This is a genomic window from Streptomyces sp. 6N223 (genome assembly GCF_052246635.1).
Lineage (GTDB): Bacteria > Actinomycetota > Actinomycetes > Streptomycetales > Streptomycetaceae > Streptomyces.
On sequence record NZ_JBQQCA010000027.1, the window covers coordinates 1 to 91411 of the forward strand.

At 72.6% G+C, this 91411-nt stretch carries 74 protein-coding genes, 5 pseudogenes and 1 riboswitch; of the genes and pseudogenes, 43 read left to right on the forward strand and 36 right to left on the reverse strand.

Going from position 1 to position 91411, the window contains the following annotated elements; translation table 11 throughout:
* A pseudogene (locus tag ACTWQH_RS17940) lies at window positions 1-187 on the reverse strand (glycoside hydrolase family 6 protein); the annotation flags it as partial.
* A gap of 824 nt (window positions 188-1011) precedes the next feature.
* On the opposite strand from ACTWQH_RS17940, the pseudogene ACTWQH_RS17945 reads away from it, so the two are divergent.
* Together ACTWQH_RS17945 and ACTWQH_RS17950 are read left to right on the forward strand one after the other, a co-directional pair.
* Window positions 1012-2976 (forward strand): annotated as a pseudogene (locus tag ACTWQH_RS17945) (glycoside hydrolase family 48 protein); the annotation flags it as partial.
* 564 nt (window positions 2977-3540) lie between these two features.
* Window positions 3541-3666: pseudogene (locus ACTWQH_RS17950) on the forward strand (hypothetical protein); the annotation flags it as partial.
* An 88-nt stretch (window positions 3667-3754) separates the two neighbouring features.
* On the opposite strand, the gene ACTWQH_RS17955 reads toward ACTWQH_RS17950, so the two are convergent.
* Both ACTWQH_RS17955 and ACTWQH_RS17960 read right to left on the reverse strand, forming a co-directional pair.
* Complete coding sequence (locus ACTWQH_RS17955) at window positions 3755-4324, reverse strand: lantibiotic dehydratase C-terminal domain-containing protein (protein ID WP_443287605.1); 570 nt, start codon at window positions 4322-4324, stop codon at window positions 3755-3757.
* 44 nt (window positions 4325-4368) lie between these two features.
* The gene (locus ACTWQH_RS17960) at window positions 4369-4623 is read right to left on the reverse strand and encodes a hypothetical protein (RefSeq protein WP_443287606.1); all 255 of its coding nucleotides are present in this window, start codon (window positions 4621-4623) and stop codon (window positions 4369-4371) included.
* A gap of 116 nt (window positions 4624-4739) precedes the next feature.
* Between ACTWQH_RS17960 and ACTWQH_RS17965 the strand changes: the two genes are divergently transcribed.
* The gene (locus ACTWQH_RS17965; protein ID WP_443287674.1) at window positions 4740-5156 is read left to right on the forward strand and encodes a lanthionine synthetase LanC family protein; all 417 of its coding nucleotides are present in this window, start codon (window positions 4740-4742) and stop codon (window positions 5154-5156) included.
* A gap of 17 nt (window positions 5157-5173) precedes the next feature.
* Here ACTWQH_RS17965 and ACTWQH_RS17970 read toward each other — a convergent pair whose 3' ends face one another.
* Together ACTWQH_RS17970 and ACTWQH_RS17975 are read right to left on the reverse strand one after the other, a co-directional pair.
* Window positions 5174-5647: a hypothetical protein gene (locus ACTWQH_RS17970; RefSeq protein WP_443287607.1), complete on the reverse strand. Its 474-nt coding sequence runs from the start codon at window positions 5645-5647 to the stop codon at window positions 5174-5176.
* 238 nt (window positions 5648-5885) lie between these two features.
* Window positions 5886-7064 carry a hypothetical protein gene (locus ACTWQH_RS17975; RefSeq protein WP_443287608.1) on the reverse strand — a complete coding sequence of 393 codons (1179 nt, stop codon included), beginning with the start codon at window positions 7062-7064 and terminating at the stop codon, window positions 5886-5888.
* A 528-nt stretch (window positions 7065-7592) separates the two neighbouring features.
* On the opposite strand from ACTWQH_RS17975, the gene ACTWQH_RS17980 reads away from it, so the two are divergent.
* The 7 genes from ACTWQH_RS17980 to ACTWQH_RS18010 all read left to right on the forward strand — a co-directional run bounded on the left by ACTWQH_RS17980 (window position 7593) and on the right by ACTWQH_RS18010 (window position 14461).
* Window positions 7593-9335 carry a glycoside hydrolase family 6 protein gene (locus tag ACTWQH_RS17980; protein WP_443287610.1) on the forward strand — a complete coding sequence of 581 codons (1743 nt, stop codon included), beginning with the start codon at window positions 7593-7595 and terminating at the stop codon, window positions 9333-9335.
* Between the two features lie 96 nt (window positions 9336-9431).
* A complete protein-coding gene (locus ACTWQH_RS17985; protein WP_443287612.1) occupies window positions 9432-10307 on the forward strand; it encodes an SOS response-associated peptidase in 876 nt (291 codons plus the stop codon).
* Window positions 10308-10570: 263 nt separating this feature from the next.
* Window positions 10571-11233, forward strand: a complete 663-nt coding sequence (locus ACTWQH_RS17990) for a sigma-70 family RNA polymerase sigma factor (RefSeq protein WP_443287675.1) — start codon at window positions 10571-10573, stop codon at window positions 11231-11233.
* On the forward strand, window positions 11230-11532 hold the full coding sequence (gene rsrA / locus ACTWQH_RS17995; RefSeq protein WP_443287613.1) for a mycothiol system anti-sigma-R factor: 303 nt from the start codon (window positions 11230-11232) through the stop codon (window positions 11530-11532). Before ACTWQH_RS17990 ends, rsrA begins: the two co-directional genes overlap by 4 nt.
* Before the next feature lie 238 nt (window positions 11533-11770).
* On the forward strand, window positions 11771-12844 hold the full coding sequence (locus ACTWQH_RS18000; RefSeq protein WP_443287615.1) for a tetratricopeptide repeat protein: 1074 nt from the start codon (window positions 11771-11773) through the stop codon (window positions 12842-12844).
* A gap of 115 nt (window positions 12845-12959) precedes the next feature.
* On the forward strand, window positions 12960-13589 hold the full coding sequence (def, locus tag ACTWQH_RS18005) for a peptide deformylase (protein WP_443287616.1): 630 nt from the start codon (window positions 12960-12962) through the stop codon (window positions 13587-13589).
* Window positions 13590-13726: 137 nt separating this feature from the next.
* On the forward strand, window positions 13727-14461 hold the full coding sequence (locus ACTWQH_RS18010) for a D-Ala-D-Ala carboxypeptidase family metallohydrolase (RefSeq protein ID WP_443287617.1): 735 nt from the start codon (window positions 13727-13729) through the stop codon (window positions 14459-14461).
* A gap of 15 nt (window positions 14462-14476) precedes the next feature.
* Here ACTWQH_RS18010 and ACTWQH_RS18015 read toward each other — a convergent pair whose 3' ends face one another.
* The 8 genes from ACTWQH_RS18015 to ACTWQH_RS18050 all read right to left on the reverse strand — a co-directional run bounded on the left by ACTWQH_RS18015 (window position 14477) and on the right by ACTWQH_RS18050 (window position 24247).
* Window positions 14477-14911 (reverse strand): hypothetical protein, encoded by a 435-nt coding sequence (locus ACTWQH_RS18015; protein WP_443287618.1) that lies wholly within the window; start codon window positions 14909-14911, stop codon window positions 14477-14479.
* A gap of 10 nt (window positions 14912-14921) precedes the next feature.
* A complete protein-coding gene (locus tag ACTWQH_RS18020; protein WP_443287619.1) occupies window positions 14922-15962 on the reverse strand; it encodes a ribonucleotide-diphosphate reductase subunit beta in 1041 nt (346 codons plus the stop codon).
* Window positions 15962-18379, reverse strand: a complete 2418-nt coding sequence (locus tag ACTWQH_RS18025; protein ID WP_443287620.1) for a ribonucleoside-diphosphate reductase subunit alpha — start codon at window positions 18377-18379, stop codon at window positions 15962-15964. The genes ACTWQH_RS18020 and ACTWQH_RS18025 overlap by 1 nt, the downstream gene beginning before the upstream one ends.
* Before the next feature lie 131 nt (window positions 18380-18510).
* Window positions 18511-18618: riboswitch (adenosylcobalamin-variant (AdoCbl-variant) riboswitch) on the reverse strand.
* 36 nt (window positions 18619-18654) lie between these two features.
* On the reverse strand, window positions 18655-19185 hold the full coding sequence (locus ACTWQH_RS18030) for a GNAT family N-acetyltransferase (protein WP_443287621.1): 531 nt from the start codon (window positions 19183-19185) through the stop codon (window positions 18655-18657).
* Between the two features lie 53 nt (window positions 19186-19238).
* On the reverse strand, window positions 19239-20678 hold the full coding sequence (locus tag ACTWQH_RS18035) for a DUF2079 domain-containing protein (protein WP_443287622.1): 1440 nt from the start codon (window positions 20676-20678) through the stop codon (window positions 19239-19241).
* Between the two features lie 199 nt (window positions 20679-20877).
* Complete coding sequence (locus tag ACTWQH_RS18040) at window positions 20878-21093, reverse strand: YbdD/YjiX family protein (protein ID WP_443287623.1); 216 nt, start codon at window positions 21091-21093, stop codon at window positions 20878-20880.
* Window positions 21090-23333 carry a carbon starvation CstA family protein gene (locus ACTWQH_RS18045; protein ID WP_443287624.1) on the reverse strand — a complete coding sequence of 748 codons (2244 nt, stop codon included), beginning with the start codon at window positions 23331-23333 and terminating at the stop codon, window positions 21090-21092. Before ACTWQH_RS18045 ends, ACTWQH_RS18040 begins: the two co-directional genes overlap by 4 nt.
* Before the next feature lie 116 nt (window positions 23334-23449).
* Window positions 23450-24247, reverse strand: coding sequence for a GntR family transcriptional regulator (locus ACTWQH_RS18050; RefSeq protein ID WP_443287625.1), 798 nt, complete (start codon window positions 24245-24247; stop codon window positions 23450-23452).
* Window positions 24248-24496: 249 nt separating this feature from the next.
* Between ACTWQH_RS18050 and ACTWQH_RS18055 the strand changes: the two genes are divergently transcribed.
* The 5 genes from ACTWQH_RS18055 to ACTWQH_RS18075 all read left to right on the forward strand — a co-directional run bounded on the left by ACTWQH_RS18055 (window position 24497) and on the right by ACTWQH_RS18075 (window position 30367).
* A complete protein-coding gene (locus ACTWQH_RS18055; RefSeq protein WP_443287626.1) occupies window positions 24497-25771 on the forward strand; it encodes an extracellular solute-binding protein in 1275 nt (424 codons plus the stop codon).
* Window positions 25772-25778: 7 nt separating this feature from the next.
* Complete coding sequence (locus ACTWQH_RS18060) at window positions 25779-26759, forward strand: carbohydrate ABC transporter permease (protein WP_443287627.1); 981 nt, start codon at window positions 25779-25781, stop codon at window positions 26757-26759.
* A complete protein-coding gene (locus ACTWQH_RS18065; RefSeq protein WP_443287628.1) occupies window positions 26756-27586 on the forward strand; it encodes a carbohydrate ABC transporter permease in 831 nt (276 codons plus the stop codon). Before ACTWQH_RS18060 ends, ACTWQH_RS18065 begins: the two co-directional genes overlap by 4 nt.
* Window positions 27587-27714: 128 nt before the next feature.
* Entirely contained in the window at window positions 27715-29247 is a 1533-nt protein-coding gene (locus ACTWQH_RS18070; protein WP_443287629.1) for a glycoside hydrolase family 3 protein, read from the forward strand.
* Between the two features lie 67 nt (window positions 29248-29314).
* Window positions 29315-30367, forward strand: a complete 1053-nt coding sequence (locus ACTWQH_RS18075; RefSeq protein WP_443287630.1) for an SIS domain-containing protein — start codon at window positions 29315-29317, stop codon at window positions 30365-30367.
* 15 nt (window positions 30368-30382) lie between these two features.
* Here the strand turns inward: ACTWQH_RS18075 and ACTWQH_RS18080 are convergent, their stop codons facing one another.
* Window positions 30383-31138 carry an SDR family oxidoreductase gene (locus ACTWQH_RS18080; protein WP_443287631.1) on the reverse strand — a complete coding sequence of 252 codons (756 nt, stop codon included), beginning with the start codon at window positions 31136-31138 and terminating at the stop codon, window positions 30383-30385.
* Between the two features lie 90 nt (window positions 31139-31228).
* Here ACTWQH_RS18080 and ACTWQH_RS18085 point away from each other — a divergent pair, with 90 nt between their 5' ends.
* The gene (locus tag ACTWQH_RS18085) at window positions 31229-31831 is read left to right on the forward strand and encodes a TetR/AcrR family transcriptional regulator (RefSeq protein WP_443287632.1); all 603 of its coding nucleotides are present in this window, start codon (window positions 31229-31231) and stop codon (window positions 31829-31831) included.
* 273 nt (window positions 31832-32104) lie between these two features.
* Window positions 32105-33592 carry a sensor histidine kinase gene (locus tag ACTWQH_RS18090; protein WP_443287633.1) on the forward strand — a complete coding sequence of 496 codons (1488 nt, stop codon included), beginning with the start codon at window positions 32105-32107 and terminating at the stop codon, window positions 33590-33592.
* Window positions 33593-33762: 170 nt separating this feature from the next.
* On the opposite strand, the gene ACTWQH_RS18095 is transcribed toward ACTWQH_RS18090, so the two are convergent.
* Both ACTWQH_RS18095 and ACTWQH_RS18100 read right to left on the reverse strand, forming a co-directional pair.
* Window positions 33763-34020 (reverse strand): WhiB family transcriptional regulator, encoded by a 258-nt coding sequence (locus tag ACTWQH_RS18095; RefSeq protein ID WP_059012246.1) that lies wholly within the window; start codon window positions 34018-34020, stop codon window positions 33763-33765.
* Between the two features lie 299 nt (window positions 34021-34319).
* On the reverse strand, window positions 34320-35291 hold the full coding sequence (locus tag ACTWQH_RS18100) for a diacylglycerol/lipid kinase family protein (RefSeq protein WP_443287634.1): 972 nt from the start codon (window positions 35289-35291) through the stop codon (window positions 34320-34322).
* 93 nt (window positions 35292-35384) lie between these two features.
* Here ACTWQH_RS18100 and ACTWQH_RS18105 point away from each other — a divergent pair, with 93 nt between their 5' ends.
* Complete coding sequence (locus ACTWQH_RS18105; protein ID WP_443287635.1) at window positions 35385-35828, forward strand: hypothetical protein; 444 nt, start codon at window positions 35385-35387, stop codon at window positions 35826-35828.
* Between the two features lie 84 nt (window positions 35829-35912).
* On the opposite strand, the gene ACTWQH_RS18110 is transcribed toward ACTWQH_RS18105, so the two are convergent.
* From ACTWQH_RS18110 to ACTWQH_RS18130, 5 genes are all read right to left on the reverse strand, one after another.
* Window positions 35913-36905 (reverse strand): RNA polymerase sigma factor SigF, encoded by a 993-nt coding sequence (locus tag ACTWQH_RS18110; RefSeq protein ID WP_443287636.1) that lies wholly within the window; start codon window positions 36903-36905, stop codon window positions 35913-35915.
* A 50-nt stretch (window positions 36906-36955) separates the two neighbouring features.
* Window positions 36956-37369, reverse strand: coding sequence for an anti-sigma regulatory factor (locus ACTWQH_RS18115; protein ID WP_443287637.1), 414 nt, complete (start codon window positions 37367-37369; stop codon window positions 36956-36958).
* A 244-nt stretch (window positions 37370-37613) separates the two neighbouring features.
* Window positions 37614-38690, reverse strand: a complete 1077-nt coding sequence (locus ACTWQH_RS18120; protein WP_443287638.1) for a hypothetical protein — start codon at window positions 38688-38690, stop codon at window positions 37614-37616.
* Window positions 38691-38820: 130 nt separating this feature from the next.
* A complete protein-coding gene (locus ACTWQH_RS18125; RefSeq protein WP_443287639.1) occupies window positions 38821-39333 on the reverse strand; it encodes an NUDIX domain-containing protein in 513 nt (170 codons plus the stop codon).
* Window positions 39334-39371: 38 nt separating this feature from the next.
* The gene (locus tag ACTWQH_RS18130) at window positions 39372-40151 is read right to left on the reverse strand and encodes a CTP synthase C-terminal region-related (seleno)protein (protein ID WP_443287640.1); all 780 of its coding nucleotides are present in this window, start codon (window positions 40149-40151) and stop codon (window positions 39372-39374) included.
* Window positions 40152-40259: 108 nt separating this feature from the next.
* Between ACTWQH_RS18130 and ACTWQH_RS18135 the strand changes: the two genes are divergently transcribed.
* From ACTWQH_RS18135 to ACTWQH_RS18145, 3 genes are all read left to right on the forward strand, one after another.
* Entirely contained in the window at window positions 40260-41150 is an 891-nt protein-coding gene (locus ACTWQH_RS18135; protein ID WP_443287641.1) for a LysR family transcriptional regulator, read from the forward strand.
* Between the two features lie 138 nt (window positions 41151-41288).
* Entirely contained in the window at window positions 41289-43634 is a 2346-nt protein-coding gene (locus ACTWQH_RS18140) for a HelD family protein (protein WP_443287642.1), read from the forward strand.
* 41 nt (window positions 43635-43675) lie between these two features.
* Window positions 43676-44089, forward strand: coding sequence for a four-helix bundle copper-binding protein (locus ACTWQH_RS18145; protein ID WP_443287643.1), 414 nt, complete (start codon window positions 43676-43678; stop codon window positions 44087-44089).
* Between the two features lie 24 nt (window positions 44090-44113).
* Here the strand turns inward: ACTWQH_RS18145 and ACTWQH_RS18150 are convergent, their stop codons facing one another.
* Entirely contained in the window at window positions 44114-44950 is an 837-nt protein-coding gene (locus ACTWQH_RS18150; RefSeq protein WP_443287676.1) for an SAM-dependent methyltransferase, read from the reverse strand.
* Window positions 44951-45597: 647 nt separating this feature from the next.
* Between ACTWQH_RS18150 and ACTWQH_RS18155 the strand changes: the two genes are divergently transcribed.
* From ACTWQH_RS18155 to ACTWQH_RS18175, 5 genes are all read left to right on the forward strand, one after another.
* Window positions 45598-45900 (forward strand): trypco2 family protein, encoded by a 303-nt coding sequence (locus ACTWQH_RS18155; protein WP_443287644.1) that lies wholly within the window; start codon window positions 45598-45600, stop codon window positions 45898-45900.
* Window positions 45901-45989: 89 nt separating this feature from the next.
* Window positions 45990-49601, forward strand: coding sequence for a trypsin-like peptidase domain-containing protein (locus ACTWQH_RS18160; protein ID WP_443287645.1), 3612 nt, complete (start codon window positions 45990-45992; stop codon window positions 49599-49601).
* A gap of 691 nt (window positions 49602-50292) precedes the next feature.
* Window positions 50293-51336 carry a helix-turn-helix domain-containing protein gene (locus ACTWQH_RS18165; protein ID WP_443287646.1) on the forward strand — a complete coding sequence of 348 codons (1044 nt, stop codon included), beginning with the start codon at window positions 50293-50295 and terminating at the stop codon, window positions 51334-51336.
* Between the two features lie 20 nt (window positions 51337-51356).
* A complete protein-coding gene (locus ACTWQH_RS18170) occupies window positions 51357-52028 on the forward strand; it encodes a YdcF family protein (protein ID WP_443287647.1) in 672 nt (223 codons plus the stop codon).
* 16 nt (window positions 52029-52044) lie between these two features.
* Window positions 52045-52782, forward strand: a complete 738-nt coding sequence (locus ACTWQH_RS18175; protein ID WP_443287648.1) for a WbqC family protein — start codon at window positions 52045-52047, stop codon at window positions 52780-52782.
* Window positions 52783-53178: 396 nt separating this feature from the next.
* On the opposite strand, the gene ACTWQH_RS18180 is transcribed toward ACTWQH_RS18175, so the two are convergent.
* Window positions 53179-53589: a DUF3631 domain-containing protein gene (locus ACTWQH_RS18180; protein ID WP_443287677.1), complete on the reverse strand. Its 411-nt coding sequence runs from the start codon at window positions 53587-53589 to the stop codon at window positions 53179-53181.
* A 51-nt stretch (window positions 53590-53640) separates the two neighbouring features.
* Here ACTWQH_RS18180 and ACTWQH_RS18185 point away from each other — a divergent pair.
* Window positions 53641-53869 (forward strand): annotated as a pseudogene (locus tag ACTWQH_RS18185) (tyrosine-type recombinase/integrase); the annotation flags it as partial.
* A gap of 7 nt (window positions 53870-53876) precedes the next feature.
* Here the strand turns inward: ACTWQH_RS18185 and sodN are convergent.
* On the reverse strand, window positions 53877-54272 hold the full coding sequence (sodN, locus tag ACTWQH_RS18190; RefSeq protein WP_443287649.1) for a superoxide dismutase, Ni: 396 nt from the start codon (window positions 54270-54272) through the stop codon (window positions 53877-53879).
* A gap of 127 nt (window positions 54273-54399) precedes the next feature.
* Here sodN and sodX point away from each other — a divergent pair, with 127 nt between their 5' ends.
* Window positions 54400-54867: a nickel-type superoxide dismutase maturation protease gene (sodX, locus tag ACTWQH_RS18195; RefSeq protein WP_443287650.1), complete on the forward strand. Its 468-nt coding sequence runs from the start codon at window positions 54400-54402 to the stop codon at window positions 54865-54867.
* On the opposite strand, the gene ACTWQH_RS18200 is transcribed toward sodX, so the two are convergent.
* Entirely contained in the window at window positions 54771-55400 is a 630-nt protein-coding gene (locus ACTWQH_RS18200) for a CGNR zinc finger domain-containing protein (RefSeq protein ID WP_443287651.1), read from the reverse strand. The two genes, sodX and ACTWQH_RS18200, sit on opposite strands and share 97 nt — an antisense overlap.
* Window positions 55401-55477: 77 nt before the next feature.
* On the opposite strand from ACTWQH_RS18200, the gene ACTWQH_RS18205 reads away from it, so the two are divergent.
* Window positions 55478-56248: a class I SAM-dependent methyltransferase gene (locus ACTWQH_RS18205; RefSeq protein ID WP_443287652.1), complete on the forward strand. Its 771-nt coding sequence runs from the start codon at window positions 55478-55480 to the stop codon at window positions 56246-56248.
* Window positions 56249-56458: 210 nt separating this feature from the next.
* Here the strand turns inward: ACTWQH_RS18205 and ACTWQH_RS18210 are convergent, their stop codons facing one another.
* Complete coding sequence (locus ACTWQH_RS18210; protein ID WP_443287653.1) at window positions 56459-57676, reverse strand: NAD(P)-dependent malic enzyme; 1218 nt, start codon at window positions 57674-57676, stop codon at window positions 56459-56461.
* 570 nt (window positions 57677-58246) lie between these two features.
* On the opposite strand from ACTWQH_RS18210, the gene ACTWQH_RS18215 reads away from it, so the two are divergent.
* Genes ACTWQH_RS18215 through ACTWQH_RS18225 form a run of 3 tightly spaced genes read left to right on the forward strand, consistent with a single transcriptional unit; the run spans window position 58247 to window position 60952 of the window.
* The gene (locus tag ACTWQH_RS18215) at window positions 58247-59206 is read left to right on the forward strand and encodes an ABC transporter substrate-binding protein (RefSeq protein WP_443287654.1); all 960 of its coding nucleotides are present in this window, start codon (window positions 58247-58249) and stop codon (window positions 59204-59206) included.
* Window positions 59207-59231: 25 nt separating this feature from the next.
* On the forward strand, window positions 59232-60170 hold the full coding sequence (locus ACTWQH_RS18220) for an amino acid ABC transporter permease (protein ID WP_443287655.1): 939 nt from the start codon (window positions 59232-59234) through the stop codon (window positions 60168-60170).
* Window positions 60171-60199: 29 nt separating this feature from the next.
* Entirely contained in the window at window positions 60200-60952 is a 753-nt protein-coding gene (locus ACTWQH_RS18225; protein ID WP_443287678.1) for an amino acid ABC transporter ATP-binding protein, read from the forward strand.
* A gap of 11 nt (window positions 60953-60963) precedes the next feature.
* Here the strand turns inward: ACTWQH_RS18225 and ACTWQH_RS18230 are convergent, their stop codons facing one another.
* The gene (locus ACTWQH_RS18230; protein WP_443287656.1) at window positions 60964-61482 is read right to left on the reverse strand and encodes a GNAT family N-acetyltransferase; all 519 of its coding nucleotides are present in this window, start codon (window positions 61480-61482) and stop codon (window positions 60964-60966) included.
* Window positions 61483-61567: 85 nt separating this feature from the next.
* Here ACTWQH_RS18230 and ACTWQH_RS18235 point away from each other — a divergent pair, with 85 nt between their 5' ends.
* A complete protein-coding gene (locus tag ACTWQH_RS18235) occupies window positions 61568-62530 on the forward strand; it encodes a zinc-binding dehydrogenase (RefSeq protein ID WP_443287657.1) in 963 nt (320 codons plus the stop codon).
* A gap of 95 nt (window positions 62531-62625) precedes the next feature.
* Here ACTWQH_RS18235 and ACTWQH_RS18240 read toward each other — a convergent pair whose 3' ends face one another.
* The 3 genes from ACTWQH_RS18240 to ACTWQH_RS18250 form a co-directional block, all read right to left on the reverse strand.
* A complete protein-coding gene (locus tag ACTWQH_RS18240; protein ID WP_443287658.1) occupies window positions 62626-63540 on the reverse strand; it encodes a PadR family transcriptional regulator in 915 nt (304 codons plus the stop codon).
* A 1-nt stretch (window position 63541) separates the two neighbouring features.
* A complete protein-coding gene (locus ACTWQH_RS18245) occupies window positions 63542-64408 on the reverse strand; it encodes a DUF4097 family beta strand repeat-containing protein (protein ID WP_443287659.1) in 867 nt (288 codons plus the stop codon).
* Between the two features lie 93 nt (window positions 64409-64501).
* Window positions 64502-64702 carry a DUF6104 family protein gene (locus tag ACTWQH_RS18250; protein WP_443287660.1) on the reverse strand — a complete coding sequence of 67 codons (201 nt, stop codon included), beginning with the start codon at window positions 64700-64702 and terminating at the stop codon, window positions 64502-64504.
* A gap of 113 nt (window positions 64703-64815) precedes the next feature.
* Between ACTWQH_RS18250 and ACTWQH_RS18255 the strand changes: the two are divergent.
* The 8 genes and pseudogenes from ACTWQH_RS18255 to fxsT all read left to right on the forward strand — a co-directional run bounded on the left by ACTWQH_RS18255 (window position 64816) and on the right by fxsT (window position 78237).
* A pseudogene (locus tag ACTWQH_RS18255) lies at window positions 64816-65505 on the forward strand (CU044_2847 family protein).
* Complete coding sequence (locus ACTWQH_RS18260) at window positions 65454-67451, forward strand: VMAP-C domain-containing protein (protein WP_443287661.1); 1998 nt, start codon at window positions 65454-65456, stop codon at window positions 67449-67451. The pseudogene ACTWQH_RS18255 and the gene ACTWQH_RS18260 overlap by 52 nt, the downstream one beginning before the upstream one ends.
* A 78-nt stretch (window positions 67452-67529) precedes the next feature.
* Window positions 67530-68609, forward strand: a complete 1080-nt coding sequence (locus ACTWQH_RS18265) for an AAA family ATPase (protein WP_443287662.1) — start codon at window positions 67530-67532, stop codon at window positions 68607-68609.
* Between the two features lie 16 nt (window positions 68610-68625).
* Complete coding sequence (locus tag ACTWQH_RS18270; RefSeq protein WP_443287663.1) at window positions 68626-72228, forward strand: SAV_2336 N-terminal domain-related protein; 3603 nt, start codon at window positions 68626-68628, stop codon at window positions 72226-72228.
* 164 nt (window positions 72229-72392) lie between these two features.
* A complete protein-coding gene (gene fxsA / locus ACTWQH_RS18275) occupies window positions 72393-72605 on the forward strand; it encodes an FxSxx-COOH cyclophane-containing RiPP peptide (protein ID WP_443287664.1) in 213 nt (70 codons plus the stop codon).
* Window positions 72606-72609: 4 nt separating this feature from the next.
* Window positions 72610-73782: an FxsB family cyclophane-forming radical SAM/SPASM peptide maturase gene (locus tag ACTWQH_RS18280; RefSeq protein WP_443287665.1), complete on the forward strand. Its 1173-nt coding sequence runs from the start codon at window positions 72610-72612 to the stop codon at window positions 73780-73782.
* Entirely contained in the window at window positions 73779-75125 is a 1347-nt protein-coding gene (locus tag ACTWQH_RS18285; RefSeq protein ID WP_443287666.1) for an aKG-HExxH-type peptide beta-hydroxylase, read from the forward strand. Before ACTWQH_RS18280 ends, ACTWQH_RS18285 begins: the two co-directional genes overlap by 4 nt.
* Before the next feature lie 109 nt (window positions 75126-75234).
* The gene (fxsT, locus tag ACTWQH_RS18290; protein WP_443287667.1) at window positions 75235-78237 is read left to right on the forward strand and encodes an FxSxx-COOH system tetratricopeptide repeat protein; all 3003 of its coding nucleotides are present in this window, start codon (window positions 75235-75237) and stop codon (window positions 78235-78237) included.
* A 61-nt stretch (window positions 78238-78298) separates the two neighbouring features.
* Here fxsT and ACTWQH_RS18295 read toward each other — a convergent pair whose 3' ends face one another.
* The 5 genes from ACTWQH_RS18295 to ACTWQH_RS18315 form a co-directional block, all read right to left on the reverse strand.
* A complete protein-coding gene (locus ACTWQH_RS18295) occupies window positions 78299-82297 on the reverse strand; it encodes a multifunctional oxoglutarate decarboxylase/oxoglutarate dehydrogenase thiamine pyrophosphate-binding subunit/dihydrolipoyllysine-residue succinyltransferase subunit (RefSeq protein ID WP_443287668.1) in 3999 nt (1332 codons plus the stop codon).
* A 240-nt stretch (window positions 82298-82537) separates the two neighbouring features.
* A complete protein-coding gene (locus ACTWQH_RS18300; RefSeq protein WP_443287679.1) occupies window positions 82538-83629 on the reverse strand; it encodes a HAMP domain-containing sensor histidine kinase in 1092 nt (363 codons plus the stop codon).
* Window positions 83626-84477 carry a response regulator transcription factor gene (locus ACTWQH_RS18305; protein WP_443287669.1) on the reverse strand — a complete coding sequence of 284 codons (852 nt, stop codon included), beginning with the start codon at window positions 84475-84477 and terminating at the stop codon, window positions 83626-83628. The genes ACTWQH_RS18300 and ACTWQH_RS18305 overlap by 4 nt, the downstream gene beginning before the upstream one ends.
* A gap of 602 nt (window positions 84478-85079) precedes the next feature.
* On the reverse strand, window positions 85080-85919 hold the full coding sequence (locus tag ACTWQH_RS18310) for a lysozyme (RefSeq protein ID WP_443287670.1): 840 nt from the start codon (window positions 85917-85919) through the stop codon (window positions 85080-85082).
* 162 nt (window positions 85920-86081) lie between these two features.
* On the reverse strand, window positions 86082-86930 hold the full coding sequence (locus ACTWQH_RS18315; protein WP_443287671.1) for a hypothetical protein: 849 nt from the start codon (window positions 86928-86930) through the stop codon (window positions 86082-86084).
* A 454-nt stretch (window positions 86931-87384) separates the two neighbouring features.
* On the opposite strand from ACTWQH_RS18315, the gene ACTWQH_RS18320 reads away from it, so the two are divergent.
* Window positions 87385-89775, forward strand: a complete 2391-nt coding sequence (locus ACTWQH_RS18320; protein WP_443287672.1) for a sensor histidine kinase — start codon at window positions 87385-87387, stop codon at window positions 89773-89775.
* Window positions 89772-90296 carry a roadblock/LC7 domain-containing protein gene (locus ACTWQH_RS18325; protein ID WP_443287673.1) on the forward strand — a complete coding sequence of 175 codons (525 nt, stop codon included), beginning with the start codon at window positions 89772-89774 and terminating at the stop codon, window positions 90294-90296. The genes ACTWQH_RS18320 and ACTWQH_RS18325 overlap by 4 nt, the downstream gene beginning before the upstream one ends.
* Before the next feature lie 60 nt (window positions 90297-90356).
* Here ACTWQH_RS18325 and ACTWQH_RS18330 read toward each other — a convergent pair whose 3' ends face one another.
* The gene (locus ACTWQH_RS18330) at window positions 90357-91370 is read right to left on the reverse strand and encodes an NlpC/P60 family protein (RefSeq protein WP_443287680.1); all 1014 of its coding nucleotides are present in this window, start codon (window positions 91368-91370) and stop codon (window positions 90357-90359) included.
* Window positions 91371-91411: the final 41 nt, after the last annotated feature.

The window sequence follows — 91411 nt, forward strand, 5'->3', positions numbered from 1 at the left end:
GGTCGGCGACCGCCGACCCGCCGGACGCCTCGGCGTTGGCGGACCAGTCCGGGTTCACGTACACATCGGCACCCTCATACGGGTTCTCCACCCGCTGCACCGGCGCCGGCTCCTCCTCGGCGGACGCCATGCTGAGGGTGCCCGCCGTGATCGCCACAGCGCCGATGAGCGCGCCCGTGAACATCACGGGCCGCCTCCTACGGCGGTGTTGTGGGGGGTTGGTGCGGCTCATTGCAGTCCTTCCTCCAGAAGGGGGTTCTCCGGTGGATCGTTCTCCGGTGACGTGGGCGTCCCCGGTGACTCGTGCGCGGTCCCTGTCCGTACGCCGCCTGATCCGGCGCGCCACGACGGCCGGGCAGCCGGGGTGGGGGGACACTCCGTGGGGGGACACTCCTTCGATCCCGCTCCCACCACGGACCGCCGCTTCCCGCAGGTGGCCAGGGGGGCCGGCCGCCCCCCGCGGGCGTCGACGCGCGCCGGGGCGCCGGAGGGCGCACCGGATATGGGCGCATGGGTACGCGCCGCCGCGGCGGGTGGTATCGGGCGGCCGGCGGACCTGAGGGGGATGCGGGGTCCGTGGTGGGGGCTGTGGGGGCTGTGGGGGCTGGTGTCGGGATGTGGGGAGTGCATGCGGAGCGCTCCGGTCGTCATGGCACGCCGTATGCGGCGCCTGACAGATGGGACCGCTCCCACTGGTTGAAGGGGACCGTAGGGCACAACCACCCTTCCCGCCAAGGGGTCGTTCGAGAAATTACCGCTGACCTGCCGCTGAGCCGCCCGTTGCGTCAAGGGTCTTGACGCATGAGTGGGTTCCTCCGATGCTTGGGAGCGCTCCCACTGGTTTCCGTGTGCACGTCACATGGCGAGCACTGCCTCTCACCCCCCACCCGAGCCGCAGGAGGCCCGATGCGGACCCAAAGTGGATCCCCCGAAGAGCACGCAGACCACCGAAGGAAGTCGCGCGTACCCCGCCGGGCGGTGCTCGCCGGCACCGCGGCCCTTTCCCTCCCGCTCTCCATCCGCCTCGCCACCGGCGCGTCGGGCGCGTCGGGCGGGACGGGCTCGTCGTCCGGGGGCCCGAGCATCCTGCAGACCGAGCAGGAATTCCTCACCCTCTACGAAAAGATCAAGTCCGGGCCGTACTTCTCCCCCGAGGGCATCCCCTACCACTCCGTCGAAACGCTCCTGGTGGAGGCGCCCGACCACGGCCACGAGACGACCTCCGAGGCGTACTCGTACTTCGTCTGGCTGGAGGCGCTGTACGGGCGGATCACCGGTGAGTGGGGACCGTTCAACGACGCCTGGGGGATCATGGAGCAGTACATGATCCCCGCGACCGACCAGCAGCCCACCAACAGCTTCTACGACCCGTCGTCGCCCGCCACCTACGCCGCCGAGCACGACGAGCCCTCCGGGTACCCGTCGGAGCTCATGCCGGACGTCCCGGTCGGCGAGGACCCGCTCGCCGCCGAGCTGTCGGAGGCCTACGGCACCGACGACATCTACGGCATGCACTGGCTGCAGGACGTGGACAACGTCTACGGCTTCGGCGACGGGCCGACCTTCATCAACACCTACCAGCGCGGTCCGCAGGAATCCGTCTTCGAGACCGTGCCGCACCCGTCGATCGATGACTTCAGCTACGGTGGCGAGAACGGCTTCCTGGACCTGTTCACCGGGGACGCCCAGTACTCGCAGCAGTGGCGTTACACCAACGCCCCCGACGCCGACGCCCGCGCCATCCAGGCCGCCTACTGGGCCGGCGTGTGGGCCGAGGAGCAGGGCAACGCCTCCGCCGTCGCCGACACCGTCGCCAAGGCGTCGATGATGGGCGACTACCTGCGCTACGCGATGTACGACAAGTACTTCAAGACCATCGGCGACTGCGTCGGCCCCGACGCCTGCGCCCCCGGCAGTGGCAAGGACAGCTGCCACTACCTGCTGTCCTGGTACTACTCCTGGGGCGGCGCGCTCGACACCTCCGCCGGGTGGTCCTGGCGCATCGGCTCCAGCCACTGCCACTTCGGCTACCAGAACCCGATGGTCGCCTGGGCCCTCTCCGAGGGCGGCATGACCCCCCAGGGTGCCACGGCCGGCGAGGACTGGACCAAGAGCCTCCAGCGGCAGCTGGAGTTCTACCGCTGGCTGCAGTCCTCCACCGGCGCGATCGCGGGCGGCGCCACCAACAGCGTCGGCGGCGCCTACGGCGAGATCGGCGACCTGCCCACCTTCTACGGCATGGCCTACGACTGGCAGCCGGTCTACCACGACCCGCCGTCGAACAACTGGTTCGGCTTCCAGGCGTGGTCGATGCAGCGGGTCGCGGAGCTCTTCTACGCCAGCGGCAACGAACTGGCCGGCGAGATCCTCGACAAGTGGGTCCCCTGGGTGCTGAGCGAGATCACGGTGGGCGCCGACCACCAGATCCCCTCCACCCTGGAGTGGTCCGGCGAGCCCGACACCTGGGACCCGGACAACCCCGGCGCCAACGAGGGCCTGACGGTGTCGGTCGCCAACTACACCAAGGACGTGGGCATCACCGGCTCCCTGGCCAACACCCTGTGCTGGTACGCCGCCGCCACCGGCAACGCGGAGGCGCAGGAGGCCGCCGCCGGTCTGATCGAGGGCATCCTCGCCAACGCCGACGACCTCGGCGTGTCCGTGCCGGAGGAGAAGGACGCCTACGACCGGCTCCAGGACGAGGTCTACATCCCGGAGGGCTTCAGCGGCACCATGCCCAACGGGGACGTGATCGAGCCGGGCGCCACCTTCGACTCGATCCGCTCCTTCTTCCACGAGGACCCGGACTGGGCGAAGGTCGAGGACTACATCGCCGGCGGCGAGATCCCGACCTTCAACTACCACCGCTTCTGGGCCCAGGCCGACGCCGCGATCGCCATCGCGACCTACACCGCCCTCTTCGGCGGTGGCGGCGGTGGCGGCGGCACGACCGGCGGCACCACGGGCGGCGCGTAGGCGTCGTCAGGTGTGAAGGCGTAAAGCCCGAGCATCACCCAGCACAGCCCCGAGGGCCCCGGTCGCCGAGCGACAGCCGGGGCCCTCGGCCGTGTGCGGCGATTCCACGGTCACTCGCCCTGGAATTGCTCACGCAATCGGCCGATACCGATCTCCCCACCGGAACGTTCTCTTCCGCCCGCAAGGCGGCGGGTCATGACGCTGGCAATTGCCGTGATCGATGCGCGACGTTCGGAATTATGTCCGATAGCGGCCGCCTGTTCGGGGAGATCGAGCCGGTTGGCGGCCCAACGCCCATACCCTAATGGCTCAGTTCAGGTCAGGCCCGCGTGTGGTCCTCTCGTGCGCGTTCTCCGTCTCTCTGTCGATGAAACGCCCTTGGCTCTCCTGGACGCTTCCGTTGCGAAAATTTGCGCCATTTCGATGAGTTGCTTGGGCTACCTTCGCGGCTGTATAAGTTTCACACAGACTTGACAAGCCGTCTGGCTATATTCGTCACGGGGAACAATCGGATGTTATCGACGCTTGTCAACACTGATTCACTTGCGCACCGCCGAGGAAGTCATGAGCGAAGTGACCGTCGACGAGAATCGCGTCGCACAACTGCGCGAAAAGGTCGTCGACGACCTCATCGCGCACGGCGACATCGTCTCGAAGCAGGTCGAGTCCGTGATGCGTCGAGTCCCCCGGCATCTGTTCGTGCCGGAAGCCACGCCGGAAGCCGCCTATGACGCCTTTGCCGCCGTGGTCACCAAGGTGAACGCGCGCGGCCACGCCGTCAGCTCCGTCTCCGCACCATGTGCACCAGGTCGGAGGCACATAACGCCGAGATGTGCGGCTCGGCGAGCGCGATCTGGTAAGCGGCGAGTGCCTTGTGCCGCGCGGCCCAGACCTCGGTGAGCGGTCGCGGGATGAGTGAGACGGGATCGGCGGCCGCGGATCGCGGTCGGAGACGCAGGGCGTCGCGAGTGCGGCGTTCGGAGGCGGCCAACCGGTGGCCGCGCAAGGCCCGATGGGGCCGGGCGGTCACTGTGCGGGCGATGTCAGCTGCCGACACGGCGGCGACCACCAGCCGGTCGTCCCTGGAGCGGGTACGGGTCAGGCACAGCGCGGCGAACGCGCTGTCGGCGGCGAACACGGCCTCTGCGGCGTTGATCGCCTCCGGCCCGCCATCGGCCAGCGTGGAGCACCAGGCGGTGAGCAGGGGCAGGACGTGTGCGGTGAGGCGGCGGATCGCCGGCTCGCGGGCCGCATGACGCTGGAACCGTACGAGCCGGAGACCGAAGGCTGCCGCCGCGTGGCTGTCCGCCCGCGCGCAAGGGCTCGCCCGCCACCAGCAGGCCCGCATCGACAGCGGCAGACCGGGCGCACGCTGGGCGGTGTACGACGCGATCAGCGGGCTGGCCGGGATCGGGCGTCCTCCTTGCCGCCCGCGCCGCCGGTCACCAGGAGGCCGCCGAGCCCGGCCTGACCGTCGCGCTCACCACCCTGACCGCGCTGATCCGCACCCGGCACGGCGCCCGCCCCGGCTGGTGGCTCCCCGCCGAGGACCACCCCCCGACCGTCGGCGTCCACCCGTCCGGCGCCGCCGCCACCGGCCTCGCGCACGGCATCGCCGGGCCCCTCGCTCTCCTCTCGGCCGCTCACTGCGCGGGCCGCACCGTGCCGGGACAGACGGAAGCGATCCGCCGCCGCGTCCTGGCTGGTCGCCTGGCAGGAGCCCTCGGGCTCCTGGCCGCCGCTCGTCAGCGGCGATGACCTCGATGATCCGCCCACCCGCGGGACACGCCGCCGACGGCCGGGCAGGCGTGACGCCTGGTGCTACGGCACCCCCGGCATCACGGCACAGCGCCGGGTCGCCCAGGGCCTCTCCCGCGAGGGTGAGAGCGCGGCCGTGGGACAGCGAGGGCCCCACGCTGTGTCACGGAGCGGCCGGAGTCCTCCAGGCCGCCAACCGTGCCGGATGCGCTCCCGTGGCCGACCTCGCCGCCACCCGCATCCTCACCCTTCACGACCCTTCCCGCCGCTACGGCTTCGCGCATGTGGAGCGGAGCGTAAGCACCGACGCCCCGGGATTCCTCACGGGTGCCGCAGGCGTGGCCCTCGCCCTGGCCGACGACGGTGGGCTCCTGCCTCGTGCGACGCCAGCCACGTGGGACGCGCTTCTCCTGCTTTCCTGACGCGAGGTTGGGGCGCCTCATTCCTCGGGCCGGTGGGGGCAGGGCAGACGGTAGGAATCGTTCTCGTACGAGCCCGTCCTGCAGGAGGCGATCGCCTCCAAGCACCAGCCATCGTCGCTCTCGGTCAGAAACAGCTCGTAGTAGTCGCGCTTCCAGGTCGTGTCGATGGTCGCCTGCGCGATGTTCGTGCCGTCGTCCTTCTCCGAGCCGCTGACGCCGACCACGGACGACTCTCCGTCCACCTCCGGCATGGGCGAGACGGGCCCGAAGAAGGGGTCCTCGACCGCGCAGACCACCGCCTCGTAGGCCTCCTCGTCCCCGTCGCTCATCGCGTCGGCGACAGCCTCAGCCGCCCGCCGCGCGCCGTCGTCGCCCCGGAACACCAGCACGAGTGCAGCCGCCGTACAGCCGACCGCCACCAGCACACTGGCGATCCACCACTGCCGGGGCCGCCGTGCCCGAGCCACTGCGGCTTCGTCGTCCACCGTCATGCGACAACCGCACCACGCGGACGCCGGGAGGGGTCCCGGCACTGCCGGCGAGGGGCGGCACGCTCGCCATGGTGAAAGGGCGTTCGGAGCCGGGCGGTTGGGGGTGCACCGGCCCACGCCCTTCAGCGGCCCCTGGTTGAGCGCCGCACCCGCCACCGGACGCCATGACGCGCCGTCATCTCCTACCCGGACATTCGCGGCCGCCGCCTTCGGCGCTCACGCGCCCAGACACTCAGGCTCAGCAGAAGATCAGCCAGCAGTCGTCGTCCTCGTCCTCATCCTCGGTGGGGGTGGGCGAGGGCTCCTCCTCCGACTCCGTGGGCGACGGGGTCGGGTCGGTGGGGTCGGGGGAGGTGGAGCCGGGGTCGGCGGGGCTGGAGGAGCTGGGGGTCGGCTCGGTGATGACGCCGCCTCCCTCGGTCTCCTCCGGGGTGTTGCCCTCCGTCTGGTCGTCGCCCTCGCCCTCGCGGTCGTTCTCGTCCGGGCTGTCGCTGTCCGACTGCTCGGGGGAGGAGGGAGAGAGCGAGGAGGGCGGCGAGGCCGGGTCGTCGCCCGTCGCCTCCTCGTCGGGGGACGCCTCCTCCGTGTCCTCCGGGCTCGAGGACTCGGCGCCGTCCGCCTCCACGTCCCGCTCGGCGCCCGCGGGCTCCTCCTGCGGCGCCACGACGTCGCCGACCTCGTTGATGGTGACGGCGAGCAGCGCCACGCCGAGCAGCCCGCCGAGGACGTAACGCCGCTTCGTGCGGCGCGGGGCGGCCCGGTGGCCCCTGCCGCGGCCGCCGCCACGGCGGCCGGGTCCGGTTCCGGCACCGGCGCCGTCTCCCGGGCCGGAGCCCGCGTCGTGGGCGGCGGCGCGGCTGGCGACCACCGGCACCGGCGCGGTGATGCCCGCGTCGGCGCGGGAGGGCGTTGCGTCGTCACCGGGGCGGGGTGCCGAAGCGCCGGGTGCGGCGGATGACGCCGAGGCCGCCGACACCGACGGCAGGGCCCGGGTGCTGATCTCGTCCGGGGAGAGGGGAGGCGCCGGCCGTGAGTCGCGGAACCATTGCCCCGGGGGGAACCGGGAGTCTCCGGCTCCGGTCGCCCCCGCGTCCGTCGTCCCGGCACCGCCCGCCTCGCGGCCCGCGCGCGGGCTCCGGCGGGGTAGGGGGTCGCCCGCGGCCCCCGCGGCCCCGGCGCCGCCGTCGTCGCTCGCGGCGCGCCGCCGGGGCGCCCCGGGATCTCCGCCCCGGGGCGCGGGGTGGTCGCGCCGTGCGCCCGGCGTCGGCGGGCCCGCGATGGCGCCGCTGCCGCCGTCACCGGCCTGGGAGGGGGCGGACTGGTCCCGGCCGGAGGAGGGCCAGTTGGCCATCTCCCCGCAGCCCGGGCATATCAACGCACCATTGAGGTGGCGGCGGCAGGTTATGCAGTAGTCCACGACGACACGCTCTCTGTGCTCTGTGCAATCCATGCGAAGGGGCGTGCGATATGGCGAACACCATAGCGTCGTGTGAACGTCAGGCAGACCGAAGCCCCGGAGCGCTGCCGCCCCGTGGCCCCGGTCTGTCCCCATCGTCCTCATCGGACCGCTTGGCCAGCAGCCTGGCGACAGCGCCCGATTTGCATGGAGGGATCCCTCCTTTCGGCGACACGGGGCGGTGAGGGAGGTGTGTGGACTGCGTGTTGTCGGCGATCGCCGGAGAGCAGTCAGTGGGAGCGCTCCCAACAATGTGCCCAAGTCGCGTACACGTCAAGCCTCTTCGCGGAAGATCGTGTGATTTTGGTAGTGGAATCAGAGAAATTGGGGAGTGATGGCATCACACCCTCACATTTTCTGAACACAACCCTGGCGGAGGTGGGGAGTTGGCGCTACGTTCCCCTCAGTCAGTGGGAGCGCGTCCCAAGAGCCCGCCCTCCGCGCCGGATGCGGCGGCCTCGACGATCTCCCGAAAGGACTCCCACCTTCATGAGCCGCACACGCGGACACAGACCCGGACGCGCCGCACGCGGTCGCTTAGCGCTCCTGGCCGTCGGAGCCATGGCCGCCACGACGCTGGGCACCGGCGGGATGCTGCAGGGCACGGCCAGCGCGGCCGCCGTCGCCTGCTCGGTGGACCACAGCACCAACGACTGGGGCACCGGCTTCACCGCGAACGTCACCGTCAGCAACGAGGGCTCCACGGCCATCAACGGCTGGACCCTCACCTACTCCTACACCGGCGACCAACGCCTGTCCGGCTCGGGCTGGAACGGCGTGTGGTCCCAGTCCGGCCAGAACGTCACCGTCACGGACGGCGGTTGGAACGCCACCATCCCCGCGGGCGGTTCCGCCTCCTCCGGCGCCAACTTCAGCTACTCCGGCAGCAACGCCGCTCCCGCCACCTTCTCCGTCAACGGCACGGTCTGCGTCGGCGAGGACCCCGGCGGCCCCGGCGACCCGCCCGGCGACCGCGTGGGCAACCCGTACGCCGGCGCCGACGTGTACGTGAACCCCGACTGGTCCGCCAAGGCCGCCTCCGAGCCCGGCGGCGACGCCATCGCCGACGAGCCGACCGCCGTGTGGCTGGACTCGATCCGTGCGATCACCGGCGGCTCCGCCGGCAACAGCACGGGCCTGGCCGACCACCTCGACAACGCCGTGGAGCAGGCGGGCGGCGAGCCGTTCGTCTTCCAGATGGTCACCTACAACCTGCCCGGCCGCGACTGCGCGGCGCTCGCCTCCAACGGCCAGTTCGGGCCTGACGACATCGACCGGTACAAGAACGAGTTCATCGACCCGATCGCGGACATCCTCCGTGACTACGCCACCGCGCACCCGAACCTGCGGATCGTCAACATCATCGAGATCGACTCGCTGCCCAACCTGATCACCAACGTCAGCCCGCGCCCGACCGCCACCGCCATCTGCGACGAGATGAAGGCCAACGGCAACTACGTCGAGGGCGTGGCGTACGCGCTGGAGCAGTTCGGCGCGATCGACGCGGTCTACAACTACGTCGACGCCGGCCACTACGGCTGGATCGGCTGGGACGACAACTTCACCGCCTCGGCCCAGCTGTTCCACCAGACCGCGACCTCCCACGGCGCGTCCGTGGACGACGTGCACGGCTTCATCGTCAACACCGCCAACTACGGCCCGATCACCGAGCCGCACTACTCCATCAACGACACGGTCGGCGGCACCTCCGTGCGCCAGTCCTCGTGGGTGGACTGGAACCGGTACGTCGACAACCAGTCCTTCGCGCTCGCCTTCCGCCAGGAGCTGATCGAGCGGGGCTTCGATGACGGCATCGGGATGCTGATCGACACCTCGCGCAACGGCTGGGGCGGCCCCGACCGGCCCACCGGGCCCGGGCCGATGACCGATGTCGACGCCTACGTCGAGGGCAGCCGCGTCGACGGCCGCATCCACGTGGGCAACTGGTGCAACCAGTCGGGCGCGGGCCTCGGCGAGCGGCCGACCGCCGCTCCCGTCGCCGGGATCGACGCCTACGCCTGGATCAAGCCGCCGGGGGAGTCGGACGGCTCCAGCGAGTACATCCCGAACGAGGAGGGCAAGGGCTTCGACCGGATGTGCGACCCGACCTACGAGGGGAACCCGCTCAACAACCACAACATGTCCGGCGCACTGGCCGACGCGCCGCTGTCGGGCCACTGGTTCCCGGCCCAGTTCCAGGAGCTGCTGGCGAACGCCTACCCGCCCCTGTGAGCGGCTGACCCCGTCACCCCGACCCCGTCCCGTCCGGAGCTGTGGGGGCTCCGGGCGGGACGGCGTTGTCAGAGGGCGCCGGTACGCTCAACTGCCATGTGCGGACGGTATGCGGCGAGCAGGCGGCCCGAGGATCTGGTGGGGCTCTTCGACATCCAGCGCTGGAATCCCGAGCAGGCCCTGGCCGCCGATTGGAACGTGGCGCCCACCAAGGACGTCTACGCGGTGCTGGAGCGCCCGCTGAAGGAGGCGGACGCGGGCCCCGAGCCGGTGCGGCAGCTGCGGGTGCTGCGCTGGGGCCTGGTGCCCTCCTGGGCGAAGTCCCCGGAGATGGGCGCCAAGATGATCAACGCCCGGGCCGAGACGGTGCACGAGAAGCCGGCCTATCGCCGGCCCTTCGCGGCCCGCCGCTGCCTGCTCCCCGCCGACGGGTACTTCGAGTGGGTGACCGGCCGGGCGGAGCGCGCCGAGGAGGAGAAGGGCAAGCGCAAGCGCCCCCGCAAGCAGCCGTACTTCGTGACGCCGGCCGATGGCTCGGTGATGGCCATGGCCGGGCTGTACGAGTTCTGGCGGGACAAGACCCTGCCGGACGACCACCCCCGCGCCTGGTGGGCGACGTGCACGGTGGTCACCACGGAGGCCGAGGCCACGCCGCTGCCCGGCGCCGGCCGGCGCGGCGGGGCCGTCGAGGGCGGCGGGGACGGCGAGGGCATCGACGGCGGCGGGGAGAACGGACCCGGCTCGCTGGCGGAGATCCACCCGAGGATGCCGCTGATGCTGCCCCCGGACCGGTGGGACGCCTGGCTCGACCCCGCCCGCACCGACCCGGAGGACATACGCGCCCTGCTCGCTCCGCCCCTGCCCGGCACGGTCCGCGCCTACCCCGTCACCACCGAGGTGAGCAACGTGCGGAACAACGGCCCCGAGCTGGTGCGCGAGCTCCCCGCCCCGGAGGTCGTGACGCTCTTCTGAGGGGCGACGGGGCGGGAATGCGACGGCGGGGGCCGGCGTTGTGCTGGTCGGACCTACGACCAAGGGAGACCCCGACGATGGCATCCACCGCCTGCCTGGTGTCCCGCACCGCGGCCAAGCCGGCTCAGCGCGCCGCCGAGGTGGACTGGGCGACGCTGCGGCTGTCCGCCGAGCGCTCGTCCCGAACGGCGGGCGCCGCGGATCGTCGTCTATCCTCCGAAGCGAGCGAGCCCGCTCCTGGGCTCATCACGTTCACGGAGGAGGTGGGTCCGGTCACCGAGAGGGACGAAGCCAGGCCGCAGAGCGACGACACCCGGACCGAGAACGACAACGAGACCGAGGCCGAGCGCAACGCCCGCTTCGAGCGGGACGCGCTGGGCTACCTGGATCAGATGTACTCGGCCGCGCTGCGCATGACGCGCAACCCCGCGGACGCCGAGGACCTAGTGCAGGAGACCTACGCCAAGGCGTACGGCTCGTTCCACCAGTTCCGCCAGGGCACCAACCTCAAGGCGTGGATGTACCGGATCCTCACCAACACCTTCATCAACTCCTACCGCAAGAAGCAGCGGGAACCGCAGCGCAGCGCCGCCGACGAGATCGAGGACTGGCAGCTGGCGCGGGCGGAGTCCCACATGTCCACCGGCCTGCGCTCCGCCGAGTCCCAGGCGCTGGACCACCTGCCCGACTCCGACGTGAAGCAGGCCCTGCAGGCGATCCCCGAGGAGTTCCGCATCGCCGTGTATCTGGCCGATGTAGAGGGCTTTGCCTACAAGGAGATCGCGGACATCATGGGTACACCCATCGGCACGGTGATGTCCCGGCTGCACCGCGGCCGTCGCCAGCTGCGCGACATGCTCGCCGACTACGCGCGGGAGCGCGGCCTCGTCCCGGCCGGGGCCGCACAGGAGGGTTCAGGATCATGAGTGGCGACGAGGCACACATCACGGACTGCGCCGAGGTCCTGGACCATCTCTACGAGTACCTGGACCGCGAGATGCCCGACGGCGACTGCGAGAAGTTCCAGGAGCACATCGAGGAATGCTCTCCGTGTCTGGAGAAGTACGGGCTGGAGCAGTCGGTCAAGAAGCTCGTGAAGCGCTGCTGCGGCCAGGACGAGGTCCCCTCGGACCTGCGGGCCAAGGTGATGGACCGCATCGACCTGATCCGCGCTGGTCAGAGCGGCGAGGCGGGGAGCGGCCCGCGCGAGCAGCCCGCCCAGTAGGCCCCCGCCCCGGCGTTGTCCCGGCGCGTCGTCCCGGCGTTGTCCGGGGGTCGCCCCGGTCCGCCTCCGCTGTCTCAGCGGTCCCTCGTTTCACCCAGCCACCGGCCCGTCTCGCGCGCGGCGGTCGGCTGGCCCATCCTGATGAGCAAGGACCTGTCCGCCCATGGTTGGATGCCGTTCGGGTGGGACAGGAGAACCGTGAAGTGCACGCTACGAGGCGGGAATCAGGCGGGACATCGTGAGGATCTTCGGCAGAGTCCGGCAGCGGCCGTCCACGGACTGGCGGCTGGCCACCAACCGGGCTTTCAGCCTCATCGACGACGGCCGCTACGAGGACGCGGGCGAGCTGCTGACCCGCGCCGCTGACCTGGAGCCGTGGCTGTCGGAGTCGTGGTTCAACCTGGCGTTGCTCCACAAGTTCCGCCACGACTGGGAGCAGGCGCGCGCCGCCGGGCTGCGCGCCGTCGCCCTGCTGGAGAAGGACGCGGGAGCCCCGGACTGGTGGAACGTGGGCATCGCCGCCACCGCGCTGCAGGACTGGCCCCTGGCGCGCCGCGCCTGGCAGGCGTACGGCCTGCGGGTGCCCGGCTCGGGCGGGGGCTGGGGGCACCGCTCGGGACCCGGGGGGTCCGGGGGCGCCTCGCTGTCCGCCTCCGACGAGCCGCTCGGCATGGACCTCGGCGGCGCGGCCGTACGCCTGTCCCCCGACGGCGAGGCCGAGGTCGTCTGGGGCCGGCGGCTCGATCCCGCCCGCATCGAGGTGCTGAACATCCCGCTGCCCTCCTCCGGCCGGCGCTGGGGCGAGGTGGTGCTGCACGACGGCGCGCCGCGCGGCGAGCGCACCATGACGGCGCCCGGCGGGGGCGGCGTCGCCGGCGTGGGCGCCGGCCGGACCTCCGTCTACCCCGTCTTCGACGAGATCGAGCTGTGGGCGCCCTCCTCGGTGCCGACGTGGGTGGTGCTGATCGAGGCGGCCACCCAGGCCGACCGGGACGCGCTGGAGCAGCTCGCGGCCGACGCCGGGTACGCCGCGGAGGACTGGTCCTCCTCGGTGCGGCTGCTGTGCCGGGCCTGCTCGGAGAGCCGGATGCCCAGCGAGGAGGGCGACGGCCTGGCGTTGCACGATCCGCACGACCACAGCGTCCCCGGCCACCCGGGTCCGCTGGGCCACACCACCGCGGGCGGCCTGTGGTCGCCGGAGCGCGAGTGCGGCATCGCCGCCCCCGGCTCCCTGGTGCGAGGCCTGCTCGACAGCTGGGTCGCGGACAGCCCGGACTCGCGCGACTGGCGCGATCTCGAAGAGGTCTGCTGACGGTTGCGGCCCGTGCGGGGCCGCCCGGGCATGCCGAGACCGCTCGGCGCCCTCGCGACCCGCCGTAAGCTGTACGGGTTACGGAAGACGGTCATCGAAAGGCATTCAGCGGACCATGGCGCAGCAAGAGACCGATGAGCGCGTCAGCGATGAGTTCATCGACGACACCCAGGACTGTGCGGAGCGGGAGCGGGCCCACCGCGAGCGCGGCACGGTCCGGCCCATCACGGTCGTCGGCCACCCCATGCTGCACCGCGAGTGCCAGAACGTCACGGCGTTCGACGACTCCCTGGCCGCGCTGGTCGACGACATGTTCGCCAGCCAGCACGCCGCCGAGGGCGTGGGCCTGGCCGCCAACCAGATCGGCGTCGACCTGAAGGTCTTCGTCTACGACTGCCTCGACGACGAGGGCGTACGCCACGTCGGCGTGGTCTGCAACCCGGTGCTGGAGGAACTGCCCGCCGCCGCCCGCGTGCTGGACGACAACAACGAGGGCTGCCTGTCCGTGCCCACCGCCTGGGCCGAACTCCCGCGGCCCGACTACGCCGTGGTGCGCGGCCAGGACGCGGCCGGCCGCCCCATCGCGGTGCGCGGCACCGGGTACTTCGCCCGCTGCCTGCAGCACGAGACCGACCACCTCTACGGCCGGCTCTACCTGGACCGCCTCTCCAAGCGGGAGCGGAAGAAGGCCCTGAAGATGATGGCCGAGGGCACCCCGCGCTACGAGACGGTGCCCAACGAGTAGCCGCCGCTGACGGGCGGGTGAACGCCACCGGGTCGTTCCGTCGGCGGCGCCCGCCCCGGTTGACGCGCGTTGACGTCTGCGCCACGCTTCTGACTGACTCGACCAGGCTCGACTCCCCTTCTCTCCACGGAGGAAGCATGATCAGACGCGTGGTGCGTCTCCTGCTCGCCGTTGTCATGGTCGCTTCAGCGGCCGTGGCCGTCACGGTCACCACGGCGTCCACCGCCCAGGCCGACGGCTGCTACACCTGGGGCCGCACCCTCTCGCAGGGCGCCACGGGCGAGGACGTGCGGCAGCTGCAGATCCGCGTCTCCGGCTACCCGGAGTACGGCGAGGAACTCGCGATCGACGGCGAGTACGGCCCGCTCACCGCCGCCGCCGTGACGCGGTTCCAGGAGGCGTACGGGCTCCCCGCCGACGGCGTCGCCGGGCCCCGGACCTTCGACCAGATCTACGCCCTGCAGGACGACGACTGCACACCCATCCACTTCACCTACTCGGAGTTGAACGACTGCAACTCCGACTGGTCCGGCGGCGCGGTCAGCGCCTCCACGGCGCAGGCCAACGCCCTGGTGAACATGTGGAAGCTGGAGGCGATGCGGCACGCCCTGGGCGACGCGCCGATCAACGTCAGCAGCGGCTTCCGCTCCTACGACTGCAACAGCGCTGCCGGCGGCTCCTCCACCAGCCGCCACCTGTACGGCGACGCCGTCGACCTCACCGGCTCGCACTCGCTGTGCACGCTGGTCCAGCGCGCCCGCTACCACGGCTTCAGCGAGATCCTCGGCCCGGGCTACTCGGGGCACGACGACCACGCGCACCTCGCGCACGACCCCTCGCCGTACTGGTCCGCCCCGAGCTGCGGCATCTAGCGGGCACGGCACCGCCTAGCCGGGCGAGGGGAGCGTGAGCACCTCGATCACGCGGGACGCGCGCGGGGTGCGCAGCACCACCTCCACCTCGCCCGTCCGGTCGGTCCTGAACGTCTCGGCGGTGTACGCGAAGCAGACGCCGTCCTCACCGGCGGCCCGCACCTCCACGGCGGGGCGAAGGGGGTGGGCGAGCGGCACGTCGATGTGCTTGCCGCCGCCCACCCACACCAGGAACCGCCGCGAACTCACCGCTATCGCACCCCTGATCGGGTTCCTGCGGTAGCGGACCCATTCGTTGCTGCCCGCCTCGCGGTAGCGCCGGTAGGTGATGGATCCTCGCAGGCGCTCCTCCAGCATCAGCAGGCCCTCGGCGACGAGTTGGGCGTGAAGCTCGTCGGGGAGGTGGTCCCGGGCGTTTCCGCGTGCGCGGTCACGGCGGAACGGACTCATGCCACGGAGTCTAGAACTCGTCGTCGAAGGAGACGCTCCCCTCGACCGCGACCTGGTAGGCCGAGGCGCGGCGCTCGAAGAAGTTCGTCAGCTCCTGGACGTTCTGCAACTCCATGAAGGAGAAGGGGTTCGCCGAGCCGTAGACCGGCGGCATGCCGAGACGGGCCAGGCGCTGGTCGGCGACGCACTCCAGGTACGCCCGCATCGACTCGGTGTTCATGCCGGGCAGGCCGTCGCCGCACAGGTCGCGGGCGAACTGCAGCTCCGCCTCGACCGCCTCCCGGAGCATCTCGGTGACCTGACGGCTCATCTCCTCGTCGAAGAGGTCCGGCTCCTCCTCCCGCACCGTGTCCACCACGTGGAAGGCGAAGTCCATGTGGCAGCTCTCGTCGCGGAACACCCAGTTGGTGCCGGTGGCCAGGCCGTGCAGCAGGCCGCGCGAGCGGAACCAGTAGACGTAGGCGAAGGCGCCGTAGAAGAACAGGCCCTCGATGCAGGCGGCGAAGCAGATCAGGTTGAGCAGGAAGCGCCGCCGGTCCGCCCTCGTCTCCAGGCGCCCGATGTCCTCCACCGAGTCCATCCACCGGAAGCAGAACTGGGCCTTCTCGCGGATGGAGGGGATCTTCTCGACCGCGGCGAACGCCTCGGCCCGCTCGTCCGGGTCCGGCAGGTAGGTGTCCAGCAGCGTCAGATAGAACTGGACGTGCACCGCCTCCTCGAAGAGCTGCCGGGAGAGATACAGCCGGGCCTCGGGGGAGTTGATGTGCCTGTAGAGCGTCAGCACCAGGTTGTTGGCGACGATCGAGTCGCCGGTGGCGAAGAACGCGACCAGCCGCCCGATCAGGTGCTGCTCGCCCGGCGAGAGCTTCGCCAGGTCCGCCACGTCCGAGTGGAGGTCGACCTCCTCCACGGTCCAGGTGTTCTTGATGGCGTCCCGGTACCGCTCGTAGAAGCCCGGGTAGCGCATGGGACGCAGCGTCAGCTCGAAGCCCGGGTCCAGCAGGTGCTTCGCCGCGGGCGTCGTGGGGGTCGTCGGTGTCGTGGTGGTCATTACTGGCACGCCTCGCAGGTCTCGGGGTTCTCCAGGGAGCAGGCCTCGGCCGCCTGGTCGGGGACGGAGGCGGTGGCCGGGGCGGCGGCGCGCGCCGACTGGGCGATCCGCGTCGCGGGGCGGGAGCGCAGGTAGTACGTGGTCTTCAGGCCGCGCTTCCAGGCGTAGGCGTACATCGAGCTGAGCTTCCCGATGGTGGGCGCCGCCAGGAACAGGTTCAGCGACTGGCTCTGGTCGAGGAACGGGGTGCGGGCCGCCGCCATGTCGATCAGCGCCCGCTGCGGCAGCTCCCACGCCGTGCGGTACAGCTCGCGCACCTCGCGCGGCAGGCCGGGCAGGGCGGCGACCGAGCCGTTCGCCTCGCGCAGCGCCTCGCGGGTCGCCTCGTGCCACACGCCCAGCCGCTTCAGCTCCGCCACCAGGTAGGTGTTGACCTGGAGGAACTCGCCGCTGAGCGTCTCGCGCTTGAAGAGGTTGGACACCTGCGGCTCGATGCACTCGTACACCCCGGCGATGGAGGCGATGGTGGCGGTCGGGGCGATGGCCAGCAGCAGCGCGTTGCGCATCCCGGAGCGGGCGACCCGCTCGCGCAGCGCCTGCCACCGCTCCGGCCACGGGGAGGCCGCGAGGGCGCCGGCGTAGTGGTCGGGGTGGAGCACGCCCTGGGCGGTGCGGGTGGCCAGCCACCCCGGGTGCGGCCCGTGCCGCTCGGCCAGGTCCGCCGAGGTCTCGTACGCCGCGAGCATGATCCGCTCGGCGATCCGCGTGGACAGCTCCCGCGCCTCGTCCGAGTCGAACGGCAGCCGCAGCCGGAAGAACACGTCCTGCAGGCCCATCACGCCCAGGCCCACCGGCCGCCAGCGGGAGTTGGAGGCGGCGGCCTGCGGGGTGGGGTAGTAGTTGATGTCCACGACGCGGTCGAGGAAGGTGACGGCGGTGCGGACGGTGGCGTCCAGCCGCTCCCAGTCCATCGCGCCGTCCGCGCCCAGGTGCCCGCCGAGGTTGACCGAACCCAGGTTGCACACGGCCGTCTCGCCGTCGTCGCTGACCTCGAGGATCTCGGTGCACAGGTTCGAGGAGTGCACGACCGTGCCGGGCCGCGCCGTCTGGTTGGCGGTGCGGTTGGCGGTGTCCTTGAAGGTCATCCAGCCGTTGCCGGTCTGCGCGAGGGTGCGCATCATCCGGGCGTAGAGCTGGCGCGCGGGCACGGTCCTCACCGCCCGCCCCTCGGCCTCCGCCCGCCGGTAGGCCGCGTCGAACTCCTCGCCCCACAGGTCCACGAGCTCCGGCACGTCCACGGGGGAGAACAGCGACCAGTCGGCGTCGGTCTCGACCCGGCGCATGAACTCGTCCGGAATCCAGTGCGCGAGGTTGAGGTTGTGGGTGCGCCGGGCGTCCTCGCCGGTGTTGTCCCGCAGTTCGAGAAACTCCTCGATGTCCGCGTGCCACGTCTCCAGGTAGACGCAGGCCGCGCCCTTGCGCCGGCCGCCCTGGTTGACCGCCGCGACCGAGGCGTCCAGCGTCCGCAGGAACGGCACGATCCCGTTCGACTGCCCGTTGGTGCCGCGGATCAGCGAGCCCCGGGCGCGGATGCGCGAGTACGCGATGCCGATGCCGCCGGCGTGCTTCGACAGCCGCGCGACCTGGTGGTACCGCTCGTAGATCGAGTCCAGCTCGTCCCTGGGGGAGTCCAGCAGGTAGCAGGACGACATCTGCGGGTGGCGGGTGCCGGAGTTGAACAGCGTGGGGGAGGAGGGCAGGTACGCCAGCGTGCTGGTGAGCCGGTACAGCTCGGCCACCTCCGCCAGCGCCCGCTCGGAGTCGTCCTCCGCCAGGCCGCACGCCACCCGCAGCAGGAAGTGCTGCGGCGTCTCGATCGCACGGCGGGTGGTGGGGTGCCGCAGCAGGTACCGCGAGTGGACGGTCCGCAGGCCGAAGTACCCGAAGCGGTCGTCGGCGCCGTCGGCGACGGCCCGCTCGACGAGCGCGTCCAGTGCGGCGGCATGCCGCCGCACGAACGCCTCGGCGCGGTCCGAGATCAGGCCCTCCCGATGGCCCACGGCGATGGAGGCGGTGAAGGAGTCCGCGCCCTGGCCCGCGGCCTCCTCGCGGATGGCGAGGGTGAGCAGCCGGGCGGCGAGCTTGGAGTACTCCGGGTCCTCACCGATGAGCCCGGCCGCCGCCTCGATGGCCAGCTCGCGCAACTCGGCCTCGTCGGATCCCGCGTGACGCCCCCGCAGCGCCGCCGCCTCGATCGCGCCCGGGTCGGTGGCGCGCAGGCCGGCCGCCGCCCCGCGGAGCGCGCGCCGCAGCGCGGCCACGGCCGGGCCGGCCCCGTCCTCGGTCGGTGCCGTCGGTGCCGTCGGTGCCGTCGGCGCGGTCGGCGCGGGCGGTGCGACGACGGGTGCGGTGGTCATGGCGTAGCTCTCCCTCAGATCGGGGGCAGGGGGCATGACGGTCGCGCGCGGACATACGTATCCCTCGGGCAAAGGGCACACCGCGCCGCGTCCGCCGGCCCAGCCCACGAGGCCCGGACGTGTGCGAAACGCCGTCGGCAGGCACTCGGACTCGCGCGAGCCGACACATCTCGGCTCATCACACACCGTTGCGGGACAGTTCCGGACTCGCACCGGATTCCCCTGCATGACAGCGAGGACGAGCATACATCTTGTGTCGTGAAAGTCGAGAGCCCCTATATGTTGTGGTCGCCTCGCTTGGGGTCGGGCAACTCAAGTGCGAACACGTGAAGCGGCTCCAGGTCCGGCACCGGCTTCCAGTCGCGCTCCGGGGTTCGAACGAAGCCGAGGCGGGTGTAGATCCGGTGCGCCGTGTGCATTTGCGACTGACTGGAAATGACGACGCGCTTCTTCCCGGCGCGGCGTGCCCGCCGCACGCACTCGCGCGCCAGGGCCTCACCGGCACCCCGGCCGCGCGCGGCGGGCGAGACCGCCAGCATCCGGAACTCCGCCTCCCCCGGCCGGGAGACCTCCGCGAAAACCCCGCCGTCCCCGACGTACGTCACGCTGCCGAGGAGCTCGCCGTCGGGCGAGGCGGCCACCAGCACCTCGGCGTGCTCGGCCCGCCGCCGCGCGTCGCGCAGCACCGCCAGATACGGGTCCTCCTCGCCGAAGGTGAGCATCCCGTCCGACAGATACGCCGACGCGGTCAGCTCCCCGACCGCCGCCAGCTCCGCCTCCCGCGCCCGCCTGATCACGATGTCCATGCCGCCAGTGTGACGGGAGGGTCTGACAATGGCGTCCGATAATCCGGCGCGGGTCAGGTGGCGCGCAGCACCCAGTAGCCGCCGTCCTCGGCGAGCACTTCGTAACGGACGCCCGGCCGCAGCGAGTCGGCGTACGCGAGGAGGCTCTCCGCGCTGCGCAGCGGGTCGTAGTAGGCGATGTAGCCGGGCGCCGGCCCGTAGGTGTTGCCGATCCAGAAGACGCGGCAGCGCCCGGTGAGGTGCGAGATGGGCCGGATGTTGGCCGCCACCTCGGCATCGTCGGGGATGCGGTCCAGCACCCCGGCGGCCTCCTCCGTCCCGGCCCGGTAGCTGTCGGTGCGCGTGAGCGCCGCCACCGGCAGCGTCGTGCTCAGCGCCAGCGCCGCCGCGAGCGCGCACGCCGGCAGGTGGTGGGCGTAGCGGCGCAGCCAGGCCCGGTGCGAGGCGCGCGTGAGGGCGACGGCGTCGGCGAGCGCCAGCGCCGTCACCGGCATCAGTACGGCGCTGTAGTGCCAGTCGGTGCCCCAGTAGTGGGGCTCGGCGGAGACGAAACGCCAGGCGAGGGTGGGCAGCAGGGCGATCAGCAGCGGGGAGCGCAGCGCCAGCAGCCCGGTGGTCGGCACCACCACCCACAGCAGCGTGCGGACCTTCTCCTCGGCGCCGGAGAAGACGGCGTCCGCCGGGCCGCCGCCCTCCCCCAGCTTGGTCCAGTAGTCGTACTCGCCGCCGCTGTTGAACGCCGGTATCACCAGGCCGAGGGTGATGGCGCAGGTCACGGCGCACGCGCAGGCGACGCCCAGCGCCACCGGCACGACGCGCGCCTGGCCGCACCGCCGGGCGCGGACGGCGACGATCACGGCGATCGCCGCCGCCGTCAGCCCCAGGTCCTCCTTGACCAGCAGCAGGGGCAGCGCCCAGCACAGCGCGGCCCGCCAGCGCTGCCGCACCACCGCCTCCAGGGCGAAGGCGATCAGCGGCACGGCGAAGCAGATCTCGTGGAAGTCGAAGTCGACGGCCCGCTGCACGCCCCAGGACAGGCCGTACGCCACGCCGATCGCGGCGCCCGCGCCCCGCCCGAGCAGCGCGGTGGCGCCCCGGGTGACGGGGACGACGGCGAGGGCGAAGAGCGCGGCCTGCGCGATCAGCAGCGTCAGAGGGCTGGGGAAGACCCGGTAGAAGGGGGCGAGCAGCGCGGTGACGGGGCTGAAGTGGTCGCCGAGGATGGCGAAGCCGGGCCCCTTGAGGTCGGCGACGGGCGCTTCGAGGTGGGCGTAGGAGCGGACGACCTGCTCGAAGATGCCGAGGTCCCAGGAGCGGGCGCCGTCCCGGAAGTAGCGGGTGATCGACAGGACCGCGTAGAGCACGAAGAACGCGGCGGCCAGCAGGTACGGCTCGCGGCGCGCCCGGCGTTGCCCGGTGGCGGCCGCGTCGCGTGCCCGGGTGGGCGCGGGGGCTATGTCGCCGGGGACGTCGGTGGCATGGGTGGAGGTCATGGAAGCGCCCGGGTCGGGGGTGGGGCGGTCACCAGTTAAGACCATGCCGTCACCGCCTCCGGTTCCCGGGGTGCAGCGAGCGGGGGGCTCCGCCCCGGTTCTCCCGCCCACCCGGTGCCGGGGTGCGGGCGGCCGGGAGCCCGGGGACGGACCCCCGGCCGGGGCGGGGCGGCGCCCCGAGGGGCCGGGTGGGCAGGGCCTAGCAGCAGCCCCGGTAGTGCATGCGGTTCGGGTCGCCGTAGGTCTCCTCCATGCGGCGGCGTTCGAACTCGCGCCGCGTGGGCACCGGGCAGCCCGGATGCTCGCGGCGCAGCCGCTCGGCGTACCGCTCGTACGCCGTCTCGCCGGTGAACTCGCGGACGTACCACCACAGCCGCCGGGCCAGGCCCTGCCGCTCGGTCGTCTGCCCTGTCATTCGCGGACCTCCTCTCGTTCGGTCTCTCGCCCGGCCTGAGGAATCCCGCCGCCGGGGCCGACGCCGGCGGCGGTGAGTTCGGCGCGTTCCTCCTTGGTCGGGATGAGCCCGGCCGGGGCGACCAGCCGCGACTCCTGGTGCGGGGTCTCCGCCAGCTTCACGGACTCCGGGTTGCGGATGGCCTTGACGCAGGCCCGCAGCGAGTCGGCGACGATGACCACGACCAGCAGGGCGAGCCCGGCGGAGAGGACCGCGTCCACCATCGAGTTGTTGGCGATGGTGTGCATGTCGTCCATGTCCTGGGCGGGCGGCAGCACCTCGCCGGCGTCGATGCCGTCCTGGTACACGTCGTACTGGCTGAGGAACCCGACGCGCGGGTCGCCGGAGAAGACCTTCTGCCAGCTGGCGGTGAGGGTGACCATGCCCACCCACACCATGGGCAGGGCCGTGACCCAGGCGTACCTCAGCCGCCCGGACCGGATCAGCACCGTCGTGCTGACGGCCAGCGCGACGACGGCGAGGAGCTGGTTGGAGATGCCGAAGATCGGGAAGAGCGTGTTGATGCCGCCCAGCGGGTCGTTGACGCCGACCCACAGCAGGTAGCCCCACATGCCGACGACGATGGCGCTGGTGAGCCATACGCCGGGCAGCCAGGCGGTGGAGCGGAAGCGTTCCAGCTTCGGGTGGGCGTTGGCGATGCCGTCCTGGAGGATGAAGCGGCCCACGCGGGTCCCGGCGTCGACGGCGGTGAGGATGAACAGCGCCTCGAACATGATCGCGAAGTGATACCAGAAGCTCATCATGCTCTCGCCGCCCACGAAGTCGGCGAGGATGCCCGCCAGGCCGAGGGCCAGTGTGGGGGCACCGCCGGTGCGGGACAGCAGCGACTCCTCCTCGACCGACTCGGCGGCCTGGGCGAGCTGTTCCGGGGTGAGGGTGAAGCCCCAGGAGGTGATGGTGTCGGAGGCCGACTGGAGGGTGTCGCCGATCATGGCCGGCGGGGAGTTCATCGCGAAGTAGAGGCCGGGGTCCAGGATGCAGGCCGCGGTGATCGCCATGATCGCCACCGAGGACTCCATCAGCATGGCGCCGTAGCCGATGGCGCGGACCTGCGTCTCCTTCTGGATCATCTTCGGGGTGGTGCCGGAGGAGATGAGGGAGTGGAAGCCGGAGACGGCGCCGCACGCGATGGTGATGAAGACGAACGGGAAGAGCGAGCCGGCGAAGACGGGGCCGTCGCCGCGCGAGGCGAAGTCGGTGACCGCCTCCATCTTCAGGCTGGGCAGCACCACCACGAGCGCGACCGCGAGCAGCGCGATGGTGCCGATCTTCATGAAGGTCGACAGGTAGTCGCGCGGCACCAGCAGCAGCCAGACCGGCGCCACGGACGCGGCGAAGCCGTAGACCACCAGGCAGATGACGAGGGTGTCGGGGTCGAGGGTGAAGGCGTCGGCCATGCCGGAGTTGGCCACCCAGCGGCCGGAGGCGATGGCGAGCAGGAGCAGCGCGACGCCGATGACGGTGACCTCGGCGACGCGGCCGGGCCGCAGGTAGCGCAGGTAGACGCCCATGAAGAGGGCGATGGGGATGGTCAGCCCGACGGAGAAGGTGCCCCAGGGGGACTCGGCGAGGGCGTTGACCACCACCAGGGCCAGCACGCCCAGGAGGATGATCATGATGACGAAGACGGCGACGATGGCGGCGATGCCGCCGACCGGGCCGATCTCCTCGCGGGCGATCTGGCCGAGGGACTTGCCGTCGCGTCGCGTGGAGAAGAACAGCACCACCATGTCCTGGACCGCGCCGGCGAAGATCACGCCCGCGACGATCCATATGGTGCCGGGCAGGTAGCCCATCTGCGCCGCCAGCACCGGCCCGACCAGCGGCCCGGCTCCGGATATGCCGGCGAAGTGGTGGCCGAGCAGCACCCGGCGGTCGGTGGGGTGGTAGTCCAGCTCGTCGTTGAGCCGCTCGGCGGGCGTGGCGCGGGTGTGGTCGGCCCGCAGCACGCGGGTGGCGATGAAGCGTGAGTAGAAGCGGTACGCGATGGCGTACGAGCCGAGCGCCGCGGCCAGCATCCAGGCGGCGGAGACGTCCTCGCCGCGGGCCAGCGCGAGCACGGCCCAGCCGATCGCGCCGACCAGCGCCACGGCGGTCCAGACGGCGACGGAGCGGGGGCTGAGCCCGCCCAGCGCCCCGGGTGCTCCCGGCTCCCGCACTTGACTTCGTTGTCCCGCCATGGGGTCCCGTCCTCCCTGCCCGTCCTGCCTGGTCCCTAGCCCCTGACAGACGCGGAATGTAGGACACCCGGGGCGCCGCTGGCTAGACGCTGGGGGATCTTTCCCTCACGGATCCGCTAGCTGGAGGGGCGAGGTCGCTCCAGGTTGGCGACAAACTTGTACCGGTCGCCCCGGTAGACGGAGCGGACCCACTCCACCGGCTCGCCCTCGGTGTCGCGGGAGTGGCGGGAGAGCATCAGCATCGGCAGGCCGACGTCGGTGCCGAGCAGCCCGGCCTCGCGCGGGCTGGCCAGGGCGGTCTCGATGGTCTCCTCGGCGCGGGCGAGGTGCACGTCGTAGACCTCGGCGAGCGCCTCGTACAGCGAGGTGTAGCGGACCAGGCTGCGGCGCAGCGCCGGGAACCGCTCCTGGGACAGGTGGGTGGTCTCTATCGCCATCGGCTCGCCGTTGGCCAGCCGCAGCCGCTCGATGCGCAGCACGCGCCCGCCGGGCCTGAGGTCCAGGATCTGGGCGAGCCGCTCGTTGGCGGTGATGTAGCCGATCTCCAGGAGCTGGGAGGCGGGTTCGAGGCCCTGGGCGCGCATGTCCTCGGTGTAGGAGGTCAGTTGCAGGGCCTGGGAGACCTTGGGCTTGGCGACGAAGGTGCCCTTGCCCTGGATGCGTTCGAGCCGTCCCTCGACGACGAGCTCCTGGAGGGCCTGGCGCACGGTGGTCCGGGAGGTGTCGAACTCGGTGGCCAGCGAGCGCTCGGGCGGCACCGGCGTGCCCGGCGGCATGGTCTCCGTCATCTGCTGGAGGTGCCGCTTGAGGCGGTAGTACTTCGGAACGCGTGCGGTGCGGGCGCGTTCGGTGCCGTCAGCCGACGGGCCCGACGGTCCGGTGACGCCGGCGGGCGTGGCCCCGTCCCTCGCCATGGCGCCCCTCCCTGCTGGTCGTCTCTGTGGTGTGCCGTCAACGGCTCCTGAAGAACAGCGCAGCTCACATCGTGGCACGTGCCACTCGGGCACGCCGCCCCCGGGCAGATGTCGGTCCGGTAACGGACGTCTCCCGCCGCTCGTGGAGCCTTGACACGCCCAATGGTCTAGTCCAGGCTCCCTGGCCAACTGGTCTAAACCTCTTGTTTTCCCACCATAGGCGCCGGAAGCGGGCGCCGAGGAGGTGTTGTGAAGCGCACACGGTTCGGGAGGACCGCCCTCGCCATGGCGGCCTTGGCGGCGACGGCCACGGCCTGCGGCGACGACGGCACCGGCGCCACCGGCGGGGGCGGCGACGACGGCTCCCTCACCGTCTGGCTGATGGACGGCTCCGCCCCCGAGAGCTGGGTCGCCGAGCTGAACGAGGCGTTCGAGCGCGAGCACGGCGTCGAGGTCACCGTCGAGATCCAGCAGTGGGACGGCATCCAGGACCGCCTGACCACCGCGCTGTCGGAGGACGGCACGGTCGACGTGCTGGAGATCGGCAACACCCAGACCGTGGGATACGCCGCCACCGGCGGCCTGACCCCGCTCGACGCGCACCTCGCCGGACAGCCGTGGAACGACGCCATGCGCTCCTCCGCCGAGGTGGACGGCACCCTCTACGCCGCGCCCTGGTACGGCGCGAACCGCGTCGTGATCTACGACAGGAGCATCTGGGCCGAGGCCGGGGCCGAGGTGCCCGCCACCCGCGAGGAGTGGATCGACGCCCTGGAGGCGATCGAGGAGAACACCGACGCCGAGCCGATCTACCTCCCCGGGCAGAGCTACTACGTGCTCGGCGGCTTCATCGCCGACGAGGGCGGCGACTTCGCGGTGGCCGACGGCGACGGCTGGCGTGGCGCACTCGACACCCCGGCCGGCCGGGCGGGCATGGACTTCTACGCCGAGCTGCAGGCGTTCTCCACCTCCCCGACCGACAACGACGAGGCCAGCCCGCAGCAGTCCACCGAGGTCATCCCCAACCAGGAGGTCGCCTCCTGGATCGGCCTGGGCTGGGAGGCCGCCGGCGCCGCCGCCGCGATCGAGGAGCGCGGCGGCGAGGCCGACTTCGGCTACTTCCCGATCCCGGGCACGACCGCGGAGCGGCCCGGCCACGTCTTCATGGGCGGCTCGAACCTCGCCGTCTCCGAGCGGGCCGGGAACAGGGAGATGGCCGTGAAGTGGCTGCGCATGGCCACCTCCCGGGAGTGGGCGCAGCGCTTCGTCGACGCGCTGGACGGCGGCGTGGTGCCCGCCCGCACCGACGTCACCGCCGAGCCGGCGCCCGGCAGCTTCGCCGAGGCCATGGTCCGCTCCGCCGACGTCGGCTGGCTGCCGCCGCTCACCACGGGCTGGGCGAACGTGGAGACCGAGCCCAACCCCATCAAGGAGCTGATGACGGCGGCCCTCGACGGCGGGGACTACGCCGAGGCGGCCGAGGCCGCCGACGACGAGATCACCACCCGCATCAACCGGGAGTGAGCCGGCCATGACCGTGCAGACCGAGGAGGCCCCGCCCCGGCCGCCGGGACGGCCGCGGGCGCGCCAGGCGCCGCCCCGGCGCGCGGGCCGCCGCCTGCCTCCCGGCTGGCTGCCCTACCTGCTGCTGGCCCCGGCGGCCGCGGCGACGGCGGCGGTCCTCGGCTACGCCCTCGTCCGCAACGTGCTGATCTCCTTCCAGGAGTTCGGCCGCACCCAGCTGATCTCCCGCACCACCGAGTGGACGGGCCTGGACAACTACCGCCTGGTCCTGGAGAACGAGCGCTTCTGGGACGCCCTGGCCCGGACCGTCGTCTTCATGGCCGCCAACGTCGTGCTGATCATGGTCATCGGCACCCTCGTCGGCCTGCTGCTCACCGCGCTGGGGCGGCGGATGCGCCTGCTGCTCTCCGCCGCCCTGGTGGCCGCCTGGGCCATGCCCGTCATCGCCACCACCACGGTCTTCCGCTGGCTGTTCGACACGCAGTTCGGCGTCGCCAACTGGGCCATGCGCGGCCTCGGCCTCTCCGGCTACGAGCAGCACAACTGGTTCGCCTCCGGCACCTCCACGCTCGCCATCGTCACGGCCCTGATCGTCTGGGCCTCGGTGCCGTTCGTGGCGCTCAACCTCTACGCCGGGCTGACCACCGTCGGCGGCGAGATCGTCGAGGCGGCCCGCGTGGACGGCGCCTCCGGCCGGCGGATCTTCTTCTCGATCCTGGCCCCGATCATGCGGCCGTTCTTCCTCATCACGACCTTCCTGGAGATCATCTGGGTCTTCAAGGCGTTCGTGCAGGTCTACGCCATGAACGGCGGCGGCCCCGGCCGCGCCTCCGAGACGCTGCCGGTGATGGCGTACATCGAGGGCATGGGCCAGAACCAGTACGGCACCGGGGCGGCGATCTCCGTGCTGACGCTGCTGATCCTGCTGGTGGCCCTGTCGTTCTACTTCCGGCTCATCCTCACCCAGGAGAAGGAGCGGCCCGCATGACGGCGCCGGCCCCGGCCCGCAGGCTCGCGACCAACGCCGTGGCCCTGGCGCTGTCGGCGGTCTTCCTCTTCCCCGTCTACTGGATGGTCGCCACCTCCTTCAAGCGCGAGACCCAGGTCCTCACCCGCGACCCCGTCTTCCTCTTCACCCCGACCTTCGAGCACTACGGCACGGCCACGGGCGTGGAGCTGTTCTGGACCTACGTCCGCAACAGCCTCGTCGTCACCCTCGGCGCGGTGCTGCTGGCGCTGCTGGTCGCGCTCGCCGCCGCCTTCGCCCTGGCCAGGATGGAGTTCCGGGGCAGGCGCGCCATGGTGCTGGCGGTGATGACGGCCCAGATGGCGCCCTGGGAGATCCTCATCATCGTCATGTACCTGAACGCCCGGGACCTGTCGATGCTCAACAGCCTGGGCACCCTGACCCTCGTCTACTTCGTCATGGCCCTGCCCTTCACCATCTGGACGCTGCGTGGTTTCATCGCCGCGGTGCCCAAGGAGCTGGAGGAGTCCGCGATGATCGACGGCTGTGACCGGCCGCAGGCGTTCCGCCGCGTGATCTTCCCGCTGCTGGCCCCCGGCCTGATGGCGACCTCGCTCTTCGGCTTCATCCTGGCCTGGAACGAGTACGCCATGGTGCTGGTGCTGAACAAGTCGCCCGACGCGGGGACGCTGCCGCTGTGGCTGACGCGGTTCCAGACCAACTTCGGCAACGACTGGGGCGCCACCATGGCCGCCTCCTCGCTGTTCACCGTGCCGGTGCTGATCGTCTTCCTCCTCCTCCAGCGACGGGTGACCGGCGGGCTGACCGCGGGTGCCGTGAAGGGATGACGCGTGAGTGACCCCGTGAGCGACGCACGCGCGGCTGCCGGGCCGCGGACAGCCACGATGCCCGAGGACTGCCGCGCGGGCGACGGCGTTCACAGCCGCTGCCGCGGCGGGGCGAACCGGGAGACGCGGTGACCGACGCCGTGTCCCGGGACGCGCTGGCCGTCCTGCACCCGGCCTTCACCGGCACCGACGCCCCGCCCGGGTGGCTGCTGCGGCTGCTGGAGGAGGGGATGACCGGCGTCGGGGTCTTCGCCCGCAACATCGTCGACGACGGGCAGCTCGCCGCCCTCACCGGACGGCTCCGCGCGGCCCGGCCCGAGGCGCTGGTCGCCATCGACGAGGAGGGCGGCGACGTCACCCGCCTCGAGGTGCACGCCGGATCATCCTTCCCCGGCAACCACGCGCTGGGCGCCGCCAACGACGCCGAGCTCACCCGCGCGGTCGCCACCGAGACAGGACGCCGCCTCGCCGCATGCGGCGTCACCGTCAACTGGGCGCCCTGCGCCGACGTCAACTCCGACCCGGACAACCCGGTGATCGGGGTGCGCTCCTTCGGCGACGACCCCCGCCTGGTCGCCCGCCACACCGTCGCCTACGTCGACGGGCTGCAGAGCACCGGCGTGGCCGCATGCGTCAAGCACTTCCCCGGGCACGGCAACACCAGCGTCGACTCCCATCTCGCGCTGCCGCGCATCGACGTCGATCCCGACACCCTCCGCGCCCGCGAACTCGTGCCCTTCCGGGCCGCCGTCGCCGCCGGCGCCCGCTGCGTGATGAGCGCCCACATCCTGCTGCCCGCCCTCGACCCCGAGCGGCCCGGCACCCTGAGCCGGACGGTGCTGACCGGGCTGCTGCGCGCCCCGGCCGCCGAGGGCGGCCTCGGCTTCGACGGCGTCGTCTACACCGACGGCATGGAGATGCGGGCCGTCGCCGACACCTACGGCCTGGCGCGCGGCAGCGCGCTGGCCATCGCCGCCGGGGCCGACGCGGTCTGCGTCGGCGGCACCCCCAGCGACGAGGCCCAGGTGCTGCACCTGCGCGACGCCCTGGTGGCGGCCGTCCGCGGCGGCGAGCTGCCCGAGGAGCGGCTCCACGACGCCGCCGAGCGCGTGCGCGCCCTCGGCCGCTGGGCCGCCCGGGCCCGCGACACCCCGCAGGCGCACGCGGGGCCCAGTCCGGAGATCGGCCTCGTCGCCGCCCGCCGCGCGCTGCGCCTGACCGTCCCGGGGGACGGCCGGCCGCATCCGCCGCTGACCGCGCCGCCCTACGTCGCCGCCTTCACGCCCGTGGCCAACATCGCCGTCGGCCGCCGCACCCCGTGGGGCGTCGCCGCCGAGCTGGACCGGCTGCTGCCGGGCACCAGCGGCGGCGAGCACGCCCAGGACGAGGCCGAGGAGCGCGGTGCCGAGGCGACCGCCGCCGCGATCCTGCGCGCCGCCGGCGACCGCCCGGTCGTCGCCGTGGTCCGCGACGAGCACCGCCACCCCTGGATGGCGGCCTCGCTGCGGGCCCTGCTCGCCGCCCGCCCCGACACGGTCGTGGTCGAGATGGGCGTGCCCCACGCACCCCCCGCCGGCGCCCTGCACGTCGCCACCCACGGCGCCGCCCGCGTCTGCGCCCAGGCGGCCGCCGAGGCCCTCACCGGAAGCCTGCACGAGTAGCACCACCAGCACCACCACGCGCACCACCGGCAGCACCAGGCAGCACCAGGCACCAGGAAGGAATCCCATGCCCGAGCCCCGGCCCGGCCAGCTGATGTCCCGGGAGATGGCCGAGCAGCCCGAGGTGCTGCGCCGGCTGCTCGACGAGGGCGCCTCTCCCATCCGCGAGGTCGCCGGTCGGATCGCCGCCCGCCGCCCGCGCTTCGTGCTGCTGACCGCCCGCGGCACCTCGGACAACGCCGCGCTGTACGCCAAGTACCTCCTGGAGATCCTGCTGGGTCTGCCCTGCGGCCTCACCTCCATGTCCACGACGACCGCCTACGGCGCCCGCCCCGACCTCACCGACTGCCTGGTGATCGCGGTGAGCCAGTCCGGCGGCTCCCCGGACCTGGTCGCCTCGACCACCGCCGCCCGCGAGGCGGGCGCCATCACCCTCGCGGTGACCAACAACGCCGACTCACCGCTGGCCGCCGCCGGCGAATACCACGTCGACGTGCTGGCGGGGCCCGAACGGGCCCTGCCGGCCACCAAGACGTACACCGCCGAGTTGCTGGCGCTCTACCTCCTCGTCGAGGGCCTGCGCAGCAACGGCCCGGCCCCGGCCGCCGCCCGGCTGCCCGAGCTGGCCGCCCGGATCCTCGCCCGCGAGGAGGAGGTCAGGACCCTGGCGGGCCGCTACCGGTTCGCCGAGCGCATGGTCATCACCTCCCGTGGCTACGGCTATCCGACCGCCAAGGAGGCGGCGCTGAAGCTCATGGAGACCAGCTACATCCCCGCCCTGTCCTACTCCGGGGCGGATCTGCTGCACGGCCCCCTGGCCATGGTGGACAACGTCTCGCCGGTGATCGCCATCGTGACCGACGGCAGGGGAGGGGAGGCCCTTCGTCCGGTCCTCGACCGGCTGCGGGACCGCGGCGCCGACCTGGTGGTCATCGGCCCTCCCCTCCAGGCCGAGGCCGCCTCCGCCGGCTTCGCCCTGCCCACCGAGGGCGTGCCGGAGGAACTCCAGCCCATCCTGGAGATCCTGCCGCTCCAGCGCCTCGCCTACGAGATCACCCTCGCCCGCGGCCAGGATCCCGACGCGCCCCGCGCCCTGGCGAAGGTCACCAGGACCCGCTGACCACTACGGCCGGCGTCACAGGAACTGGCCGCCGCTGGCGTCGACCACCTGCCCGGTGACCCAGCGCCCGTCCGCCCCGGCGAGGAAGGCGGCGACGGCGGCTATGTCGTCGGCCTGGCCGACCCGGCGCAGCGGAACCGACCCCGCGAACGACCGCTGCGTCTCCTCCTCGCGCAGCCAGTGGGCGTTCATGTCCGTGTCGACGGCGCCCGGGGCGACGGCGTTGACCGTGATGCCGCGCGGCCCGAGCTCCTGCGCCAGCGTGGCGGTGAAGGCGTCGATGGCGCTCTTGGTCATCGTGTACGCGATCAGGTCCGGCATCATGGCGCCGCGCGTGCTCAGCCCGGTGGACAGGTTGATGATCCTGCCGCCGTCCCGCAGGCGCTCAAGCGCCAGCTTGGTGACGAAGAACGGCGCCCTGGCGTTGACCGCGAAGAGCCGGTCGAACTCCTCCGGCGTCGTGCCCGCGATGCCCGGCTGGCGCGAGGCGATCCCCGCGTTGTTCACCAGGATGTCCACGCCGTCGGCGTGCTCGTCGAACGCCGCCCACAGCTCCTCGGCGTCCCCCGGAACGCCCAGCTCCGCCCGGACGGCGAAGGCGCTGCCGCCCGCCGCCTCGATCGCGGCCACCGTCTCCTTCGCCGCCGTCTCGCTCCTCCCGAAGTGCACCCCGACCCGGGCGCCCTCGCGCCCCAGCCGCTCGGCGATCGCTCGCCCGATGCCCCGGCTGCCGCCGGTGACCAACGCCGTCCTGCCCGCGAGCGTGCTCATCGCGCCGCCCAGCCTTTCTCTAGTGGCCGTTACAAAAAGCACCCTAGCAAACTTTTTGAAGCGACCGCTACACAATCTAGAATCGCACCCATGGCCCCCTCGAAACCCCGCGGGAGACCCCGCTCGTTCGACCGGTCCGCCGCCCTGGAGCGCGCCGTCCGGCTCTTCTGGGAGCACGGATACGACGCCACCTCCATCTCGGACCTCACCCGCGCCATGGGCATCGGCGCGCCCAGCCTGTACGCCGCCTTCGGCGACAAGAAGACCCTCTTCGAGGAGGCCGTCGAGTCGTATGTCCAGCGCTACGGCGGCTTCATGCCCCGCGCGCTGGAGGAGGAGCCGACCGCCCGCCGGGCCATAGACCGCACCCTGCGCGAGGCCGCCGCGGAGTACACCACCCCCGGCCGCCCGCCCGGCTGCATGGTGATCACGGGCCCCGGGTTCAGCGCGGAGACCTCCGAGGAGATCGCCGCCATGATGCGCGCCAAGCGGGGGTGGAACGCCGTCGCCTTCGAACGCCGCATCCGCGCCGACGTCGAGGCCGGGGTGCTCCCGGCCGACACCGACGCCCGCGGCCTGGCGCGGTTCTCCGCGGTGGTGATGCAGGGCATGAGCCAGCAGGCGCGGGACGGCGCCACGCGCGAGCAGCTGGAGAAGGTCGCCGAGGCCGCGATGCGCGCCTGGCCGGCGTAACCCGCACCCGAAACACCCACGGGCCGCGGCGCCGGGGAGGGACCCTCAACCCTCTCGGCACCGCAGCCCGGAGCGATGCGGACCCTGGGCGCCGTCAGGGCAGAGAGCGCCGGGCCCCGCTCTGCCCTCCTGTGCGGGGAGGACAGAAGCCTGATGCGGTCGGCCCATTCTGGACTCGGCCCGCCGTGCATGTCCATGCCCTGAACGCACTTCCCCGGCGAACGCCCCGCGGCCTGCCGTTTTCACGCAGGTAAGCTCGCGAGTGTGCCCTCCATGAACGATCTCGTGCGCCAGCACACCGACCTCGGGGACCGCGACCTCGAGTGGCTCCACCTGCTGGTCTCCGAGTGGCAGCTGCTCTCCGACCTCTCCTTCGCCGACCTGGTGCTGTGGCTGCCCACGTCCGACGGCACCCGGTACATCTCGGTCGCCCAGATGCGGCCCAACACCGGCCCCACCTCCTACCAGGACGACATGGTCGGCCACCACGTGCCGCGCGGCCACCGCCCGCTGCTGGACGTGGCCCTGGACGAGGGGCGGATCGTGCGCGAGGGCGACCCGGAGTGGCGCGAGGAGGTGCCGGTGCGCATCGAGTCCATCCCGGTGCGCCGCGAGGACCGCGTCCTCGGCGTCATCGCCCGCAACACCAACCTCCTCACCGTCCGCACCCCCAGCCGCCTGGAGCTCACCTACCTCCAGAGCGCCTCCGACCTGGCCCAGATGATCGCCGGCGGCACCTTCCCCTTCCCCGGCCAGCAGGTCGGCATGGACCGCGCCCCGCGAGTCGGCGACGGCTTCATCCGCCTCGACGCCGAGGGCGTCGTGCAGTACGCCAGCCCCAACGCCCTCTCCGCCTACCACCGCCTCGGCCTCGCCACCGACCTGGTCGGGCTGCCACTGGGCCAGACCACTGCCGACCTCGCCCCCACCCGCGGCCCCGTCGACGAGTCCCTGGTCAAGCTCGCCAGCGGGTGGGCGCCCCGCGAGGCGGAGATCGAAGGCGACGACTGCGTCGTGCAGTTGCGCGCCATCCCCCTCAAGCCCAAGGGCGAGCACATCGGTTCGCTGATACTGCTGCGCGACGTCACCGAACTCCGCCGCCGCGAGCGGGAGCTGATCACCAAGGACGCCACCATCCGGGAGATCCACCACCGGGTGAAGAACAACCTCCAGACCGTGGCGGCGCTGCTGCGGCTCCAGTCCCGCCGCATCGGCGCCAGCGGCGACGACCGCGCCCGCGCCGCCCTCGACGAGGCCGTGCGCCGCGTCGGCTCCATCGCCATCGTGCACGAGACCCTCTCCCAGAACCTCGACGAGCGCGTCGAGTTCGACGAGATCGCCGACCGCGTCATCGCCATGGTCGCCGACCTCTCGCCGGACGGCCGCGTCACCGGCCACCGCCAGGGTCACTTCGGCATCCTCGACGCCGAGACCGCGACCCCGCTGTCGATGGTGCTCACCGAGATCCTGCAGAACGCCCTGGAGCACGCGTTCGGCCCGGGCGAGCGCGGCACCGTCGAGGTCAGCGCCACGCGCTCGGAGCCCCCGCGCGGCGAGACCGGCCGGCTGCTCGTCACCGTGCGGGACAACGGGCGCGGCCTGCCGGAGAGTTTCGACCCGCGTAGCGACGGCAGCCTCGGCCTCCAGATCGTGCGCACGCTCGTCGAGGGGGAGCTGGGCGGCGGCTTCGACATGGTCCGCGCCGGCGAGGGCGGCACCCGCGTCATCGTCGACCTCCCGCTCACTCACCACAAGCGGTGACACCAAACGGCTGAGCCCCGGCCCGGGGTGACTGGTGCTCCGGGGCGGGGCTCAGAGTGCTCGCGGTTGTTCGCGTATGCACCGTGGGTCGGTGCTGCGTGCTGCGGCTCGGGGCAGCAAGTGGCGGTGGCGGGTGCGGTCGCGGCCGTGACGGCCGCCGGGCGTGGCCGTCAGGCGCTGGCCTTCCGCGCCCGGTTCCGAGCGGCGCGGCGCTTCATGGCGCGGCGCTCATCCTCGCTCATCCCACCCCAAACGCCGGAGTCCTGGCCGGACTCCAGGGCCCACTGCAGGCACTGCTCCATGACGGGGCAGCGGCGGCAGACGGCCTTGGCTTCCTCGATCTGCAGCAGCGCAGGACCGGTGTTGCCGATGGGGAAGAAGAGCTCGGGGTCTTCCTCGCGGCAAACGGCGCTGTGACGCCAGTCCATGTCTGCTCCATCTCCTGCATGTTGCAGTAGCTTGCTTGTGAATGTGAACGCTTTCACGAATCCCCACACAAAGAACGAGCCAACGCTCAGGCTTCAGGGAGGGGGGTTCGGACTCTCAAGGGGGCCGAAGAGCTCGGCCGTCCCGATCGCCATGTAGAGGTTCGCAAACCTCGGCGGCGGATACAACCCCTTCTGGAAAGTTTTTTTTGATTCCTTGGTGTCGCCTTGCTCACAACCGTACTTCCCTCGGGTGGAGTCTGCGCTAAACGTTCGAGTGGAAGGACTTTAGGGCGTTCTGCTCACACAATCACACGCAGTGCACGCCGTACGCCCGCGAAAGTCACGCTGGTACGCAGCCCCAGATGGTCGCCGTCGAGCTGGAACGGCAGTGGCACCTGGGACTGAAGGGTGAGTTCGGGCTCGTCGTGCAGCGACACGACCTGCTTGCCGTGCGGCCCGCGCTCGGGCGTCGAGCGCAGCAACTGCGTTCCGTAACGGGTCAGCGCGGCCGTCGACAGCTTCGACAGCGCCATCACGTCAAGACCGGTGTCGAAGGAGGCCCGGGGCGCGGCGTAGATCGGCCGGTTGCCGAGGAACGTCCACGGCGCGGTGTTGCAGACTATGGACAACGCCAGCCCCTCGACCGGCTCGTGGCCCGGCCGCAGCAGCGTGATCGTGCCGTGCGTGCGCCGCTGGTGATCGCCGAGGAACTGCCGCAGCGCCTGCCGTACATAGAGCGCGTGCGTGGAGCGCTTGCCCAGCTCCCGCCGCGACTCCACGCGCCCCACCACCCCGGCGTCGAAGCCGAGGCCGGCGTTGAAGGTGAACCACCGCCGGGGCACCTCCGCGTCCGCGGTGCCGCGCGTGCCGCTCGCCAGGCCCAGGCCGATGGGGCGCTCACGCCGGGCGCGCACCGCGTCCAGCAGTGCACCGGTGGCTTCCACGGCGTCGTTGGGGAGCCCGAGCGCCCGCGCGAAGACGTTGGTCGAGCCCCCCGGGACCACCGCGAGGCGCGGCGTTTCCTGGGATCCGTGGCCGTGGTGCAGCAGCCCGTTCACCACCTCGTTGACCGTGCCGTCACCGCCGAGCGCGATCACGGCGTCCGCCGTCCTCTGCTCCGCCGTACGCCGGGCCAGCTCGCGGGCGTGCCCCCGGTACTCGGTGGTGGCGACCTCCAGATCCAGCTCGCTGGCGAGGGCGTTGGCGATGACGTCCCGGGTCCGCGCGCTGGTGGTGGTGGCGACCGGGTTGACCACGAGAAGAGCGCGCATGATGTGCAGACTACCCAGGCCGGGCAGGTGGGCGGGCCGGGGGAGCGGGGAGCGGCCGGGGAGCGGGGGGGAACCGGGCTATACCCTGGCGGGGTGAGCAGCGAGACGGACGGGAAGAGCGGCGCAACGGACTCTGCGACGGGCGCCGGGCGGCCCGGCAGGGTCGGCGCCGCGGCGCTGATCTGCGGCCTTCAGGGCGTCGTCGTCGCGGGGCTCGGCATCTTCATGCTGCTCCTCCTCGCCTTCGGCGACCCCGACGACCCGACGCAGGCGGCGACCGGCGGGGTCACCGTGCTGGTGCTCGCGGCGCTGCCGCTGGCGGCGGGGCACGGGCTGTGGCGGCTGCGCCGCTGGAGCAGGGGCCCGGCGGTGGCCGTGCAGCTGCTGGCGCTGCCCACGGCGTTCACGATGCTCGGCGCCGGCGGGCTGTGGCCGGTGGCCGCCATCGGCCTCGCGGCCACCAGCCTCGCGGTGCTGGTATGCCTGGTCAATCCAGCGGCCATGGAGGCCCTGGGCATCGGCACGCACAACGCGTAGGCCCGGGGGCTCCGCCCCCAGGCCCCGTGCTTCGCGCCGCGCCGCCCCCGGGTGCGAACGTGGGGACGGGCGTCTACGCGGCGGCTACTCCTCGACGAGCAGCTTCTCCCGCAGCTGCGCGAGCGTGCGCGCGAGGAGGCGGGAGACGTGCATCTGGGAGATGCCGACCTCCTGCGCGATCTGCGACTGCGTCATGTTCCCGAAGAAGCGCAGCAGCAGGATCTTCTTCTCCCGCGGCGGCAGTTGCTCCAGCAGCGGCTTGAGCGACTCGCGGTACTCAACGCCCTCCAGCGCGTCGTCCTCGGCGCCCAGCGTGTCGGCGACGGCCGGCGACTCGTCGTCCGTGTCGGGCACGTCGAGCGAGAGCGTGCTGTAGGCGTTGGCCGACTCCAGGCCCTCCAGCACGTCCTCTTCCGAGATGTTCAGCCGCTGCGCCAGCTCGTGAACGGTCGGCGCTCGGCCGTGCTGCTGGGAGAGCTCCGCTGTGGCCGTGCTCAGCGACAGCCGCAGCTCCTGCAGCCGCCTCGGCACCCGCACCGCCCAGCCCTTGTCCCGGAAGTGCCGCTTGATCTCGCCGACCACGGTGGGCGTGGCGTAGGTGGAGAACTCCACCCCTCGCTCCGGGTCGAACCGGTCGACGGACTTGATCAGGCCGATGGTCGCCACCTGCGTCAGGTCGTCCAGCGGCTCGCCCCGGTTGCGGAAACGCCGCGCGAGGTGCTCCACCAGCGGCAGGTGCATCCGCACCAGGCTGTCGCGCAGCTCGGCGCGCTCGGCCGAGCCGTCCGGCAGCTTGCGCAGCTCGACGAAGAGATCGCGCGCCGCGCTGCGGTCATGCGGATCGGGCAGCACCCGCCGCGCCGGCCGCACCGTCGGCTCCACGGTCCGCACCGTTCCGACAGTCTCCACCGTCTCGACGGCGTCCACCGTCTCGACCGTATCCACCGTCTCGACGGCCTCGACGGCGTCCACTGCCTCGACCGCATCCACGGGCTGCTGACCCGGAATGTCCGGCGCGGGCGTGGGCGCGCCCGCGCCCAGCGGCTCCGGCCGTGCCGTGCGAGCCGCCTGCTTCACCTCGTTCACCTCGGCCCCCTCATCGCGCGGTGGCCGCCCCTGTGCGCCGGTCACGGTGCTCCGGGGGCGGCGCCGCGCTTCTTGTGCAGGCTGATGCTGACCGTCTTGTCCTCCGCGACGGCCGATTCGACCTCGCCCGCCAGCGCGGTCAGTACCGTCCAGGCGAAGGTGTCCCGCTCGGGCGCGTGGCCCTCGGTGGTGGGTGCCGAGACCGTGACCCGCAGCGCGTCGCCGACCAGCGTGAAGACGCAGTCGAGCACGCTGCCGGGCTGTGCCTGTTGCAGCAGGATCGCGCACGCCTCGTCCACGGCGATGCGCAGGTCCTCGATCTCGTCCAGGGTGAAGTCCAGCCGGGCGGCGAGACCGGCCGTGGCCGTCCGCAGCACGGACAGATAGGCACCCGCCGCTGGCAGCCGGACCTCCACGAAGTCCCGCGAACCGGGTTCACCTGGGATTTGGGACACCCTCACCTCCACAGTGGCTCACACTGATTGAGCGCTCACGGGCACCGCCGGGGCGCCCAGTGACTCTGCGACGCTACCGCGATCCGCGGCGCGCTGTCGCCCGGTCCGGGATGTGGCCGGACCGTCCTGACCACCTCAGCGGCATCACTCATGGTAATGCATTCAGTGCTTATCGTGGCCAGGTGGGAACGCCAAATCCCGGAAGACTTCCCGGACTTCCTTGATCTCTCGCCGCGGCCGACGCTCACCAGACCGATCGTACGTCCCGCCTCGCGGCGGTGACGCCCGCGGCCAGCAGCGCGATCACGGCCGTCACGATGGCGAGGGCCGTGAAGATCATGGACAGGACGGTCAGGGTGCCGCGGACGCTGTCGAAGTACGTGTCCCAGTGGCCCGCCTCGAAGCGGAAGACCACCGTGCGGGCCTCCAGGTACGCCGCCATCCCGGCGGCCGTCAGCGCGGCGCCGCGCGCCACCTCGCGGCCCAGCAGGGCCAGCACGCCGGTGATGATCAGCGTGACGACGAGCGCCGCCTCGTAGAAGTTCAGGCCGCTGCTGATCGAGAGCGGGCTGTGGAAGAGGGAGGGGTCGACGATGTCGCGCAGGTAGTCGCCGAACGCCATGTAGCCGGCGTCGTCGAGCTGCTGCTGCCGGTCGATCGCCCACGCCGCCTGCACCACGCCGACGGCGACGAGCAGCCCGCCGGCCAGCAGGTAGGGGGACGCCGGGCGCGGGCGTGGGGCGCCGAACCCAGGGACGGGGCCGAGACCGGGAAGGGGACGGGGCAGGGGCGCGGGCCCGGCCGGCCGCTCCCGGGCGGGCAGCAGCAGGACGAGCACGGTCACGGCGATGGCCAGCCCCACCCCGTAGGTGAGCAGCGTCCAGGTGCCGTAGTCGGGGTCCTCGAAGCCTTCGCGGTAGTGGGCGTCCAGCGAGCCGACCGCCTGCCGCAGGCAGATGGCGAGCAGCAGGAACGCCAGCACCAGGGCGCCGCCGCGTGCGACCCGGCGTAGCAGGAGGGCCAGCACCGCGACGGTGATCAGCGCGAGCGCGTAGACCCACTCGTAGGGCGTCAGCAGCGGCGCGTCGACCGGGTGCGAGGGCTGGACCATGGCGCGCAGCAGGTCGCCGAGGGAGCTGTCCGAGGTGCGGATGCCGTCCACCAGCCAGGCGATGATGCCGCCGGCGAAGGCCAGCAGCAGCACCGCGCTGACGATGTAGCCCGGCGCGTGCTCGGCCGGCGCGCGGCCGTGGGCCGGCCGGCCGCCGGGCACGGGCATGGGCATGGGTGCGGGACCCGGCGTGGGCGTGGGTGTGCTCATGGATGTTTCCCCCGATTCCCCCGATGTGTGGTGGCCACATCGTGACCGACCCGGCGGCACTCGGGAAGCCCCGGACGCCGGGTTGTTGCGGGGGCGTTGCACGCGGCGGGATGCGGCGCGGCGGCGCCCTTCAGTCGAAGCCCACCACGGTGACGCCCGCCTCGCCGGCTATGCAGCGGCGGACGACGCGGTCGGCGGAGAACACCATCGCCTCGGGCAGCGCGTCCACGGGCACCCACCGCACCTCGGAGTGCTTGCCCGGCTCGGCGTTCAGGAGCGTGCCGCGCCAGCGGTGGGCGGTGAAGACCACGGTGAGGAAGCCGGCCGGCGACTCCACGCCGTGGGCGCCGTGGACGACGTGCGCCAGCCGGAGGTCGGCGGGGTCGACGACGAGGCCCGTCTCCTCCTCCAGCTCGCGCACGGCGGTCGCCGTGACCGGCTCGCCGGGGTCGCTCTTGCCCACGGGGAGGTCCCACAGCCCGCGCGCGAACTTCGCGCGCGGCCCGCGCCGCAGCAGCACGACGCGGTCGGACGCGCGGTCGTGGACGACGACGGCCGCGGCCAGCATGGTCATCGAGTCCGTCGCGGGCGGCAGGGAGCGCGGGCCGGGCGCGGGCGGGGGAGCAGGGGTGGTGGCGGACATGAGGCGAGGATAGGAGGGCGGTCTGACAGCCGGCCGGCTCAGGCGGCGCCGGTCGCCCGGGGCTGGGTCCGGGCCTGGGTCCGCGCCGCGTGCCGCAGCGCGGCCGCCGCCAGCGCGCGGATCACGGGGTGCGGGCGGCTGCCGTCGCCCGCCAGCTCGGGCTGGAAGAGGGTGGCCAGGAAGAACGGGTGGCCGGGCAGCTCGGCGATCCTGACCGTGCCCTCGGTGTCGGTGCCGGGGAACGCCAGCCCGTGCGCCCGGAGCGTGTCCAGGTGGCGGCCGGTCGGCCCGAACGAGCAGTGGTAGCGCTCCACCGACCGGCGGGCGCCGATGACGCGCTCCGCCAGCGAGCCGGGCGCGATGAGGATCTCGCCCTCGTGGCCGACGAGGGAGCAGGCCAGCGGCGCGATCAGGGGGTCGGCCGCCCCGGGGTCGGTCTCGGCGTGGGCGGCGTCCGCCAGGCCGCAGACGTCGCGCGCGAACTCCAGCAGTGTGTGCTGGAAGCCGGCGCAGGTGCCGAGGAACGGTATGCCCCGCTCGCGCGCGGTACGGACCGCCGCCAGCGCGCCCGCCTCGCTGGCGTATGGGCTGCCGGGCAGCAGCCACACGGCGTCGAAGCCCGCGAGGCCCGAGGAGGCGGCCTGGTCGGTGGGGATCCAGTAGGCGTCCAGCGGCAGCCGGTCGCGCTCGGCGAGGGCGGACAGCAGGCCGGGGACGCGGCGGTGTGCGCCGACGGTCGGGGAGCGGTCGCCGACCAGGGCCAGCCGGGCGGGCGGGTGCGGTGCGTTCGTCACGTTGGCGTTCACGGGTTCGGTCATGGCCGCCAGCGTGCCCCGGCGCCCCGCATCAGCGCCAACGATGATCCGCGGCCGTCCCATCAGGAGCGCTTATCCTGCCTGGCCGGAGCGCGCGCATACTTGGGGCGCGTGGACCCGCATCTGCTGCGCACCTTCGTCGCCGTCGCCCGCCTCGGCTCCTTCTCCGCCGCCGCCGAGGAACTCGGCTACACGCAGTCGGCCGTCTCGCAGCACATCGCCGCGCTGGAGGCCGACCTCAAGGCGCCGCTGCTGCGCCGCCGCCCCGTCGCGCCCACGCCCGCCGGGGCGCGGCTGCTGGAGCACGCGCAGCCGTTGCTGCTGCGCCTGGCCGCCGCCCGCGCCGACGTCGCCCGGGTGAACGCCGCGCCCCACGCCCGCCTCACCGTCGGCGTGGGCCCTCTCGCCCCGCTGCCGGCCCTGGCCGTCGCGCTGGCCGAGGTGCGGCGTTCCCACCCGGGCGCCGAGGCGGCCGTGCGGATGCTGACGGCCGCGGCCGTCGTCGAGGGGGTGGCGACCGGCGACCTCGACCTCGGCCTGGTCGGGGGCGTGGCCGCGCCCACCGACCCCCTGCCGCTGCCCGACGTCGGCCCGCTGACCGTCCACGGCGTGGGCGAGGAGCCCGTGGCGGTGGTGCTGCCGTTCAGCCATCCCCTGGTCGCCGCGCGGCGCGGGCTGCGGCTCGCCGACCTCGCCGACGCCCGGTGGCTGGACGCCCCCGAGGCCGCCGTGCCGCTGGCGCGGCTGCGGGCCGCCGCGGGCGTCGAGGGCTTCCGTCCCGCCGTGCGGTACGCCGGGGCGGACCCGGCGGGCGTGCTGGCGCTCGCGGCGGCCGGGCACGGCCTCGCGCTGCTGCCGCTGCCGCTGGCCGAGGGGGCACCCGGGCTGGCGGCGGTCCCGGTGGCCGCGCCGCGCCTCGTCCACCGCGTCGAGCTGCTGCTCGGCGGCGCGCCCACCGACCCGGCCGCCGCCCTCGCCGAACGCCTCGAACTCCCGGCCTGAACATCCCGGCCTGGACAACAAAAAACGCCGCCCATTGGCGGCGACGTGAATGATTCGCTATATTCAGCTCTTTGGCAGGCGTGATATCTCAACAATTAGCTTGCTGCCAAGGCTAATTCTAGCGAATAGAGGGAATGCGTGTCAAGCGGCGGGATTGACAGCGAGCAGAACGGCGAGCAGCAATACCTCACTCGACTCTATGAACGACTGGACCAGCTGCGGGAGGAGACCAGGTCCCGGCTCGACGAGGTGCTGCTGCGCACCGGGCCCGGGCACCAGGGCCTCGCCGAACGGGACGTCGCTGCCTCCGAGTTGGCCCAGCGGCTGGCCCGGCTCGACGCGGTGGAGAACGGGCTGTGCTTCGGCCGCCTCGACCTGCGCGACGGGGAACGCCGCCACATCGGCCGCATCGGAATCCAGGACGAACTGGCCGCCGCCGGCACCACCGTCACCGACGAGGAATCCGGCGGCCGGCCGCTGCTGATGGACTGGCGCGCACCCGCCGCCCGCCCCTTCTACACCGCCACCGCCATTTCCCCGGAGAACGTCAGACGCCGGCGGCACATCAGCAGCAGCGGCCGTAAGGTGACCGCCGTCAAGGACGAGGAATTCGACGACCTCGCCGAAATCTCCGGCGACAGCGCGCTGCTGGAGGCCCTCACCGCCGCCAGGACCGGCCGCATGACCGACATCGTCGCCACCATCCAGGCCGAGCAGGACGAGATCATCCGCTCCCGCCACACCGGCGTCCTCGTCGTCCAGGGCGGTCCCGGCACCGGCAAGACCGCCGTCGCCCTCCACCGCACCGCCTACCTCCTCTACACCCAGCGCGAGCGGCTGGCCCGCAGCGTCGTGCTGATCGTCGGCCCCAACCCGACCTTCCTGCGCTACATCGGCGAGGTGCTGCCCTCCCTCGGCGAGACCGGCGTGCTGCTGGCCACCGTGGAGGAGCTCTACCCGGGCGTCCGCGCCGACCGCCCCGAGAGCCCCGAGGCGGCCGAGGTCAAGGGCCGGCTCGCCATGGCCGAGGTCGTCGCCGCCGCCGTGCGCGACCGGCAGCGCGTGCCCGAGGAGCCGATCGCCGTCGATCACGACGGCGAGACCCTGACCCTCGACCCGGACGACGTGGCGCGCGCCCGCCGCCTCGCCCGCGAATCGCTGCTGCCGCACAACGAGGCCCGCCCCCTCTTCCGGCGCCTCATCATCGACGCCCTGGCGCGCCGCGTCGCCGACCGGTACGGCACCGACGTGCTCGACGGCGGCAGCCTCCTCGACGAGGAGGACATCGAGGACTTCCGCCGCGAGCTGCGCGCCAGCCCCGAGGTCGCGGCCGTCGTCGAGCGGCTGTGGCCGGCGTTGGCCCCGCAGCGGCTGCTGGCGGAGCTGTACGCCTCGCCCGCACGCCTGGCCGCCGCCGCGCCCGGTCTGACCGAGGCGGAGCGGGCCGCGCTCCTGCGCCCGCCGGCCGGCGGGCGCGGCTGGACGGCGGCCAACGTCCCGCTGCTGGACGAGGCCGCCGAGCTGCTAGGCACCGACGAGCGCCGGGCCCGCCTGGCCGCCGAGGCCGAGGCGGCCGAGCGGGGCGAACGCCTCACCCTCGCCCAGGAGGCGCTCGACATCGCCTACGGCTCCCGCACCACCGACTTCGACGACGGCGCCGACCCGGAGCTGCTGTCCGCCTACGACCTGCTCGACGCCGAGCAGCTCGCCGAACGCCACCGCGAGGCCGACCACCGCACCCCGGTCGAGCGCGCCGCCGCCGACCGCACGTGGGCGTTCGGCCACGTCGTGGTCGACGAGGCGCAGGAGCTGTCCCCGATGGCCTGGCGGCTGCTGATGCGGCGCTGCCCCGCACGGTCGATGACGGTGGTCGGCGACATCGCGCAGGCCTCGGGCGTGGCAGCGACGCGCTCGTGGGAGGCGGTGCTGGCCCCGCACGTGGGCGCGCGCTGGCGGCTGGCCGAGCTGACGGTCAACTACCGCCTGCCGAGCGAGATCGCCGAGGTCGCGGCCGAGGTGCTGCGCCGCATCGACCCCGGGCTGCGGGCCCCCGGCGCGGTCCGCTCCAGCGGCGTCACACCCTGGCGGCGTTCGGTGCCCGAGGACGGCCTGGCGGTGGAGGCGGCGGAGCTGGCGGCCCGGGCGGCGGCCGAGGCGCCCGGGGGGCGCGTGGGCGTGGTCGCGCCCGCCTCGCGACTGGCCGAGGTGGCCTCGGCGGTGGCCGGCACCGCCCTGGCCGAGCGAAGCGAGATGGGGGTCCCCCCGGCCGAAGGCTGGGGGAAGGTCGACGTGCTGGATCCGGGGACCGCCAAGGGCCTGGAGTTCGACGCGGTCATCGTCGTCGACCCCGGCCGGATCGTGGCCGACTCCCCGCGCGGCCTGAACGACCTCTACGTCGCCCTGACCCGCCCCACCCAACGGCTCGGCGTCCTCCACCCCGGCGGCCCGCCGGCACTGCTGAGGCGGCTGAGGCGCCTGGTTTGAACGCCGGACGCGGGGGTCACTCGCGCGCCGGAGGTGGTGTCATGACGAGAGTCGAGGACATGCTGCGAACCAACCCCGCAGGCCTGGGCACGATCGACCGGGACACCCTCGCGCGCTGCATCCACGAGTGCGACCGCTGCGCGCAGACCTGCACCGCCTGCGCGGACGCCTGCCTGTCGGAGGAGCGCGTGGAGGAGCTGGCGTTGTGCATCCGGCTGGACCTGGACTGCGCGGACGTCTGCGACATCACGGCCCGGCTGCTGTCCCGGCAGACCGGCCACCAGCCGGAGATCGCCTTCGCCCAGCTCCAGGCGTGCCTGGTGGCGGTGTCGGCCTGCGCGCGCGAGTGCGAACGCCACGCGGCCCTGCACGAGCACTGCCGCATCTGCGCGGAGGCGTGCCGGGCGTGCGAGCGCGCCTGTGGCGAGCTGCTGGCGAGCGGCCTCGGGTCCTAGCGCGGTCCGTCGACGTGACGCCGGTCAGCCGCGCTTGATCGCGACCCCGCCGTACATGGCGATGTCGGAGTCCCGCACGCCGTCGCCGACGGCCGGGGTCAGCGCGGGCCGCCAGCGGTGGACGAGCGTCACGCCCGGGTCGATGAGGTCCAGCCCCTCGAAGAACCGCTCCGTCTCGGCCTTGTCGCGGATCTGGAGCGGGATGCCGCGCGCGTTGTACTCCCGGCCGACGCCGGCGACCTGCTCGGGGTTGGAGTCGCCGGTGAAGACCGTCAGCGCCAGCACGCTGCCGGGCGCCAGGTCGCGCATCAGGCGCCGCACGATGCCCTGCGGGTCGTCCTCGTCCAGGACGAAGTGGACGATGGCGATGAGGGAGAGCACCACGGGCCGCGTCAGGTCGAGCGTCTCGCGCAGCAGGGAGGAGCCGACGATCGCCTCGGGGTCGCGGAAGTCCGCGTCCAGGTACGCCGTGCTGCCCTCGGGCGTGCTCTTCATCAGCGCCTGGGCGTGGACCAGGACGATCGGGTCGTTGTCGACGTACACCACGCGGCACTCCGGGGCCACGCCCTGGGCCACCTCGTGGAGATTCGGCGGCGTGGGGATGCCGGTGCCGATGTCGAGGAACTGGCGCATCCCGTATTCGGCCGCCAGGTGGCGCGTCACCCGGTGCATGAAGACGCGGGTCTCCCGCATGGAGGTCGGCAGGCTGGGCCAGGCCCGGACCGAGGCGTCGCCCGCCGCCCGGTCGGCCTCGTAGTTCGACTTGCCGCCGAGGAGGTAGTCGTAGACGCGGGCCGAGTGCGGCACGTCAACGCGCAGGTCGACCGGCGGGCGGGCGGGCACGTCGTGCGCGCGGGTCATCCAGTTCCGCTCCGCCTCCGGCTCCGACGTGTCGTCAGTCGCCGCCATACGCCCCACCCCCACCTTCCGATGTCCGGCTCCGTGTGATCGTGATGATAGTCGTTGGGGCCGGACGCACAGCACCCCGCCGGGGAGCCGGCGGGGTGCGCACCGCGTAACGGAGAGGGCGTCAGCTCTTCTTCGTCTCCCAGTAAACGGCCAGGCCGGTGACCTGCGGCAACTCTTGCCGCAGGTCTCTGACCTCGTTGTTCACCGCTGACCGTGTTGGTCCCAGACGGTTGCGATCGGCCCTGATGCGGACTGCGGACCGGTGCATTGTTGGCTAGGCCAGGGTGCTCACCGGCATCATCGCTTTGGCCCTCCATGTCACCCCCACGCCGAAGACCCGACCGCTGGCCGTGACGGCTGTGGGCCGTCACTGGGGCTCGCCCCACCTGACCGAGCACGTCCGCCGTTGCGGTTCGCTCGCCAGTGTCGGCCCGTCGGCCGATGGGTTGTGGAGCTCGTCCCTCCCGCCCCAGACTCCGGCTCAGCGGCTAGACCGTCCTACCATGGCGTTGGGCCTGAGTGTGGATGTCAGAACGCACAGGCGTCCGGTTGGAAGTTTAGGGCCGGGGGTACCCCGGGAGAGCTGAGTGAGGGCGCGAGTGGACATCGGGCTTGCTGAGACTATTCGGTCGCTGAGGCGGGAGCTGGTGACGGCCATGGAGGATGGGGAAGGCGCCTCCGTCCGGTTGCGCGTACAGGCCGTCAAATTGGACATGCAGGTAGCAGTTACCGCCTCGGGAGAAAGTAACGGAGACGTCAAGTTCTGGGTGCTTTCGGCAGGCGGCAAAGCGGCGGAGAGCACGTCCTTTACACATGCCCTTTCGCTCGAACTAGCGGCCGAGACGAACCAGGGCGGCACGGTGCACATCAGCTCGGATGCGGGGACAGCTCTGCCCGACTGAACGGAGATCGTCGATAACGGACTCAGTGATGAGCTGGGGTGACGACGAGAGCAGCCTCGGCTATCCACTCGGCTGAGTAAGGACGGAACGTGCAGCAGGAGCCTATCAACGCGCTGGACCGAGTGGTTATGGTAGCTCGGCGTGTCCGTGCCACGAACAGTGTGGCCCACTTCCTCGCGTCGGGATTTCTGCTCACCAGCCGCCTAGCTATAAGCGCTCGGCATCCGTTCGAGCGCAGAGATGGCGCCAACTACGAGGTCCGGCTCGCGAACTCGGTGCGAGCCGAGTCCATGTTGGCCCCCGTCGCCGTAAAGCGGATCATCGCCCATCAGGACCCTGAATTCGACGTGGCGCTCCTCCTCCTCGACACCGACCTGGACGACCTGCCAGCTGCCCGGCTCGGCTCTCTGCCGCCTGGCATGGGCAGAATTCCTTTTCGGGCAGTCGGTTTCCCTGACTTCGCAGTGGACCAAGCAGCACGACTCAGCCGAGAGATCAATGGCCACATCTTACTCGGGTCGTATCACGGCAGTGTTCGCATGGAGTTGGCGCTCAACAGCCCCGCACCCCAATCGCGAGACAGCTCAGCTTCACCTTGGGCCGGCATGTCCGGGGCAGGCGTCTTGTCCGAGGCAGGTGTTCTTCTGGGTGTCTGCACCGGCCACCATGTTCCGAGTGGGATGTCTAGCATCGCCGCCACCGGCGTCAGTAACCTGACTGGCGATTCCGAGTTTGCTCAATTCCTGCTCGCATACGGCATTGACCCGAATCCCGAAACGCTTCAAGTCCTTGGCCGTGAGAGCGAAGGCATGGACGACGGACGGCTGCGTAACATCCTGGAGCACGCCGAAGTCGTGAGCGGTCTGCTGGGCAGACGGAGCTACCTCATCGGCAAGCAGCTTCCCTTCGTTAGCCCAGGAAGGGCTCACCAAGCCGACCCTCTCCGGCTATTCGAGCGGATCTCTGGCAAGGATCAGCGTGGTGTGCTATTGGTCGGTTCTGCGGGGGCGGGCAAGACTCGGACGTGCTTCGAGGTCGCCGAGGTGGCAAGCCGCGGTGGGTGGCAGGTTCTCCATGTACAACCGGATAGCTCGGTGACTGTAGATGATGTCCAACAGGCGGTGGTCACGTCCCGGGGGCACCGTGTGCTGGTCGTCTGCGACTACCTCGACTCATGTCCGCAGCTTGACCTTACTGCTCTAGCCGACATCCTTCTTCCGGAAGCGAAACGGTGCGGTATCACCGTAGCATTCATCGGTTCGGTGCGCCCTGGGTCCCTCCAGACGCTGCGGCAACGCGGGGCGGGCAGACTCTTCGATGAGGTCTCTCTTCGGCAGGATCACGCTCACAGGTCTGCAGTGATCGCGAATATCTTGCATGAGGTCGCCCCAGAATCAGTGCGGCGTTGGGGCGAGGAAGAGCTGTCCCAGGCATGCGGGCATCGACCGATCATCGCGTTGCTCATCGCTCGCGCACTGGAGGATCGGCTGATCGCTGGAAGGCCTGCATCGAACCTCCCGCAGGTGCGTCCCGGCGAGCTACTGGAATGGATTCACGAGGGGATACGCAAAGACGCGCTATCACCCGGCCATCACTCTATCGAGGATCCATTGGCAGTGGTGGTGCCGAGCAGCGGTCAGCTAGCCTTCACAATAGCCGCCTGCGCGTGCCCTCAGCCGCGCGAAGCCGTGGAGAGTGCCATCGATGTTTTCCTGGCGTCGCGCGATGGTTCTGAGCGCGGCCCACTCGGCGGTCGGCATGTGATCGACACTATGACATCATTGGGCTGGATGGACGAGGTCGCCGGGCGCCTTGAAGTCGTGCACGACATTGTCACCGACGAGTTACTGCTTCACTCCCTTCTGCCACCTCCAGGTTGGAGCATCCACCAAGAGTCCGCAGAGGTCCTGTTTGACACAGCAGCCGTGCAGCCGCGCTCATTCGCGTTACTCACCGGGCATCTTCGCAGGGTAGTCGCCGATCTGGCAGCGAAGGAGTCGGATGATCGGTTGGACGCATTAGAGAGATTCTGCCGAGACTGGGTCAGGCGTAACGCTGATGGTCTGAGCACCCTTCTGGAGCGAGACGGGAGGGATGGAGAGCAGATTCTGCTCACAATGGTGATCAACCGTCCGTGGCAGTCAGCCACAGGCGATGCGTGGGACACCATGGTAACCCCCTGGCTCATCCGTGCGGAGAACACGTTCGCGGCACGGCCCTTTTTGGATGCGGCGCTTCGGAGCGCACAAGAGATATCTGAACCATTGGTCTTGGCCTCCCTCTCCTGGCTATCTCGGAGGATCCAGCAAACCGACGCCGATTACGTCATTCGGGGTCTTCTCTCACGGAACGACCTCAAGCCTGAGAACAAACGACTGACCGTGGCTTATGCTCTCGACTGGGTTCGGGACCACTTTGGATGGCCGGCGGTTCCATGGATCTTGAACAAGCTTCTCAAGCAAGACCACAGCCCGGAGATCATTCATCAGGTGGCCGACTGCACTCTGAACTGGATAAGCGTGAATCGTCCGGCGGAGGCGGGAGACGTACTTGGGCGCCTGTTGGATCGCACAGACGTGCCCGCCGAGCAACGCTTGGCAGGCGTCAGGAAAGGCTTGGCCTGGCTCGCCTCTCACCCTGACGCAGCATCCGAGGCCACGCCGTTTCTTCTCGCCTTGCTTCGCTGTCGTGATCTGATGGACGAACTGCTGCACTCATTTCTGGAATACGTGTTTATATGGCTTGCGCGGAATCTCGCGATTCCTGCAGCGGGTTCTGTCATACGGGGTTTGCTGGAAGGAAGAAAACTAGATCCGGCGAGCGTCCGCAAGATCGCTCCCTACGCAGATACCTGGATTGCGCAGAATCCGACCGGACCTGTCCGTGACGGCATCCTGCGTGCCTTGCTCGCTCGCGAAGAAACCCCAAACGTCACGGAGCGCCTGCTGAACGAGGTGGCCAGCCGTCCCAGCGATCCTGCCATCGCCCCCGTTCTCCAGAGACTGCTGGAGCACGATCTCATCGCCGAACAGGCCCGCGCGGCGGTGGACCATGCTGTGAAATGGCTAGCAGACAATGAAGCTTCGGCTGAGAGCCATAAGGTCATCCAGCCGCTTCTGCGGCACACAGCACTCACTCCCGCAAAATTACGGCACGTGATCAACCGTGGTGTGGCGGAACTACGAAGGGAGCCCGACCAGCCTACACTGATCAGTTCACTGCTTAGCCTTCCCGATGGCCGCCTTGCGCCTAGCCAAGCACATTTCGTGATCGAATTGAGCCTCGAGTGGGCGCCGTCCCAGGGAATCAAATCTCGGCGTCCGGTAATCAGCTCTCTGCTCGACAGGCGTGATCTCACTGCCGACCAGGCAAACAGAAGCATCGAACTCGGACTTGGCCTGTTGATGACCAGCCTTAGTGGCAAAGATGTCTCGATGGTCCGCGCACTGCTCAGGCGAAGAGATCTTAACGAGGCTCAGCAGAATCGCGCTGTGAGGTTCGCGATGCGATGGCTTGCGGCCTATGGCACGTTGCGTAAAGCCCGTTTCGTTCTTTTTGAGTTGATGGAGCACCCTTGTCTATCCGTCGAAGCAGAAACTGTAGCCGCTGAGTATGTCGAGGAATGGCTCGCCGCTTATCCCGAAGAGGAGGCGACGAAGTTGCTCCGTCTCCTCCTTCATGATATTCGACATGCTCGCTGACCCACCCGACGCGCACGGGAGGCGCGAAGAGGTAGCGAAGAGGGAATCGTGGTCAGTCCTGTTGTGTCAAGGCCCTGTCTCTCGGGTGGGGTGATGAGGGGAGAATTTGGTGGGGTGAGGATGGCTGTGTGAGTTGCCGTGGCGAGGATGCTTCGGGTGCGTGGAGGAAGGCCGAGGCGGTTCCAGTGGAAGATGACGTGGTAGGCGAGGATTTGGCGCAGCCCCCGGTCCAGAGTTCCCGCACTCGCCGCCGTTCCAAGTGCTCGGCCTGCCTGGCGGAAGGCGTCAGTCCACCCGGCGGCGAACGCCATGGGCCCCTTCGGGCCCAGCATCGGTCCGCCGGGGACGGTGTCTGCGAGCAGTAGCCGTTTGAGGTCCTCGGCCATTCGGTGGGGCTGTGGGGCGGGATGTATCGGCGGGTAGGAGCTGCTCGGCGAGGATGCGGTGCCACACGCCGCCCACTTTCGTACCACTCCAGGCTGGCAGAGCGCATGAGGACGGTGCACACGCACGTACCCGTAGACGTGCGGGCCGGGTACCGCGCGGCGTTCCGTGATGAGCTCGTTGTCCATGCCCCTCAGCGTCGGGCGCCGCGCACGGCCTCGAAATGACCTGCCGTTGTACTTCCGTTGCACTTCGGGGCCCTCGCCCTCTCGGACGGTGCTTCCATAGGTGATGGAGGGAGGCAGCCGTGGTCAGCGTGCAGCAGTGGACCGGCCGGGAGGCACGTGCCTTGCGAGCCGCCCTGCGGATGAGTACGCGCGGCTTCGCCGAACATCTTGGGGTCGCGCTGCGCACGGTCGCCAAATGGGAGAGCCTGGGTGCCGGCACCCAGCCGCGGCCCGACACGCAGGCCATCCTCGACACCGCGCTGGCCCGTGCCGATGCCGCGGCCCAGGCCCGGTTCGAGGCGTTGCTGCACCCCGAACGCAAGAGCGCGCGGCCGGCGGACTACGAGACGTGGTCGGAGGACATCGAGCGCGCCGTGGTCTGCGTCAGCCGCCAGGACTTCTCCTTCGCCTCCACCTTGCTCAACCGTTGGCTGGGACGTCACGATCCCGGTGGCCTGGACGACAAAGGGCTCTATCTGTATGGCCGTTCACTCGTCCTGCTCGGCGACCTTCAGCGGGATCAGGGCATGGTCCTGGGGCCGCTCTCCGCCCGCCACTCCTACCTGGCCGCTCGGGAGTTGTTCAACGAACTCGACATTCCGCGCAGGGTGGCGCAGATCGAACTGTCGCTGGCAGTGGTGTGTGAGATGTCCGGCCAGCTCGACGCCTCCGCCCGCCACTACCTGGCCCTCGCTGCTGACGAGCGCCTCAGCCGTCGGGACCGGGCGCGGGCGCGGCTGTGGGTGGGCACCGCGCTGAGCAAGGGCGGCGACAACGAGTACGCCACCAGCGTCATGAGAGATGCCACTCGGGAGTTCGAAGAGCTGGGTGAACCGGAGGACTGGTCGGTCGCCCATCAGAAACTGGCCCTCGCCCACCGAGGCGCCGGTGACCTGGCCCAGGCCCTGCACTACATCGACATCGCGCGCACCACCGGCACGGTCGACTCACCGATGCAGCGGGTGCGGCTGGACACGGCCTACGGGCACGTCCTTCTGTCAGATGGCGCGACCCGGAATGATGGGCTGTCCGTCCTCGACCAGGCGGCAACGGTGGCACATCGGTACGGTCTGAGCCATCAGCTGCGCAGCATCGAGGGCATCCGAAAGGGCCAGCGAGGATAAGGCAGAGCCGGGGAGTGCCAGTGCCGGAGCACCAACAGCGCCAAATCACCGACGAGCAGTTCCACGACGCGACGCTGATCTGGAACTACCACCAGATGGGACACCAGCCACGCCCCTGCTCGGCGGCCATCGGCCTGGGCAGCCACGACCTGGGCGTGGCCACCACAGTGGCCGAGCTGCACCGCGCCGGTCTCTTCCCCGTCATGGTGTTCAGCGGCGGCAACAGCCCCACCACCCGCGACCGCTTCCCGCGCGGTGAGGCCGTGCACTACCGCGAGCACGCCCTGAGCCTGGGCGTTCCCGACGAGGCGATCCTGGTCGAGCCCAAGGCCGCCAACACCGGCCAGAACATCACTTTCTCCCGCGCGCTGCTGGCCAAGGCCGGCGTCGAGGTCGAGACGTTGCTGCTGATCTCCAAGCCGTACATGCAGCGCCGCTCGTACGCCACCTGTCGCAAGCTGTGGCCCGAGATCGACGTGGTGTGCGCCTCCGAGACGCTGGAGCTGGATGACTACATCAAGTCCATCGGCGACGAGAAACTCGTCGTCGACATGCTCGTCGGCGACCTGCAACGGGTGATCGAGTACCCCAAGCTCGGCTTCGCCGTCGAGCAGGACGTACCGGGAGATGTGCATGACGCGTACGGACGCCTCCTGCGCGCCGGGTTCAACAGCCGCCTCATCAGCACCTGATCCAGGAACGGCCGGGGTGTGCGCCATCCACCAGCCCAACCTCTTCCCCCGGCTGTCGACGCTGGCCAAGCTGTACGCCGCCGACCAGTGGATCGTCCTGGACAACGTGCAGTTCGCCCGACGCGACTACCAGCACCGCGCTCGCCTCGCGCCGCTGGACGATCCCGACCGACAGCAGTGGCTCACGCTCCCCACACATTTGCCCCAGGTCCGCTCGACGCTGATCAGCCAGGCACGGCTGGCCGACCCCCGCCGCACCCGCCGCACCGTCGAGCTGCTGGTGCGGCAGTACTACGGCCGTAGCCGCCACTGGGCGGCCATACGATCCTCACTGGAGGCGGTCCTGGACCGGCTCGACACCACGGATCGGGTCGCGGACATCGCCGAGACCTCAGTCCGTGTCCTACTCGAGGCCCTCGGCTGGAAGGGAAAGGTCCTGCACAGCAGCGCCCTCCCCACCCGCCACGGCCGATCCGAGCGCCTCGCCGACCTCGCCGCCGTGCCCGGCAGTACGCACTACCTGTGCGGCCCAGGCGGCCTGCGCTACCTCGACGCCCACCCCTTCAAGACACTGAGCATCTGTGTTGTGCCGTTCCGCACACCCGAGGAGACCGGGCCGTCTCCATGGAACGGTGCGCGCCGGATCACCGCCCTGTGGGCACTCGCCACACTCGGGCCATGGCTCTTGCCGAACATCTCGCGGCGGCCCGGTTTCAGTGCCGACTGGCCACGGCAGGAGTCAACATCGAGCTGAGCCAGGCCCAGATGACCGCAACCGCGTGACTGTGCGCACAGGGCTGGAGACCGAGCCGTTGACCGGAGCCCTGGGCCTGCTCCACAGGCGGTCGGCTCTACGGCGTTGACGACCAACTCGGAGGCCGGGATGGCTCTACGGCCATCACTGCCCGGCTCCCCACGGACCGGGGCCGCCTGCGCCACCCCTGGGGCGCTGGTCCCCTTTAGTAGCTTCCCCGCCCCCAGGGAAGCTACTAAAGGGGATAACTTGCCCCGCGGTGGGCGGGCTGAGGTCGCGGGCCATGCCTTGCTCGTGGGATCTCGTGGGGAGGAGTCGTCCCACTCGTTGCGTGGCTGGTCAGAGCCCTGACGGGGCGGCAGGCCGGGACGGGTGGAGGCGTCCCGGAGGGACGAGTCAGCCCTGCCGGAGGTGTCCGTCGCTCGGGTCGGGGCAGTAGCGCAGCCAGGCGTCCGTGAACTTGACGCGGATGAAGCCCTTGGCCTGGGTGCTGTCGGGGAAGCGGATGTTGGACCACGAGATGCCGTAGTCGCGGAGCAGGAGCTGCAGACCGCGTGGGGTCAGGCCGTGGGGCCCGTGCTGGTCCCACGGTGCCTCGGGGTTGTCGCGCAGGGCGGCGATCAGCCGGGCGGTGGGCAGTGTGGGCGGGTCTCCCAGAGCGGCGAAGACGCGGCGGATGTCCGCCAGGATGCGGGTCTTGGGGCCGGTCTCCTCGCCGAGGGCCGTCTCCGCCGCGCTCATGGCCTGGCAGGCCGCTCGTGCCCGCTGCGGCCACAGGCCTCCGGCGAGGTCGGCGACGATGACCAGGGGTTACCAGGTATCGGCGGCGCTGTCCTCCACGGGCATGGCCGGTTCCACGTCCGGCACTTCTTCGTCTCCGCGCTCATCGCGGGGGGCGAGCGTCAAGCAGGTGCAGCTGGTCCTCGGCCACGCCTCGCCCGTCATCACGCTGCGGATCTACGCCCACCTGTGGCCGGGTGAGGAAGACCGCACCCGGTCCGTCATGGACGCCGTGCTCGGCGGACTGCGGACCGGGTGCGGACAGGGAGACACTGCAAGTAAGGAAACCGCAGGTCAAAGGGTATGACCCGCGATCAGGCCTTCTTCGTCTCCCAGAAGATGGCGTCGATCTCGGCGATGAGATCCAGCGCCTTCTGGCCGGTGGCCGGGTCGGTGGAGCCCTTGGCGGCGCTGAGGGCCTTCAGCGTGTCGTTCACCAGCTGGTGCAGCTGGGGGTACTTCTCGAAGTGCGGCGGCTTGAAGTAGTCGCTCCACAGCACCGACACGTGGTGCTTGGCGATCTCGGCCCGCTGCTCCTTGATGACGGTGGCGCGGGCGCGGTAGTGCGGATCGTCGTTGGCCTGGTACTTCTCCTGGATTGCCTTGACGGATTCGGCCTCGATCCGGGCCTGAGCGGGGTCGTAGACGCCGCACGGCAGGTCGCAGTGGGCGCTGACCTTCACCTTCGGGGCGAACAGGCGGGAGAGCATGGAGCCGTCCTTCCTCGTGATCGTCTTCTCTCGGGTGAGACTACTCCGGGAAGGTGCCGATTTCGCGGCGGACCCCGGCCCGGCGGCCGGGCCTAGGACGAAAGTACGAACGTGATACGAACGGGAGATGCGAAGGGAGCCGGCGGGCGTGAGACTGGGTCTTGCCGAGGTGTTCAATCCCTCGATGGTGCCGACGCTGCGCCCCGGCGACCGGATGGTGGTGCTGTACGGCGCCCGCGTGCGGCCGGGTGACGTCGTCGTGGTGCGGCACCCCTTCCAGCACGACCTGCTCATCGTCAAGCGCGCGGCCGAACGGCGCGACGGCGGCTGGTGGGTGCGGGGGGACAACCCGTACGTGCCCAACGACAGCCGGGAGTTCGGCGTGGTGCCCGACGGGCTGGTGGTGGCGCGCGCGGTGCTGCGGCTGCGGGGGCCGCGCGGCGCGGGGGACGGGCTCCCGGGCCCCGGCGCGTCCGGTGCGTCCGGCGTCCCCGGCGGTCAGCGGGCGCGCGTCTCGCCGGCGGCGCTGGTGCGCTGGCTGACCTCGGCCGTCCGGCCGCTCAGCTCCCGCTCGCGGCGCTTGCGCGCCCGGTAGGCGGCGACGTTGGACCGCGTGGCGCAGCGGTCCGAGCAGTAGCGCTTGGACCGGTTCGTCGAGGTGTCGATGTAGGCGTTGCGGCACGGCAGGGCCTCGCAGATGCCGAGCCGGTCCACGCCGAGGTCGGTGAGCTGGAACGCCAGGCCCATGCAGGCGATGGCGGCGTACCCGGCGGTGGCGTTGGAGGGGTGCTCGGCCAGGTGCAGGTGCCAGCGGGGGCGGCCGGCCTCGTCGAGGTAGTCGTGGCCGGAGATCTGAGGGCTGGCCGGGTACTCCAGCAGCAGGGCGTTCAGCAGGTCCACGGCCCGGACCTCGTCGCCCTCGGCCGCGGCGGCGAAGACGGCGCGCAGCCGGGTGCGTACGCCGCGCAGCCGTGCCACGTCCGCGTCGCCCGCCCGCCGGGCCGCCTGCTGGGCCTCGCCGAACAGCGCGCGCACGGCGTCGACCGAGGTGAGGGCGTCGGTGCCGCGCAGCGGCTCCTCGGTGTTCACCAGGCGCACCGCGAGATCTGAGTAATAGGTGAGTTCCACTTGTGTTCCTTACGGGCACAACTCTATAGTCCACACCGTACTGGTAAGGGACGTGGCACGAAGGGATCTCTTACAAGATGGCGCACCCGACGGTGAACTGGCAGGGGTGGCAGGAACGCTGGGACCGGCAGCAGGAGTGGTACCTCCCCGACCGCGAGGAGCGCTTCCGCGTGATGCTCGACGCGGTCGAGGCGCTGGTCGGGGACGAGCCCCGGGTCCTGGACCTGGCCTGCGGCACGGGCAGCATCACCGCCCGGCTGCTGCGCCGCTTCCCGGGCGCGGTGAGCACCGGCGTCGACCTCGACCCGGCGCTGCTGACCATCGCCCGCGGGTCCTTCGAGGGCGAGCCCCGGGCCGGCTTCGTCACCGCCGACCTCACCGATCCGGACTGGACGGCGCGCCTGCCCTACGACTCCTACGACGCCGTGCTCACCGCGACCGCCCTGCACTGGCTGAAGGCGGAGCCGCTGCGCACCCTCTACCGGCAGCTCGCCGGGCTGGTGCGCCCCGGCGGGGTCTTCCTCAACGCCGACCACATGCCGGATCCGGCCACCCCGCGCATCAACGAGGCGGAGCGGGCGTTCTCCCAGGCGCGGCAGGAGCGGGAGAAGGCCGCCGGCGTGCAGGACTGGGAGGACTGGTGGCGCGAGGCCGCCGCCGACCCGGTGCTGGCGGGCCCGGTGGCCGAGCGCTTCGCGATCTTCGGCAGCCCGGCCGACGGCGACCACGCGGACGGCGAGACGCACCCGGTCGCCTGGCACGTCGAGGCCCTGAGGGGGGCGGGCTTCGCGGAGGCCGGCACGGCGTGGGCCTCCCTGACGGACGCCGTGGTCCTGGCGCTGCGCTGAGCCCACCGGCTGCGTGACGCCGCACGCGCCGCACGCGCCGCACGCCGCGACCGGCGGCGTGCGGCGGGCCGCCCGGCGCCCCGCCCCTCCGCGCTGGTGGACCTCGTCATCGGCCCTGATCGCGCTCTTCCGCCGCGCTCACCCCGCCCCGGCGGGGAAGCGGCCGGGGCGGGGCGCCGGCGCCGGGCGGTGCCAGGACCCCGCCCCGGATCAGGCGCGTGCGACGCCGGCCGTGCGGGCCGCCTCGGCCACGGCCGCCGCGACCGCCGGGGCGACGCGGGCGTCGAACGGCGAGGGGATGATCCGCGACGGGCTCAGCTCGTCGACGACCACGCCCGCCAGGGCCTCGGCCGCCGCCAGCTTCATCGACTCCGTGATCCGCGAGGCCCGCACCCGCAGCGCGCCGGAGAAGATGCCGGGGAAGGCGAGCACGTTGTTGATCTGGTTCGGGAAGTCGCTGCGCCCGGTGGCGACCACCGAGGCGTGGCGGTGGGCGACCTCCGGGTGGATCTCCGGGTCCGGGTTGGCCATGGCGAAGACGAACGCCCCGTTCGCCATGGTGGCCACCGCCTCCTCCGGCACGGTGCCGCCGCTGACGCCGACGAAGACGTCCGCGCCCGCCAGCGCCGCCGTGAGAGGCCCGGCCAGCCCGCCCGGGTTGGTGATCCGCGCCAGCTCCCGCTTCACCTCGGTGAGGTCCTCGCGGTCCTCCGAGACCACGCCCCGGCGGTCGCAGACCACCACGTCGCGGACCCCGGCCCCCAGCAGGATCTTGGCGATGGCCACGCCCGCCGCCCCCGCGCCGGAGATCACCACCCGCAGCCCGGTCATGTCGCGCCCGGTCAGCCGGGCGGCGTTGGTCAGCGCGGCCAGCGTCACCACGGCCGTGCCGTGCTGGTCGTCGTGGAAGACGGGGATGTCGACCCGGTCCTGGAGCCGCCGCTCGATCTCGAAGCAGCGGGGCGCCGAGATGTCCTCCAGGTTGATGCCGCCGAAGGAGGGCGCGAGCCGCGCGACCGTCTCCACGATCTCGTCGGCGTCGCGGCAGTCCAGGGCGACCGGCACCGCGTCCACGCCGCCGAACTGCTTGAAGAGGATCGCCTTGCCCTCCATCACCGGCAGCGAGGCCTCGGGCCCGATGTCGCCCAGGCCGAGCACCGCGCTGCCGTCGGTGACGACCGCGACCACCTGGGAGCGCCAGGTGTACTCGTGGACCAGCTCCGGGCGTTCGGCGATGGCCGCGCAGACCCGGGCGACGCCGGGCGTGTAGGCGAGGGACAGGTCGTCGGCGTCGCGCACCGGAACCGTGGCGCGGACGGCGAGCTTGCCGCCGCGGTGGAGGGCGAACGCCGGGTCGAGACCGGCGTTCAGCTCCGCCTCCGCGTCCGTATCCGGGCCGACGCGTGGATTGACGATCTCCGAAGTCACTGCGATGTACCCCATTCCTTGCGTAACGCGAATGCGCGAGATGCGCGAGATGCGCGAGATGCGCGAGATGCGTGGTCAGTGATCCGCGCTGGATCCGTGCTGCCGCGTCCGCGAGGGTGGAGCGGACGCCGGGCGCGCCCGCACGCGCGCCCAGGTCCCCGGGTGAGGGATGTGACAAGACGGTTCTATCGGATGGAGCGGGCGTCACACGAGTGCTTTCCGTGACAGAGGGGAGCCCCAATATTCGGCCGGGAACCACAAGAGCACTACCTGCGCTCAAGTGATACTTCAGCGAAACTCTCGCACCGGCGCGTGACGCATCTCTCAGCGGCGTCACAGCGGGCGTCCGCGAGGCGGGAGTTCATCACTTCCGGTGACCGGGGCGTGGTGTCCGTTATCCGATCTTGACGTACGAGGGCCTCGGGAAGGGTGCGACGGATGGCAGGATGCCCTCCGTCGCACTCTCGAAGAACTTTCGGGGACCTTCGAACGACGCAACGACGTCGTGACACCCAATGACGCGTGCCCGGCCCCCGCCCCGGATGCTCCCCACCCCTGGAGGACCACGCCATGACCGCCCGCACCACCCCGCGCCGCCCCCGGCTGGCAGCCGTCGGAGCCCTCATAGCCGCCGGTGCGCTGCTCCTCGGCGCGTGCGGCGACCAGACCGATGACGGGGAGTCCGGCGACAGCGGCGGCACCGGCGGGGGCGCGTCCGAGGAGACGCAGGACGCGCAGTCCGATCTGCACGCCATGCTGCCGCAGGAGATCCAGGACGCGGGCGAGATCGTGGTGGGCTCCGACATCGCCTACCCGCCGATCGAGTTCATCGACGAGAACGACGAGATCGCCGGCATCGACCCGGACATCGGGGAGGCGCTGGGCGAGGTGCTCGGCGTCGACTTCACCTTCGAGAACGGCACCTTCGACGGCCTGATCCTCGGCATGAACAACGGCCGCTACGACATCATCATGTCGGCGATGACCGATACCAAGGAGCGCCAGGAGGGCGCCAGCGCGGACGCCGGAGGCGGTGGCGCGGACTTCGTCAACTACTTCCAGGCCGGCTCCGCCATCCTCGTGGCCAAGGGCAACCCCGAGGGCGTCCAGGGCGTGGACGACCTGTGCGGCCTGACCGTCGCCGCTCAGCAGGGCACCGCCAACGAGGCGCTGGTGGAGGAGCAGCAGGACGCCTGCGACGAGCCGATCGATCCGGTCATCAACGAGGTCGACACCGACTCGATCACCGCGCTGCAGAACGGCCGGGCCGACGCCGTCATCACCGACTACCCGGTCGCCCTCTACAACGAGCTGACGGCCGGGGACGGCGAGCTGTTCGAGGTGGTCGGCGACCAGATCGACGCGGCCCCGTACGGCATCGCCGTGCCCAAGGACCAGACGGAGCTGAGCGACGCCCTCCAGGCGGCGGTCCAGGAGATCATGGACAACGGCACCTACGCGGAGATCCTCCAGGAGTGGAACGCCGAGACCGGCGCCATCGACGAGGCGACCGTCAACGCCGGTACCTGAGCGACGGCGCAGAGGGGGCGTTCCCGTGTCAGACACCGCATCACCTCGCGACCAGAGCCGGATCCCGGACAAGCCGGTGCCACCCGAGGCGATCAAGGCAATACCGGTGCGCCACTACGGCCGCTGGCTCGGCGCCGCCGTCGTCATCGCCCTTCTCGCGATGCTCGTGTGGGCGTTCGCAGGCGCCGACATCAACTGGGGCGTCGTCGGGGAGTACCTGGACCGCGGCACCATCGTCGAGGGCGCGCTGAAGACGCTGTGGATCAGCGTGCTGTCGATGCTGCTCGGCCTGGTCCTGGGCCTCCTGCTGGCCGTGATGCGGCTGTCGAAGAACCCGGTGCTGGCCAGCGTGTCCTGGGCGTACATCTGGTTCTTCCGCGGCACTCCGGTGCTGGTGCAGCTCTTCCTCTGGTTCAACCTGTCGTTCGTCTTCGAGACAGTCAATCTCGGCTTCTACAAGGACGAGATGAACGACTTCATGACCCCGTTCCTCGCCGCCCTCCTGGGGCTCGGGCTCAACGAGGCGGCATACATGGCGGAGATCGCCCGCGCCGGGATCCTGTCGGTGGACTCCGGGCAGACGGAGGCGGCGCAGGCGCTCGGCATGAACGGCTCGAAGACGATGCGGCGCATCGTGCTGCCGCAGGCGATGCGGGTCATCATCCCGCCGACGGGTAACGAGTTCATCAACATGCTGAAGACGTCCTCGCTCGCCTACGCCATCCAGTACGGCGAGCTGTTCCAGGCCGGGCGCACCATCTACTCCCGCAACCTCGCGGTGATGGAGCTGCTGATCGTGGTGAGCGCCTGGTACCTGCTGCTGACCACGGTCTTCAGCATCGGCCAGTACTACCTGGAGCGGTACTACGCCAAGGGCGTGGACCGAACGCCGCCGCCCACCCCGCTTCAGCGGGTCCGGGCGCAGCTCACGCACTTCCGTGTCCGCAGCGAGGTGGGCCGATGACCGCCACTACCAAGACCTCCCCGCAGCCGATGGTCAAGGCCGAGCGGGTCCACAAGTCCTTCGGCCTCGTCGAGGTGCTGCGCGGCATCGACCTGGAGGTCCAGCCCGGCGAGGTGTTCTGCGTCGTCGGCCCCTCCGGCTCGGGCAAGTCGACCTTCCTGCGGTGCATCAACCACCTGGAGAAGATCAACGCCGGGCGGCTGTATGTCGACGGCCACCTCGTCGGCTACCGGCAGAAGGGCGACAAGCTCTACGAGATGCGGGAGCGCGAGGTCGCCGAGCAGCGCCGCGACATCGGCATGGTCTTCCAGCGCTTCAACCTCTTCCCGCACATGACCGCCGCCGAGAACGTCATGGAGGCGCCGGTCCAGGTCAAGGGCCTGCGCAGGGCCCAGGCCCGGGAACTGGCCCAGCGGCTGCTGGACCGCGTGGGCCTCGCCGACCGCGCCGGCCACTACCCCGCGCAGCTCTCCGGCGGCCAGCAGCAGCGGGTCGCGATCGCCCGCGCGCTCGCCATGGAGCCCAAGCTGATGCTCTTCGACGAGCCCACCTCCGCCCTCGACCCCGAGCTCGTCGGCGAGGTCCTCGACGTGATGCGGGGACTGGCCGAGGAGGGCATGACCATGATCGTCGTCACCCACGAGATGGGCTTCGCCCGCGAGGTCGGCGACTCCCTCGTCTTCATGGACGAGGGCGTGGTCGTCGAGTCGGGCCACCCCAGGGAGGTCCTGACCAACCCGCGCCACGAGCGGACCCGGGCGTTCCTGTCGAAGGTGCTGTAGGCGTTACGCCGCTACAGCCGCCGCGCCCACGCCTCCAGCGGAGGGGAGCCGCCGGCCGGGGCGAGCTGCCCGGCCTTGCTCCAGCCCCAGGAGTGGAACGCCGCCAGCGCGGCGGCGTCGCCCGGCTCCAGCACGGCGATCGCCAGCGAGGCGTCGCTGCGCGTCAGCAGCTCCCGCAGCATCCGGCTCGCCACCTGCTCGCGCCGCCGCCGCGGCGCCACCAGCAGCCCGGCGACGGCGAAGATCTGGCGGCTGGCGGTCAGCTCGCGCACCTCGGCGGGCACGTCGGTGAAGCCCTGCCACCACGGGCCGCCCCGGTCGGCGCGGAAGCCGTAGGCGTACCCCGCCAGCGCGGGGTCGGCCGCGACCACCATGTCGAAGCCGGGCTGCTGCACGTCGTGGTCGACGAAGCGGCGCGTGAACTCCTGCGCCGTTTCGCGCGTCGCCTCGGCGGCGTACAGATCGGCGATGTCCGCGCGCTCCGTCTCCGCCTGCCAGCGGCTGAGCCGACGCAGAAACACCATGCCCATGGCTGCTCCCTCCCCGCTGTTCCGCCAATCGTGTCACCCCGCGGCCTGTTCCGGAACGGCCGACGAACGAGCTAGCGTGTGGATCATGTTCGCCGCCTACGCCGCCAGCATCGACCGGGACCAGCCGCTCAACGGGCTCATGCTGGGAGAGCGCCCCGAGCCGGAGGCCCCGCCGAACTGGACCGTCGTCCACGTCCGGGCGGCCTCTCTCAACCACCACGACCTGTGGTCGCTGCGCGGCGTGGGGCTCGGCGAGGAGCAGCTCCCGATGATCCTGGGCTGCGACGCCGCCGGGGTGGACGCCGACGGCAACGAGGTGGTGGTCCACTCCGTCATCGGCGCCACCGGCCACGGCGTGGGCCCGCGCGAGCGGCGTTCCCTGCTGAGCGAGCGGTACCAGGGCTCCTTCGCAGAGCGGCTGGCGGTGCCGCAGTGGAACGTGCTGCCCAAGCCGAAGGAGCTGTCCTTCGCCGAGGCGGCCTGCCTGCCGACGGCCTGGCTCACGGCCTACCGGATGCTCTTCACCTGTGCCGAGGCGAGGCCAGGCGACACCGTGCTGGTGCAGGGCGCGGGCGGCGGCGTCGCCACCGCCGCGATCGTGCTGGGCGCGGCGGCCGGGCTGCGGGTGTACGCCACGAGCCGGGACGAGGCCAAGCGGACGCGGGCCGTGGAGCTGGGCGCCGAGGCGGCGTTCGAGCCGGGCGCGCGGCTGCCGCGCCGGGTCGACGCGGTCATGGAGACGGTGGGCGCCGCCACCTGGTCCCACTCGGTCCAGTCGCTGCGCGCCGGCGGCACACTGGTCATCTCCGGCGCCACCTCGGGCCAGAACCCGCCGGCCGGCGAGCTGAACCGCCTCTTCTTCCTGGAGCTGAGGGTCGTCGGCTGCACCATGGGCACGAAGGAGGAACTGGCCTCGCTGCTGAGCTTCTGCGCGGCGAAGGACGTGCGGCCGGTGATCGACTCCGCGCTGCCGCTGGACCGGGCCCGCGCCGGGTTCGAGCGCATGGAGCGCGGCGAGATGTTCGGGAAGATCGTCTTCACTCTCTAGCCGCCGACGGTCCATGGGCCGCAGGGCCGCAGGGCCGCAGGGCCGCAGGGCGGCGGGGCCCGGACCGCCCGGCCCCACCTGGCCGGGCGGGGGCCTCAGCCGTGCGGCGAGCGCAGCAGCGCCACGAGGTGCGCGGCGGTCTCCGACAGGGCGCGGCGCGCCTCCCGGAGCTGGTCCTGGGTGACGCCGTGGTCGCGCGCGGCGTCCCGCACGTCGTCGCGCAGCTTGTCCAGCAGGCGCTGCAGCTCCCGCTCGGGATCGGTCACCGGCTCCTCCGGCTCGTCGTCCCGAACGGGCCAGGGCGCGCCGGGGCGGTCCCTGAAGCGGCCGAAGCCGCCGAACTCGCGGCCGAGGCCCTCGAGTCCCTCCCGGACCGCGCCGGACCAGTCGCCCGCCGCGGTGTGGGACTGGACGCGCTCCTGGATGCGGCGGGCGGCCTCCTCGAAGTGCGTGCGGGCCTCCTCCCGGGCCTGCCGCACGTCCTCCTGCGCCTGCTCCCGGGCCTGCCGCGCCTCCCGGCGGGCGCGGCGGGACTCCTCCCGGGCGCGGCGCGCCTCGGCCTGCCATGCCGCCTTGTCGGCGGCCCGGTACCGGGGCGCCTGCGTGGCGTGCGGCTGCGCGTTGTGGGCCTGGGCGGTGGCCTCGCGGATCTCCTCGCGGAGGTTGCGGGCGGAGCCGCTGACGTCCTCCCTGATCTCCGCCGCGAGGGCGGCCAGGGAGTCGCGGATCTCCCGCTCGAGCTCGGTCAGCTCCTCCTCGCGGGCGACGAGCTCCCGCTCGCCCTCCTCGGTGAGCGAGTACACCTTGCGCCCGCCCTCCACCAGATGCCTGACCAGGCCCTCGGTCTCCAGCTTGGCCAGGCGCGGGTAGACCGTGCCGGCGGAGGGGGCGTACAGGCCCTGGAAGCGCTCCTCCAGCAGCCGGATCACCTCGTACCCGTGGCGGGGGGACTCGGCGAGCAGCTTCAGCAGGTAGAGACGGAGCCGGCCGTGGGCGAAGACGGGGGGCATGTCACACGTCCTTCCGCGCCGCCGTGGCGGCGGCCTCGGGGGCGTCCTCGGTGCGGGGGCGGCGCAGCACCGCGATGGAGCCGGAGACCGTGGAGCAGTGCACCGTGCCGGCCCCCGAACCGAGCGTGCCCGCGAGTTGTTTGGCCCCCCATTCGCCCAGCACCCCGAGCTCCGCGAAGGAGGAGGAGATGGCGCCGCTGGCCGTGGTCGCGCTGACCTTGGCGCCGACGTCGTCGGGCAGGCGTATCGCGAGCTGGCCGGAGACGGTGTTCATCGCGACGTCGCGGGGCTCCTCGCAGGGCGCCAGGTCGACCACCATGTCGCCGCTGACCGTGTCGGCCCTGACCGCCGGGCTGCCGCTGTCGACGACCGTGAGGCTGCCCGAGACGGAGTTGAACCGCAGCGGGCCGCCGAGGTCCTGGGCCTCGATGTCGCCGGAGACGGTGTCGGCGTGGATCCGGCCGGTCAGGCCGACGAGGGTGGCGCCGCCGCTGATGCCCCGCATCTTCGTGGGCCCGGTGACGCCGCTGACGACCGCCGTGGCGCCGACCACCCCGACGGTGAGCCGCACCTCGGCGGGCACGGAGACCGAGACCACCGCGCGCCGCTTCCAGCCCTTGCGGTTGAGCCATTTCAGGAAGCCCTGCCAGGGCAGGTCGTCGTACGCCACGACCAGCTCCTCGCCGGTGAGCGTCACCTTCAGCGGCGGGCCCTCCACCTCGCTGACCTCGACCCGGGTCGTGGCGTCCTCGGTGCCCACCACGTTGACCGTCCCGTTGACGACGCGGATGTGCAGCTCCTTCAGGGGCTGCTCGTCGAAGGTGAGGGTCTGCGCGTGGTCGACGGACCACTCGGATGCAAGCGCCACGGGACCTCCCCGGTCGGGCTCGGACAGCAGGAGGACACCAAGAGGTATATCGCGTCCTCTCCCGAAGACACGATATATCGCGTGACGCGCAAATCAAAGCCCCAACTCGTCACCCAGGTCGTCGTCCTCGTCGTCCAGGCGGGCCAGCCAGGTCGCCAGCCGCTCCACCGGCACCTCGAAGTCCGGGTTGAGATCGACGAAGGTCCGCAGCTGCTCGGCCAGCCAGCCCAGGCTGACCTCCTCCTCGCCGCGCCTGCGCGCCAGCTCTTCGATTCCGCGATCGGTGAAGTACACGTCCTGCTCCGGGGATAGGGGAGACGGCCAGGATAGGCACCCGTCGTGGCCGATGTCGTAGCCGACCGTTACGCTGCATCCACCACGCAACCGACTAGCGACGGGGGGTCGTCATGAGCAGTGGAGTCGCCCTGGTGCACCTGCCCGACGGCACGCCCGTGTGGGCGCGGATCTCCGACGTCGAGCAGCTGGCGCGGCCGGGTGAGCACCCCGGCGAGCACCCCGGCGAACACGCGGGGGAGCGGCCGGGGGAGCGCCCGCCGGACGCGCCCCCCCGGGCGCCGGCGCAGCGGCGTTCGAGCTACGCCGACACCGGGCTCGGCGACCAGCTCGCCACGCGCGTGGAGAGCCTCAAGAGCCTCATCACCGGCGTGGCCGCCTCCGTCGCCGCCGGGGCGCGCGCCGCCCGGCCCGACGAGATCAGCGTCAGCTTCGGCATCGAGCTGACCGCGCGCGCCGGCAAGGTCGTCGGGCTGCTCGCGGACGGCGAGGCGAAGGGGGCTATCACGGTCACGCTCACCTGGCAGGGGGCACCGCCGGAGGACGTGGGGCAGGCGGGATGACATGGGAGGGCACCGGGGGCGCACGGACCTGGGACGCGGACCCCTTTGAGACCCTCGCGCCGCTCGCCGCCGCCACCACCGTGCGCATCCATCCGCCGTCCACCGGGTATGACGGTGGCGAGCCCGGTTCACGCCCCTGGGGGAGCGGCTTCTTCGTGGCTCCGGGATGGGTGCTCACCTGCGCCCACGTGGCACTTCGCGGGGGAACGGCCGAGGGAGGAAAGCGCGAAGTGGGGCTGAGCTTCGGTGACATCGGCGTCGCCCGGCGGCACGTGCGCGGCGTCGTGGAGTGGGCCCACCCCCGGCAGCGCCCCGCCGACGGCCGCTGGCCCGCCCCCGACCTGGCGCTGATCCGCCTGCTGGAGCCCGTCGCCCACGACTGCGTCTGGCTCACCGAGCGCACCCGCTCCGTCTTCACCCCGGGCACCGTCGCGTTCTTCGGCTGCACCGAGGAGGACGGCCGGATCGAGCGCATCAGCGGCCGGTGCACCATCCTCGGCGAGCTCGGCACCGGCGGCGAGCTGAAGCTGGGCAACCAGGACGAGATCCCCGAGGGCGCCTCCGGCGGCCCCATGGTGGACCTGGAGCACGGCGAGGTCATCGGCGTCATAAAGGCCCGCCGCACCGAGGGGCGGGACGGCGGGCTCGGCCTGTCCGTGCTGCAGTTAAGGCGGCTGCCGCCGCCCGGGGAGCCCCTCGTGGACGAGCGCCACGACACCTACCACCGGGTGCTCCAGGCCCACGACCGGTACCACCGCGACCGGCACCGCGACACCAGCCAGCTCGACGAGAGCTGGACCGACGCGCAGACCCTGCTGCCGGCCGCCGCCCGCCGCGCCCTGACGCCGGGCCAGCGCGCCGAGCTGCTGGGCATGCTGGCCGAGCTGCCGCCCCCGGCCAGCACGCGGGCGCTGGGCGGGATGCTCACCGAACTGCGCGGGCGCCCCTTCTCCGGCTCGCTGCCCGCCCCGCGCGGCTGGCGGGACGGGCTCGGCCTGCTGTACGACCTCGGCCCCGGCCGCAGCGAGCTGGAGACGGTGCTGCGGTACGCCGTGTACGCCGCCACCGCCGACCACCCCTACCCGGCGGCGCCCGGCACGGAGGACCGGCTGCTGGAGTGGGCCCACCGCACCGCCCGCGAGCGGGTGCTGCCGCCGTACGTGCGCAGCACCCTCTTCGAGGAGCAGCACGCCCGGGACCGCGCCCGCCTCAGCCTGCGCGGCGCCGGCGTTCCCGCCGCGGTGTCCGGGGCCGCCGGCCCGGCCGGAATCGCCCACCCCAACGCCGACGCCAGCGCCGACGCCAGCGCCCACGCCGACGCCGGCGCCCACCCGGCCGCGACCGGGCCCACGCCCGTCGACGCCGCCGGGCCGCCGCCGTTCGTGCTGCTGGAGATCACCCCCCACGCCTGGGAGCCCAGCCGCTACGACTGGCTGGTCTACGCCCCCCTGCCCACCGGCGACCTCGTCCCCGTCGACGCCGACTCCGGCGCGACGGGGTACGACCAGCCCCCGCCGAGGCTGCGCGCGGCGCTGGCCGAGGCGTTCCGCCGCTGCGACGAGGCCGGCCGCCCGGTGATGGTCCAGGCCGCGCTGCCCTACGCGTGGCTGCACCTGCCCGTGGACGAGTGGCACGTCTCCGGCGAGGCGGGCGCCCGGCTCGGCGAGCAGCGGCCTGTCGTGGTGCGCTGCACCGACCCCGACCCGGGCGAGCGGGACGACGAGCCGCTGCGGGCCCGCCGCCTCGCCCGCTGGAAGGAGCTCCACGCCGGGCCGATGACGCCGCTCGTCCTGGACTGCCTCTCGGGCCACCCGCGCCCGCTGCCCGAGGTCGAGGCGCTGGCCGCCCACGATCTTGACGCGCTCCCGGTGCTCTGCCGCACGGGCCCCGACGGCGGCCAGGACTCCACCGCCATGTACCGGGTGATGGACGGCGGCCACGCCATGGTGCTGTGGCGCCGCGGCCCTGCCGCCCAGGAGCCGGGCTGCGGCGAGTTCCACCGCGGCGTGACGCGCACCGTCTCCGACGCCGGGCGCGGTGGCGCGCTGCCCGAGGCGCTGCGGCGGCTGCGCGCGGAGGTCGGCGGCGGCACGCCCGAGGCGTACTGGTCCGACGGCCTCGCCCTCCTCTACAGCGACCCCGGCGTTCCGCTCCCCGGGGCCGACGACCTCCTTGAGGGGCTGTGACGGCCATGACGGTGAGTCAACTCTTCTGCGCCGCACGCCCGGCCGATACGGTCTCGAACAAGCGACGAGGAGCAAGCTGTGTCTGACCCTGACCAGAATCCCGACGGGCCCGACGGGAGCGAGGAGCCGGGCGCGCGCGAGTGGCTGATATACCGGGGTGCCGGCGAGCCGCACGACGGCATCCGGGCCCTGCCCAAGCCGCCGCCGTGGCGCGACTTCGACGGCGGCCCGCTGGTGGCGCCCGCGCCCGAGACCGACTCCACTTCCACCCGCCGCCTCGGGGCGTTCAGGCACATGGCCGAGATGCACCGGCCCAGCCCGGAGGAGCTGGAGATCATCAACGCCGCGCTCTACCTGCGCCGCCCGCTGCTGGTCACCGGCAGCCCCGGCACCGGCAAGTCCACCCTCGCCCACGCCGTCGCACACGAGCTGCGTCTCGGCCGGGTGCTGCACTGGCCCATCGTCTCCCGCACCACCCTCGGCGAGGGCCTGTACCACTACGACGCCATCGCCCGGCTGCAGGACACCCAGATCGCGGCCAGCAGCCGCGCCGCCGGCGTCCCGGCCCAGGTGGCGCCCGCCGGGCCGGCCGGCGGCATCGGCAGCTACCTGCGGCTCGGCCCGCTGGGCACCGCGCTGCTGCCCACCGCCATCCCCCGCGTGCTGCTGATCGACGAGCTCGACAAGAGCGACATCGACCTCCCCAACGACCTGCTGAACGTGCTGGAGGAGGGCGAGTTCACCATCCCCGAGCTGGAGCGCATCGCCGAGCGGGAGCGCGAGGTCGACGTCCTCACCCACGACGGGCAGCAGGTCACCATCAGGGACGGCCGGGTGCGCTGCCGCGCCTTCCCCTTCGTGGTCCTGACCAGCAACGGCGAGCGCGACTTCCCCGCCCCGCTGCTGCGCCGCTGCATCCACCTGGAGCTCGGCAGGCCCGACCACGAGCGGCTGGCCACCGTGGTCCGCGCCCACCTGGGCGAGGAGCTGGCGCGGGTGGGTGACGACCTCATCGCCCGCTTCCTGGAGCGCTCGCGAACCGAGCAGCTCGCCACCGACCAGCTCCTGAACGCCATCTACCTCACCCACCACGCCGAGCCGCTCACCCGCGACCGCCTCGCCGACATGCTCATCCAGCGCCTCGACCGCCCCAGGTAGGCCCGCCATGTGCGCCATGTCCGGCTCAGCCGGCGCCGCAGACGCCGCCGGCCCGCGCCGCCCCGACCAGCCCGCCGCCACGGACGGGCTCCCCGGGCTGATCCGCGCGCTGCGCGGCGCGGGCCTCGACCCGGACTGGGCCGGGCTCGCCGACGCTCTGTGGCTCGCGCAGTTCTCGCGGCCCCCTGCCGGGCCGGACGCGGCGGCCGGGCCCGGCCGGGCCGCCGGGCGGGACGGCGACGCGCCGCCCGCCGACGCACGAGCCGAGCCCTCGGGCCGGACCGGGCGGCGGGCGACCCCCGCGGGCGGCGCGGCCGACGCCGAGGAGCGGACCGGCGCCGAGGGCACGCGGCCCGGCCGGGCCCCCCGCCCCGGCGACGAGACCGTGGCGCTGTACGCCGACCCCGCCGGCTCCGGCGACGCCCTCCCCCAGACACTCGCGGGCCCGGGAGGCGCCCCCATGGCGCTGCCCGACGACGCCCTGCGCGTCGGCGTACCCGAGGCCCGCGCCCTGCCGGGCCTGCTGGAACTGGAGCGCGCCCTGCGGCCGTTGCAGCGCTACCGCCCGCCCACCCGGCCGCCGCGCGGCTCCCACGGGCGGCTCGACGAGCGCGCGACCGTGGAGCGCACCGCCCGCGCGGGCGGCCTGCTGCTGCCCGCCTTCCACGAGGTCGAGCGCGGCCACGTCGAGCTCCAGCTCCTGATGGACGCCGCCCCCGCCATGCGGGTGTGGCAGCGGATGCTCGCCGAGCTCACCGAGGTCTTCGCCCGGCTCGGCGCCTTCCGCGACATCCAGGTGCACTACCTTCACTCCTCGCCCGACGGCACCCCCGCGATCGCCCGCCGCTTCGAGCGCGGCGAGCCGCGGGAGGGCGAACGCGGCGACGGGCCCGGCGTCGACGGCGGCGCCGCGCTGCGCCCGGTCCGCCAGCTCATCGACCCCACCGGCCGCCGCCTGACCGTTGTCGTCAGCGACTGCGCCGGGCCGCTGTGGCGCAGCGGCGCCGCCCACCGGCTGCTGGCCCGCCTCGCCCGGCACGCCCAGGTCGCCGTCGTGCAGCCGCTGCCGCAACGCCTGTGGTCCCGCACCCGGCTGCCCGTCTCGCACGGCACGCTGCTGCGGGAGGAGGGCCCCGCGGGCTCCGCCCGGCTGCGGTTCGACGCCGCCGACCCGCGCCGGCCCGCCGCCGGCCCGGGCGGCGCCGTGCCCGTGCCCGTGCTGCCGCCCACCGCCGCCGCGCTCGGCGCCTGGGCCGGGCTGCTGGCGGGGCCCGGCTCCGGCTCGGTGCGCGCCGCCGTGGGCTGGGCCCGGCCCGACCAGCCCCCCGCCGCACCCGCCCGCCACCACCGCGCCCCGGCGCGCAGCGCCGCCGAGCAGCTGGCCCGCTTCCGCGCCACGGCCTCGCCCGGCGCCGTCCGCCTGGCCGAATACCTGTCGGCCGCGCCGCTGTTCCTGCCGGTCATGCAGCTCATCCAGCGCACCATGCTGCCGGACTCCGGCCCCGCCGAGCTGTCGGAGGTGCTGCTCAGCGGCCTGCTGCGCCGCCGGGAGAGCACCGACGGCCGCTGGTACGAGTTCGCCGAGGGCGTGCACGACGAGCTGCTGGCCGCGCTGGGCCAGGACGAGGCGTTGCTGGTGCTCAAGCACTGCTCGGGCTACGTCGAGCGGCGCTTCGGCAAGGCCGGTCCCAACTTCCCCGCCCTGGCCCTGGCCCAGCTCACCGGCGGCCAGCAGGGCACGCCCCCGCCCCCCGGGCGGGACGCCGGTCCCCACCCCGCCCCGGGTCCTGACGCGGGCTCCGAACCCGACGCCGACGCCGGCAGGAGAACCGGCGCCGGCGCCGACGCCGACGCGGGGCGGGCGCGCCGGCGGCGCAGCGCCCTCCAGCCCTTCGCCGAGGTCGCCGCGAAGGTGCTGCGGCGCTTCCTCGCCGAGCTGCCCCCGCCGGTCCGATCCGCCCCCGACGCGCCCGGCGCGGACCGGGACGCCCTGCCCGCCGAGGAGGCCGTCGCCCGCGCCCGCGCGCTGGCCGCCCGCTTCGAGACCGACGGCCGCGTCCGGCACCTGATGGCCGCCGCCGGGCTGCTGCGCGAGGCCACCTCGGCCCGCCGGGTCCTCGGCCACGGCGCCGACCGCGAGCTGTGGAGCGAGCTGGCCGAGCTGCTGCTGCGCCTGTGGGAGGCACAGCGCGAGGCCGAGCTGCTGCGCGAGGCCCGGCAGACGGCCGAGGTCGCCGCCGCGCCGCCCGGCTCGGTGCGCTCGCGCACCGTGCTCGCCCGCGTCCTCACCGCCCAGGCCGGGGAACGCCGGGCCGGCGGCGACCCGAAGGGCGCGCTGGAGCTGTGGCGGCTGGCCGACCGGGAGTTCGCCGCCGTCTGCGCCACCCCCGGCCTCGGCGCCCGCGAGGCCCTCGGCCCCGCCCTGGAGCGGGTCCGGGTGCTGGAGAAGCAGTGGCTGCTCGGCGGCGACGCCGGGCTGCTGCAGGAGAGCGTCGGCATGCTGGAGGCCATCGCCGACGCCTGGCCCGAGGGCCGGCCCATCCCCAGCGGCCTGCCGCTGGCCCACGGCCGAGCCCTGCTGCGGCTGGCGGGCGCCGAGCCCGACGCCGAGCGGGCCCGGGTCAACGCCGAGCAGGCCGCCGCCTCCCTGGCCCTCGGCTGCCAGGCCCTGCTCGCCGAGTCCGCCCCGCCCGCCGTCGCCGTGCGGGCGATGCTCGACCAGGTCGACGCCCTGCTCCTGACCCAGCGCGACTGGCAGCGGGCGAGCGAGGTCATCGCAGAGGCCCGCGAGCTGGCCGACGAGGCCGAGCTGGACTCCGAGCTGTACGGCACCTGCCTCGTCCGCGCCGGCCGGTGGCACGCCCGCCGGTTCGCCGAGGAGAGCGACCCGGCCGACCTGGTCGAGGCCGCCCAGCGGTTCGCCGGGGCCAGCCGGCTGGTGCCCCGCGACCGGCCCGAGTACGGCGAGCTGCTCGAGGAGTGGGGCGCCGTCCTGCTGCGCCGGGCCCAGCTCGCCCTCGGCGAGCCGTTCATCGCCCAGGCCGTGCGCGTGCTGCGGGACTGCCGGATGGAGACCCCGGCGGGCGACCCCCGGCTGCCGGAACGCCTGCTGCTGCTCGGCCGCGCCCTGGCCGCCCGCTACCGGCAGGCGCGCGATCTGGTCGATCTGCGGGAGGCCGAGCACCTGTTCACCGGCGCCGCGCGCGGCGCGCGGGACCCGATGACCAGGGCCTGGGCCTGGTTCGAGCTGGGCGAGACCCACCATCGCGCCCACACCCACACCCAGCGGCCGGAACGCCTGGAGCTGGCGGCCGAGGCGTACCGCCAGGCCGCCGCCGCGGCCGAGGAGGCGGGGCAGGCCACGCCAGACCCGGCCGAGACGCTGCGGCTGGCGGCGTCCGCGCTGCACCAGCGGGGCGTCGTCTACCAGGCGGCCCGCCGCCCGCTGGCCGCCGAGGACTCCTACCGGGCCGCGCAGGACCGGTGGCGCCGCCTGGCCGAGGCCGGCGCCGGCGCTGGCACGGCCACCGGCGCCGACGGCGACGACAGCGACGACGGCGAGGAGCCGGGCCGGGAGACCGCCGCCCGCCTGGCCGAGCTGCGCCGCGACCAGCCCTGACGGCCCGTCCCGGCCGGCCCGCGCCCAGCCGCGCCGCACCAGCCCGCCCCGCCTGGCTGGTTACGGCGGGTCGCCCAACGCCCGCCGAGCGCCGCAGGTTTCCTGCGGCGGCTGGGCGGGAATCTCCGAGTGGCCCTGTCGCGAGCAGGTCGTGAGGAGGAAGCATGACACCCTGCCCACGGGACGCGGCCAGGGACGCTCCCCCCACCGGGGAGGGATTCGCCGCTCCCCGGGAGCCGCTGCCCGATCTGCTCGGCCTCAGCCTGGCGGAGCTGCGCAGGCTCGACCACCCGGTGCTCAACGAGATCCTCGACGAGCTGCGCGACCGGATGGTCCGCCCGGGGGAGACCCTGTGGAATTTCCAACAGGCGTGGTGACGGCGTGCCTGTCCCGTTCCGGCAGTTCATCGTCAAGGTCAACAGCCGCTGCAATCTCGCATGTACGTACTGCTACATGTATTTCGCGGCGGACCAGGGCTGGCGCCGGCAGCCGGTCGCCGCGAGCCCGCGGATGCTGCGCCACACCGCCCGGCGCATCGGCGAGCACGCCGCCGCCCACCGGCTGCCCGCCGTCTCCGTCGTGCTGCACGGCGGCGAGCCGCTGCTCACCGACCCCGAGGTGCTGGGCGGCTTCGTACGCCAGGTCCGCGAGCGCGTGCCCCCCGGCTGCGCCGTGCGCGCCACGCTCCAGACCAACGGCGTGCTGCTGACCGAGGAGAAGCTGCACGCGCTCGCCGCCCACGGCATCGCCGTCGGCCTCAGCCTCGACGGCGGCCTGGCCCGCCACAACGCGCAGCGCGTGGACCACGCCGGGCGGCCCGCCTGGGACGGCATCCGGCGCGCCGCCCGCCTGCTGGCCGAGCCCCGGCACCGCGCGGCGTACTCCGGCGTGCTGTGCGTCGTCGACCCCGCGACCGATCCGGTCGAGCTGTACGAGTCGCTGCTCCTCCTCGACCCGCCCGGCGTCGAGTTCATCCTGCCGCACGGCAACTGGACCAGCCCGCCGCCCGGCCTGACCGGCGGCGACCCGGCCGCCTCGGCCGGCCGCCCCACCCCGTACGGCGACTGGCTGTGCGCCGTCTTCGACCGCTGGTGGCACGACGACCGCCGCAGGGTCGGCGTCCGCCTCTTCCGGGAGTGCGTCGCCCTGCTGCTGGGCCTGCCCGGCGCCGTCGAGACCCTCGGGCTCCAGGCGTTCACCGCCGTGGTCGTCGAGACCGACGGCGGCATCGAGCAGGTGGACGCGCTCAAGACCGCCTACCCCGGCGCCGCCGCCACCGGGCTCGACGTCTTCTCCCACCCCTTCGACGCCGCCCTGGGCCACCCCGGCATCGCCGCCCGGCAGGCCGGGCGCGACGCCCTCGCGCCCGCGTGCCGCCGGTGCGCCCTCGTCGAGGTCTGCGGCGCCGGCCACTACGCCCACCGCTACCGGGCCGGCCACGGCTTCGCCAACCCCTCCGTCTACTGCGCCGACCTCCAGCGCCTCATCTACCACGTCGCCGGGGCGCTCCGGACCGTCGCCTCGGACCGCGCGGCCTCAGGGGCCGCGCCGTGACCGCCGGGACGCTCACCGCCGGGCAGGTGCGCGAGCTGGGCCACGCCGAGGGCGACGGCGAGACCCTCACCCTCCTCGCCGCGGGCCAGCACACCCGCCGCCTGCTGCTGCTGCGGATCCTCTTCGACGCCGTGGCCGCCGCCCCGCTGCCGCTCGCCCGGGAACACGCCGATCTCCTGGAGTCCGCCGAGCGCAGCGCCCCCGATGCCGCCCGCCGCGTCGTCTTCTACCCCCTGACCGGCCCCTGGGTCGAGGCCTGCGTACGCCGCCTGGAGACCGGGGCCGCGGCCCCGGCCGACGCCGACCGCGACCTCGCCCACCTCGGCTCCCTCGCCGCCGCCGCCGCGGTCCGCGCCGGCATGGACTTCACCACCCGCACCGCCGTCCACGACGGCCGCGTCACCCTCCCCACCCTCGGGGCCCTGCACAGCTCCGCCGCCGACGGCACCGACGCCGAGCTGACCGGCGCCGACGGCTGGCTGGTGATGCGCACCCCCGGCGAGCCGCCCGTCGAGCTGCGCCGCGAGGCGAACGGGAGCTGGCGTTCCACCGACCCCGGCGACCCGCGCTGGCTGCCGCTGCGCACCCTGGAGGGCGGCCCGCGCCCCGTGCTGCTCGACGACCTCGACCCCGGCCGCCTCCTCGCCCGCACCCGCGCCGACGCGGCGCTGCCGCCCGGCGAGCGCGAGCACTGGGCCGGGCTGTGGCACGGCGCGCTGCCCCTGCTCCACCTCGGCGGCGCCGCCCGCTCCGCCGAACTCGCCCTCCTGGACTGCATCGTGCCCATGGCCCGGCCCGCCGGCACCGAGGAGTCCCACGCCAGCGGCACCAGCCCGCGCGCCTTCGGCGCCATGCTGGCCAGCCCGCCGCCCAGCCCCGCGCACATGGCCGCCGCCCTCACCCACGAGCTCCAGCACGCCAAGCTGGCCGCCCTCAGCGAGCTCACCCCCCTGCACGCCGCCGGTCCCGACGCCCGCCACTGGGCCCCCTGGCGGCCCGACCCGCGCCCCTTCGACGGCCTGCTCCACGGCGCGTACGCCCACCTCGCGCTCGCCGCCCTGTGGCAGCGGCTCGCCACCGCCCTGCCCGACCCCGCCGAGCGCGACTACGCCTGGGCCGCCCACGCCCGCTGCTGGGCCCAGGTCGGCGCCGTCCTGCCCGTCCTGAAGGACGCGCGCCGACTCACCGACGCCGGCCGGGAGTTCGTCGGCGCCATGTCCCGCCGCCACGAGGAGCTGAGCCAACCCGCCCCGCCCTCCGGCCACTTGGTCCGCGCCCAGGCGTACGTGGAGACCGCCCGCACGCTCTGGCGCCGCCAGCACGCGCGGTGGACGGTTACCTGACGGACACCCGGTGTATGTTCCCATCAAGGGCATCTGACGGAGCGTCGCGCTCTCCGCCGCACACCGTTTTCGAGGGAACGCAGTCAACGCAGTCTTGAGGGAGAACCCAGTGGACAGGGACGCCGAGCCGCGGCAGATCACGATCAGCTTCGCGGGCTTCAATCGGGCCTGGGCCGCCTGGATCGGCGACCGGCTCGAACGCCAGGGCTGCCGCGTCGCCTACCAGCGCTGGGACCCCGTCGTGGAGTTCTCCCTGGAGGAGGCGCTCAACGACCTGCTCCTCGTCGAGGGCCACATCCTCGTCGTCCTCAGCGACTGGTACTTCAAGCTCGGCCCGCGCACCCCCGAGGAGTGGAACGCCGCGCTGCGCACCGTCGTCGCCCCCAACACCCACCGCTTCGCCGCCGTGTCGGTCACCTCCAACCCCATGCCGTCGGCCACCGCCGCCTTCGGCGGCACCGCCGAACTGTGGGGCATCGGCGCCCGCGAGGCCGAGCGCCGCGTGCTGAACCTGCTGGGCATCCGGCGGCAGCGGGACAGCTCCTCCTCCTCCACCGGCGTGACGGCCATCGACCGCCGCCCCGGCCCGCGGTACCCGCACGAGCAGCCCCGCGTCTGGAGCGGCGTCCCCCGGCGCAACACCCGCTTCACCGGCCGCGAGGAGACCCTGGACGACATCTACGCCCACCTCCAGTCCGCCGAGCCCGGCGCCGGTGTGGTCACCCTGCTCGGCATGTCCGGCGTCGGCAAGACCCAGATCTCCGCCGAGTACGTCTACCGCTTCGGCCCGGAGTACGACATGGTCTGGTGGGTGCCCGCCGACCAGCGCGGCACGCTCCGCCAGCGGCTGGCCGAGCTCGCCCCCGCCCTCGACCTGTCCACCGGCCCCGACTACGGCGAGCGGCTGCGCGCCGTGCGCGAGGCGCTGCGCCGCGGCGTGCCGTACGGCCGCTGGCTGCTGGTCCTCGACGGCGCCGACAACCCCGGCTCCGTCGCCGACCTGCTGCCCACCGGCCCCGGCCACGTGCTGATCACCTCGCAGAACCGCGAGTGGGCCGAGCACAACACCACCCTCATCGAGGTCCCGGTCTACATCCGCGAGGAGTCCGTCGCCTTCATCCGCCGCCGCGCCCCCCGCATCGGCCCCGAGGACGCCGACACCCTCGCCGACGCCCTCGGCGACCTGCCGCTGGCGCTGGACCAGACCGCGGGCTGGCTGGCGGACGCCACCATGACCGTCCCCGAATACGTCGAGCTGCTGCGCGGCGGCGCGGACCTGGAGTCGGGCCTGAGGATCTCGACCGACTTCCCGATGACCTACTACACCGCCTTCTCCATACTGCTCAACCGGCTGCGGGAGACCGCGCCCGAGGCGGTGGAACTGCTGCGGCTGTGCGCGATGTTCGCCCCCGGCTCCATCCCCGTCAACCTGCTGCGCGGCGTTCCCACGACCGACCTGCCCGAGCGCCTCACCGGCCTGATGGACGACGCCCTGCGGTGGAACGCCGCCCTCGGCAAGCTCGTGCAGCACTCCGTGGTCCGCTTCGAGGTCTCCGAGAACGAGGAGGACCCCGACGCCGCCGCCGGCACCGTCCACCTCCACCGCATGGTCCACCAGACGGTGCGCGACGGCATGACCGAGGAGGACCGGGACGCCTACTCCCGCGCGGTGCGCCGCGCCCTGGCCGCCGCCGACCCGCTGCGGCCCACCGACACCCGCCTGTGGCCCCGCTTCGCCAGGATCGTGCCGCACCTGGAGCCGTCCGGCGCGCTCCACAGCACCCACCCGGACCTGCACCAGCTGATCTTCAACTGCATCCGCTACCTCTACCTCGCCGGCGAGTACACCGCCGGCATCCAGCTCGTCGAGCGCACCGAGCGGGCATGGCGCCAGGTCCTCGCCGAGGACGACCCGATGCTGTGGGACCTCGCCTCGCAGCAGGCCACCCTCATCCGCGCCACCGGCGACTACGCCCGCTGCGAGCGGATCGACCGCGCCGTGCTGGAGCACCTCGGCGCCGCCCGCGGCGAGCGCGACCCCAGCGTGCTGCGCTCCCAGGAGGGGCTCGCCGCCGACCTGCGCGGCCTGGGCCGGTATGCCGACGCCCTGGAGGCCAACCAGCGTGCGCTCGACGGCGTTCTGGAGACGGTCGGCGAGACCGACTCCCGCACGCAGACCTCCCGCCACAACCTCGCCTCCACGCTCCGCCTCCTGGGCCGCTACGGCGAGGCCATGGAGCTGAGCCGGAAGAACCTCGCCGACCGCCGCGAACTGCTCGGCGCCCGGCACGGCTTCACGCTGCTGTCCGAGATCGACTACGCCTTCGACCTGCGGCTGCTGGGCCGCTACGCCGAGGCCCTGTCCGTGCAGGAGCAGAGCGTCGAGCAGCACCACCTGGTGATGGGCCCGGACAACCCCCAGACCCTCATCGCCGAGCAGAACCTCGCGCTGTGCCTGCTCCGCCTGGGCGACCGGGCGGCCGCCCACGCCCGCCTGGGCAACCTGCTGGAGCGCGCCGAGCGGGTCCTGGGCGACGACGCGCCGCTGACCCTGCGCATCGCCACCTGCTACTCCTTCGTCCAGCGCGCCCACGGCAACCTCGACCAGGCGCGGGAGATCGGCGAGTCCGTCATGGAGCGGTACCGCATCGCCCTCGGCCGCAGCCACCCGTACACCATCGGCTCGGTCGCCAACCACGCCCTGGTGCTGCGCGCGGCGGGGGAGCGGCAGCAGTCGCTGCTGCTGATCGAGGAGTGCCTGGCCGACATGACGGCGGCGCTCGGCCCCGACCACCCCTGGACGCTGGGCACGGCGCTCAACGCCTCCGCCGGGCGCAGCCTGGACGGGGACGCCGAGGGCGCCGTCGAGATAAGCCGCGACACCTCGCGGCGGGCCGCGCGATCCGTGGGCCGCAAGCACCCGCTGTTCCTGTCGTGCCAGGTGGCGCTCGCCCTGGACCTGCGGGGGACGCGGCAGAGCGAGGAGGCCGACAAGGTCGAGGAGGAGGCGCTCTCCGGCCTCATCGCCACGCTCGGCTCCCAGCACGTCCACACCGTGAGCGCGCGCGGCCGCGTCCGCCCCTACTGGGACTTCGAGCCGCTCGGCACGTGAACGCCGAATGGGCGGGGCGCCGCGGCGCCCCGCCCATTCGGCATTCGCCGCTCTCGGCGGGTCAGCGGTCGAAGACCTCGTTCAGCAGCTGCTGCTGCTCCGCCTGGTGCCGCTTGGCCGATCCCACCGCCGGGGAGGAGGAGGCCGGCCGCGAGACGCGCCGCAGCCCGTGGTCGGGCAGGTTCAGCGCGATGAACGGCCAGGCGCCCTGATTGGCGGGCTCCTCCTGCGCCCACACGTGCGTGGTGGCGTTGGCGTAACGCGCCAGCTCCGCCTGGATCTCCTCGACCGGCAGCGGGTACAGCCGCTCGAGACGGACCAGCGCCACGTCCCGCGCCCCGCGCTTGTCCCGCTCCGCCGCCAGCTCGTAGTAGACCTTGCCGGAGCAGAACGCCACCGTGCGCACCGCCGCCGCGTCCACGCTGTCGTCGCCGATCAGCGGCCGGAACCCGCCCGCGGTGAACTCCTCCGCCTTCGAGGTCGCGGCCTTCAGCCGCAGCATCCACTTCGGCGTGAAGACGACCAGCGGCTTGTGGTGCGGGTTGTGCACCTGCCAGCGCAGCAGGTGGAAGTAGTTCGACGGCACGGTCGGCATCGCCACCGTCATGTTGTTCTGCGCGCACAGTTGGAGGTAGCGCTCGATCCGGGCCGAGGAGTGGTCCGGGCCCTGGCCCTCGTAGCCGTGCGGCAGCAGCAGCGTGACGCCGGAGGTCTGGCCCCACTTCTGCTCGGCGGAGGAGATGAACTCGTCGATGACGGTGGACGCGCCGTTGGCGAAGTCGCCGAACTGCGCCTCCCACATCACCAGCGTGTCCGGCCGCGCCAGCGAGTACCCGTACTCGAAGCCCATGGCGGCGTACTCGCTCAGCAGCGAGTCGTAGACGTTGAACCGGGCCTGGTCCTCGCTCAGGTACAGCAGCGGCGTGTAGTCCTCGCCGGTCGTCCTGTCGATCAGCACCGAGTGCCGCTGGCCGAAGGTGCCGCGCCGGGAGTCCTGCCCGGCCAGCCGCACCGGGGTGCCCTCCATCAGCAGCGAGCCGACCGCAAGCAGCTCGCCCATGGCCCAGTCGATCGTGCCCTCCTCGACCATGGCCGCGCGGCGCTGGAGCTGCGGCAGCAGCCGGGGGTGGACCGTGATCCGGTCGGGGATGTTCACCTGGGACTCGGCGATCCGCTTGATGACCTCCTGGCTGACGGCGGTCTCCACCGCCACCGGGAACTCCGGCTGCGCGGGCGGCACCGAGGCCGGGGCGGGGGCGCCGGTGGCCTCGCGGACCTCCTTGAAGACCTTCTCCAGCTGTCCCTGGAAGTCCTGCAGCGCCTGCTCGGCCTCCTCCAGCGTGATGTCTCCGCGCCCGATCAGCGACTCGGTGTAGAGCTTGCGCACCGAGCGCTTCTTGTCGATCAGGTCGTACATCAGCGGCTGGGTGAAGGACGGGTTGTCCGTCTCGTTGTGGCCGCGGCGGCGGTAGCAGACCAGGTCGATGACGACGTCCTTGTTGAACGCCTGCCGGTACTCGAACGCCAGCCGCCCGACCCGGCACACGGCCTCGGGGTCGTCGCCGTTGACGTGGAAGATCGGCGCCTCGATCATGCGCGCCACGTCGGTGCAGTAGGTGGAGGAGCGGGCCGCCTCGGGGGCGGCGGTGTAGCCGACCTGGTTGTTGATGATGACGTGGACCGTGCCGCCGGTGCGGTAGCCGCGCAGCTGCGACATGTTCAGCGTCTCGGCCACCACGCCCTGACCGGCGAACGCCGCGTCGCCGTGGATGAGCACCGGCAGGACGGTGAAGTCCTTGCCGCCCCGGCCGATGATGTCCTGCTTGGCGCGGGCGACGCCCTCCACGACCGGGTCGACCGCCTCCAGGTGCGAGGGGTTGGCCGTCAGCGACACCTTGATCGTCTGGCCGGACAGGCCGGTGAAGCTGCCCTCGGTGCCCAGGTGGTACTTCACGTCGCCGGAGCCGTGCATCGACTTCGGGTCGAGGTTGCCCTCGAACTCCCGGAAGATCTGGGCGTAGGACTTGCCGACGACGTTGGCCAGCACGTTCAGCCGGCCGCGGTGGGCCATGCCGATGACGACCTCGTCGAGCCGCGCCTCGGCCGCCTCGTCCAGCACGGAGTCCAGCAGCGGGATGACGGTCTCGCCGCCCTCCAGCGAGAACCGCTTCTGGCCGACGTACTTCGTCTGGAGGAACGTCTCGAACGCCTCGGAGGCGTTGAGGCGGCGCAGGATGCGGAGCTGCTCCTCACGCTCGGGCGGGGTGTGCGGGCGCTCCACCCGGTCCTGGATCCACTTGCGCTCCTTCGGATCCTGGATGTGCATGTACTCGATGCCGGTGGTGCGGCAGTACGAGTCGCGCAGCACGCCGAGGATGTCGCGGAGCTTCAGCATCGACTTGCCGGCGAAGCCGCCGACGGCGAACTCCCGCTCCAGGTCCCACAGGGTGAGGCCGTGCTCCTTGATGTCCAGGTCGGGGTGCTTGCGCTGCTTGTACTCCAGCGGGTCGGTGTCGGCCATCAGGTGGCCGCGGACCCGGTAGGCGTGGATCAGGTCGAAGACCCGGGCCGCCTTGGTGACGTCGTCGTCGTGGTTGGTGTCGATGTCGCGGGCCCAGCGGACCGGCTCGTAGGGGATGCGGAGGGCCTCGAAGATGTCGTCGTAGAAGCCGTTCTCGCCGAGCAGGAGCTGGCTCATCAGGCGCAGGAACTCGCCGGAGGCGGCGCCCTGGATGACGCGGTGGTCGTAGGTGGAGGTGAGCGTCATCACCTTGGAGATGCCCAGGCGGTTGAGGGTGTCCTGGGAGGTGCCCTGGAACTCCGCCGGGTACTCCATGGAGCCGACGGCGATGATCAGGCCCTGCCCGGCCATCAGGCGCGGCATGGAGTGGACGGTGCCGATGCCGCCGGGGTTGGTGAGGGACGCCGTGACGCCGGTGTAGTCGTCCATCGTCAGCTTGTTGGCCCGGGCCCGGCGCACGATGTCCTCGTAGGCCTGCCAGAACTCGAAGAAGGTCAGCGTCTCGGCCCGCTTGATGGCCGGCACGACGAGCTGGCGGTCGCCGTTCGGCTTCACCAGGTCGATGGCGAGGCCGAGGTTGACGTGGTCGGGCCTGACGAGGGTCGGCTTGCCGTCCTTCTCGGTGAAGGAGTGGTTCATCGCCGGCATCGCCTTGAGCGCCTGCACCATGGCGTAGCCGATGAGGTGCGTGAACGACACCTTGCCGCCGCGGGCGCGCTTGAGGTGGTTGTTGATGACGATGCGGTTGTCGAAGAGCAGCTTGACCGGGACCGCGCGGACCGAGGTGGCGGTGGGCAGCTCCCGCGAGATGTTCATGTTCTTCGCCACGGCGGCGGCGGGGCCGCGCAGCGTGACGTACTCCGGCCCGGCGGGCTCGCCTGCGGCGGGCTTGGCGGGGGCGCCCGCCCGTCGCGCGGGCGCGGCGCCCGGCTTCGCCGGGGCGGCAGCGGCGCCTTCGGCGCCTGCGACCGTGGCCGCCTGCGGCTGGGCCGCGGCTGCGGCCTGCCCGGCGGGGGTGCCTGCCGCAGGTGCGCCCGGCTTCGCCGGGGCGGTCACGGCGCCTGCGGCGGTGGTCTGCGCGGCGGCGCCCGCCTGCGGCGGGGCCGCTTGGGCGGCGGGTGCTCCCGCCTGGGCGGCTCCGGCTGCGGGAGCGGGGGCGGCCTGCGCAGCGCCCGCTCCTGCCGCAGCCGCGCGCCGCGCCGCGGTCGGCGCCTGCGGCGCGGGTTGCGCCGCGCCGGCGGCCGCCGGGGCCCCGGCGAACGGCTGGCCGTCGACGGCCGCGCCGCCCGGCGCGGCCGCGGCCGGCGCCGCGGCCTGCGCGCCTTCGGCGGGCCGTGCGCGGCCGCCACCGGGCTTGTAGTCGGCGAAGAAGTCCCACCAGGCCCGGTCCACCGAGTTCGGATCCCGGAGGTACTGCTGGTAGATCTCGTCAACAAGCCATTCATTCGCGCCGAAGCCCGCGGCTGGACTCTGCGCGGGGGTCTTCTCCGCCCCTTGGCCGGTCTCGACTCTTGAGGTGTTCGGGGACTGTGGCGACACGGCGGCAACCGCCCTCTTCCGCTTCGCAAGGTCTTATGGACAGCGGAAATCAAGGCTACGCCTCCCCGGCCTCCCAACGCAGTCCCGGCCCGTCAGACGTCATCTAGATCACAGTCACAGATGTGTTTCGTGCCCTGTGAGGCCGGGAAGTGCACCAGATTCGGCCCGAAACGGCAAGGATTCGGTAATGAAGTGACCGAGTCGGCCGGATAGACGTGGCCGCGCGGAGGCGGCCCGGCGTCAACCCCTGGCCTCGGCGTCGCCCGGAAGGGTGAGCCTGATGCGGCAGCCGCGCCGGGACTCCGCGACGCCGATCGTGCCGCCGTGCAGGTCCACCGCCCATCGCGCGATCGCCAGTCCCAGGCCGGTGCCGCCGTCGCGCGGCGTCACCCCGTCCGTCGTGCCCCGCCCGAAGCGCTCGAAGACCAGGTCCCGCTGGGAGCGCGGGATGCCGGGCCCTTCGTCCCGCACCTCCAGCACGAGCCCGCCCGGCGCCTGGCCCGGCCGGGCCATCACCGTCACCTGGCCGCCCAGCGGGCTGTGCTTGACGGCGTTGTCCACCAGGTTGGTCACCACCTGGTCGAGCCGCTCGGGGTCGGCGTGCGCGCGCAGGCCGCCCGGCGTCACGTCGAGCCTGAGCCGCACGTCGGTGCGGGCGTGCCCGCGCCGCATCGCCACCGTGGCGTCGCCGAGCACCGCCGACAGGTACGGCTCCACCTGGAAGCCGCGCGGCCGCAGCGGCACCACGCCGTTCTCCAGGCGGGAGAGGTCGAGCAGCTGCTCGACGAGCCGCCCGAGCCGCTCGGTCTGGCGCAGCGCGGTCGCCATGGTCGTGGGGTCGGCCTCGGATACGCCGTCCACCACGTTCTCCAGCACCGCCCGCAGCCCGGCTATGGGCGTGCGCAGCTCATGGGAGACGTTCGCCACCAGCTCCTTGCGGTGCCGGTCCACCGCCTGGAGGTCGGCGGCCATGCGGTTGAAGGCGTTGGCCAGGTCACCCAGCTCGTCGCGCCGGGCCACGCTGACCCGGCGCCCGTAGTCGCCGCGGGCCATGGCCCGGGCGGCGGAGGTCATCTCCAGCACCGGGGCAGCCAGGCTCTGCGCGACGAACTGGGTCACCAGCAGTGACGCGATGATCGCCATGATGGCGATCACCTGCAGCTCGAGGTCGGAGCGGTAGGCCAGCAGGCTCAGCGCGGTCGTGATCGCGACCGACACCACCACGAGCCAGCCCAGCGCGGCCTTCACCGAGCGGAACGGGTCAAGCGGGCGCGAGGCCCGCCAGACCCGACGCCACACCGGGTGTCTGACGAGCTCAAGCACGCGGGTCAGACCTCGCTCGCCGCCTGGCCCGGCCGGGCGCCCTCACCGGCGAAGCCCGGCGGCGTCTCCAGGGCGTATCCGACGCCGTGCACGGTGCGGATGCGCTCGGCGCCGATCTTCCGGCGCAGCGCCTTGACGTGGCTGTCGACCGTTCTGGTGCCGGAGGCGTCGGCCCAGTCCCACACCTCGGCCAGCAGCTGCTCGCGCGTGAGGACCGCGCGGGGGGAGCGGGCCAGGCACATGAGGAGGTCGAACTCGGTGGGGGTGAGGTGGATGTCCTTGCCCGCGGCGCGGACGCGGCGCTGGGTGCGGTCGATCTCCAGGTCGCCCAGGCGCACGCTGCCGGGGCGCGGCGTGGTGGCGGCGACGGCCGCCCGCTCGACGCGGCGCAGCAGCACGTGGGACCGGGCGACCAGCTCGCGCATGGAGAACGGCTTGCTCATGTAGTCGTCGGCGCCCACGCCCAGGCCGACGAGCATGTCGGTCTCGTCGTCGCGCGCCGTGAGCATCAGCACCGGGACGGGGCGCTGGGCCTGGACCCGGCGGCAGACCTCCAGGCCGTCGAAGCCGGGCAGCATCACGTCGAGGATCAGCAGATCCGGGTGCCAGGCGGCGGCGGTCTCCACGGCGGCGGGGCCGTCGGCGGCGGTCTGCACGAGGAAGCCCTCCGCGCGGAGCCGGGCGGCGATCGCGTCGACGATGGTGGGGTCGTCCTCGACGACGAGGACGCGGCGTTGTGCGCCGGGCGTGGTGGCGGTGGTGGTGTGGTGGTTGGGCCGGTCCTGGGAGGCAGGCTCGGTGGGGTCGGCCGTGTCGGTGTGTTGGGTGGTTGTCGTCCTGATGTCAGTCTGGTTCATTCCCGCCCCCGGGATGGTTCCGGTGCCAGTCGGCTGGAACTGGCAGTGTCGAATGTGCTGTCGAATGCGTGAATGTGCGCTGAATGTGCTCCGATTGTGCCGAACGGCACTGACAAGCAGCGTAGAGCGCCGCATCATCCCGCGGCTACGCAGACCGGCTGGCGAGATGGTGACCGGCGAGAAAGAGCACGTCGGGGAGGCGCCGGGCAACGAGCACTTCTCTGGTGCGAAAACTGCCAATCCGGCATCTCGACGATTCTTCGCAAATGCGCAGAAAGGGTGTGCTGGCCGGGTGCGCGCACGCCCCGGGGCTCGGCCGCGCGCGGCATGTGGCCAGGCCGGCGGGGGAGTAGCGGGGGAGTGGAGGCTCTTGTCGTCCTCCGTCGCCGTCCATCCTGGCCGTTGCCGATGACCGAGCACAAGGCGTCGCATCGGGTGGGGGCGGTGTGAAGGCGCGCCATCGGGCCGGCGCGGGACCGGTTCCGTGCGCGGAGCGGCCAGTCCGCCTCCCGGTCCCTCGGGACTCCGCCGGGCGTTTCCGGCGGAGTCCCTCGGGCCGGAGGCCGCGAGCGTGGCCCCGGTGAGGCGGGGCCGGTGGCCGGTCAGACGTTGCTGGCGAGCGCCTGGAGCCGGTCGTACGCGCCGTTGAACACGTTGTGGTCGCCGACGGTGGGGCCCGTGGAGGTGTACTGCCAGAAGGTGTGGAAGCCCCAGCCCGCCGGGAGCGCGCCCGGGTCGGAGGCGTAGCGGGCGATCCACAGCGGGTGGTTGGCGCCGAAGTCGCCGTTGTTGCCGGTGCACGTCGTCCACCAGTCGGTGGTCGTGTAAATCGCCGCATACCTGCCTGTACGCGCGTAATACGTATTCATGAAGTCGGCGATCCAGCTCACCATCGACGCCGCGTCCAGCCCGTAGCAGGTGTCGCCGTAGGGGTTGTACTCGATGTCCAGTACTCCGGGCAGCGTCTTGCCGTCGGCCGACCAGCCGCCGCCGTTGTCGACGAAGAAGTTGGCCTGGTCGGCGCCGCTGGAGACGTCCGGCAGCGCGAAGTGGTAGGCGCCGCGGATCATTCCGACGTCGTACGAGCCGTTGTACTGCTGCGCGAAGTACGGGTTCTCGTAGCTGACGCCCTCGGTCGCCTTGACGTAGGCCCACTGGACGCCGCTGCTCCACAGCGTGGCCCAGTCGACGTCGCCCTGGTGGCTGGCGACGTCCACGCCCTCGACGGTCTGGAGGGGGGACACGTCGGGCGGCTCGGCCCGCGATTCCGCCCGGCCCTCGTGCTGGGCGACGCCGACGCCCATGTAGGCCTCGCCGGGCTCGATCCCGGCGTCGTCGGCGCTGGCGAAACCGGGGGAGACGATGAGAAGGGTGGTGAGGGCGGCACACACCATCCCGACAAGTGCGGGGAGGGTGAGGCGCCGTCTGGTTATCACGGGCATGTCACTCCTTTCGGAGCGTGTGGGGGGACTGGTGTGACCATGCCAACCGTGAAGCTAACGCGCCCACCGGCGGCCAGGGAAGGGGAACTTGGGATCGCCGTTGGTCTAACCCGGTGGCGGCGCCGAACCGTCGTGCGCACCGGGGTCCCCGCCCGCCGGCTTTCAGTAGCCGCTCTCCCACTCGGCGACGACCGCCGTGGCGTCGTCGTGGATCTTGCCCCGCGGAAACGCCCGGCCCTCGCCGTCCGCCGCCTCCGCCGCCCGCACCTCGCCGATCACCGCCGCCGGCCCTCGCGTCACCAACGCCGTCAGCAGCTCCGGCCACCCGCCCAGGCCGAACGTCTCCACCCAGCGCCCCACCCCGTCGCTCACCGCCGCCAGCCGCCGCACCCGGCCCCGCTCCACCGAGCCCGTCACCGCCCGCTCGGCCACCCCCGGATCGGCGGCCGCCGTGAAGAAGCCCCCCGCCACGTTGCGCCGCCCCTCGACGAACGCCGCCCGCTCCCCGGCCGGCAGCCGCCGCGCCGCCGGCCGCAGCGCCTCGAGGCGCGTGTCCAGCACCGCCCGCACTGCTCCGTCGAACTCCTCGATCAGCAGCACCGAGTCCGACAGCACCAGGTACTCCACCCTCCCCCAGCCCTCGGCCGGGGGGACCCCCATCTCGCTCCGCTCCGCCCCGACCCGCGCGCAGGCCACCGTGGCCTGCGGCGTTCGTGGGTGAGAAAGGTCACATGTCGCCCGATGCGCGTCCGCCGTGCGGCCGATGGCGCGCGCCAGGCAGGCCGCCAGCGTCAGCTCCGGCCGGGTGACGCAGAGTTCCAGCAGCGCGCCCCCCAGCCGGGTGACGAACCACGCCACGCCGTGGCGGCAGCCGCCGTCCGTCGGGCCGCCCGTCACCCCGTCCAGCAGCACCAACGCCCCGCCACCGCCGTCCAGCGGGCCCGCCACGGCGGCGTAGTCCTCGTTGGGAACGCCCGGCGTGCCGGGCTCGGTGGCCGAGGTCCATCGCATGGCGGCCAGTCTGCCCCAGCCTCTGCCCTACGCTGTCCTTCTCGCCGCTTCGCAACGGTGACGAGCAGCGCGGTGACGATCAGTGATGGCGGTTTCGTCGGCGCTCATGTCGGCAACTATCAGCAACTGTGAGCGAATCTCGGATGAAAACCGGTCAGCGAGCATGGGGCAAGATGATCTTGTGGATCTCGCCAGGACCGCCCCGCGACGGCCAGCACGGCCGAGGGCCCCGAATTGTCCGCCCTCACAGCCGGGTTGTACGGCAGGTCCCGGTGATGTTCACTCCTTCGGGTGGCCGCCCGGGGGAGGCCGCCTCCTGCCCGCCCGGCGCTGGCAAGGTCGGTGCCGACGCGCAGGTTCGAGACTTCGACCGAGGCATGACCGACGAGCTGGATCAGCTGGACCACTAGCGAACGGCCCCTCGCCGGCGGCCAGGACGAGAATGCGAGCACAAGTGCGGAAGACGACACTGCACGATCCCGCCGAACCGTCCCCGTCCCCACCCTCCTCCGGGACCGTCCCCGGCCCCCGCACGCACGCCGCCCACGCCGCGCGCGGCCGACGCGCCCGGGTCCGCAACCGCCTGCTGGCGGGCGTGCTGCTCACCGGCGTCGCCGTGCTCGCCGCCGGCGCCCCCGCCATCCACGCGGCGTACCAGAAGCTGAACGCCGGCCAGGAGCTGGTGGACGACGCCGAACTCGGCGTCCGCGCCCTCGCGCTCGCCCACACCCTCGCCGACGAGCGCGACGCCCTCGTCGTCGCCTCGGCCGCCGCCGACCCCGCCCGGGCCGCCGCCGACGCGCTCACCGACGAGGACCGCGCCCGCGCCGAGACGCAGATCGACGGGCTGCGCCAGGACGTTCCCGAGGCCTTGCGCGGCGACCTGACCTCCCTCCCCGGCATCCGCGAGCGCGCCGCAACCGGCGAGGCCGGGCCCGGCCGGACCCACGACGCCTACAGCGGCCTCATCGACCAGCTCGGCGACCTCGTGCTGGCCGCCAGCCGCCCCGGACCCGGCCAGGACACCGACCCCACCGCCGAGTCCCTGCCCGAGCTGGCCCGCGCCGTCGACGCCTCCGCCGCCACCCGGGGCCTGCTGCTCGCCGCGCTCGGCGGCGAGGGCGAGCAGCGCGAACTGGCCACCCTCGCCCACCGCGAGGCCGCCCGCGAGTCCGCCGCCCTCGCCGACTTCACCGCCGTCGCCACCCCCGAGGCCGCCGACGCCTACCGCCGCACCGTCAGCGGCGCCGACGCCGAGGCCGCCCAGGGGTACGTCGACCGGCTCACCGCCCGCCCCTTCCTCACCGACGAGGACCGGGGGCTCGGCCAGGACGAGGTCGGCGACGCGCTCGCCGCCCGCACCGACCTGCAGCGCCAGGTGCTGAACACGCTCGCCGGCGACCACCTCGACGCCCTGAAGGACGCCAGCTCCGACCACCTGATCGCCCTGTGGCTGCGGCTCCTCCTCGTGCTGGCCGCCCTCGCCCTGGCCCTCGGCATCAGCGTCCGCACCGCCCGCTCCCTCACCCGCCCGCTGGCCGCCGTACGCATCGGCAGCCGCCGCGTCGCCGCCGACCCCACCGGGCAGCAGCCCGTCAAATACACCGGCCGCAACGACGAGTTCGCCGAGGTCGTCTCCTCCGTCAACGCCCTGCACGCGCGCGCCCGCGAGCTGCACGAGCGCGTCACCGAGACCGAACGCGACACCGGAGGGCTGCGCGCCGAGCGCGACCGGCTGCTGACCGAGCAGCAGGAGCTCAGCCGGCGGCTCACGGCGTTGCACGGCGCCGTGCACGGCATGTTCGCCCACCACGCCCAGCGCCTCCTCGGCCTCGTCGGCGAGCAACTCGCCGTCATCGAACGCCTGGAGGAGCACGAGACCGACCCCGACCACCTCGCCGTGCTCTTCACCCTCGACCACCTCGCCGCCCGCATGCGGCGGCACGGCGAGAACCTGCTGCTGCTCGCGGGCTCCGGCCCCGCCGGGCGCCCGGGGGAGCCGCTGCCGCTGATCGACGTGCTGCGCGCCGCCGTCAGCGAGATCGAGCGGTACGAGCTGGTCGAGATCGAGCCACCCCCGGGGCTGCGCGTGGTCGGCCACGTCGCCCGCGACCTGAGCCACCTGCTCGCCGAACTCCTCGACAACGCCACCGCGTTCTCCCCCGAGGGCGCCCGGGTGCGGCTGTCGGGGCGCTGGCTGGAGGGCGGCCTGACGCTCCAGGTCGAGGACGAGGGCATCGGCCTGTCGCCCGACCGGCTGGCCGAGCTGAACGCCCGCCTGGCCGACCCGGTCACCCCGCCGCCCGGCGCCGAGGGCGGCCAGGAGGGCGACGGGAGCCTCCACGCGGCGGCGGGCATCGGCATGGGCCTGTACACCGTCGCCCGGCTCGCCGCCCGCCACCGCCTGCGCGCCTGGCTGGGCCAGCGACCCGGCGGCGGCACCGTCGCCGAGGTCGTCGTTCCGGCCTCCCTGCTCACCGAGATGACCGACCTGGGCGGGATGGGCATGACCACGCCCCCCGCCGGCGTACCGGTCCAGGCCACCGCCGCGACCGCACCGCCCCCCGAGCCCCGCCCGCTCGCCCCACTCGCCGAACACGCCCGCGCGGACGACGTCACGCCGCGCGCGCACGCACGCACCGAAAGCGGACTTCCCTTGCGCACCACCGGCCAGACACCCATCGTCGGAACCCGCGCCCGAGCCGAGGGCCCGACCCCCGCCAGGGGCGTCGACGCCGAGGAGCTGCGACGGCGGCTCGGCGGCTTCCAGCGCGGCGCCCGGGAGGGCCACCGCGACGCCGCCCGCGAGGCCGGCTCCGCCGCCGGGGAGGAGACCACGCCGTGACCACGCCCTTCCTGCCCCCGCAGCACGGGGCCCCCAGCGAGTCCGCCCGCGACCTGCACTGGCTGCTGGCCCGGCTCGTCCAGGAGGTGCCCGGCCTCGTCTCCGTCGCCGTGGTCTCCGCCGACGGCCTGCCGCTGCTGTCCTCCGATGGCCCGGCCGCCGCCACGGTGCCGCCGCTCGGGTCCCGCATGGGCCCCGGCACCGGCCCGCGCGGCTCCACCGCCGACCTGGCCACCATCGTCTCCGGCCTCGGCAGCCTCACGGGCGGCGCGGCCACGCTGATGAGCGGCGGCCCGGTCCGCCAGACGCTCGTCGCGATGGACGCGGGCAACCTGCTCGTCATGTCCATCAGCGACGGCTCGCTCCTCGGCGTCTACACCGAGCCGGACGCGGACATGGGCCTCGTCACCTACCACATGGCCCTCTTCGTCGGCCGCGCCGGGCACCTGCTCACCCCGCGCCTGCGCGCGGAGCTGCGCCAGGGCGCCCAGCCCGACGCCTACTCCCGCCTGGGGGGGTGACGTTCCCCACCCCCACGCGCGCGGGGGTGGGGGCCAGGGGCCCGGGGCGAAGCCCTCAGCTCAGGCCGCGGCGTCGGGGCGGACGGCGCCCTCGACGGGGCCGGAGGCCGCGATCGGGGAGACCTTCACCGCCGCCCCCGGGCGGGGCGCGTGCACCACCGTGCCGTCCCCGGCGTACAACGCCACGTGTGTCGCGTCCTCGAAGTAGACCACCAGGTCCCCCGGCCGCAGCCGGTCCAGCGGGACGCGCGGCAGCTCGCTCCACTGCTCCTGGCTGGTGCGGGGGATGGTCACCCCGGCACGCGACCACGCCTGGGAGGTGAGCCCGGAGCAGTCGAAGGAGCCGGGCCCCTCCGCGCCCCAGGCGTACGGCTTGCCGAGCTGCTCCCTGGCGTAGCCCAACGCCCGCTCGCCCGCCGACGAGGGCGCGGCGGCGTCGTCGCCCAACGCCCCCGACCCGAGGAACTCATCCTGCGCGCGGGCGGTCTCGGCCCGCTCCAGTTCGGCCAGTTCGGCCAGCCGTTCCTCCGGCAGCCCGGCCAGCAGACCGGCCACCTCGTCCATCCGGCGGCGGGCCTCGTCGCGGTGCCGCCGCTGCTCCGAGGCGAGCGCCTGCGCCGCGTCCAGCGCCTCCCGCTCCTCGCGGGCCAGGCGGGCGGTGCGGCGTTCGCCCTCGCCGAGCTGTTCCAGCGTGGCGACGTGGGTGGTGGCGGCCCGCGCCGCGACGGCCTGGTCGTGCAGCGCGCCCCCGGCGTCGTCGCCGAGCAGCAGGAGGCGGAGGGAGGCGGGCAGCGCGAAGCCGCCGCCCCGGTACTGCTCGCGGGCCAGCTGCCCGGCGATCTGCCGCGCGTCGGCCAGCTCGCCGCGGGTCCGGGCGAGCCGGTCCGACAGCTCGGCGACCCGCTCGCGCTGGGCCCGCAGCCGCTCGGCGGCGTCGTTGTACGCCTCGCCCGCGGCCTCGGCGTCGCAGTACAGGTCGCGGAACTCCGTGAGGAGCGCGCTGATGCTCTCCGGCTCCGTGCCGGACTCCGTGCCGGGCTCCGCGCGGGCGGGCGCAGCGGGCCCGGCGACCACCAGCGCAAGCGCGGCACCGAGCGCCGCGAGGAGGCGGCGTC

Bases quoted from the DNA above. Each gene is read 5' to 3' on its own strand.
- ACTWQH_RS17985 (WP_443287612.1), top strand. From the start codon at position 9,432: ATGTGCGGACGGTATGCGGCGAGCAGGCGGCCCGAGGATCTGGTGGGG.
- ACTWQH_RS18095 (WP_059012246.1), bottom strand. From the start codon at position 34,020: ATGGACTGGCGTCACAGCGCCGTTTGCCGCGAGGAAGACCCCGAGCTC.
- ACTWQH_RS18040 (WP_443287623.1), bottom strand. From the start codon at position 21,093: ATGACAGGGCAGACGACCGAGCGGCAGGGCCTGGCCCGGCGGCTGTGG.
- ACTWQH_RS18240 (WP_443287658.1), bottom strand. From the start codon at position 63,540: ATGCCCCCCGTCTTCGCCCACGGCCGGCTCCGTCTCTACCTGCTGAAG.
- ACTWQH_RS18025 (WP_443287620.1), bottom strand. From the start codon at position 18,379: ATGACCACCGCACCCGTCGTCGCACCGCCCGCGCCGACCGCGCCGACG.
- ACTWQH_RS18150 (WP_443287676.1), bottom strand. From the start codon at position 44,950: ATGACCCGCGCGCACGACGTGCCCGCCCGCCCGCCGGTCGACCTGCGC.
- ACTWQH_RS17965 (WP_443287674.1), top strand. From the start codon at position 4,740: ATGATCCGCCCACCCGCGGGACACGCCGCCGACGGCCGGGCAGGCGTG.
- ACTWQH_RS18045 (WP_443287624.1), bottom strand. From the start codon at position 23,333: ATGGCGGGACAACGAAGTCAAGTGCGGGAGCCGGGAGCACCCGGGGCG.
- ACTWQH_RS18050 (WP_443287625.1), bottom strand. From the start codon at position 24,247: ATGGCGAGGGACGGGGCCACGCCCGCCGGCGTCACCGGACCGTCGGGC.
- ACTWQH_RS18315 (WP_443287671.1), bottom strand. From the start codon at position 86,930: ATGCGATGGACCTCGGCCACCGAGCCCGGCACGCCGGGCGTTCCCAAC.
- ACTWQH_RS18020 (WP_443287619.1), bottom strand. From the start codon at position 15,962: ATGACCACCACGACACCGACGACCCCCACGACGCCCGCGGCGAAGCAC.
- ACTWQH_RS18065 (WP_443287628.1), top strand. From the start codon at position 26,756: ATGACGGCGCCGGCCCCGGCCCGCAGGCTCGCGACCAACGCCGTGGCC.
- ACTWQH_RS18305 (WP_443287669.1), bottom strand. From the start codon at position 84,477: ATGAACCAGACTGACATCAGGACGACAACCACCCAACACACCGACACG.
- def (WP_443287616.1), top strand. From the start codon at position 12,960: ATGGCGCAGCAAGAGACCGATGAGCGCGTCAGCGATGAGTTCATCGAC.
- ACTWQH_RS18120 (WP_443287638.1), bottom strand. From the start codon at position 38,690: ATGAGCACACCCACGCCCACGCCGGGTCCCGCACCCATGCCCATGCCC.
- ACTWQH_RS18310 (WP_443287670.1), bottom strand. From the start codon at position 85,919: ATGCCCGTGATAACCAGACGGCGCCTCACCCTCCCCGCACTTGTCGGG.
- ACTWQH_RS18215 (WP_443287654.1), top strand. From the start codon at position 58,247: ATGACCGCCCGCACCACCCCGCGCCGCCCCCGGCTGGCAGCCGTCGGA.
- ACTWQH_RS18205 (WP_443287652.1), top strand. From the start codon at position 55,478: ATGGCGCACCCGACGGTGAACTGGCAGGGGTGGCAGGAACGCTGGGAC.
- ACTWQH_RS18235 (WP_443287657.1), top strand. From the start codon at position 61,568: ATGTTCGCCGCCTACGCCGCCAGCATCGACCGGGACCAGCCGCTCAAC.
- sodX (WP_443287650.1), top strand. From the start codon at position 54,400: ATGCGAAGGGAGCCGGCGGGCGTGAGACTGGGTCTTGCCGAGGTGTTC.
- ACTWQH_RS18075 (WP_443287630.1), top strand. From the start codon at position 29,315: ATGCCCGAGCCCCGGCCCGGCCAGCTGATGTCCCGGGAGATGGCCGAG.
- ACTWQH_RS18145 (WP_443287643.1), top strand. From the start codon at position 43,676: ATGACGAGAGTCGAGGACATGCTGCGAACCAACCCCGCAGGCCTGGGC.
- ACTWQH_RS18230 (WP_443287656.1), bottom strand. From the start codon at position 61,482: ATGGGCATGGTGTTTCTGCGTCGGCTCAGCCGCTGGCAGGCGGAGACG.
- ACTWQH_RS17955 (WP_443287605.1), bottom strand. From the start codon at position 4,324: ATGCGGGCCTGCTGGTGGCGGGCGAGCCCTTGCGCGCGGGCGGACAGC.
- ACTWQH_RS18130 (WP_443287640.1), bottom strand. From the start codon at position 40,151: ATGACCGAACCCGTGAACGCCAACGTGACGAACGCACCGCACCCGCCC.
- ACTWQH_RS18030 (WP_443287621.1), bottom strand. From the start codon at position 19,185: ATGGACATCGTGATCAGGCGGGCGCGGGAGGCGGAGCTGGCGGCGGTC.
- ACTWQH_RS18270 (WP_443287663.1), top strand. From the start codon at position 68,626: ATGTCCGGCTCAGCCGGCGCCGCAGACGCCGCCGGCCCGCGCCGCCCC.
- ACTWQH_RS18090 (WP_443287633.1), top strand. From the start codon at position 32,105: ATGAACGATCTCGTGCGCCAGCACACCGACCTCGGGGACCGCGACCTC.
- ACTWQH_RS18035 (WP_443287622.1), bottom strand. From the start codon at position 20,678: ATGACCTCCACCCATGCCACCGACGTCCCCGGCGACATAGCCCCCGCG.
- rsrA (WP_443287613.1), top strand. From the start codon at position 11,230: ATGAGTGGCGACGAGGCACACATCACGGACTGCGCCGAGGTCCTGGAC.
- ACTWQH_RS17970 (WP_443287607.1), bottom strand. From the start codon at position 5,647: ATGACGGTGGACGACGAAGCCGCAGTGGCTCGGGCACGGCGGCCCCGG.
- ACTWQH_RS18085 (WP_443287632.1), top strand. From the start codon at position 31,229: ATGGCCCCCTCGAAACCCCGCGGGAGACCCCGCTCGTTCGACCGGTCC.
- ACTWQH_RS18225 (WP_443287678.1), top strand. From the start codon at position 60,200: ATGGTCAAGGCCGAGCGGGTCCACAAGTCCTTCGGCCTCGTCGAGGTG.
- ACTWQH_RS18125 (WP_443287639.1), bottom strand. From the start codon at position 39,333: ATGTCCGCCACCACCCCTGCTCCCCCGCCCGCGCCCGGCCCGCGCTCC.
- ACTWQH_RS17980 (WP_443287610.1), top strand. From the start codon at position 7,593: ATGAGCCGCACACGCGGACACAGACCCGGACGCGCCGCACGCGGTCGC.
- ACTWQH_RS18060 (WP_443287627.1), top strand. From the start codon at position 25,779: ATGACCGTGCAGACCGAGGAGGCCCCGCCCCGGCCGCCGGGACGGCCG.
- sodN (WP_443287649.1), bottom strand. From the start codon at position 54,272: ATGCTCTCCCGCCTGTTCGCCCCGAAGGTGAAGGTCAGCGCCCACTGC.
- ACTWQH_RS18015 (WP_443287618.1), bottom strand. From the start codon at position 14,911: ATGAGTCCGTTCCGCCGTGACCGCGCACGCGGAAACGCCCGGGACCAC.
- ACTWQH_RS18100 (WP_443287634.1), bottom strand. From the start codon at position 35,291: ATGCGCGCTCTTCTCGTGGTCAACCCGGTCGCCACCACCACCAGCGCG.
- fxsA (WP_443287664.1), top strand. From the start codon at position 72,393: ATGACACCCTGCCCACGGGACGCGGCCAGGGACGCTCCCCCCACCGGG.
- ACTWQH_RS18080 (WP_443287631.1), bottom strand. From the start codon at position 31,138: ATGAGCACGCTCGCGGGCAGGACGGCGTTGGTCACCGGCGGCAGCCGG.
- ACTWQH_RS18010 (WP_443287617.1), top strand. From the start codon at position 13,727: ATGATCAGACGCGTGGTGCGTCTCCTGCTCGCCGTTGTCATGGTCGCT.